General features: G+C 56.4%; 96 protein-coding genes, 1 riboswitch and 1 other annotated feature (2 of these 98 running past the window's edge). Of the genes, 44 read left to right on the forward strand and 52 right to left on the reverse strand.

What is annotated here, in order from left to right:
• Positions 1 to 83: the 3' portion of a cell division protein ZapD gene (zapD, locus tag IFU29_RS12040; RefSeq protein WP_191934139.1), read on the forward strand. 661 nt of this gene lie to the left of the window's left edge; 83 of the gene's 744 nt are visible here — the last part of the coding sequence; its start codon lies beyond the left edge, outside the window; its stop codon occupies positions 81 to 83.
• A gap of 10 nt (positions 84 to 93) precedes the next feature.
• Positions 94 to 297, forward strand: a complete 204-nt coding sequence (gene yacG, locus IFU29_RS12045; RefSeq protein WP_191934140.1) for a DNA gyrase inhibitor YacG — start codon at positions 94 to 96, stop codon at positions 295 to 297.
• A gap of 12 nt (positions 298 to 309) precedes the next feature.
• On the opposite strand, the gene mutT is transcribed toward yacG, so the two are convergent.
• A complete protein-coding gene (gene mutT / locus IFU29_RS12050) occupies positions 310 to 699 on the reverse strand; it encodes an 8-oxo-dGTP diphosphatase MutT (RefSeq protein ID WP_191934374.1) in 390 nt (129 codons plus the stop codon).
• Positions 700 to 903: 204 nt separating this feature from the next.
• Between mutT and IFU29_RS12055 the strand changes: the two genes are divergently transcribed.
• Positions 904 to 1686 (forward strand): prepilin peptidase, encoded by a 783-nt coding sequence (locus IFU29_RS12055; RefSeq protein ID WP_191934141.1) that lies wholly within the window; start codon positions 904 to 906, stop codon positions 1684 to 1686.
• 48 nt (positions 1687 to 1734) lie between these two features.
• Here IFU29_RS12055 and secA read toward each other — a convergent pair whose 3' ends face one another.
• Together secA and secM are read right to left on the reverse strand one after the other, a co-directional pair.
• Positions 1735 to 4440 (reverse strand): preprotein translocase subunit SecA, encoded by a 2706-nt coding sequence (gene secA, locus IFU29_RS12060; protein WP_191934142.1) that lies wholly within the window; start codon positions 4438 to 4440, stop codon positions 1735 to 1737.
• A gap of 72 nt (positions 4441 to 4512) precedes the next feature.
• The gene (gene secM, locus IFU29_RS12065) at positions 4513 to 5019 is read right to left on the reverse strand and encodes a secA translation cis-regulator SecM (protein ID WP_191934143.1); all 507 of its coding nucleotides are present in this window, start codon (positions 5017 to 5019) and stop codon (positions 4513 to 4515) included.
• A gap of 21 nt (positions 5020 to 5040) precedes the next feature.
• Here secM and IFU29_RS12070 point away from each other — a divergent pair, with 21 nt between their 5' ends.
• Positions 5041 to 5556 (forward strand): DUF721 domain-containing protein, encoded by a 516-nt coding sequence (locus IFU29_RS12070; RefSeq protein ID WP_191934144.1) that lies wholly within the window; start codon positions 5041 to 5043, stop codon positions 5554 to 5556.
• An 8-nt stretch (positions 5557 to 5564) separates the two neighbouring features.
• Here the strand turns inward: IFU29_RS12070 and lpxC are convergent, their stop codons facing one another.
• The 19 genes from lpxC to ilvI all read right to left on the reverse strand — a co-directional run bounded on the left by lpxC (position 5565) and on the right by ilvI (position 27317).
• On the reverse strand, positions 5565 to 6482 hold the full coding sequence (gene lpxC, locus IFU29_RS12075; protein ID WP_062747283.1) for a UDP-3-O-acyl-N-acetylglucosamine deacetylase: 918 nt from the start codon (positions 6480 to 6482) through the stop codon (positions 5565 to 5567).
• A 103-nt stretch (positions 6483 to 6585) separates the two neighbouring features.
• Complete coding sequence (ftsZ, locus tag IFU29_RS12080) at positions 6586 to 7740, reverse strand: cell division protein FtsZ (RefSeq protein WP_062747285.1); 1155 nt, start codon at positions 7738 to 7740, stop codon at positions 6586 to 6588.
• Positions 7741 to 7839: 99 nt separating this feature from the next.
• Positions 7840 to 9096, reverse strand: coding sequence for a cell division protein FtsA (gene ftsA, locus IFU29_RS12085; protein WP_048914885.1), 1257 nt, complete (start codon positions 9094 to 9096; stop codon positions 7840 to 7842).
• Complete coding sequence (gene ftsQ, locus IFU29_RS12090) at positions 9093 to 9932, reverse strand: cell division protein FtsQ (RefSeq protein WP_191934145.1); 840 nt, start codon at positions 9930 to 9932, stop codon at positions 9093 to 9095. The genes ftsA and ftsQ overlap by 4 nt, the downstream gene beginning before the upstream one ends.
• A 1-nt stretch (position 9933) precedes the next feature.
• Positions 9934 to 10854, reverse strand: coding sequence for a D-alanine--D-alanine ligase (locus tag IFU29_RS12095; protein ID WP_191934146.1), 921 nt, complete (start codon positions 10852 to 10854; stop codon positions 9934 to 9936).
• Complete coding sequence (gene murC, locus IFU29_RS12100) at positions 10847 to 12322, reverse strand: UDP-N-acetylmuramate--L-alanine ligase (RefSeq protein WP_191934147.1); 1476 nt, start codon at positions 12320 to 12322, stop codon at positions 10847 to 10849. The genes IFU29_RS12095 and murC overlap by 8 nt, the downstream gene beginning before the upstream one ends.
• A gap of 77 nt (positions 12323 to 12399) precedes the next feature.
• A complete protein-coding gene (gene murG / locus IFU29_RS12105; RefSeq protein WP_191934148.1) occupies positions 12400 to 13464 on the reverse strand; it encodes an undecaprenyldiphospho-muramoylpentapeptide beta-N-acetylglucosaminyltransferase in 1065 nt (354 codons plus the stop codon).
• Positions 13465 to 13467: 3 nt separating this feature from the next.
• On the reverse strand, positions 13468 to 14676 hold the full coding sequence (ftsW, locus tag IFU29_RS12110; protein ID WP_191934149.1) for a cell division protein FtsW: 1209 nt from the start codon (positions 14674 to 14676) through the stop codon (positions 13468 to 13470).
• Positions 14676 to 15992, reverse strand: coding sequence for a UDP-N-acetylmuramoyl-L-alanine--D-glutamate ligase (murD, locus tag IFU29_RS12115; protein ID WP_191934150.1), 1317 nt, complete (start codon positions 15990 to 15992; stop codon positions 14676 to 14678). The genes ftsW and murD overlap by 1 nt, the downstream gene beginning before the upstream one ends.
• Before the next feature lie 2 nt (positions 15993 to 15994).
• Entirely contained in the window at positions 15995 to 17077 is a 1083-nt protein-coding gene (mraY, locus tag IFU29_RS12120) for a phospho-N-acetylmuramoyl-pentapeptide-transferase (protein WP_191934151.1), read from the reverse strand.
• The gene (gene murF / locus IFU29_RS12125) at positions 17071 to 18432 is read right to left on the reverse strand and encodes a UDP-N-acetylmuramoyl-tripeptide--D-alanyl-D-alanine ligase (RefSeq protein ID WP_191934152.1); all 1362 of its coding nucleotides are present in this window, start codon (positions 18430 to 18432) and stop codon (positions 17071 to 17073) included. Before murF ends, mraY begins: the two co-directional genes overlap by 7 nt.
• Positions 18429 to 19916, reverse strand: a complete 1488-nt coding sequence (murE, locus tag IFU29_RS12130) for a UDP-N-acetylmuramoyl-L-alanyl-D-glutamate--2,6-diaminopimelate ligase (protein WP_191934153.1) — start codon at positions 19914 to 19916, stop codon at positions 18429 to 18431. The genes murF and murE overlap by 4 nt, the downstream gene beginning before the upstream one ends.
• The gene (locus tag IFU29_RS12135) at positions 19903 to 21675 is read right to left on the reverse strand and encodes a peptidoglycan glycosyltransferase FtsI (protein WP_191934154.1); all 1773 of its coding nucleotides are present in this window, start codon (positions 21673 to 21675) and stop codon (positions 19903 to 19905) included. Before IFU29_RS12135 ends, murE begins: the two co-directional genes overlap by 14 nt.
• 15 nt (positions 21676 to 21690) lie before the next feature.
• On the reverse strand, positions 21691 to 22011 hold the full coding sequence (ftsL, locus tag IFU29_RS12140; RefSeq protein ID WP_062747519.1) for a cell division protein FtsL: 321 nt from the start codon (positions 22009 to 22011) through the stop codon (positions 21691 to 21693).
• Positions 22008 to 22949 carry a 16S rRNA (cytosine(1402)-N(4))-methyltransferase RsmH gene (gene rsmH / locus IFU29_RS12145; RefSeq protein ID WP_191934155.1) on the reverse strand — a complete coding sequence of 314 codons (942 nt, stop codon included), beginning with the start codon at positions 22947 to 22949 and terminating at the stop codon, positions 22008 to 22010. Before rsmH ends, ftsL begins: the two co-directional genes overlap by 4 nt.
• A 2-nt stretch (positions 22950 to 22951) precedes the next feature.
• Positions 22952 to 23410, reverse strand: coding sequence for a division/cell wall cluster transcriptional repressor MraZ (gene mraZ, locus IFU29_RS12150; RefSeq protein WP_062747515.1), 459 nt, complete (start codon positions 23408 to 23410; stop codon positions 22952 to 22954).
• Between the two features lie 515 nt (positions 23411 to 23925).
• Positions 23926 to 24936 (reverse strand): catabolite repressor/activator, encoded by a 1011-nt coding sequence (cra, locus tag IFU29_RS12155; RefSeq protein ID WP_191934156.1) that lies wholly within the window; start codon positions 24934 to 24936, stop codon positions 23926 to 23928.
• 162 nt (positions 24937 to 25098) lie between these two features.
• Positions 25099 to 25590, reverse strand: a complete 492-nt coding sequence (gene ilvN, locus IFU29_RS12160) for an acetolactate synthase small subunit (RefSeq protein ID WP_062747511.1) — start codon at positions 25588 to 25590, stop codon at positions 25099 to 25101.
• 2 nt (positions 25591 to 25592) lie between these two features.
• Positions 25593 to 27317 (reverse strand): acetolactate synthase 3 large subunit, encoded by a 1725-nt coding sequence (gene ilvI, locus IFU29_RS12165; protein WP_191934157.1) that lies wholly within the window; start codon positions 27315 to 27317, stop codon positions 25593 to 25595.
• Positions 27318 to 27795: 478 nt separating this feature from the next.
• Here ilvI and leuL point away from each other — a divergent pair, with 478 nt between their 5' ends.
• The 5 genes from leuL to leuD all read left to right on the forward strand — a co-directional run bounded on the left by leuL (position 27796) and on the right by leuD (position 32648).
• Positions 27796 to 27879, forward strand: coding sequence for a leu operon leader peptide (gene leuL, locus IFU29_RS22825; protein ID WP_118665871.1), 84 nt, complete (start codon positions 27796 to 27798; stop codon positions 27877 to 27879).
• 94 nt (positions 27880 to 27973) lie between these two features.
• Complete coding sequence (gene leuA / locus IFU29_RS12175) at positions 27974 to 29542, forward strand: 2-isopropylmalate synthase (protein ID WP_191934158.1); 1569 nt, start codon at positions 27974 to 27976, stop codon at positions 29540 to 29542.
• Positions 29543 to 30631, forward strand: coding sequence for a 3-isopropylmalate dehydrogenase (gene leuB, locus IFU29_RS12180; protein WP_191934159.1), 1089 nt, complete (start codon positions 29543 to 29545; stop codon positions 30629 to 30631). It begins immediately after the preceding gene.
• Positions 30632 to 30635: 4 nt separating this feature from the next.
• Complete coding sequence (gene leuC, locus IFU29_RS12185) at positions 30636 to 32033, forward strand: 3-isopropylmalate dehydratase large subunit (protein WP_191934160.1); 1398 nt, start codon at positions 30636 to 30638, stop codon at positions 32031 to 32033.
• Positions 32034 to 32042: 9 nt separating this feature from the next.
• Positions 32043 to 32648, forward strand: coding sequence for a 3-isopropylmalate dehydratase small subunit (gene leuD, locus IFU29_RS12190; protein ID WP_191934161.1), 606 nt, complete (start codon positions 32043 to 32045; stop codon positions 32646 to 32648).
• 86 nt (positions 32649 to 32734) lie between these two features.
• Here the strand turns inward: leuD and IFU29_RS12195 are convergent, their stop codons facing one another.
• A complete protein-coding gene (locus IFU29_RS12195) occupies positions 32735 to 33916 on the reverse strand; it encodes an MFS transporter (protein WP_191934162.1) in 1182 nt (393 codons plus the stop codon).
• Between the two features lie 259 nt (positions 33917 to 34175).
• Here IFU29_RS12195 and sgrR point away from each other — a divergent pair, with 259 nt between their 5' ends.
• The 4 genes from sgrR to thiQ all read left to right on the forward strand — a co-directional run bounded on the left by sgrR (position 34176) and on the right by thiQ (position 39324).
• Positions 34176 to 35837, forward strand: a complete 1662-nt coding sequence (sgrR, locus tag IFU29_RS12200) for an HTH-type transcriptional regulator SgrR (RefSeq protein WP_191934163.1) — start codon at positions 34176 to 34178, stop codon at positions 35835 to 35837.
• 35 nt (positions 35838 to 35872) lie between these two features.
• A riboswitch (TPP riboswitch) is annotated at positions 35873 to 36013 on the forward strand.
• Between the two features lie 38 nt (positions 36014 to 36051).
• Complete coding sequence (gene thiB / locus IFU29_RS12205) at positions 36052 to 37038, forward strand: thiamine ABC transporter substrate binding subunit (RefSeq protein ID WP_191934164.1); 987 nt, start codon at positions 36052 to 36054, stop codon at positions 37036 to 37038.
• Complete coding sequence (thiP, locus tag IFU29_RS12210; protein WP_191934165.1) at positions 37014 to 38624, forward strand: thiamine/thiamine pyrophosphate ABC transporter permease ThiP; 1611 nt, start codon at positions 37014 to 37016, stop codon at positions 38622 to 38624. The genes thiB and thiP overlap by 25 nt, the downstream gene beginning before the upstream one ends.
• Positions 38608 to 39324, forward strand: coding sequence for a thiamine ABC transporter ATP-binding protein ThiQ (thiQ, locus tag IFU29_RS12215; protein WP_191934166.1), 717 nt, complete (start codon positions 38608 to 38610; stop codon positions 39322 to 39324). Before thiP ends, thiQ begins: the two co-directional genes overlap by 17 nt.
• On the opposite strand, the gene IFU29_RS12220 is transcribed toward thiQ, so the two are convergent.
• Positions 39301 to 40062 (reverse strand): DedA family protein, encoded by a 762-nt coding sequence (locus IFU29_RS12220; RefSeq protein WP_191934167.1) that lies wholly within the window; start codon positions 40060 to 40062, stop codon positions 39301 to 39303. The genes thiQ and IFU29_RS12220 overlap by 24 nt on opposite strands.
• 275 nt (positions 40063 to 40337) lie before the next feature.
• Between IFU29_RS12220 and polB the strand changes: the two genes are divergently transcribed.
• The 3 genes from polB (at position 40338) to rluA (ending at position 46436) form a co-directional block, all read left to right on the forward strand.
• A complete protein-coding gene (polB, locus tag IFU29_RS12225) occupies positions 40338 to 42701 on the forward strand; it encodes a DNA polymerase II (protein ID WP_191934168.1) in 2364 nt (787 codons plus the stop codon).
• A gap of 168 nt (positions 42702 to 42869) precedes the next feature.
• Positions 42870 to 45776, forward strand: coding sequence for an RNA polymerase-associated protein RapA (gene rapA / locus IFU29_RS12230; protein ID WP_191934169.1), 2907 nt, complete (start codon positions 42870 to 42872; stop codon positions 45774 to 45776).
• Positions 45777 to 46436: a bifunctional tRNA pseudouridine(32) synthase/23S rRNA pseudouridine(746) synthase RluA gene (rluA, locus tag IFU29_RS12235; RefSeq protein WP_191934170.1), complete on the forward strand. Its 660-nt coding sequence runs from the start codon at positions 45777 to 45779 to the stop codon at positions 46434 to 46436.
• A gap of 43 nt (positions 46437 to 46479) precedes the next feature.
• Here the strand turns inward: rluA and djlA are convergent, their stop codons facing one another.
• A complete protein-coding gene (gene djlA / locus IFU29_RS12240) occupies positions 46480 to 47301 on the reverse strand; it encodes a co-chaperone DjlA (protein ID WP_191934171.1) in 822 nt (273 codons plus the stop codon).
• A gap of 268 nt (positions 47302 to 47569) precedes the next feature.
• Between djlA and lptD the strand changes: the two genes are divergently transcribed.
• From lptD to apaH, 6 genes are read left to right on the forward strand one after another with little or no spacing between them, the layout of a single operon-like run.
• Positions 47570 to 49948 carry an LPS assembly protein LptD gene (lptD, locus tag IFU29_RS12245; RefSeq protein WP_191934172.1) on the forward strand — a complete coding sequence of 793 codons (2379 nt, stop codon included), beginning with the start codon at positions 47570 to 47572 and terminating at the stop codon, positions 49946 to 49948.
• Positions 49949 to 50002: 54 nt separating this feature from the next.
• Positions 50003 to 51298 (forward strand): peptidylprolyl isomerase SurA, encoded by a 1296-nt coding sequence (gene surA, locus IFU29_RS12250; RefSeq protein WP_191934173.1) that lies wholly within the window; start codon positions 50003 to 50005, stop codon positions 51296 to 51298.
• On the forward strand, positions 51288 to 52280 hold the full coding sequence (gene pdxA, locus IFU29_RS12255) for a 4-hydroxythreonine-4-phosphate dehydrogenase PdxA (protein ID WP_191934174.1): 993 nt from the start codon (positions 51288 to 51290) through the stop codon (positions 52278 to 52280). Before surA ends, pdxA begins: the two co-directional genes overlap by 11 nt.
• Positions 52273 to 53094 carry a 16S rRNA (adenine(1518)-N(6)/adenine(1519)-N(6))-dimethyltransferase RsmA gene (gene rsmA / locus IFU29_RS12260; RefSeq protein WP_191934175.1) on the forward strand — a complete coding sequence of 274 codons (822 nt, stop codon included), beginning with the start codon at positions 52273 to 52275 and terminating at the stop codon, positions 53092 to 53094. Before pdxA ends, rsmA begins: the two co-directional genes overlap by 8 nt.
• 2 nt (positions 53095 to 53096) lie before the next feature.
• A complete protein-coding gene (apaG, locus tag IFU29_RS12265; protein WP_191934176.1) occupies positions 53097 to 53474 on the forward strand; it encodes a Co2+/Mg2+ efflux protein ApaG in 378 nt (125 codons plus the stop codon).
• A gap of 15 nt (positions 53475 to 53489) precedes the next feature.
• Positions 53490 to 54308 (forward strand): bis(5'-nucleosyl)-tetraphosphatase (symmetrical) ApaH, encoded by an 819-nt coding sequence (gene apaH / locus IFU29_RS12270; RefSeq protein WP_191934177.1) that lies wholly within the window; start codon positions 53490 to 53492, stop codon positions 54306 to 54308.
• Positions 54309 to 54355: 47 nt separating this feature from the next.
• Here the strand turns inward: apaH and folA are convergent, their stop codons facing one another.
• Positions 54356 to 54838, reverse strand: coding sequence for a type 3 dihydrofolate reductase (gene folA, locus IFU29_RS12275; protein WP_191934178.1), 483 nt, complete (start codon positions 54836 to 54838; stop codon positions 54356 to 54358).
• Between the two features lie 189 nt (positions 54839 to 55027).
• Here folA and IFU29_RS12280 point away from each other — a divergent pair, with 189 nt between their 5' ends.
• Positions 55028 to 55642: a LysE family translocator gene (locus IFU29_RS12280; protein WP_191934179.1), complete on the forward strand. Its 615-nt coding sequence runs from the start codon at positions 55028 to 55030 to the stop codon at positions 55640 to 55642.
• Between the two features lie 82 nt (positions 55643 to 55724).
• Here IFU29_RS12280 and IFU29_RS12285 read toward each other — a convergent pair whose 3' ends face one another.
• The 9 genes from IFU29_RS12285 to ribF all read right to left on the reverse strand — a co-directional run bounded on the left by IFU29_RS12285 (position 55725) and on the right by ribF (position 68370).
• Entirely contained in the window at positions 55725 to 56468 is a 744-nt protein-coding gene (locus IFU29_RS12285) for an acid phosphatase (RefSeq protein ID WP_191934180.1), read from the reverse strand.
• 223 nt (positions 56469 to 56691) lie between these two features.
• Positions 56692 to 59916, reverse strand: coding sequence for a carbamoyl-phosphate synthase large subunit (gene carB / locus IFU29_RS12290; protein ID WP_191934181.1), 3225 nt, complete (start codon positions 59914 to 59916; stop codon positions 56692 to 56694).
• A gap of 18 nt (positions 59917 to 59934) precedes the next feature.
• Positions 59935 to 61071, reverse strand: a complete 1137-nt coding sequence (gene carA, locus IFU29_RS12295; protein ID WP_191934182.1) for a glutamine-hydrolyzing carbamoyl-phosphate synthase small subunit — start codon at positions 61069 to 61071, stop codon at positions 59935 to 59937.
• Positions 61072 to 61541: 470 nt separating this feature from the next.
• Positions 61542 to 62363 (reverse strand): 4-hydroxy-tetrahydrodipicolinate reductase, encoded by an 822-nt coding sequence (gene dapB / locus IFU29_RS12300; RefSeq protein ID WP_191934183.1) that lies wholly within the window; start codon positions 62361 to 62363, stop codon positions 61542 to 61544.
• A 301-nt stretch (positions 62364 to 62664) separates the two neighbouring features.
• Positions 62665 to 63618: a 4-hydroxy-3-methylbut-2-enyl diphosphate reductase gene (gene ispH / locus IFU29_RS12305; RefSeq protein WP_191934184.1), complete on the reverse strand. Its 954-nt coding sequence runs from the start codon at positions 63616 to 63618 to the stop codon at positions 62665 to 62667.
• On the reverse strand, positions 63599 to 64069 hold the full coding sequence (fkpB, locus tag IFU29_RS12310; protein WP_191934185.1) for an FKBP-type peptidyl-prolyl cis-trans isomerase: 471 nt from the start codon (positions 64067 to 64069) through the stop codon (positions 63599 to 63601). Before fkpB ends, ispH begins: the two co-directional genes overlap by 20 nt.
• Positions 64070 to 64072: 3 nt before the next feature.
• Entirely contained in the window at positions 64073 to 64582 is a 510-nt protein-coding gene (gene lspA, locus IFU29_RS12315; RefSeq protein ID WP_191934186.1) for a signal peptidase II, read from the reverse strand.
• Complete coding sequence (ileS, locus tag IFU29_RS12320; protein ID WP_191934187.1) at positions 64579 to 67395, reverse strand: isoleucine--tRNA ligase; 2817 nt, start codon at positions 67393 to 67395, stop codon at positions 64579 to 64581. Before ileS ends, lspA begins: the two co-directional genes overlap by 4 nt.
• 36 nt (positions 67396 to 67431) lie before the next feature.
• Positions 67432 to 68370, reverse strand: a complete 939-nt coding sequence (ribF, locus tag IFU29_RS12325) for a bifunctional riboflavin kinase/FAD synthetase (RefSeq protein WP_191934188.1) — start codon at positions 68368 to 68370, stop codon at positions 67432 to 67434.
• 316 nt (positions 68371 to 68686) lie between these two features.
• On the opposite strand from ribF, the gene rpsT reads away from it, so the two are divergent.
• A complete protein-coding gene (gene rpsT / locus IFU29_RS12330) occupies positions 68687 to 68950 on the forward strand; it encodes a 30S ribosomal protein S20 (protein WP_048914793.1) in 264 nt (87 codons plus the stop codon).
• Between the two features lie 155 nt (positions 68951 to 69105).
• Here rpsT and nhaR read toward each other — a convergent pair whose 3' ends face one another.
• From nhaR to mog, 6 genes are all read right to left on the reverse strand, one after another.
• Positions 69106 to 69999 (reverse strand): transcriptional activator NhaR, encoded by an 894-nt coding sequence (gene nhaR, locus IFU29_RS12335; RefSeq protein ID WP_191934189.1) that lies wholly within the window; start codon positions 69997 to 69999, stop codon positions 69106 to 69108.
• A gap of 16 nt (positions 70000 to 70015) precedes the next feature.
• A complete protein-coding gene (nhaA, locus tag IFU29_RS12340) occupies positions 70016 to 71191 on the reverse strand; it encodes a Na+/H+ antiporter NhaA (RefSeq protein WP_191934190.1) in 1176 nt (391 codons plus the stop codon).
• Between the two features lie 169 nt (positions 71192 to 71360).
• On the reverse strand, positions 71361 to 72503 hold the full coding sequence (dnaJ, locus tag IFU29_RS12345) for a molecular chaperone DnaJ (protein ID WP_191934191.1): 1143 nt from the start codon (positions 72501 to 72503) through the stop codon (positions 71361 to 71363).
• 107 nt (positions 72504 to 72610) lie between these two features.
• Positions 72611 to 74524 carry a molecular chaperone DnaK gene (gene dnaK, locus IFU29_RS12350; RefSeq protein ID WP_191934192.1) on the reverse strand — a complete coding sequence of 638 codons (1914 nt, stop codon included), beginning with the start codon at positions 74522 to 74524 and terminating at the stop codon, positions 72611 to 72613.
• Between the two features lie 241 nt (positions 74525 to 74765).
• Positions 74766 to 76070, reverse strand: coding sequence for an MFS transporter (locus IFU29_RS12355; RefSeq protein WP_191934375.1), 1305 nt, complete (start codon positions 76068 to 76070; stop codon positions 74766 to 74768).
• A gap of 128 nt (positions 76071 to 76198) precedes the next feature.
• Complete coding sequence (gene mog / locus IFU29_RS12360; RefSeq protein ID WP_191934193.1) at positions 76199 to 76786, reverse strand: molybdopterin adenylyltransferase; 588 nt, start codon at positions 76784 to 76786, stop codon at positions 76199 to 76201.
• Between the two features lie 52 nt (positions 76787 to 76838).
• Here mog and IFU29_RS12365 point away from each other — a divergent pair, with 52 nt between their 5' ends.
• From IFU29_RS12365 to IFU29_RS12385, 5 genes are all read left to right on the forward strand, one after another.
• The gene (locus IFU29_RS12365; protein WP_191934194.1) at positions 76839 to 77051 is read left to right on the forward strand and encodes a hypothetical protein; all 213 of its coding nucleotides are present in this window, start codon (positions 76839 to 76841) and stop codon (positions 77049 to 77051) included.
• Between the two features lie 171 nt (positions 77052 to 77222).
• Positions 77223 to 77822 carry a fimbrial protein gene (locus IFU29_RS12370; RefSeq protein WP_191934195.1) on the forward strand — a complete coding sequence of 200 codons (600 nt, stop codon included), beginning with the start codon at positions 77223 to 77225 and terminating at the stop codon, positions 77820 to 77822.
• A 33-nt stretch (positions 77823 to 77855) separates the two neighbouring features.
• Positions 77856 to 78545 (forward strand): fimbrial biogenesis chaperone, encoded by a 690-nt coding sequence (locus tag IFU29_RS12375; protein ID WP_191934196.1) that lies wholly within the window; start codon positions 77856 to 77858, stop codon positions 78543 to 78545.
• Between the two features lie 2 nt (positions 78546 to 78547).
• Positions 78548 to 80995, forward strand: a complete 2448-nt coding sequence (locus IFU29_RS12380; protein WP_244633688.1) for a fimbria/pilus outer membrane usher protein — start codon at positions 78548 to 78550, stop codon at positions 80993 to 80995.
• Positions 80996 to 81013: 18 nt separating this feature from the next.
• The gene (locus IFU29_RS12385) at positions 81014 to 82108 is read left to right on the forward strand and encodes a fimbrial protein (RefSeq protein WP_191934198.1); all 1095 of its coding nucleotides are present in this window, start codon (positions 81014 to 81016) and stop codon (positions 82106 to 82108) included.
• Between the two features lie 64 nt (positions 82109 to 82172).
• Here IFU29_RS12385 and tal read toward each other — a convergent pair whose 3' ends face one another.
• Positions 82173 to 83126, reverse strand: coding sequence for a transaldolase (gene tal / locus IFU29_RS12390; RefSeq protein ID WP_191934199.1), 954 nt, complete (start codon positions 83124 to 83126; stop codon positions 82173 to 82175).
• Positions 83127 to 83386: 260 nt separating this feature from the next.
• Here tal and yaaA point away from each other — a divergent pair, with 260 nt between their 5' ends.
• Entirely contained in the window at positions 83387 to 84163 is a 777-nt protein-coding gene (gene yaaA, locus IFU29_RS12395; RefSeq protein WP_191934200.1) for a peroxide stress protein YaaA, read from the forward strand.
• A 93-nt stretch (positions 84164 to 84256) separates the two neighbouring features.
• Here yaaA and thrC read toward each other — a convergent pair whose 3' ends face one another.
• The 5 genes from thrC to IFU29_RS12420 form a co-directional block, all read right to left on the reverse strand.
• The gene (gene thrC, locus IFU29_RS12400) at positions 84257 to 85543 is read right to left on the reverse strand and encodes a threonine synthase (protein WP_191934201.1); all 1287 of its coding nucleotides are present in this window, start codon (positions 85541 to 85543) and stop codon (positions 84257 to 84259) included.
• A gap of 3 nt (positions 85544 to 85546) precedes the next feature.
• A complete protein-coding gene (gene thrB, locus IFU29_RS12405; RefSeq protein ID WP_191934202.1) occupies positions 85547 to 86476 on the reverse strand; it encodes a homoserine kinase in 930 nt (309 codons plus the stop codon).
• Between the two features lie 2 nt (positions 86477 to 86478).
• The gene (thrA, locus tag IFU29_RS12410; protein WP_191934203.1) at positions 86479 to 88941 is read right to left on the reverse strand and encodes a bifunctional aspartate kinase/homoserine dehydrogenase I; all 2463 of its coding nucleotides are present in this window, start codon (positions 88939 to 88941) and stop codon (positions 86479 to 86481) included.
• Positions 88942 to 88966: 25 nt separating this feature from the next.
• Positions 88967 to 89088: a sequence feature (Thr leader region), on the reverse strand.
• Positions 89024 to 89095 carry a thr operon leader peptide gene (gene thrL, locus IFU29_RS12415; protein WP_072277474.1) on the reverse strand — a complete coding sequence of 24 codons (72 nt, stop codon included), beginning with the start codon at positions 89093 to 89095 and terminating at the stop codon, positions 89024 to 89026. (Overlaps the previous feature by 65 nt.)
• Before the next feature lie 195 nt (positions 89096 to 89290).
• Entirely contained in the window at positions 89291 to 89986 is a 696-nt protein-coding gene (locus tag IFU29_RS12420; protein ID WP_191934204.1) for a tRNA/rRNA methyltransferase, read from the reverse strand.
• Between the two features lie 673 nt (positions 89987 to 90659).
• On the opposite strand from IFU29_RS12420, the gene arcA reads away from it, so the two are divergent.
• The gene (gene arcA / locus IFU29_RS12425) at positions 90660 to 91376 is read left to right on the forward strand and encodes a two-component system response regulator ArcA (RefSeq protein WP_191934205.1); all 717 of its coding nucleotides are present in this window, start codon (positions 90660 to 90662) and stop codon (positions 91374 to 91376) included.
• Between the two features lie 44 nt (positions 91377 to 91420).
• Here arcA and creA read toward each other — a convergent pair whose 3' ends face one another.
• A complete protein-coding gene (gene creA, locus IFU29_RS12430; protein WP_191934206.1) occupies positions 91421 to 91897 on the reverse strand; it encodes a protein CreA in 477 nt (158 codons plus the stop codon).
• Between the two features lie 208 nt (positions 91898 to 92105).
• On the opposite strand from creA, the gene robA reads away from it, so the two are divergent.
• Positions 92106 to 92981 (forward strand): MDR efflux pump AcrAB transcriptional activator RobA, encoded by an 876-nt coding sequence (gene robA / locus IFU29_RS12435; RefSeq protein ID WP_191934207.1) that lies wholly within the window; start codon positions 92106 to 92108, stop codon positions 92979 to 92981.
• A gap of 47 nt (positions 92982 to 93028) precedes the next feature.
• On the opposite strand, the gene gpmB is transcribed toward robA, so the two are convergent.
• Positions 93029 to 93676 (reverse strand): 2,3-diphosphoglycerate-dependent phosphoglycerate mutase GpmB, encoded by a 648-nt coding sequence (gpmB, locus tag IFU29_RS12440; RefSeq protein ID WP_191934208.1) that lies wholly within the window; start codon positions 93674 to 93676, stop codon positions 93029 to 93031.
• Positions 93677 to 93726: 50 nt separating this feature from the next.
• On the opposite strand from gpmB, the gene yjjX reads away from it, so the two are divergent.
• Positions 93727 to 94269, forward strand: coding sequence for an inosine/xanthosine triphosphatase (gene yjjX / locus IFU29_RS12445; protein ID WP_191934209.1), 543 nt, complete (start codon positions 93727 to 93729; stop codon positions 94267 to 94269).
• On the opposite strand, the gene trpR is transcribed toward yjjX, so the two are convergent.
• Both trpR and sltY read right to left on the reverse strand, forming a co-directional pair.
• Positions 94255 to 94587: a trp operon repressor gene (gene trpR / locus IFU29_RS12450; RefSeq protein ID WP_191934210.1), complete on the reverse strand. Its 333-nt coding sequence runs from the start codon at positions 94585 to 94587 to the stop codon at positions 94255 to 94257. The two genes, yjjX and trpR, sit on opposite strands and share 15 nt — an antisense overlap.
• A 157-nt stretch (positions 94588 to 94744) precedes the next feature.
• A complete protein-coding gene (gene sltY, locus IFU29_RS12455; protein WP_191934376.1) occupies positions 94745 to 96667 on the reverse strand; it encodes a murein transglycosylase in 1923 nt (640 codons plus the stop codon).
• 317 nt (positions 96668 to 96984) lie between these two features.
• On the opposite strand from sltY, the gene atzF reads away from it, so the two are divergent.
• The 10 genes from atzF to deoR all read left to right on the forward strand — a co-directional run bounded on the left by atzF (position 96985) and on the right by deoR (position 113776).
• Positions 96985 to 98784, forward strand: a complete 1800-nt coding sequence (gene atzF / locus IFU29_RS12460) for an allophanate hydrolase (protein ID WP_191934211.1) — start codon at positions 96985 to 96987, stop codon at positions 98782 to 98784.
• A complete protein-coding gene (uca, locus tag IFU29_RS12465; protein WP_191934212.1) occupies positions 98777 to 102394 on the forward strand; it encodes an urea carboxylase in 3618 nt (1205 codons plus the stop codon). Before atzF ends, uca begins: the two co-directional genes overlap by 8 nt.
• A gap of 2 nt (positions 102395 to 102396) precedes the next feature.
• A complete protein-coding gene (locus IFU29_RS12470; RefSeq protein WP_191934213.1) occupies positions 102397 to 103116 on the forward strand; it encodes a GntR family transcriptional regulator in 720 nt (239 codons plus the stop codon).
• On the forward strand, positions 103116 to 104384 hold the full coding sequence (gene urtA / locus IFU29_RS12475; protein ID WP_118664688.1) for an urea ABC transporter substrate-binding protein: 1269 nt from the start codon (positions 103116 to 103118) through the stop codon (positions 104382 to 104384). Before IFU29_RS12470 ends, urtA begins: the two co-directional genes overlap by 1 nt.
• Before the next feature lie 62 nt (positions 104385 to 104446).
• Positions 104447 to 106006: an urea ABC transporter permease subunit UrtB gene (gene urtB / locus IFU29_RS12480; protein WP_423244842.1), complete on the forward strand. Its 1560-nt coding sequence runs from the start codon at positions 104447 to 104449 to the stop codon at positions 106004 to 106006.
• Entirely contained in the window at positions 106006 to 107082 is a 1077-nt protein-coding gene (gene urtC, locus IFU29_RS12485) for an urea ABC transporter permease subunit UrtC (protein ID WP_191934214.1), read from the forward strand. Before urtB ends, urtC begins: the two co-directional genes overlap by 1 nt.
• Positions 107075 to 107866: an urea ABC transporter ATP-binding protein UrtD gene (gene urtD / locus IFU29_RS12490; RefSeq protein WP_191934215.1), complete on the forward strand. Its 792-nt coding sequence runs from the start codon at positions 107075 to 107077 to the stop codon at positions 107864 to 107866. Before urtC ends, urtD begins: the two co-directional genes overlap by 8 nt.
• A gap of 1 nt (position 107867) precedes the next feature.
• On the forward strand, positions 107868 to 108566 hold the full coding sequence (urtE, locus tag IFU29_RS12495; RefSeq protein WP_191934216.1) for an urea ABC transporter ATP-binding subunit UrtE: 699 nt from the start codon (positions 107868 to 107870) through the stop codon (positions 108564 to 108566).
• 386 nt (positions 108567 to 108952) lie between these two features.
• Positions 108953 to 112891, forward strand: a complete 3939-nt coding sequence (locus IFU29_RS12500; protein ID WP_191934217.1) for a non-ribosomal peptide synthetase — start codon at positions 108953 to 108955, stop codon at positions 112889 to 112891.
• Positions 112892 to 113032: 141 nt separating this feature from the next.
• Positions 113033 to 113776, forward strand: a complete 744-nt coding sequence (deoR, locus tag IFU29_RS12505) for a DNA-binding transcriptional repressor DeoR (RefSeq protein WP_191934218.1) — start codon at positions 113033 to 113035, stop codon at positions 113774 to 113776.
• 47 nt (positions 113777 to 113823) lie between these two features.
• Here deoR and IFU29_RS12510 read toward each other — a convergent pair whose 3' ends face one another.
• Complete coding sequence (locus IFU29_RS12510) at positions 113824 to 114768, reverse strand: NAD(P)-dependent oxidoreductase (protein ID WP_191934219.1); 945 nt, start codon at positions 114766 to 114768, stop codon at positions 113824 to 113826.
• A 206-nt stretch (positions 114769 to 114974) separates the two neighbouring features.
• Here IFU29_RS12510 and ettA point away from each other — a divergent pair, with 206 nt between their 5' ends.
• A protein-coding gene (ettA, locus tag IFU29_RS12515; RefSeq protein WP_062747373.1) for an energy-dependent translational throttle protein EttA crosses the window boundary here: on the forward strand, positions 114975 to 115343 show its 5' portion. 1299 nt of this gene lie beyond the right edge of the window; the window shows 369 of its 1668 coding nt (coding positions 1-369); its start codon is at positions 114975 to 114977; the stop codon falls past the right edge of the window.

The raw sequence follows: 115343 nt of genomic DNA on the forward strand, positions 1-115343 counted from the left end.
GCTATGCCATCCGTTTTCTGCCGCTGGACAGCGAGCGCGGTGAGGTACCTGCCCGCTTCGATTTCGAGCTGGCCTGTTGTTAAGGGAAAAGTTATGAATGATGTCACCGTAGTGAACTGTCCGACCTGCCGCAAACAGGTCATCTGGGATGAACTGAGCACCTGGCGGCCCTTCTGCAGCAAGCGCTGCCAGCTGATCGACCTTGGAGAGTGGGCCGCTGAGGAGAAACGCATCCCCAGCAGCGGCGATCAGACCGACAGCGATGAATGGAGCGAACAGCCTTTCGATCGCGAGTAGACTCGCTGGCGCTTAAGCGCTGGCTTTCAGACGGGCAACGATTTCGACGTTGGCAGGAGGAAACTCTTCCGCCTGCAACTCCCGCTGGGGAACCCAGCGCTGAGGTTGCCCTTCACGCCCGTACGGTTCCCCCTTCCAGCGGTCGACGATAAAAAAATGCAGCGTGACGCGCAGATCGTCATAGGTGTGATCCACCGTATCATAGGGGGTCGCGTTGACGACTTCGATACCCGTTTCCTCCAGCAACTCACGCTTCAATGCCTGCTCGGGTGTTTCGTCTGCTTCCATCTTGCCCCCCGGGAACTCCCAGCGGTTCGCCATGTACGAACTGGCGGAACGCTGCGCTAAAAAAATGTCACCGTCCCGGCGAATAATCCCTACGGCCACTTGCAGATGTTTCATCATATCCTCACTTCACTGACGTATTTTCCCGCCACTATTCCAGCCTTGTCTGTCAATGACAAGGTGTTATCAGCGCAAGACTGGAAAGATCGAGCCTCGCCGCATCGCTGAAATGTAACGTGATGCAAATGCGATCTCCCCTGCTCCGCTATCTGCCTGCGGCGCTATAGTCGCCATAGTGTAGATAAAGGGGAGTGACAGAGTATGGATGCTGAATCGGAATGGATTTACCGGACGTTAATGGGCTTGTGCGGACTCTGCGTGGGTAGCCTGCTTAACGTCATTGTTTACCGCGTGCCGCTAATTTTACAGAGAAATGCCCCGCGCCGCGTCAGCCTGTGGTTCCCCGGTTCGTTCTGCCCCCGATGTGGAAAAACGCTAACACCGGGCGACAACATACCGCTGGTGAGCTGGATAGCATTACAGGGATGCTGTCGCTGGTGTCAGGAGCCCATATCGTGGAGATATCCTGCCACGGAAGCCATAACCATGCTGCTGACGCTGCTCACGGCCTCTCTCCTGCCTGCCGGACCGTTGCTGGCGGCAGCGCTACTGCTGGGCTGGTGGCTGCTGACTCTGGCGCTTATCGACGGCCTGCACTTTCTGCTGCCAGACTGTCTCACGCTTTCGCTGCTGTGGCTGGGCCTGCTCTGTCATCTCGCTGGCATCGTGCCTTCGGTCACTCTGGCACAGGGCGTGGCCGGTGCCGCAACAGGTTATAGCGTCTTCAGGGGGCTGGCGGGGATCTATAAATCACTGTCCGGTAAAGAGGGGTTGGGGAGAGGTGATGCGAAGCTGCTGGCGGCGGGCGGTGTATGGCTGGGCTGGCAGGCTCTCCCCGCCGTGCTGTTGCTGGCGTCATTGGGGGGATTGATGACGTTTACAGTGGCACGTCTCTGGCTCAGGCGGCCCCTCTCTGCCCCGGCTCCCTTTGGTCCGGCTCTGTCCATCGCCATCTGGCTGGTGTTTATCTGGCAAAACCGATAAAAAAAGGGCCGGAGGATCTCCGGCCCTGATGCAGATATCGGTGGCTGATTACGCCAGGCGACCGTGGCACTGCTTGTATTTTTTACCTGAACCACACGGGCAGAGATCGTTGCGGCCCACTTTACGCTCACCGGTTTGCGAGGAAAGAGACGCTGCAGCTTCCGTTTCTGCATCGACGTGGCTCAATTGCTGCTGCTGCGCCAGGTGCTCTGCTTCCAGACGGCGCTGTTCTTCCATCTGTTCAATTTCTTCCGGCATGCGCACCTGCACCTTGCTCAGGGTGCTGATCACTTCATACTTCAGTGATTCCAGCATGGCGGCAAACATGGCGAAGGACTCGCGCTTATACTCCTGCTTAGGATCCTTCTGCGCATAACCGCGCAGATGAATGCCCTGACGCAGATAATCCATCGCGGCCAGGTGCTCTTTCCACAGGGAGTCCAGCGTCTGCAGCATGACGCCCTTCTCGAAGTTGCGCATCATTTCCACGCCAACCACTTCTTCTTTACGCTGATACTGCTGTTTCGCCTCATCCATAATGCGGTCACGCAGCGTCTCTTCATGCAGATCGGGCTCTTTATCCAGCCACTCTTTAATCGGCAGGTTGAGGTCGAAATCATTGCTCAGGCGTTCCTGCAGCCCTTCAACATCCCACATTTCTTCCAGTGACTGCGGTGGAATGTAGCTGTCGATAGTCGCCTTGAAAACGTCATCGCGAATACTGGCGATGGTTTCTGACACGTCAGATACGTCCAGCAGCTCATTACGCTGTGAATAAATCGCGCGGCGCTGATCGCTGGCCACGTCATCATACTCCAGCAACTGCTTACGAATATCGAAGTTACGGCTTTCCACTTTACGCTGCGCGTTGGCAATCGCCTTGGTCACCCACGGATGCTCAATCGCTTCGCCCGGCTTCATACCCAGCTTACGCATCATATTGGTGACACGATCCGAGGCAAAAATACGCATCAGCGCATCTTCCATTGACAGGTAGAAGCGGGATGAACCGTTATCCCCCTGACGCCCAGAACGGCCGCGCAGCTGGTTATCGATACGGCGTGATTCATGACGCTCCGTACCGATGATATGCAAACCACCGGAAGCCAGTACGGCATCGTGGCGGATCTTCCACGCGCTTTTGATCGCGTCGATCTGTTCAGCGGTCGGGTTTTCAATCGCAGCAATCTCTGACTGCCAGCTACCACCGAGCACGATATCCGTACCACGACCCGCCATGTTGGTAGCGATAGTCACGGCGGAAGGCTGACCCGCCTGCGAGACGATATCCGCCTCACGGGCGTGGAATTTGGCGTTCAGTACTTCGTGTCTGATGCCAGCCTTCGTCAGCTCCTCGGATACCACTTCTGATTTTTCAATCGAAATGGTACCGACCAGAACGGGCTGGCCGTTAGCGGTACGCTCACGGATATCTTCGATGATCGCGCCGATCTTCTCCATTTCCGTCATATAGACCAGATCAGGCAGATCCTTACGCACCATCGGACGGTTGGTCGGCACTACGATAGTGTCCAGCTTGTAGATAGAGCTGAACTCAAATGCTTCCGTGTCAGCCGTACCGGTCATCCCGGCCAGTTTGTTATACAGACGGAAGTAGTTCTGGAAAGTGATCGAGGCCAGCGTCTGGTTCTCGTTCTGGATTTCCACGCCCTCTTTCGCCTCTACGGCCTGGTGCAGGCCATCAGACCAGCGACGGCCCTGCATGGTACGGCCGGTATGTTCGTCAACGATGATCACTTCACCGTCTTTCACGATGTAGTCCACGTCACGCGTAAACAGCACGTGTGCGCGCAGCGCCGCCGTCACATGGTGCATCATCATGATGTTGCCCGGCGAGTAGAGGGACTCTCCTTCCGCCATAATGCCTTCGCTGACCATCAGTTCTTCAACGGCAACCAGGCCGCGTTCGGTCAGGTGAACCTGGCGAGATTTCTCATCCACCGAGAAGTGGCCTTCACCCTGGAAGCTGTCGGAATCTTCTTTTTCCTGACGGATCAGGTTCGGGATGATTTTGTTGACCTGGATATACAGCTCAGAGCTGTCTTCTGCCGGGCCGGAGATGATCAGTGGCGTACGGGCCTCATCGATCAGAATGGAGTCAACCTCATCCACCAGCGCATAATTCAGCTTACGCTGTACGCGGTCTTCCGGGCTGAACGCCATGTTGTCGCGCAGGTAGTCAAAGCCGTATTCATTATTGGTGCCGTAGGTGATATCAGCAGCATACGCGGCGCGCTTTGCCGGTGCTGGCATGCCCGGCAGGTTGATACCAATGCTCAGACCAAGGAACTCAAACAGCGCGCGGTTATTTTCCGCATCACGCTGGGCCAGGTAGTCATTGACGGTCACCACGTGTACCCCCTGGCCGCTCAACGCATTGAGGTAAGCCGGCAGGGTCGCCGTCAGGGTTTTACCTTCACCGGTACGCATTTCTGCGATGCAGCGATCGTTCAGCACCATACCACCCAGCAGCTGCACGTCGAAGTGACGCATGCCGAATACGCGTTTGCTGGCCTCACGCACCGTGGCAAACGCCTCCGGGATCAGGCTTTCCAGCTCTTCGCCTTTTTCAAGGCGCGCGCGGAACTCAACGGTTTTCGCTTTCAGCTCATCGTCAGACAGCTTCTCGAAATCCGGCTCCATCTTGTTGATCGTTTCAACAGTCTTACGCATACGGCGCAGCGTGCGGTCATTACTGCTACCAAAAACTTTGGTTAATATTTTAGTTAACATAATAAATAATTTCTCTCTGCCACCGCCTTGAACGATGGACGCTTAATGTTTGATTTTAAACAGACGCTATTGTTATGAATTAAGAGACGAGAAAGGTCCGGCACGAATGCCCTGAACCTGAGCCAGCCAAAGGCCGGTTTGATGACGGGGAGCGGCTTCAACCTGACGTTGCGCCGTATAGCGAATAATGACCGGCGGTTTCGCCTCGTGGGTCAGCAGCGCATTCAGCGTGTCCAGCAAGGCCAGCTTGTGCGCCTGAAGCGGCTGTTCAGCCACGGCAGCGGGTGAAGCCGAGGGAGTCAGCGTGAAGGACAGGTGACGAATGACCGTGCGGATGGCGTGCTGATGCCAGTAATCTACGCTAAATGATGAACGTCGGGCGGAGTCAATAAGGGCAAGGCTGTCGAAGCGCGCAGCGGTGCCAATATCCAGGCTTCGTGACGAGGTTTCTGCTAAGGTAGTGCGATCGTGCGCTGACGCGTGAGGCAGGCCAAGACTCGCCGCGACCATCCCCAACAGGAGATGCGGCCAGAAATAGCGTCTGCCAAATTGTCGCCAACGATTAAGAATACCGATCACTGTGTTCCGCCGGAGCTTGTTATGCGAGATAGTCGCCCACAATCAATTGAAAGTTTTTTCGATATGGCTCAGGAGCAGAGCGTACTGCAAAACGTGCAGCAGCGTGCTATTGCCCTGAATAAACTGAATCGCGCAGTACAGGGGGTTATTCCTGCTCAGCTGCATCCCTGGTGCCGTGTGGCAAACTTCCGTCAGGGGATTCTGGTCATCGAAACGGCTAACGCCAGCTGGTTGATGCGCTTACGCTACGAACAATCCAGCCTGCTGTCAGCTTTACGTGCGCAAATATTACCATCATTGACGTCAATCGACATCAGGATAAATCCTTCGCTGGCTGCAAAAGGGCAGGAATCTGTGCAAGAAAACAGCACTCGAGCAAAAGACGCAGAGAAACCGCCGTTAAGACAGATCAGTGAGCAAAGTGCAGAGATTTTACGGAGTGTCGCGAGCCAGAGCCCGGAAAAACTGAAGAAGATATTAGAACGACTGGCCTCACTGGCCGGAGAGGGTACCAGCTCAACCAGTCGTAATAAGTAGGTTCAGGCTTACGCCAGAACCAGATTGGGTGCCTTGAATTTCACCGGGAGTGCAGCTTCGTCTTCAAACGTTGCCCATTCCCAGGCTTCCTGTTTCGCCAGAACAGCCTGTAACAGCTTGTTGTTCAGCGCATGACCCGATTTGAATGCGGTAAACGCACCAATGATGTTGTGGCCACACATATACAGGTCACCGATAGCATCCAGCATTTTGTGACGAACGAATTCATCTTCAAAACGCAGGCCATCTTCGTTCAGCACGCGGTAGTCATCTACCACGATAGCACAGTCAAAGCTGCCACCCAGGCACAGGCCACGGGACTGCAACGCTTCGATGTCGCGCATAAAGCCAAACGTACGGGCGCGGCTGATCTGACGCGCAAAGGCTTCGGCAGAAAAGTCCATGCTGTAGCGCTGAGAGCTTGAGTCGATTGCCGGATGGTTAAAATCAATGGTGAAGTCCAAAGTAAAACCATTATGCGGCGAAAGCTCTGCCCATTTGTCGCCATCTTCAACCCGGACAGGCTGTTTGATGCGCACAAATTTCTTCGCGCTGTTCAGCTCTTCAATACCAGCATCCATCAGCAGATAAATAAAGGGTGCGGCGCTGCCATCCATAATCGGAATTTCAGGCGCGTTCACTTCCACCACGATATTATCGATGCCGAGACCCGCAAGGGCAGCATTCAGGTGTTCAACTGTTGAAATACGTACGTCATGCTCATTAACCAGGCAAGTACAGAGCATGGTATCACGCACGGATTTGGCATCAGCCGGGAAATCAACCGGTGGATTCAAGTCAGTGCGACGATAGATGACCCCGGTATTAGCCGGCGCAGGGCGTAACGTCAGCGTGACTTTTTTGCCGGTGTGTAAACCGACGCCAGTCGTCTGAACAATACGTTTTAAAGTCCGTTGTTTGATCATCGCATTATCTCGCAAAAATTAGCCATCCGACCATCAGTTTACTCCACTGACGGGCGAATACTTTAACACAAAGAGCGAAGAATCCCAATTTCTCGGGTTATTCTTAGTCTGCCTGCTTACGCAGGAAGGCCGGAATATCCAGATAGTCAGGCTCTTTGTTCGTTTGTGCACCCGGATCGTTCACCACTTTCGCCGCCGGTTTTTGCTCCTGCGGCAGCGGTGCCATACCGTGCTGCTGATAACGATTGTCCATCAACGGCTGCGTGGTCTGCTTGCTGGTCACCAGGGTGATCTCAGGACGCTTATCCATGCCGATACCGGTTGCCACGACGGTGACGCGCAGTTCGTCATTCATTTCCGGATCCAGTGAGGTACCGATAACCACAGTCGCGTTATCGGAAGCAAACGCACGGATAGTGTTACCCACGGTTTCAAACTCATCCAGACGCAGGTCGAAGCCGGCAGTGATGTTCACCAGTACGCCGCGCGCGCCGGACAGGTCGATATCTTCCAGCAGCGGGCTGGAGATGGCCATTTCAGCCGCTTCTTCAGCACGATCTTCACCGCAGGCCACACCGGAGCCCATCATCGCGTAGCCCATTTCAGACATCACGGTGCGCACGTCAGCAAAGTCGACGTTCATCAGACCCGGACGGGTGATCAGCTCAGCGATACCCTGCACGGCGCCTTTCAACACGTCGTTCGCTGCGCCGAATGCGTCCAGCAGTGAGATACCGCGACCCAGCACTTTCAGCAGCTTGTCATTTGGGATGGTGATCAGTGAGTCAACGTGCTTAGACAGCTCGGCGATACCCTGCTCAGCAAATGCCATGCGCTTCTTGCCTTCAAAGTTGAAAGGCTTTGTCACCACGGCAACGGTCAGAATACCCAGTTCTTTGGCGACTTCAGCCACCACGGGCGCTGCACCCGTTCCGGTACCGCCCCCCATACCTGCGGCGATAAATACCATGTCTGCACCTTCCAGTGCCTGGCGCAGTGCTTCACGATCTTCTTCAGCAGAGTTTCGGCCCACTTCCGGGTTTGCACCCGCGCCGAGGCCTTTAGTAATGCCATTACCGATCTGAATGGTCTGGCCCACTGCTGTTTTGCGCAGTGCCTGAGCATCGGTGTTTACCGCGAAGAACTCAACGCCTTCGATACGCTCACGCACCATGTGCTCAACGGCGTTACCGCCGCCGCCACCGACGCCGATGACTTTAATCACCGCGTCATTGGTTAATTCCATAGGTTCAAACATAATTTCTCTCCGTTATGTGCCTGTTCGCCTGGAGATCACTAATAACGATACCCGCAACGTAAATTTGCTTAGGTATAGCATGATCCCCTTTGGTAAAAATTAAAACTCTTTTCTCAGCCAGCTGTTGATTTTCTTGAACCAATTACCCACTGAGGCTCTTTTTTCTACTTCTGCCTCACCGTTAAGGTGAGATTCTTTTCCGTAGTGCAATAAACCTACCGCTGTGGAGTAGTAAGGTTCCTGCGCGTAATCCGTTAATCCCGTGATATTCAGCGGCTGTCCGATACGTACCTGCGTGTGGAATACACGCTGGGCGCAAGCCGCCAATCCTTCAATTTGTGCCGCGCCGCCGGTCAGTACAATACCGGCCGCGAGGTGATGTTTAACGCCCTGCTGGCGAAGCTGTTCCTGCAGCTGCAGAATTTCGTCGTTCACCAGATTGAGCAGTTCGGTATAACGAGGCTCAATGACTTCAGCCAGCGTCTGGCGTTGCAGGCTGCGTGGTGGACGACCGCCTACGCTCGGCACTTCCACGTTTTCGTCTTTACCGACAATCGAGCCCAGCGCACAGCCATGACGCACTTTAATCGCTTCAGCATCTGTCGGCGGTGTGCCGAAAGCATAGGCGATATCGCTGGTGACCACATTGCCTGCATACGGAATCACTTTGGTATGGCGCAGCGCACCGCCGGTATAAACGGCGATATCCATCGTACCGCCACCGACGTCAACCACGCACACGCCCAGCTCACGTTCATCTTCAGTCAGTACCGCAAAGCTGGATGCCAGCCCAGCGAAAATGAGCTGATCCACTTTCAGCCCACAACGCTCAACGGCTTTGACGATGTTTTTCGCCATATCGTTGTGACAGGTAATCAGATGCACTTTGGCCTGCATACGGACACCGGATAAACCGACCGGGTTTTTGATCCCTTCCTGATAGTCGATCGCATATTCTTGTGGGATCACATGGAGGATGCGGTGTTCATCACGAACACGGACGGATTTAGCGGTATGTACCACGTTCTCCACATCTTCCTGCGTCACTTCTTCTTCGGAAATAGGAACCATCCCTATTTCGTTCTGGCAGCTGATATGTTTGCCCGATAATGCAAGGTAAACCGAGGAAATCTGACAGTCAGCCATCAGTTCGGCCTGATCGATAGCGCGCTGTACGCATTTCACTACCGATTCCAGGTCGTTAACACCGCCTTTATCCATCCCGCGAGACGGACAGCTGCCCACCCCGATAATATTAACCATGCCATCAGGCAGAACTTCCCCTACCAGGGCGGCCACCTTCGCGGTGCCTATCTCGAGTCCAACTACCAGTTTTCTGTCCGTCGACTTGATCATTGTTGTTTAGCCTGTGCCTGAGTCTGTTGCTGATTACTGTCAGCGGCCGCTATGGGGGCCGGTGCCCATCCTACCGCTGCGCCAGAGTCGTAGCGCAGATCGACGTAGGTGATGACCTTATTGTCCGTCTGCGCCTGCTGTTGCAGGGTGGGGTATAATTCGATGAAACGCTGCAGCCGCTTCATATCTTCGTTACGCCCCAGTTCAAGCCGGATGTCATTATCTAACACCAACTGCCACGAACGCCGTGCGGTCATGGACGCCGCTTTCAGTTTCAATTTGCTGGCCGCCAGTACGTTACTCATCTGGTGAAAGCCGGTTAACACTTCGGACTCGCTGCCCTCCGGGCCATACAGCATCGGCATCACTTCTTTGCCGAGATGGCTGGCCGGGACGCTAAACGATTTCCCCTCAGCATCAACCATGTGCACATCATTCCAGCGTGCAACCGGGACATACTCCACCAGATGGATCTTTAATTCGTCTGGCCACTGCTTGCGTACACTTACCTGCTGGATCCACGGCAGGCGCTCAATCTGCTGCTGAATAATGTCGACGTCCTGCGACATAAAGGTACCGGGTTCGCCGAGCGATAAAATCGCCTGACGGATGTCATCGTTGGTGGTGTAATGCGTCTGCCCCGTCACTACCAGCTTCGACAACGGCAGCCTGGAAGCATCGTTCATCCACTTCAGCACCACTAACCCCCCGGCCAGCATCACGCCGATCACCATCAGCAGGAAAACAATGCCTGCCAGGCGCGAGCCGTTACTTCGACCGGTACGCGCTTTTTCCTGCGCTTCACGGTTGCGGACATTCAAAGCAGCCTGAGACATATCAGTCGGCCAGTTCCAGAATGCGTGCCACCAGCTGTGAGAAGTTCATCCCTGCCTGTTTGGCCGCCATCGGCACCAGGCTGTGGCTGGTCATCCCCGGAGACGTATTGACCTCCAGCAGATAGAAACGCCCGTCCCCGCCCATCATCACATCTACGCGACCCCAGCCGCTGCAGCCCAGCGCACGCCATGCGGCGATCACCAGTTCGCTTAATTCGGCTTCCTGTCCGGCGCTCAGTCCTGACGGACAGAAGTACTGGGTATCGTCAGAAATATACTTTGCTTCATAGTCATAGAACTCACTGGCGGTCTGAATGCGAATAGACGGCAGAATGTCGTCCCCAATCACGCCAACGGTGTACTCTGGCCCGCTGAGAAACGCTTCCACCAGCACTTCGTCGTCATGACGAAATGCCTCGTCCAGGGCCGCCGGGAACTGATACGCCTCATTGACCCGCGAGATACCCACGCTGGATCCTTCACGACTCGGCTTAACGAACAGCGGCAGCCCGAGCGCATCAATACTGGCCAGCACGTCAGGCGTCAGGCCGTCATCCATCTGCTGACGCGTCAGCGCCACAAAGGGCGACACCGGTAAGCCACAGCCCTGCCACAGGTATTTGCTGCGCAGTTTGTCCATAGTGATCGCCGAAGCCATCACGCCGCTGCCGGTGTAAGGGATCGCCAGATAGTCCAGTACCCCCTGCAACGTGCCATCTTCACCGCCACGGCCGTGAAGGGCGATAAAGGCTTTCGCAAAGCCCTCTTCTTTCAGACGCATCACCGGGAAATCACGGATATCAACCGGATGTGCATCAATACCCGCTTCCTGCAGGCCTTTCAGTACCGCAGCACCCGACAACAGTGATACGTCACGTTCTGCGGAGGTTCCACCCAGCAATACCGCTACTTTCTCAGCCATGATGTTCCTCTTTATTCGTCTGCAGTTGTAACTTTTGGTCCGCCAGGGTGCGGGCTATACGGCCAACGTTACCCGCCCCCTGCACCAGAATCAGGTCGTTGCCAGACAGTTTTGGCAACAGCATTTCCAGAACCGCATCGTGGTCAGAGACCAGGATAGGGTCAACCTTACCCCGGCCACGAATGGTCCGGCACAATGAGCGGCTGTCTGCGCCCGGGATCGGTGACTCACCGGCGGCATATACATCCAGCATCAGCAACACATCGACCTGTGACAGCACGTTAGCGAAATCGTCGTACAGATCGCGGGTGCGGGTGTAACGATGCGGCTGGAAAATCATCACCAGATTTTTTTCCGGCCAGCCTGCCCGTGCGGCTTTAATGGTGACGTCAACTTCTGTCGGATGATGGCCATAATCATCCACCAGCATCGCTGTACCATGCTGACCGTTTACCTCGGCCAGCGGGTACTCCCCCAGGAAGTCGAAACGTCGCCCGGTCCCCTGGAAACTCAACAGCGCACTGAGAATATCTTGATCATCAATATTCTCTTCGGTCGCTACCGCCACCGCAGCCGCTGCATTTAGCGCATTATGGCGGCCTGGTGCATTGAGCGTGACGTGCATTAGCGGTTTATCATGACGCACCAGGGTAAAGTGGCCCTGTGCGCCACGCTGCTCGTAGTTCTCTACACGCACGTCGGCATCTTCACTGAACCCGTACGTGGTGATCTGACGACCTACGCGCGGAATAAGATCGCGGATCACCGCATCATCCACACAGAGCACAGCGCGACCGTAAAACGGCAAATTGTGCAGGAAGTTAATAAACGTCTGCTTCAGATTTTCAAAGTCGCCCTGGTAGGTATCCATATGATCGGCTTCGATATTCGTCACGATGGCGACCATAGGTTGCAGATGCAGGAACGACGCATCGCTCTCATCCGCTTCTGCAATCAGGTAGCGGCTGCTGCCGAGACGCGCATGGGTCCCCGCTGCCTTGACCAGCCCGCCATTCACAAACGTCGGATCCAACCCGCCTTCAGCATAAATGCTCGACACCATCGCCGTGGTGGTCGTTTTACCGTGCGTGCCGGCAACGGCGATACCATGGCGGAAGCGCATCAGTTCAGCCAGCATCTCAGCGCGACGGATCACCGGAATGCGCGCTTCACGCGCGGCAACCACTTCCGGGTTATCCTGGGATACAGCGGTGGAAACCACCACCACACTGGCATCACTGACGTTTTCCGGGCGATGGTGAAAGTAAATGGTCGCTCCCAGTGCGCTCAGATGCTGCGTCACCGCGTTCGGTGCCAGGTCTGAACCGCTAATTTCATACCCTTCATTCGCTAACACTTCGGCAATACCGCCCATGCCGGCACCACCGATGCCAACAAAGTGAATGTGCCGGACGCGACGCATCTCGGGCACGATAGAACGCAGTTTTGCCAGTTGCTGTGTATTCATCTCTTACCTGTGTTGCTGTGGTTCAGGCATCCCTGAACCCGACAGTTCTGGATCAGGCTGACCTGACCCCTGGAAAATCATTTTGCCGCTTTACTGACTTCGGCCGCGACACGCTCTGTTGCATCCGGGATGGCGACCGCGCGGGCTTTTTCTGCCATCTGCAATAGCGTGGCGCGATCCCAGCGGGTCAGCGTGGCAGCGACCCCTTCCGCGGTAAACTGCGGCTGTTCAAAAATTTTGGCGGCCCCAGCCTGTTCCAGTGGCAGGGCATTCCAGTACTGCTGGCGATCTTTGTGCTGGAAAGGCACGAAGATTGCGGGGAGCCCTGCGGCCGCCACTTCACTGACCGTCAGCGCACCGGAGCGACAGACCACCACATCAGCCCAGGCATAGGCGCTGGCCATATCGTCGATAAATTCCGACACCCGATGCTGTGTCTGGTTCACCCGCGCATAGTGCTGATTAACCGCCTCCAGCGCGCCCTTGCCTACCTGATGCCACAGGCTGATGCCTTCGCCCAGCAGCTCTGCCACCTGTGGCATCGTCTGGTTCAGCACGCGCGCCCCCTGGCTGCCGCCGATCACCAGCACCCGCACGGGACCTTCTCTTCCCGCTAACCGCACCGCCGGTAACGGCAGGGCCAGTACGTCGGTGCGTACCGGGTTGCCCACCACTTCCGCTTTGGGAAATGCGCCGGGAAACGCCTGCATCACTTTAGTGGCGATTTTCGCCAGCCATTTATTCGTTAATCCAGCAATACCGTTCTGTTCATGGAGCACCACCGGGATACCGCAGCTCCAGGCTGCCAGTCCACCCGGGCCGGAAACATAGCCGCCCATACCCAGCACCACGTCCGGCTTCCAGGCTTTCATGATCGCCCGCGCCTGACGCCAGGCATTAAAAATGCGCAGCGGCGAGGCGATCAGCGCTTTGATTCCCTTACCGCGTAGCCCGCTGATCTGGATAAAATCAATGTCGATACCGTGCTTCGGGACTAAATCCGCTTCCATCCGGTCAGCGGTTCCCAGCCAGCGAACCTGCCAGCCCTGCGCCATCAGATGGTGCGCGACGGCCAGGCCCGGGAAGACATGTCCCCCGGTTCCGCCAGCCATCACCATCAGTCGCTTACCCGTCATCGACATCGACTACCCTCTGCTAAACGCCTGCGCTTTCGCCAGACGCGTTTCATAATCTATACGTAACAAAAATACGATAGCGGTCGACATGATAATCAGACTCGACCCCCCGTAACTGATCAGCGGCAGTGTCAGACCTTTGGTCGGTAACATGCCCGCTGCGGCACCGACGTTCACCAGCGCCTGAAAGCTGAACCAGACGCCGATTGAACAGGCGAGAAAGCCTGAAAAGCGCTGATCGAGCTCTAATGCACGACGTCCGATGGACATCGCGCGAAAAGCGACGAAGAATACCATTAACAACGCCAAAACCACACCGATATAACCCAGTTCTTCTCCGATAATCGAGAAGATAAAATCGGTATGCGCTTCCGGTAAATATTCCAGTTTTTGCACGGAATTTCCCAATCCCTGCCCCCAGAACTCGCCACGACCAAAGGCCATTAACGATTGGGTTAACTGGTAACCGCTGCCGAACGGATCTTCCCACGGATTCCAGAAAGAAGTGACACGTCGCATACGATAAGGTTCAGCGACAATCAGCAAACAAACGGCAAAAATACCCGAGCCGATAATCGCCAGAAACTGCCACAGCTTGGCTCCGGCAAGAAACAGCATGGCCAGCGTGGTAACAAACAGCACGACCACCGTACCCAGATCGGGCTGAGCCAGCAGTAATACCGCCAGCACCACCATCACCCCCATCGGCTTACAGAAGCCCCAGAAGTTGTTACGCACTTCTTCAACCTTGCGCACCAGATAGCTGGCGAGATAGCAAAACAGTGACAGCTTGGATAATTCTGCTGGCTGAATACGCAGCGGTCCGAGAGCGATCCAGCGCGATGCACCATTAACCGAGCTGCCCACAACCAGCACGATAAGCAGCATCACTATCGTACCCATCAGCATGATGTTGCTGTAGCGCTGCCAGAAATCCATGGGCACACGCAATGTCACCAGCGCCATACCCATCGCCAGCAGGATGTAAAACGCATCACGCTTGGCAAAATAGAACGGGTCGTCATTCAAACGCTGACCCACCGGCATTGAGGCCGAGGTCACCATCACAAAGCCGAGGATGGCCAGACCAAAAGTCAGCCACAGCAGGGTACGGTCATAGAGAACGATTGAGCTCGTGTCGCTCTCTCGCGACCCCATCACCCAGGATTTCAGCCGTTCGGACAGGCCGCCGGCAAGACTCAGACCAGGAAAACGCATCAGTCAGCCTCCCGCGCCAGTTGAGCAAACAGATCGCCACGCTGCTCAAAGTTTTTAAACTGATCGAGGCTGGCGCAGGCAGGCGACAGCAGGACCAGGTCACCGGGCTGCACTTGAGCGGCAATCTGCTGCACCGCTTCCGCCAGGGTTTCGGTCTGGACGGCAATCTCCGGACGTAATGCTGCCAGCGCCTCACCGTCGCGCCCAAAACAGTAGGTACGAATGCGATCGCCCTGCAGATAGCGGGTCAGGGAGCTGAAATCCGCCGACTTACCGTCCCCCCCCAGCAACAGCCAGAGCGTACCTTTTACCTGTAAGCCATTAAGCGCGGCTTCAGTGCTGCCAACGTTGGTGGCTTTCGAGTCGTTAATCCAGCGCACGCCGTTATGCTCGTGAACCAGCTGGAAGCGATGCGGCAAACCGCCAAAAGTGGTCAGCGCTTTCAGGCTGCTTGCACGCGGCAGGCCAACGGCATCGGCCAGTGCCAGCGCCGCCAGCGCATTGGTATAGTTGTGCTGGCCCACCAGATTCATTTCAGCGGTGTTCAGCACCTTCTCGCCCTTGACCCGCAGCCAGGTACTGCCCTGCTGATGGTTGAGGTGATAGTCCCCCACGTCAGCCCCAAAGCTGACGCAGCGTTTATCGGCACCGCGCACCGGCATGGTCATCGCATCATCGGCATTCACCACGCAGACCGCCGCGTTTTCATAGACGCGCAACTTGGCTGCCCGGTACTGCTGCATCCCGAGCGGATAGCGATCCATATGATCTTCGGTGACATTCAGGATCGTTGCCGCTGCGGCCTGCAGGCTGTGCGTGGTTTCCAGCTGAAAGCTGGAGAGTTCGAGTACATAAAGCTGCGCAGGATTATCCAGCAACATCAGCGCCGGCAGGCCGATATTGCCGCCCACCCCCACCTGCCAGCCGGCGGCCTTGGCCATTTCGCCCACCAGCGTGGTGATGGTACTTTTACCATTGGAACCAGTGATGGCGACAATGGGTGCCTGGGCTTCACGGCAGAACAGTTCGATATCGCCCACGATCTCCACGCCCGCATCTGCCGCAGCCATCAGCGAAGGATGTGCCAGCGCCATGCCGGGGCTGGCAACAATCAGGTCGGCGTTTTGCAGCCAGTCGTCATTTAACGATCCCAGCCAGCGCTCAACGTTTTCCGGCAGCTTCTCCAGCCCCGGCGGCACGACACGGGTATCCATCACGCGCGGCGTTACGCCACGAGTGACAAAGAAATCAACACAGGAGAGGCCGGTCAGCCCCAACCCGATAATGACCACTTTTTTACCCTGATAGTCAGCCATAGTTAACGCACCTTCAGTGTTGCCAGGCCAATCAGCACCAGCATCAGTGAAATAATCCAGAAGCGCACGATGACGCGCGGCTCTGGCCAGCCTTTAAGCTCATAGTGATGGTGGATCGGTGCCATGCGGAAAATACGCTGGCCCCGCAGTTTGAATGAGCCTACCTGCAGGATGACCGACAGGGTTTCGACCACGAAGACCCCGCCCATGATCACCAGCAGGAACTCCTGACGCAGCAGCACGGCAATAGTACCCAGTGCGCCACCCAGCGCCAGTGAGCCGACATCGCCCATAAAGACCTGCGCCGGGTAGGTGTTGAACCACAGGAATCCCAGACCGGCCCCGACGATGGCCGTACAGACGATCACCAGCTCACCGGCATGGCGCAGATAGGGGATATGCAGATACTCAGCAAACTTAACGTTACCTGTAGCCCAGGCGACCAGGGCAAAGCCTGCGGCAACAAACACGGTCGGCATAATCGCCAGCCCGTCCAGGCCATCGGTCAGGTTTACTGCATTACTGGTGCCCACAATCACAAAGTACGCCAGCAGCAGGTAAAGCAGGCCCAGCTGCGGCATCACGTCTTTAAAGAACGGCACCACCAGCTCGGTTGCCGGCGTGTCTTTGCCAATCATGTACATTGCAAAGGCCGCCGCCAGAGCAATCACAGACTGCCAGAAGTATTTCCAGCGGGCGATCAGGCCTTTAGTGTCTTTGCGTACCACTTTGCGGTAATCATCAACAAAGCCGACGACACCGTAGCCCACCAGCACGAACAGCACGCACCAGACGTAAGGATTAGAGGGATAGGCCCACAGCAGCACCGAAATGGTGATGGAGGTAAGGATCATAATCCCGCCCATCGTCGGCGTGCCGCGCTTGCTGAAATGGGACTCCGGACCGTCGTTACGCACGACCTGGCCAAAGGACATTTCCTGCAGGCGGGCGATCATACGTGGCCCCATCCACAGGGAGATAAACAGCGCGGTCAGCAGGCTGACAATGGCGCGAAACGTCAGATACGAAAAGACGTTAAAGCCGGAATAAAATGCGACCAGATGCTCGGCCAGCCAGACTAACATGCGCCTTTCTCCTGTAAGGTGTGCACTACCTGCTCCATCGCGGCACTGCGCGAACCTTTAACCAAAACGGTAATCTGTGGATGTTGTGACAGCAGTGCCAGCGCGCGGACGCTGAGTGCCGCCTTATCGTGAAAATGTTCACCGACGCCGCTGGCATCAGAGATGGCCTGACTCAGTGAGCCCACGCTGAGTACCTTGTCGACCCCGGCGGCGTGGATCGCCGCACCCACCTGACGGTGGCACTCGACGGCTTCATCCCCTAACTCGCCCATATCGCCGACGATCATCACGCGGTAGCCCGGCATTTCGGCCAGCACCTGCGCGGCCGCCGTCATTGAGCCGACATTAGCGTTATAGCTGTCGTCCAGCAGTAACTTGTCCGCGCCCAGCACCACCGGGAACAGACGCCCCGGTACGGCGTTGAGCTGGCGTAATCCTTCCTGTATCGCACTTAATGGCGCACCGACGGACAGTGCCAGTGCGCTGGCCGCCAGGGCATTAGCGATGTTATGACGCCCCGGTAGTGGCAGGGTAATCGCCACGCTCCCCTGCGGCGAATGCAGCGTAAAATGCGTCCCCTGAGGAGTAATCAGCACGTCTGAGGCGTAAAAATCACTGTCGGACTGCTGCTCTGGTGAAAAGCGCCAGACGGTTTTCCCGTGCAGCACAGGCTGCCAGTGCGGCCAGTCGTTGCTGTCGCTGTTAATAATGGCGATACCGTGCAACGGCAGACCGTTAAAAATTTCCCCTTTGGCTTTCGCCACGCCAGCCAGCGAGCCAAAGCCTTCAAGATGGGCCGCCGCAAGGTTATTCACCAGCGCCGTTTCTGGTCGGGTCAGTTCGGTGGTGTAGGCGATTTCGCCCTGATGGTTCGCCCCGAGTTCGATCACCGCATACTGGTGCTCTTTCGTCAGGCGCAGCAGCGTTAAGGGCACCCCAATATCATTATTCAGGTTACCGGCGGTATACAGTGTCTCGCCGCATTGACGCAGCATGGCGGCGGTCATCTCTTTGACTGAGGTCTTGCCCGAAGAACCGGTCAGGGCAACCACGCGTGCGCCAGCCTGCTGACGCACCCAGCCTGCCAGCTGTCCCAGCGCAATGCGGGTGTCGGCCACCACCACCTGCGGCACGGCAACGGGTAAGTGCTTACTTACTAACAGCGCAAGCGAACCGGCCGTCAGCGCATCAGCCACAAAGTCATGTGCATCGAAACGCTCACCTTTCAGGGCAATAAACAGGCAGCCGGCAGTGACTTTGCGGGTGTCCGTGGTCACGGCTTCTATCGTCAGATCGCCGCCGTACAGCGTACCACCGGTAATGTCAGCCAGCTGGCTAAGGGTAAAAGCGATCATGCCAGCACCCCCAGCAGACGCGCGACGGTGACCCGGTCGGAGTAGTCGAAGCGCTGGTTGCCGATGATCTGGTAATCTTCATGGCCTTTGCCTGCCACCAGCACGATGTCGCCTTCCTGTGCCTGCATCACGGCGTTAGTGACCGCTTGCGCACGTCCCATCACCACGCGGGCGCGGCCTGCATCAAGAAGTCCGCTGAGGACATCAGCCACTATGGCGGCCGGATCTTCACTACGCGGGTTGTCGTCGGTGATCACCACAACATCAGCAAACTGTTCAGCAATCGCTCCCATTAGCGGGCGTTTACCTTTGTCACGATCTCCGCCGCAGCCAAACACGCACCACAGCTGACCTTTACAGTGCAGCCGTGCTGCTGCCAGTGCTTTTTCCAGCGCATCCGGCGTATGCGCATAATCCACCACCACGGTAGACTTACCCGGGGCGGTAAAGACCTCCATGCGCCCGGTGACCGGCAGCAGCTGGCTGGCCGTAGCCGTTAAGGCAGCCAGCGGATAGTCCAGAGAAAGCAGGGTCGCCAGCGCGACCAGCAGGTTACTGACGTTGAAGGCTCCCATCAGACGGCTGTCGATCTCACCCGGCCCCCAGCTGGAGTCAAAGCGAACCGCAGCCCCCCCATCGTGATACTGAACTTCAGTGGCTTTCAGCCAGCGCCCGCGGCAGGTGGGGTTAATGTTGTTTTCCATGCTGACGGCCACGGCGTCTGGCAGATTTTCCAGCCAGCGGTGCCCCACTTCGTCATCAGCATTAATAATGGCCTGCCCCACCTGATGCTCTGAGAACAGCAGCCATTTCGCGGCTTCATAACGCGCCATATCACCGTGGTAATCAAGGTGATCGCGGCTGAGGTTGGTAAAGGCGGCCGCCGCAAACGGCAGAGCGGCCACACGGTGCTGTACCAGGCCGTGAGAGGAGACTTCCATGGCTGCCAGCGTCGCGCCCTTGCTGACCAGCGAGGCCAGCAGGTGCTGCACATCAACCGCAGAACCGGTGGTATTTTCTGCGGGGGCCAGATGGCCGTACACGCCGTTACCGACCGTGCCCATCACCGCACCGGTTTCACCCAGCAGCTGGGCCCACTGTGCCAGCAGTTGGGTGATGGTGGTTTTTCCGTTGGTCCCGGTCACGCCAATCAGCTTGAGCTTCTCGCCCGGCTGCTGATAAAAGCGCCCGGCCAGGGCGGATAAGCGCTGAGAAAGCTGGGCAAGGTAAATGACCGGTACACCGTGCATGCGCACAATCTGCCCGTCTTCCGCCTCACCTTCGGCTTCGGCAATCACCGCCGCCACGCCCTGGGCAATGGCCTGGGGAATAAAACGGCGTCCGTCGGCCGCATGGCCTTTAATCGCCACAAACAGGTCGCCCGACGCCGCAAGGCGACTGTCCAGGGTCATGTCACGCAGCGGAAGCTCCGGTGCGCCAGGCACCCACGGTGCCAACAGGTCGCGCAGATTACGATCGGTCACTCGGTCCCTCATTCTTGTTAGTTACCATCTCGTTCTTGTCACTGGTGGGAGTCGGTAACGCATCCGGTTCAACGTTCATGGTGCGCAGTACGCCGCCCATGATGGCGCCAAATACCGGTGCGGAGACCGCACCACCGTAATATTTGCCCGCCTGAGGATCGTTAATGACCACCACCAGTGCAAAACGAGGGTTGCTTGCCGGTGCGACACCCGCGGTATAAGCAATGTATTTATTGACGTATTTTCCATCCGGGCCGACCTTTTTGGCCGTACCCGTTTTAATAGCAATGCGGTATCCCTTGATCGCGGCTTTCACGCCACCGCCGCCCGGGAGCGCTACGCTTTCCATCATGTGCAGAACGGTGCGCACCTGCGCTTCAGGGAAAATGCGCTGACCCGCCACTGGCGGGTCAACTTTGGTAATCGACAGCGGACGGTAAATGCCGTAGCTGCCCATCGTTGCGTAGACTCGCGCTAGCTGTAACGGCGTTACCATTAGCCCGTAGCCGAAAGAGAAGGTGGCCCTCTCTATGTCAGACCACCGTTGTTTTTGAGGATATAAGCCACTGCTTTCTCCGACCAACCCCAAATTGGTCGCTTTGCCTAACCCAAAACGAGAGTAAGTATCTACTAACGCACTGGACGGCATCGCTAACGCCAGTCTGGAAACACCAACGTTTGACGACTTCTGAAGCACCCCGGTCAGGGTCAATTCGCTGTAGCGAGCCACGTCTTTAATTTCGTGGCCGTTAATCCGGTAAGGCACGGTGTTCAGTACGCTGCCTTCGCGCACCACGCCACGCTGCAGGGCAGCCATCACCACCATCGGTTTGACGGTAGAACCCGGTTCAAAAATATCGGTGATCGCGCGATTACGCATCACGTCTTTCGTCGTACCCGCCAGGTTATTCGGGTTATAGGCCGGGCTGTTCGCCATCGCCAGCACCTCACCGGTGTTTACATCCACCAGCACCGCCGTGCCCGATTCCGCCTTGTTGAAAGCAACGGCATTATTCAGTTCGCGGTAGACCTGCGCCTGCAGACGCTCGTCGATGCTCAACGCCAGGTTGTGTGCCGCCTGGCTGTCTACCGAGGAGATATCCTCAATCACCCGTCCGAAGCGGTCTTTACGCACCGTCCGTTCACCCGGCTGGCCGGTCAGCCATTTATCAAAGCTTTTTTCTACGCCTTCGATACCCTGGCCGTCGATATTGGTGAACCCAATCAGATGTGAGGTCACCTGCCCGGCAGGATAGTAGCGACGTGATTCTTCCCGCAGAAAGATGCCCGGCAGTTTCAGTTTTTTGATGTAATCGCCAATGGCAGGATTCACCTGACGAGCCAGATAAACGAAGCGGCCTTTCGGATTGGCATTCACGCGCGCTGCAAGCTGGTCGAGGGGAATAGAGAGCGCATCGGAAAGGGCCTTCCAGCGGCTGTCGAGGGTGATCCCCCCTTTGTCGTGCAGCTCTTTGGGATCGGCCCAGATCGCATTCACCGGCACGCTGACGGCCAGAGGTCGGCCCGCACGGTCGCTGATCATCCCACGTGAAGTGGGGATCGCCTGCACGCGCAGCGAACGCATATCGCCCTCACGCACCAGCCGATCGGGGTTGATCACCTGCAGATAGGCCACCCGCATCAGCAGCCCGACCAGGGCCAGAAAAATACAGCCGCACAGCAACGCAAAACGCCAGCTAACAAAGCTGGCCTGATCTTCCTGGCGTTTCGACTTCTGCGTCTTACTTGCGGCTCTCATTGAGTCCGTGTGTCCTTATCGCTGTACCACAATATTTTCCTGCGAAGGATCAACATGCTGCATCTGTAGTTTCTCCGTTGCTATCCGTTCCACCCGGCTATGATCGCCCAGTGCATTTTCTTCCAGAATCAGGTTGCGCCACTCAATGTCCAGCGCGTCACGCTCCAGCACCAACTGCTCACGCTGCGCGGTAAGCAGACGCGTTTTGTGCGCGGTGGTGACGACCAGCACTGCCGAAACCAGCGAGGCAATCAGCAGGATCAGGGGGATCTTGCCATGCCGCAAAATATCGCCACCTATCACACCCGGCAGGCTGTGACGCTCATTACCGATCATGCTTCGGTACGCTCCGCAATACGCAGCACCGAGCTGCGGGCGCGCGGGTTGTCCGCCACTTCACTCTCACCCGGCATCATCTTGCCCAGTGCTTTCAGGCGGCGACCACCCAGACTGTTAAGTTGCGCTTCGGTCATGGGTATACCATGCGGTATCTGTGGCCCACGGCTCTGTTCGCGCATAAAGCGTTTTACGATGCGGTCTTCCAGCGAGTGGAAGCTGATCACCGAAAGCCGACCACCGGGTGACAGCGCGCTCAGTGAGCCTTTCAGCGCCTGTTCGATCTCATCCAGCTCACTGTTCACCCAGATACGGATGGCCTGGAAACTGCGCGTCGCCGGATGTTTAAATTTATCTTTTACCGGCGTGGCGACATAAATCACCTCGGCCAGTTCTTTCGTCCGCGTCATAGGCTGTTCACGATTGCGCTCCACGATGGCGCGGGCGATACGTTTGGCAAACCGCTCCTCACCGAAGGTCTTCAGCACAAAAACAATGTCCGCCTCTTCCGCTTTCAGCAGCCATTCTGCCGCCGACTGGCCGCGCGTAGGGTCCATGCGCATATCCAGCGGTCCGTCACGCATGAAGGAGAAGCCGCGCTCGGCATCATCCAGCTGTGGGGAGGAGACGCCAAGATCCAGCAGGATCCCGTCAATCTTGCCACTCAGCCCACGCTCTTCCGCGTATTCAGCCAGCGCCGAAAAGGGGCCATGGATAATGGTAAAGCGGGGATCGTCGATCTCAGCGGCGGCGGCGATCGCCTGCGGATCGCGGTCGATAGCATACAAACGTCCCTTCTCGCCCAGTTGGGAAAGGATCAGGCGTGAGTGTCCACCGCGCCCAAAGGTGCCATCAATATAGATGCCGTCAGGGTGAATATTGAGGCCGTTTACCGCCTCGTCCAACAGCACTGTGGTGTGTTTAAAATTATCCTGCATAGCTATAACGACAAATCCTGCAACCGGTCAGAGAGAGGTTCCTGAGAGGTGTGCTCTGCGTCAATATCTTCCTTGACTTGTTGATACCAGGTCTGTTCATCCCACAGCTCAAACTTGTTGAACTGCCCAACCAGCATCACTTCTTTGGTGAGGTTCGCATGCTGACGAAGCGTGTTCGCCAGCAGTAAGCGACCTGCATTATCCATCTGGCATTCACTGGCGTGCCCCAGCAGCAGACGTTGTACACGGCGCTCTGCGGGGTTCATGCTGGATAAACGAGACAGCTTTTGTTCAATGATTTCCCATTCGGGTAAGGTGTAAAGCAGCAGGCATGTCTGGTGAAGGTCAATGGTACAAACCATTTGCCCTTGTGATTCCCCGATCAGCGTTTCGCGGTAGCGCGTCGGCACGGCAAGCCGGCCTTTGCTGTCGAGATTGACTAACGTTGCTCCACGGAACATGCCAGCCTCACCCCCCACATCCCCAAAATCACCACTTAACTCCACAAATTCCCACCAAAAGAGTGTACGGAGCAGAGGAAATCATTGTCAAGCCGCATACATAGCCGATTGGCATTATTTCTTCGGAGGAGTAAACACGGGGAAGTTAAAAAAAAACCAAATGAAGATAAATCTTAGAAATAAACTAATGAATAACGTCAGGAAATTCTTGTGAACCCCTTAATTGCTCAAAAAATACCACTTTATCTCCGCACAAAATAAGCTGCCCGCTTTGCGACGTGGGCGGCATTTTAGGTTATTTCTTAAAACTTTCCCAGCATAACCCTTCTGAGCCCTGACGTTCCGCGCTCCGTCAGGTTGCAGAGTATTTATAAACGTCAGGGTTTATAATCAGATGCTGACATTACCGCACTCTTTTTACTTTTATTTACCTGAGGTAACACCAGATTAGCGGTTAAATTGTGCGCTTAAGGTTTAAAAGATATGAAAAAGGCAGCTTTCGCTGCCTTGTGAACTTAGTTCGTTTTACGGTTTAGTCGCCCACGCCGATATAGATTTCGCCGGATCCGCGTCAAACCGGGTTTCGGTTTACGGGGTTCATCCAGACTGGCGAGCACCAGTTCCAGCACTCGTTCTGCCACGTCCCGATGCCGCTGGCCCACCGCCAGAACCGGGCACTCGAGGAAATCGAGCAGTTCATGATCGCCGAAGGTGGCAATCGCCAGATCCTGCGGAAGCCTGCCCTCACGGCGCAGCGTCACGTCCATCACGCCCTGCAACAACCCGAAAGAGGTAGTGAACAGCGCTTCCGGCATCTCATGGGTTTCGAGGTATTTTTCAAACAGCGTGGCCGCCGCACTGCGTTCAAAACTGTTGGCGTAAATAAAGTCTATGGGACGATCGTCCCCTTTCCAGGCATCACGGAAGCCCAGCTCACGCAGGAAGCTAACGGACAGCTCCGGCAGTGCGCCAAGAAAGAGCACGGATTTGGCCGGGAGCTTGCGCAGTTCGGCCCCCAGCGCTTCGGCATCATCCTGGTCTGCACCCACCACGCTGGTGAAATGTTCACGATCCAGCGCACGATCCAGTGCAATAATCGGTAACGGGTCGTTGATCCAGCGCTGATAGAAAGGATGCTCCGGCGGCAGGGAGGTAGAGACGATAATCGCATCAACCTGTCGTTGCAGCAGATGCTCCACGCAGCGCATTTCATTATCCGGCTGGTCTTCCGAGCAGGCAATCAGCAGTTGATAACCGCGCTGGCGTGCCTGGCGTTCCAGATAGTTTGCAATCCTTGTGTAGCTGGTATTCTCCAGATCGGGAATAACCAGTCCTATCGAACGGGTGCGCCCGGCGCGTAACCCTGCCGCCACCGCGTTCGGATGGTAATTATGTTCACGCACCACCGCCATGACTTTCTCGACGGTTTTATCGCTGACACGATACTGCTTGGCCTTGCCGTTAATGACATAGCTGGCCGTCGTGCGCGAAACACCCGCGAGGCGCGCAATTTCATCCAGTTTCACAATAACCCCACACTTCGCTATGGATTAGTATTTGTAACATCTAACCGCAGAATACCTACGTGAGCAACCGCTTTTCATCTGCGGCGGGGGCTTTATGACAAAAATAAAAAAACCCGGCATTACGCCGGGTTAACTGACAATCTTAATTATCACGCTGGCGCATCAGCGCATGATGCGTTCGCCGCGTGCAACACCGACGATCCCGGATCGGGCGACCTCAACAATTTCCGCCACTTCGCGTACGGCACTGAGGAACGCATCCAGCTTATCGCTGGTGCCGGCAAGCTGAACCGTATAAAGCGACGGTGTGACATCCACGATCTGCCCGCGGAAGATCTCAGCGCAGCGCTTCACCTCTTCACGACCATAGCCGCTGGCCTGAATCTTCACCAGCATGATTTCGCGCTCAACAAATGCGCCCTGGCCCAGTTCGCTGACGCGCAGAACATCCACCAGCTTGTGCAGCTGCTTTTCGATCTGCTCAATCACCTTCTCGTCGCCCACCGTCTGAATGGTCATCCGCGACAGCGTAGGATCGTCTGTCGGGGCCACGGTGAGGCTCTCAATGTTATAGCCACGCTGGGAGAACAGGCCTACCACGCGGGACAATGCGCCGGATTCGTTTTCCAGCAGAACCGATAATACACGACGCATAATTAAGTCCTCTCCGTTTTGCTCAACCACATCTCGTCCATACCGCCACCGCGAATATGCATCGGGTAAACGTGTTCCGTGCCGTCAACGTTAACGTCGACAAAGACCAGGCGCTCTTTCGCCAGGTGTTCCAGCGCTTCCGTCAGCTTCGCTTCCAGCTCGTCCGGGCGGCTAATGGAGATCCCTACGTGACCATAGGCTTCCGCCAGGCGGACAAAATCAGGCAGCGACTCCATATAAGACTGGGAGTGACGGCCGGAATAGATCATGTCCTGCCACTGCTTCACCATGCCCAGGAAACGGTTGTTCAGATTGAGCACCAGCACCGGAATGCCGTACTGCAACGCAGTGGACAGCTCCTGAATATTCATCTGAATACTGCCATCGCCCGTGACACACACCACGGTTTCCTGCGGTAACGCCAGTTTCACGCCCAGCGCAGCCGGTAAGCCGAAGCCCATCGTGCCCAGACCACCGGAGTTGATCCAGCGGCGGGGCTTATCAAACTGATAATAGAGTGCAGCAAACATCTGGTGCTGACCCACGTCAGAGGTCACATACGCATCGCCATGGGTCAGACGACAGATGGTTTCAATCACCGCCTGAGGTTTGATCTTATCGCTGGTGCGATCGAATTCGAGGCACTGGCGCGAACGCCACTGATCGATATTCTGCCACCAGTCGCGCACACTGTCGTAATCCTGCTTCACATCGCTCTGCGCCAGCAGTTCCAGCATCTGTTGCAATACCTGCTTCGCATCGCCGACGATCGGCACATCCGCTGAAACGGTTTTAGAGATCGACGTCGGATCAATGTCGATATGCAGTATGGTGGCGTTGGGGCAGTATTTTGCCAGGTTATTAGTGGTACGGTCATCGAAGCGTACGCCAACGGCAAAAATGACATCAGAATGGTGCATCGTCATATTGGCTTCGTAGGTACCGTGCATCCCCAGCATCCCCACGCACTGACGATGTGTTCCCGGGAATGCCCCCAGCCCCATCAGTGAGGTGGTGACAGGAATATTCAGCGTTTCAGCCAGCTGGCGCAGCTCATCGTGGCAGGCGGCGTTAATCACCCCACCCCCGGCGTAGATCACCGGTTTTTTGGCAGCCAGCAGCGTTTGCAACGCGCGTTTGATCTGGCCTTTATGGCCCTGCGTCGTCGGATTGTATGAACGCATACTGACTTCATCAGGCCAGACGTATGGCAGTTTATTCGCCGGGCTCATCATGTCTTTCGGCAGGTCGACCACCACCGGTCCGGGACGTCCGCTGGCGGCCAGCCAGAAGGCTTTCTTCATGATGGTGGGGATATCTTCAACCCGCTTCACCATAAAGCTGTGCTTCACCACCGGGCGGGAAATCCCCACCATATCGCACTCCTGGAAGGCGTCATAACCGATCAGGGAGGACATCACCTGACCGGACAACACCACCATCGGAATGGAGTCCATATAGGCGGTGGCAATGCCGGTAATCGCATTGGTCGCACCGGGGCCGGACGTGACCAGCACGACACCAACATCGCCGGTCGCTCGGGCATAGCCGTCCGCCATATGGACAGCACCCTGTTCGTGACGGACCAGGATATGATCCACGCCGCCCACCGTTTGCAGAGCGTCATAGATATCAAGGACCGCTCCGCCGGGATAGCCGAATACATGTTTTACGCCCTGATCGATTAACGATCGGACTACCATCTCGGCTCCTGACAACATCTCCATTTTTGCCTCCAGGCTTTAAGGTGCTGATTTATCGACCATCGCGCAGACGTTTAAGGGCTGCGGGCGGCAGATAAGGTCAAAACCTGTTTTTATTATGCTCAGACAGTGGAAGTCATTTCCAACATCCAGGTACAGGGCGAAGCCCCAGTTTTTCGAGGTTATGGCAAATACCATAACCGTAGAAAAGTTGGCAGGCAAACGGCAAACCCTACGACACGTGCGGAAAGGGATAATTAAGGCTCTGCCGCCCTCCCCCTGCCATCGACGTTTACACTGTAATTCTGCGCTTCATAAAGCGGAATATACTGTGGTGATGAAATATACATTGTGATCGTTTTGTTATTAAAACCCTGCGGCCTTTAAAGCCCGGCGGCGCAAATAATGCCCACACTCCGGGAAGCGTTATTGAAGGTTGACAGCTCCGGTCTTAATCAGGTATCAATAAAGTCACTTGCAGAATTTAATGAGGTTTGAGTCCATGATTCGTTCCAACCGCCTACTCGGTCTACTACTAAACGCATCCCCTTTGCGCGGTAGACTTGTGGGCGGAATCAATCACTGATTCAGGCCTGTAAAACCTAAGAAACCCGCGCCGATGCGCGGGTTTTTTTATGCTCGCAGCACCCGGCGACGTAAACCCGATAAGGAACTATCCCATGAGCGACCACGTCATTATTTTCGATACCACACTGCGCGATGGCGAACAGGCATTACAGGCCAGCCTGAGTGTGAAGGAAAAACTGCAGATTGCCCTGGCGCTGGAGCGTATGGGCGTTGACGTGATGGAGGTCGGTTTTCCGGTTTCGTCCCCGGGGGATTTTGAATCGGTGCAGACCATCGCCCGTCAGATCAAAAACAGCCGGGTATGTGGCCTGGCCCGCTGTGTGGAAAAAGATATCGACGCCGCCTATGAAGCGCTGCGCGTGGCAGATGCCTACCGTATCCATACCTTCCTCGCCACCTCCCCTATGCACATCGCCACTAAGCTGCGCAGTACCCTGCCAGAGGTGATCGAGCGCGCCGTTAAAATGGTGAAGCGCGCACGTAACTACACCGATGACGTCGAATTTTCCTGCGAAGACGGCGGCCGTACGCCGATTGACGATCTGTGCCGGGTGGTGGAAGCCGCGATTAACGCCGGGGCCACAACCATTAACATCCCAGACACCGTCGGCTACACCCTGCCTTACGAATATGCCAATATTTTCAGCGCGCTGCGCGAACGCGTACCCAATATTGATAAAGCCATCCTGTCCGTACATACCCATGACGATTTGGGGATGGCGGTCGGCAATGCGCTGGCGGCAGTGAATGCCGGTGCCCGTCAGATTGAAGGGGCGATGAACGGTCTGGGTGAGCGCGCCGGAAACTGTGCGCTGGAAGAGGTCATCATGGCGATTAAAACCCGCGGTCAGTTGATGAACGTTCAGACGCGGATTAATCATCAGGAGATCTACCGTACCTGCCAGACCGTCAGCAAAATCTGCAATATGCCTATCCCGGCGCACAAAGCGATTATCGGTTCCAACGCCTTCGCTCACTCCTCTGGTATTCATCAGGATGGCGTACTGAAAAATCGTGAAAACTACGAAATTCTGACACCGGAATCCATTGGCCTGAAACAGGTTCAGCTGAACCTGACTTCCCGTTCCGGGCGCGCAGCCGTCAAGCACCGCATGGAGGAGATGGGCTACACCGACGCCGAGTACAACATGGATACGTTGTACGATGCGTTCAAAGCGCTGGCCGATAAGAAAGGCCAGGTATTCGACTACGACCTGGAAGCCCTGGCGTTTATCAATAAACAGTCTGAAGAGCCGGAATACTTCACACTGGATACTTTCAACGTGCAGTCCGGTTCAACGGTCATTGCCACTGCCACGGTACAGCTGGGCTGCGGCGAACAGCAGAAAACCGAAGCGGCCACCGGTAACGGTCCGGTGGATGCCGTTTACCAGGCCATCAACCGTATCACCGACTTTGATGCCGAGCTGATCAACTACCAACTGACCGCGAAAGGCCACGGCAAAGACGCGCTGGGTCAGGTGGATATTGTGGTGCAGTACAACGGCCGTAAATTCCACGGCGTTGGCCTGGCGACAGATATTGTCGAATCCTCCGCTAAAGCAATGGTGAACGCGCTGAATACCATCTGGCGCGCGCGTCAGGTGGAGCAGGAATTGCAGCGTAAGTCTCAGAATAAAGATCAGAAGGAAGCCGTATAAATGTCCCGTACTTACCATATTGCTGTATTACCCGGTGACGGCATCGGCCCGGAAGTGATGGCACAGGCCAGTAAAGTGCTGGAAGCCATTCGCCAGCGTTTTAATCTGCGTATCTCCACCAGCGAATACGATGTCGGTGGCATTGCCATCGATCGCCACGGTGTGCCATTGCCTGATGCTACGGTAAAAGGCTGTGAGCAGGCTGACGCCATTCTGTTCGGTTCGGTCGGTGGCCCAAAATGGGAGCATCTGCCCCCGACAGAACAGCCGGAGCGCGGCGCTCTGCTGCCCCTGCGTAAACATTTTCAACTGTTCAGCAATCTGCGACCAGCCAGCCTGTATAAGGGGCTGGAAGATTTCTGCCCGCTGCGCCGCGATATTGCCGATCAGGGCTTTGATATACTGGTGGTGCGCGAGCTGACTGGGGGGATCTATTTCGGTCAGCCGAAAGGCCGCGAAGGCAGTGGCATGCACGAACGCGCCTTCGACACCGAGGTATATCACCGCTTCGAGATCGAACGCATTGCCCGTATCGCCTTTGAATCGGCACGCAAGCGCCGCAGCAAAGTCACCTCTATTGATAAAGCCAACGTGCTGCAGTCCTCGATTCTCTGGCGTCAAATCGTCAATGAAGTGGCGCAGGACTACCCGGACGTTGAGCTGAGCCATATGTATATCGACAATGCCACCATGCAGCTGATTAAAGCCCCGTCGCAGTTCGACGTGATGCTCTGCTCTAATCTGTTTGGGGACATTCTGTCCGATGAATGTGCCATGATCACCGGCTCCATGGGGATGCTGCCCTCCGCCAGCCTGAACGAAAAAGGCTTTGGGCTGTTCGAACCGGCGGGCGGCTCTGCGCCGGACATCGCCGGGAAAAATATCGCCAACCCGGTGGCACAAATCCTGTCGCTGGCCCTGCTGCTGCGCTACAGCCTGAATGAAACCGGGGCGGCAGAGGCTATTGAACATGCCATTAATCGTGCACTGGCTGAAGGTTACCGCACCGGTGACCTGGCGGGCAGCGGCACGTCAATCGGCACCGATGAAATGGGCAGCACCATTGCCCGGTTTATTCGCGAAGCATAAAAATATGAAAACACTGTACGAGAAGCTGTTTGATGCGCATGTCGTGCACGAAGCACCCGGTGAAACGCCGCTGATCTATATCGACAGGCACCTTGTTCATGAGGTGACCTCGGCGCAGGCCTTTGACGGTCTGCGCGCTCATGGTCGCCCGGTGCGTCAGCCGTCAAAGACCTTTGCCACCATGGATCACAACGTTTCGACCCAGTCGCGTGATATTAACGCCAGCGGTGAGATGGCGCGGATTCAGATGACGGCACTGATGAAAAACTGTGAAGCCTTTGGTGTGCAGCTGTTTGACCTCAGCCATCAGTTCCAGGGCATTGTGCATGTGATGGGGCCGGAACAGGGCCTGTCACTGCCTGGCATGACCCTTGTTTGCGGCGATTCGCATACCTCCACGCACGGCGCGTTAGGTGCGCTGGCCTTTGGTATCGGCACGTCAGAAGTAGAGCATGTGCTGGCGACGCAGACGCTGAAGCAGGCCCGGGCGAAAACCATGAAGGTGGAAGTTTGCGGCCAGACCGCACCGGGCATCACGGCAAAAGATATTGCTCTGGCGATTATCGGTAAAACCGGCAGCGGCGGGGGTAATGGCCACGTGGTGGAGTTCTGCGGGGAAGCCGTCGCCGCGTTGAGCATGGAAGGCCGCATGACGCTGTGTAATATGGCGATCGAACTGGGTGCCAAAGCGGGGCTGATTGCTCCGGACGACACCACCTTCCACTACGTTAACGGCCGCCGTTTTGCCCCCAGAGGCGCGGCCTGGCAGCAGGCTGTCGACTACTGGCGCACGCTGAAAACCGACGACGGGGCACATTTCGATAAAGTCGTGACGCTGGACGCGGCTGAGATCGCGCCGCAGGTGACCTGGGGAACCAATCCCGGACAGGTAATTGCCGTCAGTGACCCAATTCCCGATCCGGCCTCCTTCAGCGATCCGGTAGAACGCGCCTCGGCGGAAAAAGCCCTGGCTTATATGGATCTGAAACCCGGCATCCGTCTGACCGAGGTGCCGATAGATAAAGTGTTTATCGGCTCCTGTACCAACTCACGAATCGAGGATTTACGCGCAGCGGCGGCAGTGGTGAAAGGACAGAAGATTGCGCAGGGCGTGCAGGGCTACGTGGTGCCCGGCTCCGGCCCGGTGAAGGCACAGGCGGAAGAAGAAGGTCTGGATAAAATCTTTATCGACGCGGGATTTGAATGGCGTCTGCCTGGCTGCTCTATGTGTCTGGCCATGAACAACGACCGCCTCAGCCCGGGCGAACGCTGTGCGTCCACCAGCAACCGCAACTTTGAAGGCCGACAGGGACGCGGTGGGCGTACGCATCTGGTCAGCCCGGCGATGGCCGCCGCCGCTGCAGTCGCCGGTCACTTTGCTGATATCCGTGAGCTGATTTAAGGAACTTTTATGGCGAAAAAATTCACTCAACACAGCGGTATCGTGGTGCCGCTGGATGCCGCCAACGTTGATACCGACGCGATCATTCCTAAGCAGTTCCTGCAGATGGTGACGCGCACCGGTTTTGGCCGCAATCTGTTTTTTGACTGGCGCTACACCGATGCCGAAGGGCAGATCTCTGACCCGGAGTTTGTGCTGAATAAGCCCGCGTTTAGCGGAGCCAGCATCATGCTTACCCGGGAAAACTTTGGTTGTGGATCATCACGCGAGCATGCGCCCTGGGCGCTGACCGACTATGGTATTCAGGCGATTATTGGCTCCGGCTTCGCCGATATCTTTGCCAATAACTCATTTAACAATCAGCTTCTGCTGGTGACACTGAGTGAAGAGGAAATTGATGAGATGTTCCGGCGGGTCGCCGACGAGCCGGGTATCCGGTTTACGGTTGATCTGGAAAAACAGCAGGTGCTGGCCGGTGAGAAAGTCTATTCCTTTGAGATCGACGGCTTCCGCCGCCACTGCCTGATTAACGGGCTGGATGCCATCGGTTTGACGCTGCAGCACGAGGCGAAAATCACGGCATACGAGCAAAAACAGCCCGCGTTTCTGCGTTAATTTGGCGGGCTGACCGGAATAGACGGTCAGCCCTGGCGATGTTCAGGGTCGGCCTGTTGTTGCAGCCTAGCCGTGGCGAAGCCCCCTTATATCGCTCTTTTTTCCCGCACCCGCCATGACAGCGCCAGCGCCAGCACTGCCAGCCCAAACGCGCCCCAGTAGACAGCGTGATGGCCGAAGGTTTCCGCCAGCGCCCCCTGAATAATCCCGGCCAGGATCACGCCGGTCGAAATACTGTTAGTAAACAGCGTGGTCGCTGCTCCCGGCCGGGAAGGCATTAAGTCCTGGAACCAGATCATACCAATCCCGGCAATAATGCCGATATACACCGCGTTAAACAGCTGCAGCACCATCAGTGCCGTCCGGCTCTGGAACAGCACCAGGCCAAGGTAAAACAGTGCCCCGCAGCCAATCGCCACCAGCATCATATTGCGTTTACCCAGCCGCTTCACGTAATGGCCCGCCAGCAGCATCACCGGAATTTCCAGTCCGGCCGCGGTCCCCATCAGCAGCCCGGCCAGCGTATCCGGCATCCCCAGCACGCTGCTGATATACAATGGCATATCAATGATATACATGGTGTTACAGGTCCACATCAGCACCGACCCGATAAACAGCATGCGCACATCACGGTTCTTCCAGCCGCTAATATGCGTAATCGGCACGTTCGCGGATACCGCAGCACGCGGCACCGAGGGCAGGGTAAACCAGACCAGCGCAATGCAGACCATAAACAGCAGCCCTGCCAGCAGAAACATGGCGGTAAAACCGTAATTCAGCGCGATAGCAAAGGAGAGCGGCGGCCCAATCACCCAGGCCAGAGAAAGCTGGGCACGCATGACGGAGCTGAACATCACCGCCTCACTGGCTGAGCTGTCTGCATATTCCCGCGCCAGCGCGAAAATTTGCGGCATCGCCACGCTGGCGATAGCAGAGAGAAAAACGCCAGCGGTGACCAGCGTCAGATAATGACGGTTAAAGGCAAAAAGGAGCGCGTTTCCTGTCGCCATCACGCAGCAGAACAGGATCAGCATCCGCCGATCGCCCCGGGTGTCGGATCGCTTTGCCAGAAGCAGGCTGACCACAATCCCCGCGACCGCATTGACGGTGTAAAACAACCCCACCCAGAATGGCCGGACCGCGACTTCACGGCTGAGAAACAGACTCAGCGTCGGGGCCTGCAGCGCACCGGCGATGCCGACCATAAAAGAAACCGCCATAAATGCCAGATACACCGGATGGATACGACGGCTAAGGAGCGATGACATGAATAAGGCCTCAGTGACGGGACAATGCGGATAACTACTCCACAGCTTAGAAGAAAACCCACGAAAAAAGCCAGCTATGCCGAAGCTAGCTGGCTGGTGAAAAGCACCATACTCAGAATACCCTTAATAGCAGGGAGATGAATAACGATGATCAAGTGCCATTCAGATATGAATGCCTCCCACTCTTTCATCTGCAGCCATTATCACCGTAATATAAGGCAGGAAAAACAGACAGCTTTTAACACAGGGTTCCTCTTTTATGTCCTCACCCCGTTTACAGCAGCAATTTATCCGGCTCTGGCAGTGCTGCGATGGTCAGCCTCAGGAGACCACCCTCAGCGATCTGGCGGTACAACTCAGCTGCTCACGCCGCCATATGCGCAACCTGCTGAATGCCATGCAGGAACAGGGGTGGCTGGAGTGGCAGGCCGAGGCCGGGCGCGGTAAGCGATCGCGTCTGACCTTCCGCTATACCGGGCTGGCGCTGCAACAACAGCGGGCTGAGGATCTGCTGGAACAGGATCGCATCGATCAGCTGGTGCAGTTAGTTGGCGATAAAAATCGCGTGCGCCAGATGCTGCTCTCCCATCTGGGCCGCAGTTTCCGTCAGGGAAAACACATTCTTCGCGTGCTCTACTATCGTCCCCTGCTCAATCTGCTGCCCGGAACGCCGCTGCGTCGCTCTGAAACTCACCTTGCCCGGCAGATTTTTAACGGGCTGGCGCGAATAAATGAGGAAAACGGGGAAATCGAGCCGGATATTGCCCACCACTGGCAGCAGATTGCACCGGATCACTGGCGCTTCTTTTTGCGCCCGGCGATCCACTTTCATCACGGCCGTGAGCTGGATGTCGACGATGTCATTGCCAGCCTGGAACGCCTGAAAACGCAGCCGCTTTACAGCCATTTAGACCGGATTGAGTGCCACACGCCGTGGACGCTGGATATTTATCTGCACCAGCCCGATAACTGGCTGCCGTGGCTGCTGGGCAGCGTCAGCGCCATGATCCTGCCAAAAGAGTGGCCGCATATGCGCAACTTTGCCCGTCAGCCGGTCGGCACCGGGGCTTACGCGGTGGAACGCAATCAGCACAGCCAGCTGCGTATTTCCGCCTTTGATGACTATTTCGGCTACCGGGCGCTGATAGATGAGGTCAATATCTGGGTCCTGCCGGAGATCAGCGATGAGCTGGTCTACTCCGGGGTCAAACTGCAGAGCGAAAATACCGATGAGAAGTCGGAAGAGAGTCGTCTGGAAGAGGGCTGCTATTTTTTGATGTTCGACCAGCGCTCTGAGCAGGGGCGCAATGAACAGCTGCGCCGCTGGATCAGCACCATTTTTAACCCGATTGCCCTGCTTAACCACAGCGGCATCGCCTATCAGCGCTACTGGTTCCCGGCTTACGGGCTGCTGCCGCGCTGGCATCACCGACGCTCAATGGCGACCGCAGAAAAACCCGCAGGGCTGACCTCACTGACCATCACCTGGTACAGCGATCATATCGAGCATCAGGGGATCGCCAACGCGCTGGGGCCGATCCTTGCCACGCACGGCGTCACGCTCATCACCCAGGAAATTGACTACGAAAGCTGGTATCGCGGTGAGGCGGAAAGTGACATCTGGCTGGGCAGCGCCAACTTCACGCTGCCGCTAGAGTTTTCCTTGTTTTCGCTGCTGTATGAGATCCCGCTGATGCACCACTGTGTGCCCACCGACTGGGAAAACGATGCGCGGCAGTGGCGCGAACAGACCCTGCCGCTGGCTGACTGGAGCAAACAGCTGATAGACAGTAACTATCTGCATCCCCTGTTCCATCACTGGCTGCTGCTGCACGGCCAGCGAAGCATGCGCGGCGTACGCATGAATACCCTCGGCTGGTTTGACTTTAAATCAGCCTGGTTCGCGCCGCCCGAATCATGACGCTTTCGTAACAAAGACGAAACCACTAGAATAGGCCGTTCTCAACGGGGTGCGAACACCCTGCTGAGACATTGCCCGACGCCGGGTCAATGTCTGTGCAGCATGTTTTCGCTGAGAAAAACCCGTCGAACCTGATCCGGATCATACCGGCGTAGGGATTTGAGAGTGTCACTGACTCAGATCCTTTGCGCATTTTCCCTTAAAGGAACGCAAAGTGTTGAAAAAATTACTCCCTCTGCTGGCGCTGTTTTCCCTGCCTGCCCTCGCGGCGAAAGATACCCTGACGGTTTACACCTATGACTCCTTCTCTGCCGAATGGGGGCCGGGGCCGGCGATTAAAAAAGCCTTCGAAGCGCAGTGCAACTGTGAGCTGAAATTCGTCGCACTGGAAGACGGCGTCTCGCTGCTCAATCGCCTGCGTATGGAAGGCAAAAACAGCAAGGCCGACGTGGTGCTGGGGCTGGATAACAATCTGCTGGATGCCGCCGAAAAAACCGGCCTGTTTGCGCCGTCAAAGGTAGACACCCGCCACGCTACGGTGCCGGGCGGCTGGACGAACACAACATTTGTCCCCTATGACTACGGCTGGTTTGCTTTTGTTTATGATAAAACCAGACTGCAGAACCCGCCGAAAAGCCTGAAGGAGCTGGTCGAGAGCGACCGTCCTCTGAAGGTGATTTATGAAGATCCGCGCACCAGCACTCCTGGGCTTGGCCTGCTGCTGTGGATGCAGAAAGTTTACGGCGATAAGAGCCCGGAAGCCTGGCAGCAACTGGCGAAGAAGACCGTCACCGTGACGAAAGGATGGAGTGAGGCCTATGGTCTGTTTCTGAAAGGGGAAAGTGATATGGTGCTCAGTTACACGACCTCGCCTGCTTATCATCTGATTGAAGAGAAGAAAGATCAGTATGCCGCGGCAAACTTCAGTGAAGGCCACTATCTGCAGGTTGAGGTGGCCGGGCAGTTAAAAGCCAGTAAGCAGCCTGAGCTGGCACACTCATTTATGCAATTCGTGATGACACAACCCTTCCAGAAAACCATTGCTACCGGCAACTGGATGTATCCGGCTACCCATACCGCGCTGCCAGAAGGGTTCAACACCCTGACCGTGCCGGCCATTTCGTTGCAGTTCAGCCCGCAGGACGTTGCCACCCAGCGCAGCCAGTGGATTAGTGAATGGCAACGCGCCGTCAGCCGCTAATTCCCGGCTGGTTAGTCCCGGGCCTGCTGGCCGGCCTGCTGCTGGTCAGCGTGGCCCTGCTGGCGTTTTTCGCCCTGTGGCAAAACGCGCCCGCCACGGACTGGCGCGGACTGTGGCAGGACAGCTACCTGTGGCACGTGCTGCGCTTCTCTTTCTGGCAGGCGCTGCTGTCGGCATTGCTGTCGGTACTCCCGGCTATTCCCGTGGCGCGTGCGCTTTACCGCCGTCGCTTCCCCGGACGTGGCACGTTGCTGCGGCTGTGTGCTATGACGCTGGTACTGCCGGTACTGGTGGCCGTGTTTGGTCTTCTCAGCGTGTACGGCCGCAGCGGCTGGCTGGCGCAGCTTTGCGCCCTGCTCGGCGTTGGCTACTCATTCACTCCCTATGGCCTGCAGGGGATCCTGCTGGCCCATGTCTTCTTTAATCTGCCGCTGGCTACGCGCCTGCTGCTCCAGACCTTACAGCAGATCCCCGCTGAACAGCGACAGATCGCCGCCCAGCTGGGGCTGAGTGGCTGGGCGCATTTTCGCCTTGTCGAATGGCCGTGGCTGCGGCGTCAGCTTCTGCCTGCCGGGGCACTGATCTTCATGCTGTGCTTTGCCAGCTTTGCCACCGTGCTGTCCCTCGGGGGCGGGCCGCGGGCGACCACCATTGAGTTGGCAATCTTCCAGGCGCTGAGTTTTGATTACGATCCCGGGCGGGCCGCCCTGCTGGCGCTGATACAGATGGTGTGCTGCCTCGGGCTCGTGATGTTAAGCCAGCGCCTGAGTAAGGTATTGCCGACGGGGAGTGACAGCCTCGGGGGCTGGCGTAACCCGCAGGACAGCGGTCGCGCCCGCCTGCTTGATGGACTGCTGATCGCCAGCATGCTGTTGCTGATCCTGCCACCGCTGCTGGCGGTGGTGGCCGACGGAATGAATCAGGGGTTTGGCGGCGTCCTGCACCAGCCCGCACTGTGGCAGGCGACGTTCACCTCGTTGCGCATTGCCCTGGGCGCTGGGGTCCTCAGCGTGGTGCTGACGCTGATGCTGCTATGGAGCAGCCGTGAACTGCGCCAGCGCCAGCGCCTGCTGTGGGGTCAGACGCTGGAACTGAGTGGCATGCTGATACTGGCGATGCCGGGGATTGTCCTGGCCACCGGTTTTTTCCTGCTGCTCAACCAGACCATCGGGCTGCCGGCGTCGGCAGAGGGGATAGTGATTGTGACTAACGCACTGATGGCGGTGCCGTATGCGATGAAAGTGCTGGAGAACCCGCTGCGCGATATGGCTGAACGCTATGGACGGCTCTGCCTGTCGCTGGATATTCGCGGCTGGAACCGTCTGCGGCTGATTGAGTTGCGCGCCCTGAAGCGCCCCCTTGCGCAGGCGCTCGCTTTTGCCTGCGTGCTGTCAATTGGTGATTTTGGCGTGGTGGCACTGTTTGGCAATGAGCACTTCCGCACCCTGCCGTTTTATCTTTATCAGCAGATAGGCTCATACCGCAGCAGTGACGGGGCGGTCACCGCGCTGTTACTTTTGCTGCTCTGCTTCCTGCTGTTCACCCTGATTGAAAAACTGCCGGGGAACCATGCTAAACCTGACTAATCTGACCTGGCTGTATCATCACCTGCCGATGCGCTTTACCTTCAGCGTGCAGGCGGGGGAACGACTGGCCATCCTGGGCCCCAGCGGAGCAGGAAAAAGTACCCTGCTGAGTCTGATCGCCGGCTTTCTGCCGGTCAACGGCGGCGAGTTGATATTGAATGGCAGCGATCACCGCAACAGCGCCCCCGCGCAGCGTCCGGTATCCATGCTGTTTCAGGAAAATAACCTCTTCCCCCATCTGACCGTGGCGCAGAATATCGGGCTGGGGTTACATCCCGGGCTGAAACTGAACCACCAGCAAAAGCACGCGTTACAGAACATTGCACAGCGCGTCGGGCTGACGGAACATTTGCACCGACTGCCGCACCAGCTTTCCGGCGGCCAGCGCCAGCGTGCCGCCCTCGCCCGCTGCCTGGTTCGTCAGCAGCCGATCCTGCTGCTGGATGAACCCTTTTCTGCGCTGGATCCGGCCCTGCGCAAAGAGATGCTGGGCCTGGTGGATGAGGTCTGTAGCGAGCGAAATATTACCCTGCTGATGGTGTCGCACAGCATTGAAGACGCCGCCGCGATTGCACCGCGTAGCCTGCTGATTGTCGACGGACGGGTTTACTGGGACGGCAGCACCGCGCAGTTGCAGCGCGGTGCCGTACCGGAAGCGACAGTGCTGGGGGTAACCTTAGAAGAACACGTCCCACAGTAGGTGGCGGAAAATCGGCATCATCGGATGGAACTGCAGGGCCGTGAAGCTGGCCACTGCCAGGAGCATCATCAGCGGAGCCAGCCAGCGCAGGCGTGTTCGCGGCAAATACACCGTCGCCCAGTCGTGCTGTTTGTTGGCACGCAGCCAGCGCCAGCACAGCCAGCATCCCAGCCAGACCAGGATCGCAACCCCCAGAAGCAGCCACTTAAACATCGCACTGTTGGCCTCTTTCGGCACATCAATCGCGACACCGGCGAGAATGCCCGGCAGTAAATAGAGCGGTGGCCAGAGAAGGCAGCCAATGATATTCGGGGGAATAAATTTCCGTATCGGCAGCTCCAGCATCCCGGCAACCAGCGGGATCAGCGGGCGGGTCGGCCCGACAAAACGGCCCACAATGATGGTGAACATGCTGTGTGCGTGCAGCGCATGTTCCGTTTTATCCATCAGCTTCTGGTGTTTTTTTATAAACGACCAGCGGTGCAGCGGCCCTTTAAACTGCCAGCCAATCAGGTAGGAAACCCAATCCCCCAGCAGACAGCCCAGCGTCCCGACGGCCCAGGCGGGATACAGGCCAATCTGTCCGCTGCCAATCAGAGCACCAAAAGAGGCCATCAGCACCGTGCCCGGTAACAGCAATCCGACCAGCGCCAGCGATTCAAAGAAAGTGATCAGCCCGACAGCCAGCAGCGACCAGGCCAGCGACTGGGTGATTAAATGTTGTAGCCAGGCTTCCATAATGTTCCAAACTGATTAACAGAATCCCGGATTGTCCAGAGGCTTCAGTCAAGCGTCAAGACCTGTTTTGTATGGGAACGTAGTATAAGAGAATACCTGCGTGAACACTGTATAAATAAACATGCTATTATTGAGCATCTGGCCGCCAGTCGCCACCATCATTCGAATGGCATCTGGGCGGCAAACGCAGGCGTTCCGATCGGCTGACTGAAGACAGTGATACGGGTCAGTGGGTACCGCCAACCCGGAGCAGCCTGAAGTCTTAAGGAGATAAGGTGAACGACGCACGTGCAGGATTTCTGTTAACTCGCCACTGGCGGGACACCCCCGCAGGCAGTGAAATCACGCTATGGCTGGCAACCGATACGGGCCCCCAGCAGGTGGTCCTGCCCCCGCAGGAGTCCGTGGCATTTATCCCTGCAGAACAGCAGGCCGCCGCCGCCGCGCTGCTGAGCGGAGAACGTCACTGGCGCTTTGCCCCCCTTGAGATGAAAGATTTCCGCCAGCGCCCGGTGGTGGGGCTGTACTGCCGCCAGCAGCGCCAGCTCCAGCGGCTGGAAAAGCTGCTGCGGGAAAACGGCATTACCCTGTATGAAGCCGACGTGCGCCCGCCGGATCGTTTTCTGATGGAGCGCTTCATTACCGCACCGGTCTGGTTCAGCGGCCAGCCCGCCGGGGATCGTCTGGTCAACACCCGGCTGAAACCCCACCCGGACTACCGCCCCCCGCTGAAATGGGTTTCCCTGGATATTGAAACGACCCGCCACGGTGAGCTGTACTGCATCGGACTGGAGGGCTGCGGCCAGCGAGATGTCTATATGCTCGGCCCGGAAAACGGCGATGCCAGCACACTCGATTTTCATCTGGAGTACGTTGCCAGCCGGCCGCTGCTGCTGGAAAAACTCAATGCCTGGTTTGCCCGCCACGATCCCGACGTGCTGATCGGCTGGAACGTCGTACAGTTTGACCTGCGCGTCCTGCAAAAACATGCCGATCGCTACGGTGTCCCCCTGAATCTGGGCCGCGGACACAGCCCGGCACTCGAGTGGCGTGAACACGGGTTTAAGCCGGGCGTCTTCTTTGCCCAGGCCAGCGGCAGGCTGATTATCGACGGTATCGATGCCCTGAAATCCGCGTTCTGGAACTTCGAGTCTTTCAGTCTGGAAGCGGTATCGCGCGAGCTGCTGGGAGAGGGCAAAGCCATCAATAACCCCTGGCAGCGCATGGAAGAAATTAACCAGCGCTTTGCCGAAGATAAGCCTGCGCTGGCCCATTACAACCTGAAGGACTGTGAGCTGGTCACCCGTATTTTTCAGCATACTGAGCTGATGCCCTTCCTGCTGGAGCGCGCGTCAGTTAACGGTCTGGCCGTTGACCGGCACGGTGGCTCCGTGGCCGCATTTGGCCATCTGTATCTGCCGCGCATGCACCGAGCAGGGTTCGTCGCGCCCAATCTGGGCGATGTGGCACCGGAGGCCAGCCCGGGCGGTTACGTGATGGACTCACGCCCCGGCTTGTATGACTCGGTGCTGGTGCTGGATTATAAAAGCCTGTATCCCTCAATCATCCGCACCTTCCTGATCGACCCGGTGGGGCTGGTCGAAGGGATGGCGCACCCGGATGAGGCCGATTCGGTCGCCGGCTACCGTGGGGCGCGGTTCTCCCGCACCACCCACTGTTTGCCCGCCATTGTGAACCAGATCTGGCAGGGCCGTGAAGAAGCTAAAAAACAGGGCAACAAGCCCCTTTCGCAGGCGCTGAAAATCATTATGAATGCCTTCTACGGCGTACTGGGTACCAGCGCCTGCCGGTTTTTCGATCCCCGCCTCGCATCGTCAATCACCATGCGTGGCCACGATATTATGCGTCAGACCCGTGAACTGATTGAAGCCGAAGGCTATGACGTGATCTATGGCGATACGGACTCGACCTTTGTCTGGCTGAAGTCGGCCCACGATGAAACACAGGCCGCGGACATTGGCCACCGTCTGGTGACTCGGGTCAATCAGTGGTGGCAGCAGCATCTGCGCACGACGTTCAATCTGGACAGCGCGCTGGAGCTGGAGTACGAAACCCACTTCTGCCGCTTTCTGATGCCCACCATACGCGGCGCTGAACAGGGTAGCAAAAAACGCTACGCGGGCCTGATCCGTCACGGTGATAATCAGCGTATGGTGTTTAAAGGACTGGAAACCGTGCGCACTGACTGGACGCCGCTGGCACAAAAATTTCAGCAGGAGCTTTATCTGCGTATCTTCACCGGACAGCCTTATCAGGATTACATCCTTGAGACCGTGCGCCAGCTGATGGCGGGTGAGCTGGACGACCAGCTGACGTACAGCAAGCGGCTGCGTCGTCCGCTGGGCGAGTATCAGCGCAATGTGCCTCCGCACGTGCGCGCTGCGCGCATTGCAGATGAACAGAATGAGAAGCTGGGCCGCCCGCTGCTGTATCAGAAAGGGGGCAAGATCCGCTATGTGATGGCAACGTCAGGCCCCGAGCCGCTGGAAGCCCGCCTCACGCCGCTGGACTACGATCACTACCTCACGCGCCAGCTGGAGCCGGTCGCCGATGGTATCCTGCCATTTATGCAGGATGAATTTGCTACACTGGTAACAGGACAGCTGGGGCTTTTTTGACAGGTGACGAACGGGCAGCCTTCCAGTACCATAGCGCCCTTCCTGAGTATCAACACCCTCATACTTGAAGCTGCTGTGCAGACTGCGTGCATTCATCGCCGGGCACTCTTTACCGGGCAGCAGTGCTATTGCCGAAAATAAACTAGACGAGAATCGAGCCGAATATTTATGCCTTTTACACTTGGTCAGCGCTGGATAAGCGATACGGAAAGCGAACTGGGATTGGGAACGGTGGTTGCCGTAGATACACGTATGGTTACCCTGCTCTTTCCTGCCACGGGCGAAAACCGTCTCTATGCCAGAAGTGATTCACCGATCACCCGCGTGGTGTTCAATCCCGGTGACACCATCACCAGCCACGAAGGCTGGCAGATGGAGGTTGACGAGGTCATAACCGACAATGGCGTAGTCAGCTATGTGGGTACCCGGCTTGATAGCGAAGAAGCAAACGTCGTGCTGCGTGAAGTGATGCTGGACAGCAAACTGGTGTTTGGCAAACCACAGGATCGCCTGTTTGCCGGACAGCTGGACCGCATGGACCGTTTTGCTCTGCGTTTTCGCGCGCGCAAGTACCAGAGTGAGCAGTATCGTCTGGCCACCAGCGGCCTGCGCGGCATGCGCACCAGCCTGATCCCCCATCAGTTGCACATCGCTCACGATGTGGGCCGCCGCCACGCCCCGCGCGTGCTGCTGGCCGATGAGGTGGGTCTGGGTAAAACCATCGAAGCCGGGATGATCATTCACCAGCAGCTGCTGGCGGGCCGTGCCGAACGTATTCTGATTGTGGTGCCGGAAACCCTGCAACACCAATGGCTGGTTGAAATGCTGCGCCGCTTCAACCTGCGCTTTGCACTGTTTGATGACGACCGCTATGCCGAAGCGCAGCACGACAGCGATAACCCGTTTGAAACCGAGCAGATGATTATCTGCTCACTGGACTTTGTCCGCCGTAACAAGCAGCGTCTGGAAAAACTGGCGGATGCCGAGTGGGACCTGATGGTGGTGGATGAGGCCCATCATCTGGTGTGGTCAGAAGAGGCCCCGAGCCGCGAGTATCAGGTTATTGAGCAGTTAGCCGAGCAGATCCCGGGGATCCTGCTGCTGACCGCCACGCCGGAACAGCTGGGCATGGAGAGCCATTTCGCCCGTCTGCGCCTGCTTGACCCTAACCGCTTCCACGACTTTGCGCAGTTTGTCGAAGAGCAGAAGCACTTCCGTCCGATTGCCGATGCGGTGGCGATGCTGCTGGCGGACAAAACCATCAGCAATGATGAGCTGAACCTGCTCAACGACCTGATGGGTGAGCAGGATATTGAGCCGCTGCTGCAGACGGCAAACAGCGATCGTGAAGGCAAACTGGAAGCCCGTCAGGAGCTGATCAGTATGCTGATGGATCGTCACGGCACCAGCCGCGTCCTGTTCCGTAACACCCGTAACGGGGTGAAAGGCTTCCCGAAACGCGAACTGCATCAGATCCGGCTGCCGCTGCCTACGCAGTACCAGACGGCGATCAAAGTCTCCGGCATCATGAGCGCGCGTAAATCAGCTGATGAACGCGCCCGCGATATGCTCTACCCGGAGCAGATCTATCAGGAATTTGAAGGTGACAGCGGTACCTGGTGGAACTTTGACCCGCGGGTGGAATGGCTGATGGGCTTCCTGACCAGCAACCGCGACAAGAAGGTGCTGGTTATCTGCGCCAAAGCCGCGACGGCTCTGCAGCTTGAGCAGGTGCTGCGTGAACGCGAAGGCATCCGTGCTGCCGTGTTCCATGAAGGCCTGTCAATCATTGAGCGTGACCGCGCAGCCGCGTGGTTTGCCTCCGAAGAGGATGGCGCTCAGGTTCTGCTGTGCTCAGAAATTGGTTCAGAAGGCCGTAACTTCCAGTTTGCCAGCCAGATGGTGATGTTCGATCTGCCGTTCAATCCGGATCTGCTGGAGCAGCGTATCGGCCGTCTTGACCGTATCGGTCAGGCGCATGATATCCAGATCCACGTCCCTTACCTGGAAAAAACCGCCCAATCCGTGTTGGTGAAGTGGTATCACGAAGGGCTGGATGCGTTTGAGCACACCTGCCCGACCGGTCGTACCGTTTATGACAGCGTCTATGCGCCGCTGATCGAGTACCTGGCCGCACCGGAGAATACCGAAGGCCTGGATGACTTTATTCACGAGTGCCGCAAGCAGCACGATGCGCTGAAGCTACAGCTGGAACAGGGACGCGATCGCCTGCTGGAGCTGAACTCAAACGGCGGTGAAAAAGCGCAGGCGCTGGCGGATAAGATCGCCGAACAGGATAACGACATTGAGCTGGTGAACTTCGCCCTTAACCTGTTCGATATCGTCGGCATTAACCAGGAAGATCGCAGCGATAACCTGATTATCCTCACTCCGGGTGACCATATGCTGGTGCCCGACTTCCCGGGTCTGCCGGAAGATGGCTGCACCATTACCTTTGACCGTAACCAGGCGCTGTCGCGTGAAGATGCACAGTACGTCAGCTGGGAACACCCGATTATCCGCAATGGTCTGGATCTGATCCTCTCCGGGGATACCGGCAGCTGCGCGATTTCGCTGCTGAAAAACAAGGCGCTGCCGGTAGGTACTCTGCTGGTCGAGCTGATCTACGTTGTGGAGGCCCAGGCACCGAAGCATCTGCAGCTAACCCGCTTCCTGCCACCCACGCCGGTGCGTATGCTGGTTGACCGTAAGGGCGCCAACCTTGCTGCTAAAGTCGAGTTTGAAAGTTTCAACCGTCAGCTGAACGCGTTAAACCGTCACACCGGCAGCAAACTGGTGAATGCGGTGCAGCAGGACGTACACGAGATTATCAAGCTGTCGGAAGAGCAGGCCGCGGTGGAAGCACGCAAGCTGATTGACGCGGCACGCATGGAAGCTAATGAAAAACTGAGCGCCGAACTGTCGCGTCTGCAGGCCCTGAGCGCCGTCAATCCTAACATTCGTCAGGATGAAATTGAGGCGCTGGAAAATAATCGTGAACAGGTGCTGGCTAACCTTGACGACGCAGGCTGGCGTCTTGATGCGCTGCGTCTGATTGTCGTGACGCACCAGTAAATGATGATGGCACCCTATCATCCGCCGCTGGAGCCGTGGCTGCATATCCTCTATCAGGATGAGCACATCATGGTGGTCAATAAACCCAGCGGGCTGCTGTCCGTTCCCGGCCGTCTGGATGAACACAAGGACAGCGTCATGACGCGCGTCCAGCGTGATTTTCCGACGGCAGAGTCAGTCCACCGGCTGGATATGGCCACCAGCGGCGTTATTGTGGTGGCGCTGACCAAAGCCGCCGAGCGGGAGCTGAAGCGTCAGTTCCGCGAACGTGAGCCACAGAAAACCTATGTGGCGCGCGTCTGGGGACATCCGCAGCCGGAGAAAGGGGTGGTGGATTTACCGCTGATCTGTGACTGGCCGAACCGGCCGAAGCAGAAGGTCTGTTTTGACACCGGGAAATCGGCCCAGACAGAATATCAGGTGCTGGATTACGCCAGTGATAACAGCGCCCGCGTGCAGCTGAAGCCGATTACCGGCCGTTCTCATCAGCTGCGCGTTCACATGCTGGCGCTGGGACATCCGATACTGGGAGATAACTTCTATGCGCACGATGAAGCCAGAATGATGGCTCCCCGTCTGCAGCTGCATGCCGAAAGCCTGAGCATTACTCATCCGCAGTACGGCACGCCAATGACATTCCGCCAGCCAGCGGAATTCTAATCCGGCACGGGGCGGACCTTTTCGGTCCGCCCTTTTTCACCGGTTATTTAAATCCTTTCTCGCGCTTGATCAGGTCGTATGCCCCCTGAATTTCCTGCGCTTTCTGCTTCGCCATCTCCATCATTTCCGGCGGTAAGCCTTTCGCTACCAGCTTATCCGGGTGATGTTCGCTCATCAGCTTACGGTAGGCACGCTTTATCGTAGTGGCATCGTCGCTGCTCCTGACCCCCAGTACGCTGCAGGCATCGTCCAGCGTCGGCCCGCGCTGTGCCCCCGCGAACCCGCCCTGCGAAGACCCGCCCTGATACGCCCCGCCGCCGAACTGCTGACCGCTTTCCATCATGCGCAGGAACTGATCAAACTGCGCCCGGGAAATACCCAACTCCTCAGCGATCACATACAACACCTGCCGTTCATTGGGATGCAGTGAACCGTCGGCAAAGGCGGCCTGAATCTGAATTTCCAGAAACATTCGGATCAGGTCAAAGCGGCCAAAGCAGGCGCTACGCAGTTCACGCAGCTTGTCGCGCAGAGGATAGTCGCCCTGCTTACCCTCACGAAAAGCCTGCTGTGCAGCCGTCCTTCCACCCGCATCAAGCTGCATACGATCCATTAACAGTGACGCCATCTGAATATCAGCGTCCGTCACCCGGCCTTTTGATTTCGTCAGGTGCCCCATCACCTGGAACGTGGTGCGGAAAAACAGCGCCTGGCGGGTCTGCTGATTCGCAAAATATCCCTGACGGGCAGGTGAGCGCGCTTTATCAATCAGATGTCCGGCCAGCAGGCCAAAAACCACGCCCCAGAAGCCCGCGCCGGACAATAAACCCAGCACAAGACCCAAAACTTTTCCCCAATAGCGCATATACTCCTCAATTCGCCATGCTGAAGGCTAAAAATTGCATTATCATACCTGTCATTTCTCTCACAGCCTATTGGTACGCGGCCAGACAATCAGAAGTATACCCGAATGATTTCAAGAAGCAGAAGGCAGTTCCGGGCTAACCCCGCACACCGACTAAAAACAGGTGACCCGGGAGAGCAGCGCTGTCAAACTCAACATATGCTTGAAAGATTAAGGGTATGACTAGCGCAATGCAGTTGAGTACGTTAGTCTCTGACCGTTTGTCGGCATGATGCCAGTGATCACGGAATTCTCGATACCGCGTATGAATAAAAGACTACCTACATTGCTGGCCACATTAATTGGTACAGCGCTCTACAGCCAGCAAGGGCTGGCCGATGACCTCGCATCGCAGTGTATGCTTGGGGTGCCCAGCTACGACCGTCCTCTGGTGCAGGGAAAGGCCAGCAATCAGCTCCCCGTCACCATTGATGCGGATACCGCCAAAGGCAACTATCCCGACAACGCCGTTTTTACCGGTAATGTTGATATCCGACAGGGCAACAGCCGACTGCAGTCCGACGAAGTTCAACTGCATCAAAAGATGCTTGACGGGCAGACGACCCCGACGCGCACCGTCGATGCCCTCGGTAATGTGCACTATGATGACAACCAGGTCATCCTGAAAGGTCCGAAAGCCTGGTCCAATCTGAATACCAAAGATACCAACGTCTGGAACGGTAATTATCAGATGGTGGGTCGCCAGGGACGCGGTGTCGCGGACCAGATGAAGTTGCGTGACAATAACCGCTACACAATCCTGGAAAATGGCACGTTTACCTCCTGCCTGCCGGGACAAAACAGCTGGAGCGTGGTGGGTTCTGAAGTGATCCATGACCGCGATGAGCAGCTGGCTGAAATCTGGAATGCCCGCTTTAAAATCGGACCGGTGCCGGTCTTTTACAGCCCTTACCTGCAGCTGCCAGTCGGCGATAAGCGCCGCTCCGGGTTCCTGATCCCGAATGCCAAATACGGCAGTAATACTGGCTTCGAATTTATGCTGCCGTATTACTGGAATATTGCGCCACAGGCGGATGCCACGCTGACGCCGCACTACATCAGCCGCCGTGGTATGCAGTGGCAAAATGAGTTCCGCTACCTGACCGTTGCCGGCCAGGGCCTGATGCAGTTCGACTACCTCGGTACGGACAGCCTGTATAACAGAGAGCATCCGGACGATAAAGATTCCAACCGCTGGCTGTTCTACTGGCGTCATGCCGGCGTTTACGATCAGCACTGGCGCTTCAACGCTGACTATACCAAAGTCAGCGATCCGTACTATTTTACCGATCTTGACTCCACGTATGGCTCCACCACTGACGGTTACGTCACGCAGAAGTTCAGTATTGGCTACGCCGATACCAACTGGGATGCCACACTGTCGACCAAGCAGTTCCAGATTTTCTCGACCAACGCCACCCGTGACGTCTATCGTGCCGAGCCCCAGCTTGATATTAACGCTTATCAGAACGATGTCGGACCGTTCGATACCCATCTCTATGCCCAGGCGGTGAAGTTCACCAATGTCAATGAGAAGCTGCCGGACGCTACGCGTCTGCACCTTGAGCCGACCATTGATTTGCCGTTGTCAAACGGCTGGGGAAGCCTGAATACCGAAGCCAAACTGCTGGCCACGCACTATCAGCAGGACGACATTGAGTATTACAACTCCCTGTCTGCTAACAGTGACAACCAGTTAAAAGATTCGGTCAACCGCGTGATGCCGCAGTTCAAAGTTGATGGCAAGATGGTCTTTGACCGCGACATGGACTGGGCAAAAGGGTACACCCAGACACTGGAACCGCGCGTGCAGTACCTCTACACGCCGTATCGCGACCAGAGCGATATCCGCGCCTATGACTCCACGCTGCTGCAAAGTGACTACACCGGCCTGTTCCGTGACCGTACCTACAGCGGCCTGGATCGCATCGCTTCAGCGAACCAGGTCAGCACCGGCGTCACCTCGCGAATTTTTGATGATCAACTGGTTGAACGTTTTAACGCTTCCATTGGTCAAATCTACTCGTTCACCCCTGCACGTACCGGGTTGAACACCACTAGCGATGACGACAGAGGGAGTCTGGTATGGGCTGGCGACAGTTACTGGAAGATCAGTGACAGGTGGGCAGCACGTGGTGGACTGCAATATGATACCAACCTGAATGATGTGTCTCAGGGTAATGCCGTACTGGAATATCGTCGTGATGCTGACCGTATGATCCAGCTGAACTATCGCTACACCAGCAAGGAGTATGTACAGCAAACGCTGACCAACTCGAATAACCCGCTGTGGCAGCAGGAGATTTCTCAGGTCGGTGCAACGGCCAGCTGGCCTATCGCCGATGCCTGGTCCGTCGTCGGGGCCTGGTATTATGATACCAAAGCGAATCAGGCTGCCGATCAGCTGCTTGGCGTCCAGTACAGCTCCTGTTGCTATGCGCTCCGCCTTGGCTATGAGCGCAAGATCAACGGTTGGGAAAACGACAACAGTAAGTACGACAATAAAATCTCGTTCAACATTGAACTGCGTGGCCTCAGCCCAAGCTATGGGTTAGGTACCGGTCAGATGCTGCGTCAGGGCATCCTGCCTTATCAACGCGCTTTCTGATGTTGTCATGTTTGGTAGGCAAACCCGCAGTGCGGATAGAAGAATGGAAAAAGTATGAAGAACTGGAGAATGCTGATCCTCGGTGCAGCCCTGACAGCCAACACGGCGTTCGCAGCCCCGCAAGTTGTTGATAAAGTTGCTGCCGTAGTGAATAACGGCGTAGTGTTGGAAAGTGATGTGGATGGCATGATGCAGTCCGTGAAAGGCCAGTCGCAGCAGGCAGGTCAGCAGCTACCGGATGACAAAACCCTGCGTCACCAGATTCTGGAACGTCTGGTGATGGATAATATTTTGCTGCAAATGGCAAAACAGGCCGGTATTCAGGTATCCGATGCCCAGCTGGATCAGGCTATCGGTAACATTGCCGCTCAGAACAAAATGAGTGTCGATCAGTTGCGCAGCCGTCTGGCTTACGATGGTTTGAACTATGCCACCTACCGTGAGCAGATCCGTAAAGAGATGCTCACCTCAGAAGTGCGCAATAACGAAGTTCGCCGCCGCGTTACCATCCTGCCTCAGGAAGTGGATCAGCTAGCCACGCAGCTGGCGTCGCAGAATGATGCCGGTACGGAGCTGAACCTCAGCCACATTCTGCTGCCCCTGCCGGAGAATCCGACTCAGCAGCAGGTGGATGACCAGGAGAGCCTGGCCAGACAGCTGGCTGGCGAAGCGAAGTCCGGCGCTGATTTTGGCAAGCTGGCAATCACCTACTCCGCCGATCCACAGGCGCTGAAAGGCGGCAATATGGGCTGGGGCCGTATTCAGGAGCTGCCATCCCTGTTTGCACAGGCACTGGTGACGGCGAAGAAAGGCGACATCATTGGTCCGATCCGTTCGGGTGTGGGTTTCCATATCCTGAAAGTGAACGATATGCGCGGTGATAACCAGAGCATCTCAGTGACCGAGGTTCATGCACGCCATATCCTGCTGAAACCCTCGCCGATCATGACTGACGATCAGGCACGCCAGAAGCTGCAGGAAGTGGCCGCCGAGATCAAAAGCGGCAAGCTGACCTTCGCCGATGCGGCGAAACAGCTGTCGCAGGATCCCGGTTCAGCGAACCAGGGCGGCGATCTCGGCTGGAGCTCACCGGAAGTGTTTGACCCGGCTTTCCGTGATGCCCTGCTCCGCCTGCAGAAAGGCCAGATGAGCGGCCCGGTTCACTCTTCCTTCGGCTGGCACCTGATCCAGCTGATGGACACCCGTAAAGTCGATAAGACCGATGCGGCGAAAAAAGAGCGTGCTTACCGCCTGCTGTTCAACCGTAAGTTCTCGGAAGAAGCGCAGACCTGGATGCAGGAACAGCGCGCGGCCGCCTACGTGAAGATTCTGGATCCGAATGCACAGTAGTCAACGTGTGGCGATCACTCCCGGCGAACCCGCCGGGATTGGTCCGGACTTAATCGTTCAGCTGGCCCGGCAAGACTGGCCGGTTGAGCTGGTTGTCTGTGCCGACCCCGAGCTGCTGCGCACCCGCGCGGCAGCTTTGCATTTACCCCTGACGCTGCGTCCTTATCAGCCGGATTATCCCGCTGTGCCACAGCAGGCTGGCACCCTTACCGTGCTGCCACTGCCGCTGGCGCAGCCTGCCATACCCGGTGAGCTTTGCGTAGCGAACGGTCAGTACGTGCTGGCCACGCTTGCCCGTGCCTGCGATGGCTGCCTGAACGGCGAGTTTGCGGCGTTAGTTACCGGACCGGTCCACAAGGGCGTAATTAACGATGCCGGCATTCCTTTCAGCGGGCATACTGAATTCTTCGCTGAACGTGCCGGGTGCGAACGCGTGGTGATGATGCTGGCAACGGAGGAGCTGCGCGTGGCGCTGGCCACCACCCATCTGCCGCTAAAAGAGGTTGCGGACAACATCACCCGTGACAGCCTGCATGAGGTGATCACCATCCTGAATGCGGATCTGCAACGCCAGTTTGGCCTCCCTGCGCCGCATATTTTTGTCTGCGGTCTGAACCCGCATGCGGGTGAAGGCGGCCATATGGGTCGTGAAGAGATTGATGTCATTATCCCGGCGCTGGAAGAACTTCGTCAGCGCGGGATACGGCTGACCGGTCCACTGCCTGCTGATACGCTGTTCCAGCCGAAATATCTGCAACATGCCGATGCGGTGCTGGCGATGTATCACGATCAGGGGCTTCCGGTGCTAAAATATCAGGGCTTTGGTCGGGCGGTGAATATCACCCTCGGTCTGCCATTTATCCGCACGTCTGTTGACCATGGTACAGCTCTTGAGCTGGCCGGAAGCGGCCAGGCTGATGCGGGCAGCTTTAAGACGGCGCTTAACCTCGCCATTACCATGATTAAGAGCAGTAATGAATAGTCGCGTTCACCAGGGCCACTTTGCCCGCAAACGTTTTGGACAGAACTTCCTTAACGATCCGTACATTATCGAAAGCATTGTCAACGCCATCCACCCACAGAAGGGTGAAGCGGTAGTTGAAATCGGTCCCGGTCTTGCTGCGCTTACCGAACCGGTAGGCGAACGTCTGGATGCCATGACGGTCATTGAAATTGACCGTGACCTGGCCGCCCGTTTGCAGACCCACCCTTTTCTTGGCCCCAAGCTGACCATTTTCCAGCAGGATGCCATGGCCTTCGATTTCGCCGCCTATGCCCAGGAAAAGGGGCAAAAGCTGCGCGTGTTTGGCAACCTGCCGTATAACATTTCCACGCCGCTGATGTTCCACCTGTTCAGCTATACCGGTGCCATTCAGGACATGCACTTTATGCTGCAAAAAGAAGTGGTGAATCGTCTGGTGGCCGGTCCTGGTAGCAAAGCCTATGGTCGTCTGACCGTTATGGCGCAGTACTACTGCCAGGTGATCCCGGTGCTGGAAGTGCCACCCGAATCCTTTACCCCGGCACCCAAAGTCGATTCCGCCGTGGTGCGTCTGATGCCGTATGCGCAGATACCCCACCCGGTTGACGATATTCGTGCCCTGAGCCGCATCACCACAGAAGCCTTCGGCAAACGTCGTAAGACGCTGCGCAACAGCCTGGGTCATCTGTTCTCTGCCGACGCACTGGCAGAAATGGAGATTGATCCGACGCTGCGTGCAGAGAATATCAGCGTTGCACAATATTGCCGTCTGGCGAACTGGTTGACTGCGCATCCTCAGCCGCAGGAGAACTGAGTATGAACGATACGCCCAAAGTCTGTGTTCAGGTACAAAGCGCTTACATCGCGTCGCAGTCTGCACCTGATGAAGAACGTTACGTGTTTGCTTACACCATCACTGTTCGTAATCTCGGGCGTATCCCGGTTCAGCTCATCGGCCGTTACTGGTTAATTACCAACGGTAACGGCCGTGAAACCGAAGTTCAGGGCGAAGGCGTGGTGGGCGAACAGCCACACATCGAGCCCGGCGGCGAGTTTCAGTACACCAGCGGGGCGATACTCGAAACCCCGATGGGAACCATGCAGGGCCACTATCAGATGCTCGATGCCGACGGTAAACCGTTCGTTGTTGATATCCCGGTCTTCCGTCTGGCGATTGCCACCCATATCCATTAAACCGGCCTTTTTTGCATGAGCACTTATTTAATCGGTGATGTCCACGGTTGCTACGACGAGTTGCGATCGCTGCTTGATCAGGTGCAGTTTGACCCGGCGTCCGATCGGCTCTGGCTGACCGGAGACCTGGTGGCCCGTGGGCCTGACTCGCTGGACGTTCTGCGTTTTGTTCGCTATCTGGGCGACAGCGTCAGGCTGGTGCTGGGCAACCATGACCTGCACCTGCTGGCGGTGTATGCAGGCATCAGCCGCAATAAACCCAAAGACCGTATCACCCCGCTGCTGGAAGCCCCTGACGCTGACCTGCTGATCAACTGGCTTCGTCGCCAGCCACTGCTTCAGGTTGATGAGGAAAAAAAGCTGGTCATGGCCCACGCCGGGATCACCCCGCAGTGGGACATTGAAACGGCACAAAGCTGTGCGCGTGAAGTGGAAGCCGTACTCAGCAGCGATACCTATCCACTGTTCCTGGATGCCATGTACGGTGATATGCCCAATAACTGGTCCCCTGAACTGACGGGACTGGCGCGCTTACGCTTCAGCACCAATGCCCTGACGCGGATGCGTTTTTGCTTCCCGAACGGCCAGCTGGATATGATCGCGAAAGAGGCACCGGACAGCGCACCCCCGCCGTTAAAACCGTGGTTCAGCATCCCCGGAGCGGTATCACGCGATTATACCATCGTGTTTGGTCACTGGGCTTCGCTGGAGGGGAAAGGCACGCCGGAAGGGGTGATTGCTCTGGATACCGGCTGCTGCTGGGGCGGCACGCTGACGATGCTGCGCTGGGAAGATAAGCGGGTCTTTACCCAGGCGTCCAACCGCGAACGTTAATAACGCCCGGGTCGGGCGGACCGCTACAATGCGTCCGCCCCGGCCGGTTAACGACGATCCAGAATTTCGAAGCAGAAGCTGTGAGAGTTCTTCTCATCCGCATCGTGGAACTCGCTGAACCCGGACTGCCACTCATCCGGCTCATAGTCCGGGAAATGCGTGTCCCCTTCGACTTCCGCATCAATATGAGTCAGATACAACCGGTCTGCACGCGGCAGTAATTGCTCATAAATACGCCCACCGCCGATCACCATCACTTCCTCAACCTCACCCGCCGTTTTCAGCGCCTCATCAATCGAGGTCACCCAGGTCACCCCCTCTGCGTCGCCTTTCTGGCTGCTGATAACGATGTTCAGACGGCCCGGCAGCGGACGACCAATAGACTCCCAGGTGCGACGGCCCATAATCACCGGTTTGTTGAGGGTGTGCTTTTTGAACCATGCCAGGTCGGCAGGCAAGTGCCACGGCATGGCGTTTTCCATCCCAATAACGCGGTCGGCCGCAAGGGCTGCAATCAGGCTAATCATCATATCAAACTCAGCAGGGGGTAAAATTGGCGCCATCATACGTAAAGGCGAAACTTTCGTCGATAGTTAAGCGGAGGATATTCGGTAAAGGTTTTTCAGGGTATCGGTTGTATCACCTTCCGCCTATTTTTCGCCGCATAAAATAAGGAGACATGGTAGAATCTGCCGCTCAACCAGCTAAAGACCTTCACTATGTTAGAAACCAGCTTATTCGTCGCCACCATTGTGGTGCTGGGAATGCTTTCCCCCGGCCCTGACTTTTTTCTGATTATCAAAAATGCCGCACGTTACCGTCGCAGCGCCGCCCTGATGAGCGCACTGGGGGTAAACTGTGCCGTTGCCACCCATATGGCTTACTGCGTGGCCGGACTGGCCGTGGTCATCACCACGACACCGTGGCTGTTTATGCTGCTCAAGTATGCCGGTGCTGCCTACCTGATCTATATCGGTATTCAGGCCCTGCTGTCGCGCGGCGGCAGCAAGATGGATCTCAGCAATGTGACACCCGAGCAAACCTCACTGAAAAAGGCCTTTTTACAGGGTTATCTGTGTAATCTGCTGAATCCCAAAGCGACGCTGTTTTTCCTGTCGATCTTTACGCAGGTTCTTAGCGTCAACTCCAGCCTTCACGAGAAGCTGCTGTATGCGGGTATTATCCTCGGCCTGTCCATGCTCTGGTGGCCGCTGCTAGTGATGCTGATCCAGAGTGGCCCGGTGCGTCGCGGGCTGGCAAAAGCCCAGCGTATCGTTGATAAGCTGCTCGGCGGCGTGCTGATCGCCCTGGGGATTAAGGTGGCGCTGTCCTGATGGGCGGTGGAGGGAGCTGATAAAGGCTCCCTCACCGTTCTGTTAACAGCGGGAGGAAAACAGACCGCCCGCGAAAGGGGTCTTAATGTGTGCTGCCCTTCAGGCGTTTAAATTCGTCTTTGGCTTTTTGCAGCTGAGTAACGAAGGTAGGCTCAGCGTGCAGGCGCGCTACAATAGCCGACGCAACGACGCGGGCGGCGGTGACGTCACTCTGCCAGTGATACCCGCAGATGACACGACTTTGCCCCATCTCATAGCCCCGCTGTAAAATCTGCCCCTGCCGTTCGGTATTAATTTCAGACAGCACCAGCGCCGTTGCCCAGCCGATAGTGGTATGCCCTGAAGGGTAAGAGCCGTTGGTAGAGAGCTTGCCTTCATCATCGGAGCGACAGGTCGCTTCGTGATAGAACGCAAACGGCCGGATGCGCATGTAATGCTCTTTGGCGCTGCGCGTCGCCAGATCGCCCGCATCTTCACGCATTTTCTTCACCAGACGATACTGCTCAGGGGTTTTCTCTGGCGAAATCGTCATGCCGTAAGCCTCTGAGAACGCTTCGGCTACGCCATCGCCCTCGACATTGGCATCTTTCCACGCCTGCTTCCCTCGCGGCGTGTTGCGCAGCATTTTGCCCACATCGTACTGCGTTTTATCATTCAGGAACTCAATACTGTCCATCGCGGGAGGGGGAGGCAACAGCGCCAGGCTGTCAATCGACTGCGACTCTTTCAGGAAGTAAACATCAGGTTTGGTTGTCACATCTTTTGCCGCATATGCAAACTGCGACATCACTGCACCGATCAGCGTGGCCAGTACAATTTTTTTCATCATCATTTCCCTATAATCTTGGCTATCAAATTGGCTGTTCATTCAGCCCACAATGTAAAAAATCGAGCCTGGACAATACTATAGGATGCAGGCGATGCTGCAATGGCGGAGATCACAAAACCCGTAATTCCTGTAACAATTCTAAGTCAAAAAAAAGGCCGATCGTCAGATCGGCCTTACAGTAGCAGAATGGGCCAGAGTCAGCCCCTTCTTACCAACGAGATTACGCGTTAATCTGCGCGTGCATCTCCTGTACGGAAATCACCTGATCCGTCGCGCTGGAGTGCAGGGAGGTCGTGGTGGCGAATGCACCGTTCAGCGTGGTGTCGTAGTGCACCTTGTACTGCAGGGCACTGCGGCGGATCAGCTTGGAGTCCTCAATCGCCTGACGCCCTGCCGTGGTGTTGACGATGTAGACATATTCCCCGTTTTTCACCCGGTCCTGAATGTGAGGCCGGCCTTCGTGCACCTTATTGACCTGACGCACGGCAATTCCGGCGGCCTTCAGCACGTCGGCAGTGCCGGCGGTGGCATCCAGTTCAAAACCAAAGTCCTGCAGACGTTGCGCCAGCTCAACGATGCGTTTTTTATCACCTTCGCGCACCGACAGCAGCGCACGGCCACTTTTCTTCATGTTGCTCTGTGCGCCCAGCATCGCCTTGCAGAACGCTTCAGCAAAGGTACGACCTACACCCATCACTTCGCCGGTTGAACGCATCTCCGGGCCAAGGATCGGGTCAACGCCCTGGAACTTGTTAAACGGCAGCACCACTTCTTTCACCGAGTAGTACGGCGGGATAATCTCTCTGGTCACGCCCTGGGCAGCCAGTGTTTTACCGGCCATCACGCGTGCAGCCACCTTCGCCAGCGGCATGCCGGTCGCTTTGGAGACAAACGGCACGGTACGGGCGGCACGCGGGTTCACCTCAATCAGGTAAACTTCATTATCCTTCACCGCAAACTGCACGTTCATCAGGCCGCGTACGCCCAGCTCAAACGCCAGCTTTTTCACCTGCTCACGCATAACGTCCTGGATTTCCTGACTCAGCGTGTAGGCTGGCAGGGAACACGCCGAGTCACCGGAGTGGACACCGGCCTGCTCAATGTGTTCCATGATACCGCCGATCAGCACCTGCTCACCGTCGCAGATCGCATCTACGTCGACTTCAACCGCATCGTCAAGGAAGCGGTCCAGCAGGACCGGCGCGTCGTTAGAAACAGAGACCGCGGTGTTAAAGTAGCGCTTCAGGTCAATTTCGTCGTACACGATTTCCATCGCCCGGCCACCCAGCACGTAAGACGGACGCACCACCAGCGGATAGCCAATCAGCGCCGCCTTTTCGACGGCCATATCGATGGCGGTGACGGTGGCATTGGCCGGCTGCTTCAGGCCCAGGCGCTCAACGGCCTGCTGGAAACGTTCGCGGTCTTCAGCACGGTCAATGGCATCCGGGCTGGTACCGATAACCGGCACACCGGCGGCTTCCAGCGCGCGCGCCAGCTTCAGTGGGGTCTGGCCACCGTACTGCACGATAACGCCTTTTGGCTTCTCGATGCGCACGATTTCCAGCACGTCTTCCAGGGTCACTGGCTCGAAGTACAGACGATCAGAGGTGTCGTAGTCGGTCGATACGGTTTCCGGGTTACAGTTGACCATGATGGTCTCGAAGCCGTCTTCACGCAGCGCCAGCGAGGCATGAACGCAGCAGTAGTCAAACTCAATGCCCTGCCCGATACGGTTCGGACCGCCGCCCAGCACCATGATCTTGTCACGGTCCTGATTCGGGTTCGCTTCACACTCTTCTTCATAGGTAGAGTACATGTAGGCGGTATTGGTCGAGAACTCCGCCGCACAGGTATCAACACGCTTATACACCGGATGCAGGTTATGCTGCTCGCGCAGCGCACGGATTTCCGCTTCAGACACGCCAGCCACATCCGCCAGGCGCGCATCGGCAAAGCCCTTGCGCTTCAGCGTGCGCAGGAAGTCATAGCTCAGGCCGTTAATGCCCTGCTCTGCGACCTGATTTTCCAGCGTCACCAGCTCTTCAATCTGCACCAGGAACCAGCGGTCAACGTTGGTCAGCGCAAAAACATCATCCACGCTCATCCCGGCGCGGAAGGCATCGGCGATGTACCAGATACGGTCGCAGCCAGCATCTTTCAGCTCGCGGCGGATAGTGGTCAGTGCTTCCGGGTCATTCAGGTCCACTTTCGGGTCGAAACCGTGAGCGCCAACTTCAAGGCCACGCAGCGCTTTCTGCATTGATTCCTGCAGAGTGCGGCCAATCGCCATCACCTCACCGACGGATTTCATCTGCGTGGTCAGACGGTCATTGGCCCCGGCAAATTTTTCAAAGTTGAAACGTGGAATTTTGGTGACAACGTAGTCGATGGACGGCTCAAACGAGGCCGGGGTCAGGCCACCGGTAATGTCGTTAGTCAGCTCATCCAGCGTAAAGCCCACCGCCAGCTTGGCGGCGATTTTAGCAATCGGGAACCCGGTTGCTTTCGAAGCCAGCGCGGAAGAACGTGACACGCGCGGGTTCATCTCGATGACGATCAGGCGGCCATTCTCCGGGTTAACGGAGAACTGTACGTTAGATCCGCCGGTTTCCACACCGATTTCACGCAGCACCGCCAGCGAAGCGTTACGCATGATCTGGTACTCTTTATCGGTCAGCGTCTGTGCGGGTGCAACGGTAATGGAATCACCGGTGTGGATGCCCATGGCATCAAAGTTTTCGATGGAGCAGACGATGATGCAGTTGTCGTTTTTATCACGCACCACTTCCATCTCGTACTCTTTCCAGCCAATCAGCGACTCATCAATCAGCAGCTCATTCGTCGGTGACAGATCGAGACCGCGCTCACAAATCTCTTCGAACTCTTCGCGATTGTAAGCAATACCGCCACCGGTGCCACCCATCGTAAAGGAAGGACGAATGATGCACGGGAAGCCGACGTCAGCAGCCACGGCCAGCGCTTCTTCCATGGTGTGTGCAATACCAGAACGGGCGGTATCGAGACCAATTTTCTTCATCGCCACGTCGAAACGGCGACGATCCTCTGCTTTATCAATCGCATCAGCGGTGGCACCGATCATGGTGACGCCAAATTCGGCCAGCACGCCCTGACGCTCCAGTTCCAGCGCACAGTTCAGCGCCGTCTGGCCGCCCATTGTCGGTAATACCGCATCCGGGCGCTCTTTTTCGATGATCTTGCGCACGACTTCCCAGTGAATCGGCTCAATGTAGGTCGCATCGGCCATGTCCGGGTCGGTCATGATAGTGGCCGGGTTAGAGTTCACCAGAATAACGCGGTAACCCTCTTCACGCAGCGCTTTACAGGCCTGAGCTCCGGAATAGTCGAATTCGCAGGCCTGGCCGATGACAATCGGGCCAGCGCCCAGGATCAGGATACTTTTTATGTCTGTACGTTTTGGCATTTTCTTTCTCTCCCGATCTTATTTCGCGGCTTTAATCAGTTCGATAAAGTGATCGAACAACGGGGCAGCATCGTGCGGACCCGGGCTGGCTTCCGGATGGCCCTGGAAGCTGAAGGCAGCTTTATCGGTGCGGTGAATACCCTGAACCGTATGATCAAAGAGTGAAGTATGGGTCACGCGCAGGTTTGCCGGCAGGTTGCTGTCGTCAACCGCAAAACCGTGGTTCTGGGCGGTGATCATCACGGTGTTGTTATCGTGATCTTTCACCGGATGGTTACCGCCGTGATGACCGAGCTTCATCTTCACCGTTTTTGCGCCGCTGGCCAGAGCCAGTAGCTGATGGCCCAGACAGATACCAAACACCGGAATATCGGTTTCCAGCAGGCGTTTGATCGCAGTAATGGCGTAATCGCATGGCTCCGGGTCGCCGGGACCATTAGAGAGGAAGACACCATCCGGGTTCAGCTTCAGAACGTCCTCAGCAGAAGTCTGCGCAGGAACGACCGTCAGGCGGCAGCCCCGATCCACCAACATGCGCAGAATATTGCGCTTCACGCCGTAGTCGTAAGCCACCACGTGGAAGGGCAGGTCGGCATCCGCTGCGGGTGCCGGCAGGTCGCCTTCCAGCGTCCAGCTCCCCTGCTGCCATGCGTAGGCGTCCGCCGTAGTGACTTCTTTTGCCAGGTCCATGCCCTTCAGGCCCGGGAACGCTTTTGCTTTGGCCAGTGCCTCTGCCGCATCCGGCGCGTCTCCGGCGATGATACAGCCGTTCTGAGCCCCTTTTTCGCGCAGCAGGCGGGTCAGCTTGCGCGTATCAATATCGGCAATAGCGACAATATTATGGCGGGTCAGGTAGTCTGACAGCCCTTCTTCATTGCGGTAGTTGCTGGCAATCAGCGGTAAATCACGGATAACCAGACCCGCTGCATGTACCTGAGAAGATTCTTCGTCAGCGGAGTTGGTGCCGACATTGCCGATATGGGGATAAGTGAGAGTGACGATCTGGCGGGAATAGGAAGGATCAGTGAGGATTTCTTGATAACCGGTCATTGACGTGTTGAAAACAACTTCTCCCACTGCCGACCCGGTTGCCCCGATGGCCCGACCGTGGAATTGGGTTCCGTCTTCCAGAACCAGTAGCGCTGACTTAATCAAAACATCCTCCAGGGGAATAAACAGTCACAATATCTGCATATTAATTCAGGAATGACCCCAAAATCAATGCAAAAACTGCCTGACTGCTCAGTTTTTGGCAAATTGCGCGCATTCTAATGATCGCCCCCGCCGTTGTCTACCCTGCGAGGCACTTTTTCTGTCATTTTTAGCTTACTGAGGATAAAACAGGAGCATTTACCCTGAAAGCACCACATATCCTGGCGATAAAATCGGTTGCCTGCCACGGTGTAAATTATTTCATGGCGGTTAACGGTAAAAACCAGACCAAATGGTCAAAAACAGGTAAGAAGAGAGAAAATAAACGAAGAAAATAACTCATTAAGCCAGTTTAGATAATTAAAAAACCCTAAAGACCATTTTTAACAAAAAACAAAAAGGGCAATAAAATTATTGCCCACCCAATCAGAAACTTATGATTGAAATAACCACATCACGATGGTACACAACACTTATAAATCATCAAGGTTAAGCACATTACGCATGTCATAAAGACCGCTTTTATGCGACCTCAACCACATTGCCGCACGAACAGCGCCATTCGCAAAGGTCATGCGGCTTGAAGCCTTGTGAGTTATCTCTACCCGCTCCCCCACATCTGCAAACATCGCAGTATGCTCACCGACGATGTCACCGGCACGTACGGTAGCAAAACCAATGGTCTGTGCCTCGCGTTCACCGGTGTGGCCTTCACGGGCATAGACCGCATGCTCATTCAGGTTCCAGTTCATGGCGTCTGCTATCGCCTCCCCCATCGCCAGCGCCGTGCCTGAGGGCGCATCCACTTTGTGGCGATGGTGCGCTTCAATAATTTCGATATCTGCGTAATCGCCCATCACTTTGGCCGCTTTCTCCAGCAGCTTCAGCACCAGATTAACGCCAACGCTAAAGTTAGCGGCAAACACGATCCCCATATCCGCTGAGGCCGCTTTAATGGCTGCTTTACCCGCCTCATCAAACCCCGTGGTTCCAATGACCATCGCTTTTTTATGCTGGCGGCAAAAGTCCAGATAGTGCAGTGAAGCCTCCGGACGGGTAAAGTCGACCAGCACATCAAAGTCATTGACGACCGCATCAAGGTTATCGGTGATGTTCACGCCCAGCGCACCACAACCGGCCAGCTCGCCTGCATCGGCTCCGACCAGGGAAGATCCTGAACGCACCAGCGCGGCTCCCAGACACGCCCCCTCAGCCTGTACCGTCGCCTGGATTAACTGGCGTCCCATGCGCCCGGAGGCACCCACAATGGCGATACGGATTGCTGCATTACTCATATTTATTCATTCCTGACAGATTTCTATGCATGTACAACGCATCCAGATTAACCAGCGGTTAACGTCTGCGCCACAACTAAAAGCGGATAATAAGAATTTTACGCCAGCGCGTGAGGATTATCAGTAAAACAGATTTGGTCAGGATAGGGGAAAGGAAATGATTAAGCATGGGAGGCGTAACGTGGCGTCATCGGCGCAGCGAGTTTGAACACGGACAGCGCACAACACCCGGAGCGTACACGTAGTACGTGAGGAGTGTGAGCACTGCCCAGGTTCAAAATAGCAAGCAAGATAGCCGCCCTCAGGTGATCTGCTTTACCTCTACGCGCAGTTCTTTCGGCACTTCAAACACGATGTTCTCTTCACGCCCAATCAGTTCGATGGCATCAACGCCGCCGAGTTCATTGAGACGCTGGATGACCTGCTGCACCAGAATATCTGGCGCGGATGCTCCGGCGGTCACCCCGACACAGCCCACACCTCTGACCCACTCTTCCTGAATATCTTCAGCAGAGTCAATCAGGCGTGCCAGCTTACCGGCACGCTGTGCCAGCTCTGCCAGACGGTTGGAATTCGAGGAGTTTTTCGAACCAACCACCAGCACCACGTCAGCATCACGGGCCAGTGTGCGCACGGCCTCCTGGCGATTGGTGGTGGCATAGCAGATATCATCTTTACGCGGGCCGATAATCTTCGGGAAGCGGGCGCGAAGTGCGTCAATCACTTCACAGGTATCATCAACGGACAGCGTGGTTTGCGTCATAAAGCTCAGGTTGTTTTCATCTTTTACCTGTAGCTTCCAGACATCCGCGGGCGCTTCAACCAGGTACATACCCCCTTTCGGGTTATTGTACTGGCCCATCGTGCCCTCTACCTCCGGATGGCCGGCATGGCCAATCAGGATCGCTTCTGTCCCTTTGCGACTGGCACGCGCCACTTCCATATGCACTTTGGTAACCAGCGGGCAGGTCGCATCAAAGAGCATGGTCAGGTCACGCGCTTTCGCTTCTGCACGCACAGCCTGAGAAACGCCGTGAGCCGAGAAGATCAGGATCGACCCGTCCGGCACCTCAGAAATTTCCTCAATGAATATCGCCCCACGCTCACGCAGGCTGTTAACCACGTAGCGGTTATGCACCACCTCATGCCGCACGTAGATAGGTGCGCCATACATCTCCAGCGCACGCTCGACAATACTGATAGCGCGATCAACACCCGCGCAGAAACCGCGCGGGTTAGCCAGCAGGATCTGCATTGCTCGTCTCCCGTACCGGATCAATCTCCAGCACTTCTACGTCAAAGTGAATAGTCTGTCCGGCCAGTGGATGATTGAAATCCACGGTGATCGAATCCCCCGAAATCTCCCGGATCACGCCCGGCATTTCGTTACCATCCATGCCGCTGAACAGCATAATGGCCCCGATTTCCGGCTCCCCGGCCTCGACAAAGTCGCGGCGCGAGAAGTACTGAACCAGGTCGGGACTGATGCCGCCAAAGGCATCTGCCGCTTCCAGCGCAAAGGCACATTTCTCGCCCGCTTTCAGCCCAATCAAATGGCTTTCCAGCCCTTCTGACAGGCTGCCATCGCCCAGACAAAAAAGCGCAGGTTTACCGTTGCTGCGCGTTGATTCCGCTGTGGAACCGTCCGCCAGCTTTAAGGTGAAATGCACCAGCACTGCGCTGTCACGCTGTACAGAATCGGTCATGCCCTACCCTTTATTCTTAGCCTGTTTACCGGCCGGGCTGAGGAACCCTTCCAGCACGATCAGCGCGGCACCAATACAGATGCCACAGTCGGCAATATTAAACGTGGCGAAGTGCCAGTCACCGACATAGAAGTCGATGAAATCCACCACAAAGCCATGATATGACCGGTCAAACAGGTTACCTACTGCGCCACCCACAATCAGCGCATAGGCAATGTTATTCAGTTTACTGGTGGCTGGAGTACGGTACATCATCACCAGCAGCACCACGACGATAGCAATGGCAATGCCGGCAAAGAACCAGCGCTGCCAGCCCCCTTTATCGGCGAGGAAGCTGAACGCCGCGCCGTAGTTGTGAGCATAAAAGAAGTTAAAGTATGGCATCACCGGCATCGATTCGTGCAGCATCAGATTATCCATAATCCACTGCTTACTGGCGAAATCGATGCCAATGACCAACACCACCAGCCACAGCCAGCGTAATCCGGTTGAGAATACAGGTTTCATCATCATGCAAACTTACGCTGTTCGCCGCTGCCCGCGACGTTAGTGACACAACGACCGCACACGTCAGCGTGTTCTGCGTTCTGACCGATATCGTTAGTGTAATGCCAGCAGCGCGGACATTTCTCACCTTCCGCTTTGCTCAGAGCAATTTTCAGACCTTTTACCCCTTCGCTCTGCTGTGCATCGGCGCTGGCCTGTGCATAATCCGCGACCTGCGCCCCAGAGGTCAGCAGCACAAAGCGCAGCTCTTCCCCCAGACTGGTCAGTTTCGCGGCCAGGTCTGCATCTGCGTACAGCGTCACGCTGGCTTCCAGAGAACCGCCAATTCGCTTGTCAGCGCGGGCCTGCTCGATCACTTTGTTCACTTCACCGCGTACTTTCAGCAGTTCTGCCCAGTAGCTGTCGTTCATCGGCTGGTTGTCTTCCAGGCTGAACAGCCCGTCGAACCACTCTTCAGTAAACACATACTGGCTGCGTTTACCCGGCAGGTAACCCCAGATTTCATCGGCAGTGAAGGACATAATCGGTGCCATCCAGCGCACCAGCGCTTCCACGATATACCACAACGCGGTCTGACAACTGCGACGCGCCAGGCCATCGGCCTTCGCGGTGTACTGACGATCTTTGATGATATCCAGGTAGAAAGAGCCCATCTCAACCGAACAGAACTGCATAAGGCGCTGCACGACTTCATGGAAGTCATAAGCTTCATACGAGGCCACGATATCATTCTGTGCAGCCAGCGCACGGCCAACGGCCCAGCGATCCACCACCACCATCTCTTCCGGCTTCACCATATCGGTTTCCGGGTTGAAACCGGCAAGGTTTGCCAGCAGGAAACGCGCGGTGTTACGGATGCGGCGATAGCTGTCGGCAGAACGCTTGAGGATCTCGTCGGATACGGCGATCTCACCGGAGTAATCCGTAGAGGCCACCCACAGACGCAGAATATCTGCGCCCAGTTTGTTCATCACATCCTGCGGGCTGACGGTGTTGCCCAGTGACTTGGACATCTTGCGGCCCTGGCCATCCACGGTGAAGCCGTGCGTCAGCACCTGGCGGTAAGGCGCTTTGCCTTTCATCGCGGTAGAGATCATCAGCGAGGACATAAACCAGCCGCGGTGCTGATCTGAACCTTCCAGATATAAATCAGGTTCGTTACCGCCAAACTCAGGGCGTGCATCGACGACCGAGTAGCTGGTTGAACCGGAGTCAAACCAGACGTCCAGGGTATCCGGGACTTTAACGTAGTTGTCAGCATCGGCTCCCATCAGATCGCGCGCATCCAGATCCCACCAGGCCTGAATGCCGTCCTGCTCAACCCGCTTCGCCACCTTCTCCATCAGCTCCAGCGAATCCGGGTGCAGCTGCTCGGTGTCTTTATGGACAAACAGCGCCATCGGCACACCCCAGGTACGCTGACGGGAAATGCACCAGTCAGGACGGTTCGCGACCATCGATTCAATACGTGCCTGACCCCAGTCCGGGATCCACTGCACGCCTTTGATCTCTTTCAGCGACTGCGCACGCAGGCCCTTCTGATCCATGCTGATAAACCACTGTGGCGTGGCGCGGAAGATGATGGGCGTTTTATGACGCCAGCAGTGTGGATAGCTGTGGAACAGTTTCTCAACGTGCAGCAGAGCGCCCTTTTCACGCAGCAGTTCAACGATCATATCGTTGGCTTTAAAGACGTTCACGCCATCCAGCGTCGGGTAGGTTCCCGGCAGATAGCAGCCGTCCGGGCCTACCGGGTTAGCCACTTCGATACCGTATTTCTGGCCGATAACATAGTCGTCCGGGCCATGGCCTGGTGCGGTATGTACCGCACCGGTACCGGCTTCCAGCGTGACATGCTCACCCAGCACAACCGGAGAGGTATGGTCGAGGAACGGATGCTGGAAGCCCATCAGCTCCAGGTCTGCCCCTTTCGCTTCGCCCAGCACGGTCCATGCGGCAACACCAACGCGCTTCATCACGCTCTCAACCATCTCTTTGGCGAGGATCAGGGCACGACCTTCAATCTGTACCAGCTGGTAGTCGAATTCCGGATGCAGGGAAATAGCACGGTTAGCCGGCATGGTCCACGGCGTCGTGGTCCAGATCACCAGCGAGATCGGGCCATCAACGGCAGCGGCTGCAAATTTGGCCTGCACAGCGTCTTTATCGGCGGCATTGAACATGACGTCAATGGAGGGAGAGGTCTTGTCATAATACTCCACCTCTGCTTCTGCCAGGGCAGAACGGCAGTCCAGGCACCAGTGTACCGGCTTGGCCCCTTTGTGCAGGTGGCCGTTACCGATGATTTTGCCCAGAGCACGGATAATATTGGCTTCGGTCTTGAAGTTCATCGTCAGATACGGACGGTCCCAGTCTCCCAGCACGCCCAGACGGATAAAGTCGGCTTTCTGCCCTTCTACCTGCTCAGCCGCATAGTTGCGACAGGCGGCACGGAACTCAGCCGCGCTGACTTTGTCGCCCGGCTTACCGATCATCTGCTCAACTTTATGCTCGATAGGCAGACCGTGGCAGTCCCAGCCCGGAACGTACGGCGAATCATAGCCCGCCATGCCTTTCGACTTAACGATAATGTCTTTCAGAATCTTATTAACAGAGTGACCAATATGAATGCTGCCGTTGGCGTAGGGAGGGCCATCGTGCAGGATAAAGGTTTTTTTCCCTTTCTTGGCTTCGCGAATGATGCCGTACAGCTTGTCATCATACCAACGTTGCAGCATGCCCGGTTCACGTTTGGCCAGATCGCCACGCATCGGGAACCCCGTTTCCGGCAAATTCAGGGTAGATTTATAGTCACTCATCAGATTCTCGGTTCCGTATGTCGGTTCTATGTCAATTTAAAGCAATGTCTGCAGCCCGAAAAAGGTTCGGGCCGTCACCACATCGTTTGCAATTTGTTCTTTCAGCGCATCGAGCGAGGCAAAACGCTGCTCGTTACGTATTTTATCACGCAGGACCACTTCAATATGGCGGCCATACAGGTTCATCGTCACGTCCAGCAGATGCACCTCTAACTGCTGACGCAACCCGGCTACGGTCGGGCGCGTACCAATATTGGCAACACCAGGAAGCGGCTGCTCACCGAGTCCCAGGACCTCAACGGCGTAGACGCCTTTTACCGGGGAGACCGTTCGCTTCAGCGGCAGGTTGGCGGTCGGGAAACCAATAGTACGGCCCAGCGCATCACCGTGCACTACGCGGCCGGAAATACTGAAGGGGCGGCCCAGCAGCGCGCTGGCCAGCGCCAGATCGTCTTCTGCCAGTGCCTGGCGCACCGCCGTACTGCTAATGCGTTTGCCATCATCACAGAAAGTCTGTGTACTGATGACATCAAAGCCATATTCGACGCCAGCATTCTGTAATAGCAGGAAATCGCCCTGGCGACCAGCGCCAAAGCGGAAATCATCGCCGACCGCCAGGAACCTGACGTCCAGCTTCTCTACCAGCAGGTCAGCGACAAAACTTTGTGCGGTATAGGCGGCGAAACGGCGATCGAACCGCACGCAAAGGACCGCATCAACACCGGCCCGTTCCAGATAACGCACCTTTTCCCGCAGACGCGTCAGGCGCGCCGGGGCTTTATCCGCTGCAAACAGCTCCAGCGGCTGGGGCTCAAACAGCATGACCACGACCGGCAAGTTACGCTGACGCCCTTCTTTGCACAGTTGTGCCAGCAGCGCCTGGTGGCCGCGATGTACGCCATCGAAGTTGCCAATGGTCAGAACGCAGCCGCGATGCTGCTCTCTCAGGTTATGTATGCCGCGGATAAACTTCATGGCTGGCTCAAATTTGTGGAAATCGGCGGATTATACCTTGTACAGCCCGTAAGGTTAACCCACGAATATGGGCTTTCATGCTTTCTTCTCGCCATTTCGTTCTGTATGGTGCTGATCGGGCGCGGGATGTTATTTTTCTTGTGAATAAGCTGTATTCGCCAGGCCGAAGCTGATAGAATCTTGCGCCATCGAAACGTAATCAAGTGCCACTGTTTGACCGGCGCTTATTTGCACAAATCCATTGACAACCGAAGGCGAAAAGGGCATATTCCTCGGCCTTTGAATTGTCCTCATAGAACTATTTGGGAGTTGGACCTTGGCTAATATCAAATCAGCTAAGAAACGCGCCGTAACGTCTGAGAAGCGTCGTAAGCACAACGCTAGCCGTCGTTCAATGTTGCGTACTTTTATCAAGAAAGTTTACGCGGCTATCGCTACTGGCGATAAAGCGGCTGCGCAGAATGCATTTAATGATATGCAACCAATTGTGGACCGTCAGGCAGCTAAAGGCCTGATCCACAAGAACAAAGCTGCACGTCATAAAGCAAATCTGGCTGCACAGATCAGCAAACTGGCTTAATGTCAGTCTGTTAATCGAGCTTTGATAAAGAAACCGCCTTCTGGCGGTTTTTTTATTGATGTGTTTTGTGCCGCTTGTGGTGCGTACGTCACGCTGGGTTAAAAATAGCCCTTGCCTGATCCTGGCTTACGGCTGAAGATGCGGGAGCAAACAGACTACACGCCTGAAAATAATTCGCTAAAATCGCTGTTACAGATACGCTGTACCGCCGGGTGCTGGATCATTCTTTCGGCAAAAATCACGTGATACTCTTCCATTACCGAATCAATTCTTCCCAGTTCAACAATGCCTTCACGATAAAAATGTTCCCGACCGTAGAGGGTGGGCGCGACAAAAATCGCCTGATTGGCGGCACCGAATGCCTTCATCAGCGCCGCATCATCGAATTCACCTAAAATATCCACCGTCAGATCCTGAGACTGCAGCCAGTTCAGCACTTTCCGCCCCAGCATGGAGCGGCGGCCGGGGATCAGCAATTTATGCTGGCTCAGGCAGGCGGGGAATGGCATGACCGGCTGCGGTGCATAGCACCAGAAGCTGACCGCACACTCCCCCAGCTTGACTGAAAACAGCCCCTCCTGCAGCGAGGAGCCGACGGAACAGTCAGAGAGGATCATATCCAGCTTATGCTGACTCAGCTGCTCCAGCAGCATTTCATGGGTGGATTCAAAGCAGCGCAGGTGGATGGGCTCTCCGGCCACTACCGCCGTTTCCAGCACCCGGCTGACCAGCAGCTTAGAGAGCGCATCTGCCACCCCCACATCGAACAGCAGGCTCGCCTCCTTGCGATAGTTAACGATATCCAGCATCTCCTGACTGAGCGTGAACATGCGGTCGGCATAGCGAAAGACCAGCTGCCCCAGTTCGGAGGGAACCAGACCGCGTCCATGACGCTTGAACAGTTTTCCCTGCAAACGCTCTTCCAGGCTTTTCAACTGGCCGGTAATAGTTTGCGGCATGAGATTTAACACCTCGGCCGCCCCCACTACCGAACCAGATTTACACACCTGCCAGAAATAATAGAGGTGGTTATAGTTCATCTGCGCCATGGCGGGTCCTGTGCCGTTACTGCTGCGGCTGCGGACGCAGCTTAAGACGCAGCAGGGTATACCCCAGTACCGCGGACAATACGGAGCCGCTCAAAATACCCAGCTTGGCGAGCGTCACCATCTCTTCGTGTGCGGCATCAAAAGCCAGGGAGGCAATAAAGATCGACATGGTAAAGCCAATACCACACAGAACACCGACGGCGGCAATATCGACCATTTTGGTATTTTCAGGCAGCACGGCAATTTTCATTTTCACGGCCAGCCAGCAAATCAGCGTGATCCCCAGAGGTTTACCCACCAGCAGACCAAGAATGATCCCCAGAGGCACCATCGAGAACAGACCTTCGACTGATACGCCCGTCAGGGAGACGCCGGCATTGGCAAAGGCAAACAGCGGCAGGATCAGCCAGCTCACCCACGAATGCAAACCGTTGGCCAGTTCGATCGCCGGAGAGTGCCCATCCTGTTTTTGCAGCGGAATTAACAGTCCGACAATCACCCCGGCCAGCGTGGCATGGACGCCAGACTTCAGCACCGCTACCCACAGCACCATGCCCACCAGCAGATACACCGACGTCTTACGGACGCCGCACAGGTTAAGTATCGCCAGCACCACGATGGAGGCCGCAGCCACGCCGAGCGACGTCAGCGACAGATCGTTGGTATAGAAGAAGGCGATAATCACAATCGCCCCCAGGTCATCAATCACGGCCAGCGCCATTAAAAACATTTTCAGTGCCGGCGGCACGCGGCTGCCCAGCAGCGCCAGGATACCGAGCGCGAAGGCAATATCGGTCGCCGCCGGGATTGCCCAGCCGTGGATCGCCAGCGGGTCGCTGTGGTTTAACGCGGCGTAAATCAGGCCCGGTGCCAGCATACCGCCGAGGGCGGCAATCAGCGGGAACATCGCACGCTCACGCCCTTTCAGCGAGCCCATCATCAGCTCACGTTTCACTTCCAGGCCGATCATCAGGAAGAACAGCGCCATCAGCGCATCATTAATCCACAGCAGCAGATCTTTATTGATCTCCAGTGCGCCGAAGCGGAACTGCACCGGCATCGCCAGAATGGCCTGATAGTCCTGCTGTGTACTGGCATTATTGGCGAGAAACATGGCAACGGCGGCGGCAACAATCAGCACCACGCCGCCCGTGGCGTCGTTTTTTAACAATTTTTTGAGAAAAAGGTTCATACAGGCTCCGCTGAATATCCCAGAGATAAGAGGATTTATAACTTAGCGGATAGCATACGCGGTTAAACCGTTCGGAAAAAACAGTTTATACAGGCAGAAAGGATCGGTATTTACGAGGAGTCAATAAGAAGGGCCGATCGGTTCTTCGATCGGCCCTCAGGCTGGGTAATTAGCGGGTTAAATCATCAAAGAATTTTTTTACGCCATCAAAGAAGCTTTTCGAACGCGGGCTGTTTTTCTCACCGGATGGACCGCCAAAGCTTTCCTCCAGTTCTCGCAGCAGCGATTTCTGCTTCTCATTCAGGCTGACCGGGGTTTCGACCACTACGCGGCACAGCAGGTCACCCTGTGCACCACCGCGTACGGATTTCACACCCTTGCCCCGCATGCGGAACAGCTTACCGGTCTGCGTTTCCGCCGGAACCTTCAGCTTCACGCGGCCATCCAGCGTAGGGACTTCAATTTCACCGCCCAGCGCCGCCATCACGAAGTTAATCGGCACTTCGCAGTACAGGTTATTCTCTTCACGTTCAAAGATATTGTGCTTACGCACCTGCACCTGGACATACAGATCGCCCGCTGGCGCGCCCTGCTCACCCGCTTCCCCTTCGCCAGTCAGACGAATGCGGTCACCGGTATCCACGCCCGCCGGAATTTTCACCGACAGCGTCTTCGAACGTTCTACCCGGCCATGACCATGACAGGCATTGCACGGATCTTTAATGACCGAGCCGCGACCATGACAGGTCGGACACGCCTGCTGCACGGTAAAGAAGCCCTGGCGCATCTGAACCTGGCCCGCACCGTGACAGGTTGAACAGGTCTGCGGTTTGGTGCCCGCTTTCGCGCCACTGCCGTGGCAGACATCACACTCTTCCAACGTAGGAATGCGGATCTCTTTGGTCACGCCGCGTACCGCTTCTTCCAGCGACAGCTCCATGTTGTAGCGTAAATCAGCGCCACGGGCAGCACGCTGCTGACGGCGGCCTCCGCCAAAGATATCGCCGAATACGTCGCCAAAGATATCGCTGAAGTCAGCACCGCCACCGCCGCCGAAGCCACCGTGACCGCCGCCGCCCATGCCACCCTGCTCAAAAGCAGCGTGACCATACTGGTCGTAGGCCGCACGTTTCTGCGCATCGGTCAGAATTTCGTAGGCTTCTTTAACCTCTTTAAACTGCTCTTCGGCACCTTCACCCTGGTTACGGTCGGGGTGAAACTTCATTGCCAGGCGTTTATAAGCCTTTTTGATCTCACGCTCATCCGCTGACTTGGATACGCCTAAAACCTCGTAATAGTCTCTTTTCGCCATTGTTGTTGATCCTGCCCTTAACATGCGTGCACGGGCGTAGGATTTCTCCGACGCCCGTGCTGGTGATCAATGGCGCATCACGCGCCACCTTGCCCGCTCAAGGGCGATTATTTTTTGTTGTCTTTCACTTCTTCAAATTCAGCGTCGACAACATCATCGTCTTTCTTCGCACCCTCGGTAGCTTCTGCTGCACCGCCAGCGGCCTGCTGCTGCTGTGCGAACTCCATCAGCTTGCCAGACACTTCCATCAGAGCCTGGATCTTGGCTTCGATTTCCGCTTTGTCTTCGCCTTTCAGCGCAGTGTTCAGATCGGTCAGCGCAGCTTCGATAGGCGCTTTGTCATCTGCTGGCAGTTTATCGCCGGCTTCATCCAGCTGCTTACGCGTGCTGTGTGACAGCTGATCGCCCTGGTTACGTGTCTGCACCAGCTCTTCGAACTTACGGTCAGACTCAGCGTTAGCTTCTGCATCACGCACCATTTTTTCGATCTCTTCGTCGTTCAGACCGGAAGAGGCCTTGATGGTGATCTTCTGCTCTTTACCGCTGTTTTTGTCTTTCGCAGACACATGCAGGATACCGTCAGCATCGATGTCGAAGGTCACTTCGATCTGAGGTAAACCGCGTGGTGCGTTCTGGATACCGTCCAGGTTGAACTGACCCAGTGATTTGTTATCCGCAGCACGTTTACGCTCACCCTGCACAACATGGATGGTCACCGCAGACTGGTTGTCTTCTGCAGTTGAGAACACCTGGCTGTGTTTGGTCGGGATCGTCGTGTTCTTGGTGATCAGCGGAGTCATCACGCCACCCATGGTTTCAATACCCAGTGACAGCGGGGTAACATCCAGCAGCAGAACGTCTTTCACTTCACCGGCCAGCACGCCACCCTGAACCGCAGCACCTACCGCTACCGCTTCATCCGGGTTCACGTCTTTACGTGGCTCTTTACCGAAGAACTCAGCCACTTTCGCCTGCACCATTGGCATACGCGTCTGACCACCGACCAGGATAACGTCGTTAATGTCTGAAACAGACAGACCCGCATCCTGCAACGCCACTTTCAGTGGGTCGATAGAGCGTGCCACCAGGTCTTCAACCAGTGATTCCAGTTTCGCACGCGTCACTTTAATGTTCAGGTGCTTAGGCCCTGTCGCATCTGCGGTGATGTACGGCAGGTTTACGTCAGTCTGCTGTGCAGAAGACAGCTCGATTTTCGCTTTTTCTGCCGCTTCTTTCAGACGCTGCATGGCCAGCGGATCGTTATGCAGATCGATGCCCTGATCTTTCTTAAACTCAGCCACCAGATAGTTAATCATGCGGCTATCGAAGTCTTCACCACCCAGGTGGGTATCACCGTTGGTCGCCAGAACTTCAAAGGTTTTTTCGCCATCCACTTCATCGATTTCGATGATAGAGATATCGAAAGTACCACCACCCAGGTCATAAACCGCGATAGTACGGTTACCCTGACCTTTATCCAGACCGTATGCCAGTGCGGCTGCCGTTGGTTCGTTGATGATACGTTTTACTTCCAGACCGGCGATACGACCGGCATCTTTCGTTGCCTGACGCTGTGCATCGTTGAAGTAAGCCGGTACGGTGATAACCGCTTCAGTTACGGGTTCACCCAAGTAATCTTCAGCCGTTTTCTTCATTTTTTTCAGCACTTCCGCTGAAATCTGTGGCGGAGCCACGCGCTGGCCTTTCACGTCCAGCCATGCGTCGCCGTTGTCAGCGCCAACGATTTTGAACGGCATGATTTTCAGGTCACGCTGAACTTCTTCATCCTGGAAGCGACGGCCAATCAGGCGCTTAATCGCAAACAGTGTATTCTGCGGGTTAGTGACGGCCTGACGTTTAGCAGGCTGGCCTACCAGCGTTTCACCGTCCTGGGTGTAAGCAATAATGGAAGGTGTGGTACGATCCCCTTCCGCATTCTCCAGTACACGCGCTTTGCCGCCATCCATGATAGCTACACAAGAGTTAGTTGTGCCCAGGTCAATACCAATAATCTTACCCATCTAAACATCTCCCACTTAAATTCAATTCAAATCAGCCTATGAACCTTTAATGTGGGCAATTTTTACAGTTTCAACTGCTCGCCCTACGCTTTTTTTTCCAGGTCCGTAGCCTCGGATGCCAACTAAGATGGGGCCGGGCAACGCGGCATCAAGGGGCAGAGGCAAAAAAATTTTCACTTTGCCTTTATAAAAAGAACGGGCCAGCCTGAGCTGACCCGTTACAACGGCCGGTAATCATGCGCTAGTGCAGGCTGACCTGCTTCAGCAGCGCCTGTTGACCTGCACTCCCCCGCAGCCAGAGGCCCACCAGCACGCCCATTCCCGCCAGGGCCAGCACGTAATAAGCCGGGGCCATCGGGGTCAGCTTCAGCATCAACGTCAGGACGATCGGCGTCAGCCCGCCGAAAATGGCATAGGCAATATTATACGAGAAGGAGATGCCGGTGAAACGCACCTCCGCCGGGAACGCACTGACCATGACGAATGGCACTACGCCCACGACCCCAACACAGAGCCCGGCCAGCGCATAGGCGGCAAAGAGAAATTGTGGAGCCTGCGCAGCGATATGAAAGAATGCCCAACTGGAGAGGGCCATCAGCAGGCTGCCCACAATGAGGGTGGTTGACGCGCCGATACGGTCGACCAGTGCGCCGGCAATGATGCAGCCAAAAATCAGCATCACTGTCGCCAGACTGTTGGCCTGCAGTGTCACGGCAGCGGGCAGACCGTGTAATTTTTGCAACAACGCCGGGGCCATTAACAGCACCACGACAATGCAGGCCGACAGCAGCCAGGTCAGCAGCATGGAGACGATCACGCCATGCGTGTAGCGCAAGACGACCGTTTTTAACGGCAGCTCTACCGACAGCGCCTTACGCTGTTTCATCTCGATAAAGACCGGCGTTTCATGCAGCCAGCGGCGCAGGTACATGGCAAGCAAGCCAAAACCGCCCCCGAGCAGGAAGGGTATACGCCAGCCCGTTTCAGCAATCGCCCGGGCGCTGAGGGTGGTGGTAATCAGCGTAGCGACCAGCGATCCCAGCAGAATGCCAAAGGTTAGTCCCGCCGTCAGCGTTCCACAGGCAAAACCGATCCGTTTTTCCGGAACATGTTCGGCAACAAAGACCCAGGCCCCCGGCACTTCTCCGCCAATCGCGGCCCCCTGCAGTACCCGAAGCAGTAACAGCAGCAGCGGAGCGGCAAGACCGATAGAGGCATACGTCGGCAGCAGCCCCATCGCCAGCGTCGGCAGCGCCATCAGTAAAATACTCAGACTGAACATTTTTTTACGGCCGAGGCTGTCACCAAAGTGGGCCATGATCAGCCCGCCTAAAGGACGGGCAAGATAACCTGCAGCAAAAATGCCAAATGTCTGAAGCTGCCGTAGCCATTCAGGAATATCTGACGGGAAAAACAGTTCGCCGATCACACTGGCGAAAAAGACGAAAATAATGAAGTCGTAAAACTCCAGTGCGCCGCCCAGGGCCGCCAGGGTTAACGTCCTGTAATCCTGTCGGTTAAGATGACGAACATGATCAATAGGCATCATTTTTCACGAAAATCCAGAGTCAGAGGTAAAGCATATCGTTAGGGTGTGTAAAGCTGTGATGACTATACCGTCAATTATCTGCCACAGCAGCGTACGCTGGATTTTATGCGTGAAAAAATCATTTTTTAGCTGTTTGTTTCGCGACGGGCGCTTTTAGGGCGAAATGCTGCTACCACCTGCGGATCAGTCTCGATATACGGCCCTTCCAGCAGTTGAATGCAGTAAGGGACACTGGCGAAAATCCCCGGTACCTGCGTGAGGCCTTCACTGTCCTTCAGGCCCTCCAGCGTTTCCTGAATCGACTTCGGCTGACCGGGCAGATTGATCACCAGGGACTGCTTACGGATCACCGCCATCTGGCGCGATAAAATTGCCGTCGGCACAAAGTTCAGGCTGATCTGGCGCATCTGCTCACCAAAACCCGGCATCTCACGATCGGCAATAGCCAGAGTCGCATCGGGGGTCACATCCCGCCGTGCCGGGCCGGTTCCCCCCGTGGTCAGAACCAGATGACAGAACAGCTCATCGACCAGTTCACAAATCGTCTGCTCAATCATCGGCTGTTCGTCAGGCACCAGACGTTTTTCGATCTCGAAAGGTGTCGTCAGCGCACGGGATAGCCAGCTCTCCAGAGCAGGTAGCCCCTGGTCCTGGTAAAGGCCATTGGCAGCCCGATCGGAGACGGAAATCAAGCCTATACGTAGTGTATTCATTTTGTTATCGCCATTCATACCCGGCATAACAACACAGCCGGTGGGGGTAAGAGTGTCTTCACAAGAATACACTGAAGTAGGGAAACCTGGCAAAGTAGCGGGCAGATATTTTGCAAAGAATGACACCGGAAATAAAAAGAAATATAAAAACGAACATGCACACAATAAAAATAAGATCGCCTGCATTTTTACAATTCAGAAAAAAGCGCACAAAGCGCACAAAGCGCACTATGACTTTTCGCTTTTTTTGCCCCTATACGAATAGTAAAAAGCACTAGAATCCGCGCCACCCTATCAGAAACAAGGATATCGCCATTATTAAATAACTGCGAAACAATAAACGTAAAAACGAATACTGCCTTAACCTCGACCCAGAAATCGAGGCAGTAAATCATGTAAAAAAACCACCCTATCATTTAAGAAACAGAGGTTAGAAATGAAAAAAGTTATTCTAAGTGCGATATTGCCCGTAGCGTTATTCAGCTCAATGAGCCATGCTACAACCAGTGTTTCTGGGGGCACTATTAATTTCTCGGGTGCGGTAACTGATGCAACCTGCACTATTAATGGTAATAATTCGGCCAATCTTTCTGTCGCATTGAACCCGATCAGTACTGAACAGGCAGGAACGGCAGAAGGTTTAATTGACGTGGGTAAGAAGGCATTCTCACTGGACTTTTCTAATTGCTCATCGGCTAACATCGTTAAAGCTGCCGACGGTAAAACACCCGTAGCCACCCCCAGTCTTCAGATGCAATTCTCTTCTCCAAATACCATTTCCAATGACGGAAAATACCTCATTAACCAGGAGAATAACCCTCAAGGTAATCCGCGGAATGTCGGTATCGCTATTGTATTACAGAAAACCGAAACGCAGCCCATTATGCTTAACCAGATGCTGGATACCAAACTGGCTGGAACATCAGCCACGCCGGATACCATTAACTTCTATGCTAAATATTATAAAGTGGGTACACAACCTGCCGAAGCCGGTGTGGTCAGGACGATGGTGACCTATAACATTACCTACCTGTAATTTTTAATAAAAATATTATTGAGTGATTGCTCTATGAGACTAATTTTACTGTTATTATCTTTGTTCCCTTTTTTGTGTCACGCAAATGTGATAATCAGCGCGACGCGTGAGATTTATCCTTCTGACAGCAAAGAAGTCTCTGTTCAATTGCTCAATAATGGTTCCGATCCGTCACTGGTTCAGGCGTGGATTGACGATGGCGACCCTGACTCAACCCCTGAGACAGCAAAAGTCCCGTTTCTGTTGATGCCGCCAGTAGTAAAAGTGCCCGCGCACAGCGGGCAGCAGCTCAAGATACGTTATATGGGTAGCACGCTGCCCACCGACCGTGAATCTGTCTTCTATCTCAATGTACTGGATATCCCCCCTGTACCCGAAAATCTTAAGGGAAAAAGCGTGATGCAACTGGCTATTCGATCTCGTATTAAACTCTTTTTCCGTCCGGGTGGATTGAAAATAGCGCCCAAAAACATGATCGATAACGTCACCCTAACACAACAGAATGACAGCATCATACTCCATAACTCGACGCCTTATTATTTAACACTATCGGGCATATCGATTAATAAGACAGAAAACATTTTGAAAAATGGTCTGATGGTATCTCCTTTTTCTCAACGGTCATTGAAAATCAGCAAGACACTGAGCAGTGGAACACCCATTACGCTTGTCTATATCAATGACTATGGCGCCAGTATTGAATCTAAGAAAAAAATCCAGTAACGATGCCTACTTTTAAAATAAATCGGATAACACTGCACCTGGCATTGATTTTTTCTTTGCTACTGAAACAGCAGACAAGTTATGCGGTCACATTTAACACTGACTTCCTGGTGGGGAAATCCAGCCATGCCGATTTATCTCGTTTCTATCAAAACAGCGATCTGCCTGCCGGGAACTATGATATTGATGTTTACGTCAATGGTGACTGGAAGGGAAAATATACTGCCAGCGTTGTCAGTAGCATAAATGACATCCGAATAAAGTCACAGGAATTTACCCGAATGGGGTTACGAAAGGTTCTGACTAATCCTAAAAATGAAAAAAGCCAATCCCTGAACGTCTATTCCCTTGATAAAGGAATTAAGAGTAGCTTTGACAGCGGTCAGCTGAGGCTGGATTTAAGTGTACCGCAGCAGGAGATGGACACAAAATGGCAGGGATATATTGACCCTAAATTCTGGAGCGAAGGCATCCCCGGCCTGACACTGTCTTATCAGGCAAACTATTATCACTCAGCCTCTAACAATCATCAGAATGAAGACAGCGGTTATATCTCATTAAACACCGGGCTCAATCTGCTTAGCTGGCAGTTACGTGATAACAGTTCCTTTAATTACTCCAGAACGGGCAAGTCTAAATGGCAAAATAATACCCGATACTTGCAGAGAAATATTAGCGCCATTGATTCACAGTTACGGGTAGGCGACAGCTATACCCCGTCAGACCTCTTTGACTCTTACCGTTTTCGGGGCATCAGCATGGGGACCGATATCCGCATGTTCCCAGACTCCATGCAGGGGTTTGCGCCCATCGTTCATGGCGTGGCCCAGACAAATGCCCTGGTGAAAATCATCCAGAATGGCGTGGTGATCTATCAGCAAAATGTGTCACCAGGCCCCTTCGCGATTAATGATATTTTGCCCACGGGTTCAGGAGGCGACCTGAATGTTGAAGTCGACGAGGCGGACGGCCGTATTCAGCGCTTTACCGTCCCTTATTCCTCGGTTCCCGGCATGTTGAAGCCCGGTATCAACGTCTACAACCTGGCGATGGGAAAGGTGCAAATCCCGGACGTCTCCGTCCATCCTGAATTTATTCAGGGTACCTGGCGTCGGGGGATGTCGAATCTGTTTACCGCCTATGCCGGAGGGATCTGGAGCAACCATTACAGCTCTGTTCTGCTCGGTACCGGGCTGAACCTGCCCCTGGGTGCGCTGTCCTTTGACATCACTCAGGCACGACAGACGTCATACCGACAGGTAGAAAGCAGCAGCGGGCAGAGCTTCCGCCTCGCCTACAGTAAGTTCCTGGCGAATACGGGCACCAACTTTGCGCTGGCAGCCTATCGCTACTCCACCAGCGGCTTTCTGACCATGGAAGATTCGGTCCAGCGAGAAAGCGACGGAAGGAGCGAAAACAACAGCATCACGGTAAACCAAAAGAACAGCTTCAACTTTAATGTGAATCAAAACCTGGGAAGGGCAGCGGGATCGCTGTTTCTGTCCGGTACCCTGAGAAATTACTGGGGCGGTAAGCAGAACAGTAAAGAGTACCAGGTGGGCTATTCGAATACACTGTGTAATGTGACCTTTAACGTTTCTGCCAGCCGAACCCGGGATAATGACAACAGGGAAGAGATGCGTTATTACGTCGGATTATCCGTTCCCTTCAGCGTCTTTGACTCACCGATGTATCTGTCAACCAACGCTTCCTTCACGCAAAATCACTATGACAACAGTGATGTCGGGTTAAGCGGCAGTGCCGGTAAAGCCAATCAGTGGAACTACAACATTGATATGGCGAACAGTCAGGGTGGTAAAACCACCACCAATGCCAATGTCGGATATCGCGCCTCCGCCACCACCATGAATGCCTCGTGGAGTGAGTCTTCGGCCTTTAATCAGGAAGGGTTGGGCCTGACAGGCAGCCTTGTGGCCTATCAGGGGGGCGTACTGTTTGCCAATCAGGTTGGCAGTACCTTTGCCATTATCGATGCCCCTGGCGTGGTCAACGCCGCGGTCAACAGTGATTCGACTATTGTCACCAATAGTAGCGGAAAAGCCCTGGTGCCTTATATGTCGCCTTACCGCAAAAATGCGATGACGTTGGATACGACTAACCTTGATGACAATGTACAGCTTCTGGGCAACCGTAAAGATGTCGTCCCTTATGCCGGTTCGATCAGCTATGTGAAATTTGAAACCGACCAGCGGAAGAGCTTTATTTTTTATGCGGTTGATCAGGCAAACGCGCCGTTACCGTTTGGCGCTATGGTCACAAACAGTCAGGGTAACGAGCTCGGCTATGTCGGGCAGGGCAGCGTAATCTTTGTCCACAGCGAGAAACTGCCGGATAAGGTCATCGTTCATTTTTCCAGTGAAGAGGCACGTATTTGTACCATTACCCATCCGAAAACTAGTCTGTCAAACGATGTCAATCACTGCCGGTAAACAGGGAAGCATATTAATATGAAACGGCCTATCCGTCCCCCCTTTGCAAATACGACAGGAAGCATGCTAATCGCCTTTATTTTCCTGTTTTTTCTCCCCTCCCTGGCAAGGGCGAACTGTTTACAGAATTCCGCTATTGACGCTCCAACGCTGTATTACGATGCCACTACGTCATTAAATCTGACAGGCTATGCATCGGTATCCGGGCGGACAGATTACCCGGGAACCTTCAAATGTAGTACTCCTGCCTGGGGAATTATTGGGGGGAAGAACAGCGTAGATAATTCCAGCCCGTATGCCAAAAATACACTGTATCTGAAATTTCCAGGAAACGCCTATGTCAGTCTGTCTGTTACCGGTCTCGCCCCGGAGGAAACCCATCCCAAAGTGGGTACTAACAATGCAACAACCATAGATGCCAGCTTTACGGTCAATCTGAAACTGCTTAAAACCATCCCCACTAAAAATGTAATGACGGTGAATGGCGATACGGCCAATATCAATCCCATCGTGTTGGCTCAGGACAGTACTGGTCTGACGATTATTCAAAACATTGCCAGAATGGTGTCTGACTTCGCCTATTTCGTTTTTCACTGGAGCTGGCCAAAGCATGATTATGATATTTACTACAAGCCTATGCAGATAAAATTTATCAAACGCGTTACCACCTGCAGCTTTGATGATGACAATAAAGTCGTAAGGCTAAATAATATCAGTCTGCCGATGCTGACTAACGGAAACCTTTACGGAAAAGCATTTGAACTGAACTTTACCTGTACCGATATGCAAAATGGTGCCACCAGCCGCAACGTGCTGGCTTATCTCAGTAGCAACAATGTGTCAATGACGGATAATACCACGCTGATTTCTCCGTCAGAAGGAAGTGCAGGAGGGGTAGGTATCCAGATATATAAAAATAATACTCCCATAACATTTAGCCCGTCTGCCACCGATCGGGGCAATGCGACGGCGTTATTTTCTTTTTCTGCCAACCAACCACTAGCACCCAAACTGTCGATTCCATTAACTGCGTGGTATCACGTTTATGATGCGAAAGCGCTGTCCAGCGGACCGGTCAGAACAACGGCCGTGGTCAATTTTGTCTATGACTGAAGCAGGCTGAACAGGAAGAGCAATGAGAGAACGGTGGCCCGGGCGGGCCACCGGTGACGGACAATTACAGCAGGTCGGCAATCATCTTATCCAGTTTGCCCTGGTCGATGGCAAAGTTACGGATGCCTTCAGCCAGTTTCTGTACTGCCATTGGATCCTGGTTGTGCTGCCACAGGAACTCAGACTCGGTCATTTTCGCCGGACGCGCTTTCACTTCACCGCTGTAGGACAGCTTGCGCTCAACGCTACCTTCGGTTTCTGCCAGTTCTTTCAGCAGGCCCGGAGAGATGGTCAGACGGTCGCAGCCCGCCAGTTCGATGATTTCGCCAACGTTACGGAAGCTGGCACCCATCACCACGGTTTCGTAACCGTGCTGCTTGTAGTATTCATAGATTTCAGTGACGGAAACCACGCCTGGATCTTCGTTCGGTGCGTACTCTTTCTTATCGGTATTGGCTTTGTACCAGTCGAGAATACGACCAACAAACGGAGAAATCAGGAACACGCCGGCTTCCGCACAGGCACGCGCCTGAGCGAAGGAGAACAGCAGCGTCAGGTTACAGTTGATGCCTTCTTTTTCCAGCTGTTCCGCCGCGCGGATACCCTGCCAGGTAGAAGCCAGCTTGATCAGGATGCGGTCGTTGCTGATGCCGGCATCGTTATACAGTTTGATCAGGCTACGGGCTTTAGCAATGCTGCCTTCGGTATCGTAAGACAGGCGTGCGTCGACTTCGGTAGAGATGCGGCCCGGGACCAGCTGCAGAATTTCCAGACCAATGTTCACCGCCAGCTTGTCGGCAGCGTAGGCTACCTGCTCTTCTTTATTGCTAGTCTGCTTACGCGCCCATACCACGGCTTCATCAATCAGCTTACGGTATTCTGGGATCTGTGCGGCGCTAAGGATCAGGGAAGGGTTGGTGGTGGCATCTTGAGGTTTGTAGAGTTTCATCGCTGCGATGTCGCCAGTATCAGCAACAACGGTAGTGAGTTGACGCAGGGAAGATAATTTGTCCGTCATAGTTGTCATTCTCATCAAAGTTGATTTGTCAGGGTGTTGAAAATGTCTGCCCGGATGATAGCACGCGTACCCCACCATGCAAGAGGCGTAAACTTTCGTGCCTCATCGGGCTAAAGCCGGCGCACAAAAGCCCCATTATCCCGGTCATTGCCGGGGTTTTCATCCGTCACCAATAGCAGCGATTAGCCACCCGGGCCCACTTTTTTGTTACAGTAGGCGCTGATACTTTTCTGCCCCTCTCTGCAATGAAGGACGCGTTCATGTTAATGGTAATATCCCCGGCCAAAACGCTGGACTTTGAAAGCCCGCTGGCGACGCAACGTTACACTCAGCCTGCCCTGCTGGAAGAGTCACAGAAGCTGATTGCCGTGGCGCGTAAGCTCTCACCGGCGGATATCGGTTCACTGATGCACATCAGCGATAAACTGGCCGTGCTGAACGCCCAGCGCTTTAACGACTGGCAGCCGGATTTCACCCCCGACAACGCCCGGCAGGCGATCCTCGCGTTTAAAGGGGATGTATATACCGGCCTGCAGGCCGAAACCTTCAGTGAAAAAGAGTTCGATTTCGCCCAGCAGCATCTGCGCATGCTGTCAGGGCTGTACGGGCTGCTGCGCCCGCTGGATCTGATGCAGGCCTATCGTCTGGAAATGGGTATTAAACTGGCCAATCCGGCAGGCAAAGATCTCTACAGCTTCTGGGGTGAAAAACTGACCCACGCGCTGAATGCTGCGCTGGCAGACCAGGGCGATGACGTGCTGATCAATCTCGCGTCCGATGAGTATTTCAAAGCGGTTAAACCTAAACTGCTTAAAGGCGAGATCGTCAAGCCGGTATTTTTAGACGAGAAAAACGGCACGTTTAAGGTTATCAGCTTCTATGCGAAAAAAGCGCGTGGCCTGATGAGCCGCTATATCATTGAGCATCGCCTGAGCAAACCTGCACAGCTCAAGAAATTTGATGTGGACGGTTATGCGTTTGATGCGGAAGCAAGCAAAGGGAACGAGCTGGTATTTAAACGCCGCGAAACCGCGTAAAACCAGGGGACGACCTTCTTTTCTGGTCGCCCCTGATGCGGGTAAAAGGCTGACCGGATAACGGTCAGCCCCTGCGCAACACGGTTTAGCTGATTATTTCTTCAGCAGGAACTCACGCAGTTCGGCAAAGTCACCTTTCATCTTATGCGACAGCAGCGGCAAATCGGCACGTTCGGCCAGCGCCTCCGGCAGCGTCAGCGTTTGATCGAGGATCGCTTCCACACTCTCTTTAAACTTCGCCGGGTGCGCGGTGCCGAGGAACAGGCCAAACTCGCCTTCCTGCAGCTGATCGCGCAGCAGACGGTAGGCGATGGCCGCGTGCGGCTCTGAAAGGTAGCCCAGATCGGCCAGCTCACGCATGGTCGCTTTAGTGGTCTCGTCATCCACGGCACCGTAACCCAGATCCTGCAGGCGCCAGATTTTGCGACGGAAGATCTCTTCCACGCGCGGCCAGTTGTTCGGCTGAGACACATCCATCGCGTTAGACAGGGTGGCGACAGTCACGTTAGGCGCCCACTCACCGTTCACCAGGAAACGCGGCACGGTGTCGTTCGCGTTGGTGGCAGCAATAAAGCGTTTCACCGGCAGGCCGAGCGTCTTCGCCAGCAGGCCAGCCGTCAGGTCACCAAAGTTACCGCTCGGTACGGAGATCACCAGCTGGTTACGTTTTTCCTGTGGCAGCTGCGCCACCGCTTCAAAGTAATAGCAGATCTGCGCCAGCAGCCGGCTGATGTTGATCGAGTTCGCCGAGTTCAGGCCAATGGCCTTCTTCAGCTCTTCATCATCAAACGCCTGTTTCACCAGCGACTGGCAGGCATCGAAATCGCCGTCGACGGCGATGGTCTGAATATTCCCACCCAGCGTACAGAACAGCTTCTCCTGCAGCGGGCTGATTTTGCCCTGCGGATAGAGGATCACCACACGCACGTTTTCCATACCGTAGAAGGCATGAGCGACGGCGGCACCGGTATCACCCGACGTGGCGGTCAGGATGGTGATCTTCTCGTCGGCTCCGCTGACACAGGCAAGCATCTGCGCCATAAAGCGGCCACCGAAGTCTTTGAACGCCAGCGTCGGCCCGTGGAACAGCTCCAGTGCAGCGATATCTTCCGTGACATCCACGACCGGCGCCGGGAAAGTGAAGGCCGTTTTCAGACGCTCATTCAGCTGATGCGCTTCAATTTCGTCACCGATAAAGGCCGACAGGATCTTGCTACTGCGGGTGACGAAATCCATTTCCAGCATGGCATCGATGTCGGTCAGTTCGAACTCAGGTAATTCCAGCGGAAAGAACAGGCCCTGCTGTTTACCCAGACCCTGCTTCACCGCCTGGGCGAAGCTGACCTGCTCATTGTGATCCTTAAGATTATACAGTTTCATGCGTTATCCCAGTTTACGTGCGCCTGCCGTGTCTAAACGGCAGATATGGACGAAGCCTTCATCATTTTGCAGATAATGCTGGCGGAGCCAGTCTGCCATACGTTGTGCGGTATCCTGCTGGTTACACACGGCAAACAGCGTAGGGCCGGAGCCAGAAATACCACAGGCCAGTGCACCGATATCGGCAGCGGCCTGACGGGCTTCACTGAAGCCCGGTAACAATTGGGTGCGGTAAGGTTCCGCAATGACGTCCTGCATCAGCTTTGCCGCCAGCAGCGGTTGCTGTGTATGACAGGCGTGAATAAAGCCCCCAAGGTAGCGGCCGTGGCGGATAATATCCTCTTTGCGATACTGCGCAGGCAGGATCGCACGGGCTTCTGCCGTGGAGACCTTAATCCCCGGATAAGCCATCACCCACAGCCAGTCATCAAAGCCTGGCACTTCCTGACTGATAATGCCGTTCTCTTCCAGCATCAGCTGCATACCGCCCAGGAAACAGGGGGCCACATTGTCATAGTGTACGCTGCCGGAGATGCGCCCTTCCAGTTCGCCCATCAGCGCCAGCAGCGCTGTATCGTCCAGCGGCTTACCGCAGTGTTCGTTCATCGCCATTAATCCGGCGACTACCGAGCAGGCGCTGGAGCCGAGGCCGGAGCCAATCGGCATATTTTTTTCCAGCGTCATCCTGACCGGCACGCGCTCGCCGATCGCTTCGCAGAAGCGATCCCAGCACTGATAGACAATATTTTCTTTCGGGTTCGCCGGCAGCTTGCTGACGAAGCTGCCTTCGTTGTGCAGACTGAATTCGTCGGCCGCTTCCACGGTTACGCAATCGCCCAGCAGCGTGCCATCCACCGGCGACACGGCCGCCCCGAGAACGTCAAAGCCAACGCTGACGTTGCCAATTGAGGCAGGGGCATGAATTTTAACCATGATTAAACTCCCAACTTCCACGACAGAGTGCGTAACAGATCGGCAAACACGCCCGCCGCCGTCACATCATTACCGGCACCATAACCACGCAGCACCAGCGGGATCGGCTGATAGTAGCGGCTGTAAAACGCCAGCGCATTCTCGCCATTTTTGACTTTATACAGCGGGTCGTTACCGTCGACTGCATCGATTTTCACTTTACACACCCCGCCCTCTTCAATGGCACCGACGAAACGTAATACCTTTCCTGCCTCACCTGCGCTGGCCACTCTTGCCGCAAACCCGGCATCCAGCTCCGGCAGGCGCGCCATAAAGGTTTCCACATCGGCGATGGCGGTCAGTTCGGGCGGTAACACCGCTTCGATTTCAATGTCGCTCAGCTCCAGCTGATAGCCCGCCTCACGGGCCAGGATCAGCAGCTTACGTGCCACATCCAGCCCGGACAGGTCTTCACGCGGGTCCGGCTCGGTAAAGCCCATCTCACGGGCCATTTTAGTGGCATCCGAAAGCGATACGCCCTCATCCAGTTTACCGAAGATAAACGACAGTGAGCCAGAGAGGATACCGGAGAAGCTGATCAAATCATCACCGGCGTTCAGCAGATTTTGCAGGTTCTCAATCACCGGCAGCCCCGCCCCGACGTTCGTGTCATAAAGGAATTTACGTCGGGACTTTGCCGCCGCCGTACGCATCTGCTGGTAATAGTGATACGAGGAAGTATTGGCCTTTTTATTCGGCGTCACCACGTGGAAACCGTCGCTCAGGAAGTCAGCGTACTGGTCGGCAACCTGCTGGCTGGAGGTACAGTCAACGATCACTGGGTTCAGCAGGTGATACTCTTTCACCAGGCGGCTCAGACGGCTCAGATCAAACGGCTCTTTCGCCGCTTTTAGCTGTTCCTGCCAGTTCTCCAGGGGGATGCCGTGCACGTTGGTCAGCAGCGCCCGCGAATTGGCGATGCCACAGACCCGCAGGTCAATGTGCTTGTTTTTCAGCCAGGTCTGCTGACGATGGAGCTGCTCAATCAGTGCAGCCCCAACGCCGCCGACGCCGATCACAAAGACTTCGATGACCTGGTCGGTGGCAAACAGCATCTGATGTACCACACGTACACCGGTGGTCGCTTCATCATTGCTGACCACCACCGAGATGGAGCGCTCAGACGAGCCCTGGGCAATGGCGACGATATTAATATTCGCCCGGGCCAGCGCGGAGAAGAACTTGGCGGAGATACCCCGGAGGGTGCGCATGCCGTCACCTACCACGGAGATCACGGCAAGGTGCTCCATCACGTCCAGCGGCTCCAGCAGGCCATCCTTCAGCTCAAGGTAGAACTCATCTTCCAGCACGCGGCGCGCGCGCGCCAGGTCGCTCTGGGAGACGCAGAAACTGATACTGTATTCAGACGATGACTGGGTGATCAGCACCACGGAAATTCCGCTGCGTGACATGGCCGCAAACACGCGAGCCGCCATGCCTACCATGCCTTTCATTCCCGGGCCGGAGACGTTGAACATCGCCATGTTATTCAGGTTAGTGATGCCCTTAACCGGGTTATCCTCATCGCTGCCGTCGCCGCCGATCAGCGTGCCGGGTGCCTGCGGATTCGCGGTGTTTTTGATCAGGCAAGGGATCTGAAACTGGGCAATCGGCGCAATGGTGCGTGGGTGAAGGACTTTAGCGCCAAAATAGGAGAGCTCCATCGCTTCCTGATAAGACATCGACTTCAGCAAACGGGCGTCCGGCACCTGACGCGGATCGCAGGTATAGACCCCGTCCACATCGGTCCAGATTTCACAACAGTCGGCGCGCAGGCAGGCCGCCAGCACCGCCGCAGAATAGTCAGACCCGTTACGGCCCAGTACCACCAGCTCACCGCGCTCGTTACCGGCAGTAAAGCCCGCCATCAGCACCATATTGCTGGCCGGGATCTGACTGGCGGCGATACGGCGGGTGGATTCGGCGATATCCACGGTAGATTCCAGATAGTGGCCAACGGCCAGCAACTGCTCTACCGGATTGATGACGCTGACGCCATAACCGCGCGCCTGGAGCAGACCTTCCATAATAGCGATAGAGAGCTTTTCCCCCCGGCAGATGATCGCCGCATTCACACTGTCCGGGCACTGGCCCAGCAAGGCGATGCCGTGCAGCACCTGCTTTAACTGCGCAAACTCCTGATCAACCACGCCTTTGAGCCGGTCATAGGCGAAACCCGGCTGGGCCTCCGCCAGTCCCTGCAGCAGCTCGGCGAAAATTCGCTCCGCATCGCTGAGATTGAGTGAGGCATCCTGACCGCTGATGGTTTTCTCAATCATCGCCACCAGATGGTTGGTAATCTTCGCTGGCGCGGACAATACGGTAGCAACCTGTCCCTGCTTTGCATTACTTTCCAGAATATCAGCCACGCGCAGAAAACGTTCCGCATTGGCTACTGAGGTTCCACCGAATTTCAGCACTCGCATGTTCAAACTCTCCTGAATTTTTGCCGAAAAAAAAGCCCGCACTGGTTAGGTGCGGGCTTATTTTTGATTTTTCCTGTATGCGTCAGCCCGCACCGTTACCTGTGGTAATGGTGGTGGTAATAATGATTGTTGTCATCAGGCTGTTTTTGCGCATTGAGATTTATCTTTTTATCTGTCTGTAAAATCTGTCGGCTTTCAGAAGTAAAGCAAACGCCCGGCCAAGTCAATTTTTTTATCAAAAGCGACTTTTTTGCACTACAAGGTAGCCGGGCACTTTTCACCGCCCGTGCCAATCTGTTGTATTACTCAGGAACAAAATGGCAGTAAATAGCGCTGCTTTTCAGGATTCCTACAGCTTTTTAATCTGGAGGTTTTTTTCGATGTCATGCAGCAAACGATGCAGCATCGCGGTATCCCGCTGCTGTAACAGTCCGATACGCTGCTGCAGCCAGTCAGCCAGTTTTTCATCACCCGCAACCTCCAGCTGCTGCAATAAATCCCGGACCCGCTGGCGCAGAGCGACCAGCTGCCCGGCCTGGGCTTCCGCTGCCATCTGGGCGCTGACCTGGCGCAGGGCCGAGAGCTGGTAGCAGTAGACCATCACCGCCTGACCGAGATTCAGCGACGGGTAGTCCGCTGCCATCGGGATCCCCGTCAGCAGGTCAACCTGCGCCAGTTCCTCATTGGTCAGGCCGCTGTCCTCACGGCCGAATACCAAAGCCGCACTGCCCATCCACTGCTGTTTCTCTTCCAGCACCTCCTGCACCTGCTGTGGCGTAGCGTAATAACGCAATTTCGCCCGCGAGCGCGCCGTGGTGGCAATACTGAAATCAATATCTGCCAGCGCCGCTTCAAGTGAGGTCCAGTGGGTGGCCTGGCTCAGGATCTCCGTCGCCCCGTGGGCCACACGCAGTGCGGCCGGGTCAAGATGCGCCTGGCTGTTAACAATACGCAATTCATCAAATCCCATGGTTTTCATCGCACGGGCTGCCGCGCCGACATTTTCAGCCCGGGCAGGAGAAACAAGGATCAGGGGGAAACGCATAATCACCTATCAGAGAGAGAAACAACCGCCTTAATGATGCATCGGTTTTAAGATGATAACAGGCGCTATCAGGCATAATATCTTAATGTTAACTGCCGCCGTTTAAAGCAGGGCAATCAAATGATAGCCCTAAATATTCTGTGAAACCCAGCAAAAAAAAGACTCTGTCGCGATTATATACAGTTTATCAAACAATTAACTTTTGTTAAAAACCGTCTCGCTCCTGTATTCATCTGTCGCACAAATGCGTCAGCCCTTCACCTTAATTGTGAGCTAACCTGCCATTCTGGGAACCATTTTTCACAAAAGTGTTAACGTGCTACAATTGGTTTGATATAAGTCAACTAAGCGTTGTTTTATTGCGTAATGGTTGTTGCCTGTGCTGTTATGTTGCTGTTAATACCGTTAGGATGTACGCCGTTTAGTACTACCGGGGCATGCAGGATACAGCCTGATGGGCTGCGCAAAACCCAGAAAACCTGACGTTTCAGCAGCGCTGAATCATCAGGTATCAAGGGTTAGCCACCTTGTTGACGGTACATGGAACGTGTATCAAGAACATCATTCTGTACTGCTGTTGTTTTGCTTCTGGCTCTGAACACCAGGTGGTAGCCAGCGCCAACAGCCGTATGTCCTGTTTTCGATTTTGTTGGCAATTTTAGGTAGCGAACACATGCAGACCCCGCACATACTTATCGTTGAAGACGAATTAGTCACTCGTAATACGCTCAAAAGTATTTTTGAAGCCGAAGGCTACATGGTTTATGAAGCTACGGACGGCGCTGAAATGCACCAGATACTGACGGAAAATGACGTCAATCTGGTGATAATGGACATCAACTTGCCGGGCAAAAATGGCCTGCTGCTGGCGCGTGAACTGCGTGAGCAGGCGAACGTAGCGCTGATGTTCCTGACTGGCCGTGATAACGAAGTAGATAAAATCCTTGGCCTGGAAATCGGCGCTGATGACTACATCACCAAGCCCTTTAACCCACGTGAACTGACCATCCGTGCCCGTAACCTGCTGTCACGTACCATGAATCTGGCGGCAGTGAGCGACGAGCGCAAGCTGGTTGAATCCTACCGCTTTAATGGCTGGGAACTGGATATCAACAGCCGTTCACTGGTCAGCCCGCAGGGCGAACAGTATAAGCTGCCGCGCAGCGAGTTCCGTGCGATGCTGCACTTCTGCGAAAACCCGGGCAAGATCCAGACCCGTGCTGACCTGCTGAAGAAAATGACCGGCCGCGAACTGAAGCCTCACGATCGTACTGTTGACGTGACCATCCGTCGTATCCGCAAGCATTTTGAATCCACACCGGATACCCCGGAAATCATCGCCACGATCCACGGTGAAGGTTACCGCTTCTGTGGCGATCTGCAGGATTAATGCACGTCAGGGTCGACCGTTTTCCGGTCGACCCGCGACATCTGCTACTGATGGCCCCACGGAATAATCGGCACCGCACTGAGCGCATTTTTCGGTGACCCGTCGACCACCTTATCTGAATAGCTCAAATAAATCAGTGCATTACGTTTTTTATCAAAGAAACGTACGACCTGGAGCTTTTTGAATACCAGCGATGTCCGCTTTCTGAATACCACTTCTCCCTCTGATTTCCCCTGCGCTATTTTGTCGCTGAGTTCGACCGGCCCGACCTGCTGGCAGGAGATCGCCGCATCGGACGTATCTTCAGCCAGTCCCAGGCCGCCTTTAATCCCCCCGGTTTTTGCCCGGCTCAGGTAGCAGGTGACGTTTTTCACCTCCGGGTCATCAAACGCTTCAACGACTATTTTATGGTCGGGGCCAAACATCTTAAAGACGGTATCCACCGAACCCACCTGTTCCGCCTGCAATAAGCCTGGAAAAAAGAACACTGAAGTGACTATTAACACTTTTTTAATTGTCATGACGTTACCATTTCAAAGAAAATAGATGACATTGTAAGGTAGACACGAAACTACCGTACTCTTACGTTTATAACGCTATCTGTCGTTAATCTGACCGTATTTAGCACATTTTCACAGCTAATACCCGGTACTTAGCTTTTGCAATTAATGCTACTATTCGTCGACTTTGCTTACCATGCACCAATTCTGAGTAACATGAGGACGATTTATGGACCAAGCCGGTATCATCCGAGATTTGCTTGTCTGGCTGGAGAGCCACCTCGACCAACCATTATCCCTGGATAATGTTGCGGCTAAGGCAGGTTATTCAAAATGGCATTTGCAAAGAATGTTCAAGGACGTCACTGGTCACGCGATTGGCGCTTATATTCGCGCACGTCGTTTGTCGAAGGCGGCTGTCGCCTTAAGGCTGACAAGCCGCCCTATTCTGGATATTGCTTTACAGTACCGTTTCGATTCGCAACAAACTTTCACCAGGGCCTTCAAAAAGCAGTTTGCTCAGACGCCCGCCTGGTATCGCCGGTCATCTGACTGGAATGCCTATGGCCTGCGTCCGCCTATTCGCCTCAATGACGTCAGATTACCTGAACCGACCTGGGTTAGTCTGCCGGAAATCGTGCTGACAGGACAAACTCAGTCTTACACCTGCACACTGGAGCAAATATCACGCTTTCGCGATGAGATGCGTATGCACTTCTGGCGACAGTTTCTCACCGAGACCGATACGGTTCCACCAGTACTGTACGGCCTTCATCAGTCGCGTCCCAGTACGGACAAAGATGACGAGCAGGAAATCCTCTATACCACTGCCGTTCCTTCCGGGGAGATAGCCAGTCAGCTGCATTCAACCCAGACGGTACTGCTGGAAGCGGGGGATTATGTTCAGTTCACCTATGAAGGGCCACGCCACGGCCTTCAGGATTTTGTGTTGCAGATTTACGGCACCTGCATGCCGACACTGAATCTGACACGTCGCCACGGACAGGATATTGAGCGTTTTTATACCCACGGGGGTAAGAAACGTGCCGAGCCTCCCGTCGATATCCACTGTGAATATCTGATCCCGATCCGACGCCAGTCGTAATGTCTCGATCATGAAAAAGGGCCGGCTATGCCGGCCCTTTTTGCAGGTTAACGCTGCAGTTCGTCGAGCGCAGTCTCCTCGAGATGCGCCACATCCCCGGCGGTTTCCACCACCCAGCCTGAAGCCAGCCAGGCGCTTTGCTGATGGTCAACGCGTGAAAGAGAACAGTTGCGCAGGCGAAGACGACGCTCCGCATTCGCCGGCAGCCCGAGGATGGTACTGAGCAACACCCCCAGTGCCATACCATGGCTGACAATCAGCGGGCGGCTTCCTTCTGGCAGTGCCAGACAGGCATCCAGCGCCTGGTGCATCCGCTGTGCCATCTCGCCCATGGATTCCCCCTGCGGGATACGACCATTTTCCGTGCCATCAACCAGCGTTTTCCGCCAGCCCTCCTCCTCTGCGGTCAGTGAATCCAGCAGGCGCTGTTCCAGCACCCCCATATTCAACTCACGCAGGCGGGGATCCAGCACGACTGAACAACCGCAGGCGTCGGCAATGATCTCGGCGGTACGCCGGGTACGGCCCAGATCGCTGGCAATCACGTGGGTGATGCCGAGCTTTTTCACCCGTTCCCCCACCTGATGAGCCTGCTGCTCTCCTTTCTCAGTCAGCGCGCTGTCTGACTGCCCCTGAATGCGACGTGCCGCATTCCATAGCGTTTCTCCGTGGCGAACAAGATAGACCTGTAACATGCGATTTTCCGTTATACTGCGACAAATTTGCGTAGAGGGTTCAAACAATTATGTACCATGTTGTCGCTGCTACCATCAATCCAGCCAAAATTAAGGCAATTTCTCAAGCCTTCAGCGATATCTTCGGGGAAGGATCCTGCCATATTGAGGGTGTCGAGGTCGACAGCGGCGTGGCTGCCCAACCGATCACAAACACAGAAACGCGAACTGGCGCACGTCAGCGCGTGATGAATGCCCGCCAGGTCAGACCTGAAGCCGATTTCTGGGTGGCGATCGAGGCCGGCATTGAAGACAATACGGCCTTTGCATGGATGGTGGTAGAAAACCATAAGCTGCGTGGCGAGTCCCGCTCTGCCAGCTTTACCCTGCCAGCCATTGTAATGAAAGGCATTCATGAAGGCCGTGAACTGGGCGAAGAGATGGCTCGTCTCACGGGCATTGATAATATCAAGCATAAGGGCGGAGCCATTGGTGCCTTCACGGCCGGCCACCTGACCCGCACCAGCGTCTATCACCAGGCCCTGATCCTCGCCCTCTGCCCGTTTCATAACGACATCTACCAGCGCAAAGACGACAACTCAGACCTTATCTGACCCGCTCAGAAGCTGTGCCTCCAGCCAGGCCTTCAACGCCGGAGGTGCGCTTTTCAGGCTGTTTGAGCCCCGCGTAATTGTGGCAATCCCTGCCCCCAGCTCATTTTTCAGCTCACGCTGGCTCATTTCGCCGCGCATCAGCTCTTCGACGATCCGCAGCCGGGTACCCAGCGCTTCACGCTCATCCGGGGTCAGCATCAGCTGCAACAGCGGAAGATGCAGCTCACTCTGATAGGCCCGCTGCAGCAGCGTGACAAAACGCAGCCAGTCTTCGCTGGCCGGGTCGCTCGTAACGGGAACAGGGGTTGGGTTGGTCATGGTATTCCGCCATACTATTCAACTAGTACAGTAGCATATCATCATCATCTTCATACTTGAAGCGACAGCGGTGTCAGCGCGGCATATTCCCGCCCCCTGACGGCACAGAGACGCCTGTGCCCTGCTGTCGCTCCCGGCCGCCTGACCGTCATTCACCTCAGTAACGCTGCTGCCACTCGCTGTCAGAGAACAGGTTGTCAGACTGTTTCATGAAGTAACGATAATAGGCGTCATAGGCCAGCACGTTCTTCACATACCCCCGGGTCTCTGAGAACGGGATGGTTTCGATAAAGGCCACGGCGTCCAGCTTACCGGCGCTGTTACCCTGCCAGGTACGAACCCGCGATGGTCCGGCGTTATACGCTGCCGAGGCAAAGATACGGTTCTGACCGAACTGCTGATACACCGACTCGAGATACTGCGTCCCAATCTGGATGTTGGTTTCAGCATCCAGCAGCTGGCTGCTGTTGCTGTATCCCGGAATGCTGAATTTGGTCACCGTATGCTGTGCCGTCGCAGGCATGACCTGCATCAGACCGGATGCGCCCACCGGGGAGCGGGCTTTGGGATTCCAGGCACTCTCCTGACGGGCAATCGCCATGGCGTAACTCATCGGGATGCTCTTACCGCTGATATTGCGTTCAAACTGCGGCTGCCAGGCCAACGGGAAACGCTCCTGCAGGCTGTTCCATAGTTTGCCGGTGATGGTGGCCTGTACGCTCAGATCCCACCAGTTTTGCTGGCGTGCGTAGCTGGCCAGCATCTGCTGCTGCGGCCTGGTGCGGCTGGACACCAGATAACTCCACTCGCTGCGGGCGAGGTTATCCATTCCCCAGTACATCAACTCCCGCACGCGGGCGATCTCCGGGCCTTCGGTCAGGCTGCTGTCTACCGCCGGGGCTTTGTCGACCTGCAGCGGATACTCCACGCCCAGCTTCTGCGCGGCAACCATCGGATAGAACCCGCGCTCCTGCATCAGCTTGCGCAGGATGCCCTCTGCTTCCTCTTTGCGCCCCTGCTCAAGCAGCAGGTCAGCCTGCCAGTACTGCCACTCATCTTTCTCTTTTGCTTCTACCGGCAGGCGGGCAATCCAGGTATTCATTCCCCGGCGATCGTTGTTGCCCAGTGACATCCGCACCCGGCGTTCAATCAGGGAGGTGGCGTCACTGCGCATCACCACATCGTCGCGCCAGCGCGCCTGCTCGCTGGTGATATCGTTGCCCATCAGCCGCCAGGCCACCGCTTCCTTCAGCGCCTGGGTCTGCTGTTCATCCAGCTTTTGCAATTGCACCAGAGAGGGGATCATCTGCCGCGCCCGTTCGGCATCCGTCCGGGCCAGACTGCTAAAGGCAATCGCCGTGGCCTGGCGGGTAAAGTCTGTCGCGCCGACGCTACGCGCAAAATTCTCAACCGTACCCGGGTTATTTTGCAGATCCATTACCGCATTGGCGATGGTCTGATAATCCTCAGGCAGCTGTTTGGCCAGGAAATTCACCAGATTGCTGTTCCCCGCTTTCATCGCCAGACGGATACGTTCCAGCGTAGTAATCGGGTTCTGCTGTCCGGCCGCCTGCCAGGCGCTGAACAGCTTATCGCAGGTGCCGGGCAGCGAGCTGCCGGTCAGCCAGATGGCTTTCGCCCCGTCCCAGGCCACCTGCTGCTGGCCCGTGGCCCATTTGGCGTAATACCAGTTACAACGTGCCGCCACAGGCTTGGGTGCCTGCGGGCTGAAGACCAGTAAACCCCGCCAGTCCTGACGTCGCGCCAGCTCATTCACAAAGCGTGAAGAAAGCGAGCGCACGGGCGGCAGGGTCGGATAGCGTTTAATAAAGTCATTTACCGCCAGGCCGGTTTCCTGATCAAGATTCTGCGCCAGCTGGCGGTATTCCAGATAAGGGTAAAGGGGATAGTCGTGCAGCGTCGGCATCAGCCGATCGACGGTATCCATCTGTTTACTGTCCCAGGCCTGTTTGATTTGCAGGTAACGGGTACGTTGTTCATCCAGTGAATCCGCCCGGGCACTGCCGGTGGCTGCCGTTAAGCACGCCGCTACTACCCATAACTGCCACTTGTCCGCCATGACTTTCCCCACGTTACCGCCTTAATTATTCCTGAATCGCGAAATTTATCTGCTTCATGCTAACCAGTTGCGGCCCAACGTGCCATGAACTGAACAAATATTTACGGAATGAGCCCCGAACGGCAGTGAAGCCGGCCCTGTCGGAGCCACGCTTTTTTCCAACAGGCCCGATGCCCTATGATAGTACAAACCCTGCGCACCGATCGTGCATCAGCCACGGCCCGCATTAACGAAGGGTATGAAAATCAGTGAATTAAAAACTGGCACGCCCTTTGCTCTGTTGAATTCCATCTTGTATACCAGACGGAATTCAACTTATGGCTTTCACCACCGGGTTTACGATCCAGGACTGGCAGCATCATCATCAGCAGCACCCGCAGGAGGTGCTCTCCACGCTGGAAGCCCTGCTGGCCGCGCTCTCCCCCGCAGACAATGCCTGGATCTACCTCGCCACGCCCGCACAGCTGCGTGCGCAGGTAGAGCCGCTGCTGGCAGCCTGGCAGCAGGACCCGGCCTCGCTGCCGCTGTTTGGCGTTCCATTCGCGGTAAAAGACAATATTGATATTGCCGGCTGGCCCACCAGCGCCGCCTGCCCGGCCTTTACCTATACGGCAGAGAGCGACGCGGTGGCGGTAGCCAATCTGAAAGGCAAGGGGGCGGTGGTCATCGGCAAGACCAATCTGGACCAGTACGCCACCGGTCTGGTCGGGACGCGCTCGCCGTTTGGCGCAGTCTGTAACACGTTTGATCCTGCGTATGTCAGCGGCGGCTCCAGCTCCGGCTCCGCCTCGGTTACTGCCCGGGGCCTGGTGTGCTTTGCGCTCGGTACCGATACCGCCGGTTCCGGGCGCGTCCCTGCCGGGTTTAATAATATCGTCGGCCTGAAGCCGACAAAAGGCTGGCTTTCCGCCACCGGGGTGGTGCCCGCCTGCCGTCTGAACGACACCATTTCCGTCTTCGCGCTGACCGTGGAAGATGCCTTCCTTGCCGCCAGCTGTGCCGGAGGCTATGACAGTCTGGATGCCTACGCCCGCCATAATCCGGGCCTCGCACCGGCTGCCCTGCCGGACGCCCCGCGTTTCGCCATCCCGGCCAGCCCGGAATTCTTTGGCGACGCGCAGGCGCAGGCCGCGTGGGAGGCCGCCTGTGCCGACCTGATCGCCGCCGGTGCCAGCCTGCAGCCGGTGGACTTTACCCCCTTTACGCAGCTGGCGGAACAGCTCTACTCAGGCCCGTGGGTGGCCGAGCGCACCGTGGCCGTGGGCGCGATGCTGTCGCGCCCGGAAGAGATGGATCCGGTGGTGTACGACATCGTCGCCAGTGGCAACCACTACAGCGCCGTGGACGCTTACAAAGCGGAATATCTGCGCGCCGAACTGACGCGCCAGATCCAGCAGACGCTCAGCCAGTTTGATGCGCTGGTGGTGCCGACCTCGCCGACCATTCATACGCTGGAAGAGATGAAACAGGAACCGGTGCGCTACAACTCGCAGTTCGGCACCTATACCAACTTTACCAACCTCGCCGATCTGGCCGCGCTGGCGCTGCCCGCGCCGTTTCGCACCGACGGTCTGCCAGCGGGCATTACGCTGATCGCACTGGCCTGGCACGACCGGGCGCTGGCAACCTTCGGCCTGCGCTGGCAGCAGCAGCAGGCTCTGAGCCTCGGAGCCACCGGCCGGCCGCAGCCTGCGCCCGGAACCCTGCCCGCCTCATCACTGCACGTACGTGTGGCGGTGGTCGGTGCCCATCTGACCGGCATGCCACTCAATCACCAGCTGACCCGACGACATGCGGTTCGGGTGGAAGAGACCACCACCGCAGCCTGTTATCGCCTGTATGCGCTGGCCAATACCGTCCCGGCCAAACCCGGGCTGGTCAAAGCCGTCACAGGGGCCGCTATCCTCGTTGAGCTGTGGGATATCCCGCTGGCGCGCTTTGGCGAGTTTGTAGCAGAAATCCCTGCTCCGCTGGGGATCGGCACGCTGGAACTGGCCGACGGCCGCAGCGTAAAAGGGTTTATCTGTGAGCCTGCTGCGCTGACGCAGGCCACTGACATCACTGAATTCGGCGGCTGGCGCCGCTGGCTGAGCCGCGAGGAGAAGTCTGATGTTTAACACTGTTCTGGTTGCCAACCGTGGCGAAATTGCCTGCCGCGCCATCCGTACCCTGAAGCGCCTCGGCATCACCAGCGTCGCGGTGTACTCCGATGCCGACAAAAACGCACAGCACGTCAAAGATGCCGATATTGCCCTTGCCCTCGGTGGTGCTAAGGCCAGCGACAGCTATCTGGTCATCGACAAAATTCTTGCCGCCGCCCGCGAGAGCGGGGCTGAAGCCATCTGGCCCGGCTACGGCTTCCTCTCTGAAAGCCTGCCGTTTGCCGCCGCCTGCGAAGCCGCAGGCATTGTCTTTATCGGCCCGACTGCACAGCAGATCGGCGAGTTTGGCCTGAAGCACCGGGCACGCGAGCTGGCGGCCGCGGCGGGCGTCCCCATGACGCCGGGCACGCCACTGCTGGACTCACTTGCAGAGGCGATTGCCGCCGCGACGCGTATTGGCTATCCGGTGATGCTGAAAAGTACGGCGGGGGGCGGCGGCATCGGCCTGACGCGCTGCGCCAGTGAAGCCGCGCTGGTCAGCGCCTGGGAGAGCGTGCGCCGCCTGGGCGAACAGTTTTTCAGCGATGCCGGCGTGTTCCTTGAGCGCTGCATCGATCAGGCCCGTCACGTCGAGGTACAGATTTTTGGCGACGGCCAGGGCAAGGTCGTGGCCCTCGGTGAGCGCGACTGTTCACTGCAGCGCCGCAATCAGAAGGTCGTGGAAGAGACTCCGGCCCCGAACCTGCCCGCTGCCACACGCGCCGCCCTGCTCGACTCCGCCGTCAAACTCGGCGAACTGGTGAACTACCGCAGCGCCGGAACGGTGGAATACATCTATGACGCCGTGCGCGATGAATTCTTCTTCCTTGAAGTGAACACCCGCCTGCAGGTGGAGCACCCGGTGACCGAGTGCGTTACCGGCCTGGACCTGGTGGAGTGCATGCTGCAGGTCGCCGCCGGGGAGTCGCCAGACTGGGATAAGATGGCGCAGGCTCCGCAGGGTGCAGCCATTGAGGTACGTATCTACGCGGAAGATCCGCTGAAAAACTTCCAGCCCAGCCCCGGTATCCTGACCGAAGTCTGCTTCCCGGAGGGCGTTCGCCTCGACAGCTGGGTCAGTACCGGCACGGAGGTTTCTGCCTTCTACGACCCGATGATCGCCAAACTGATCGTCCACGCGGACAACCGCGCGGCGGCGCTGGAAAAAATGCAGGCGGCGCTGAATGAAACCCGTCTGCACGGCATCGCCACCAACCTCGACTATCTGCGCCAGGTGGTCGCCACCGAGGCTTTCCGCAGCGGCAACGTCTGGACGCGCCTGCTCGACGGCTTTACACCGAAAGCCGCAGTGATTGAAGTGCTCCAGCCCGGCACCTGGAGCAGCATTCAGGACTACCCGGGCCGTCCTGGCTACTGGGATATCGGCGTGCCCCCCTCCGGGCCGATGGATGACTACGCCTTCCGCCTCGCCAACCGCATCGTCGGCAACGCTGAAGAAGCCGCCGGGCTGGAGTTTACCCTGCAGGGTCCCACGCTGCGGTTTCACAGCGACGCGCTGATCGCCCTGACCGGGGCGGCCTGTCCGGCGTCACTGGATGGGGAAGAGGTGGCGTACTGGCAGCCGGTGGCGGTCAAAGCCGGACAGACGCTGACCCTGGGCCGGGCGCAGCAGGGCTGCCGGACCTGCCTGGCCGTGCGTAACGGCTTTGACGTGCCGGAATACCTCGGCAGTCGCTCCACGTTTGCCCTCGGTCAGTTTGGCGGTCACGCCGGGCGGACCCTGCGGGTGGCCGATATGCTGGCCATCTCTCAGCCGCATCTGGCCGCCTGTACTACCCCTGCGCCGGTCAGCGAACCGGCGGCCCTGCCCGTCGCCGATCGCCCGGTGTACGGGGATGAATGGCGCATCGGCGTACTGTATGGCCCGCACGGCGCACCGGACTTCTTCACTGCGCAGTCGATTGACGAATTCTTTGCCGCCGAATGGCAGGTACATTACAACTCCAACCGCCTCGGCGTGCGGCTGGTCGGGCCGAAGCCGGGCTGGGCGCGTGCCAACGGCGGCGAAGCCGGGCTGCATCCCTCTAACGTCCACGACTGCGAATACGCCATCGGGGCGGTTAACTTTACCGGAGACTTTCCGGTGATCCTCACCCGGGACGGGCCCAGCCTGGGCGGTTTTGTCTGCCCGGTGACCATTGCGAAAGCAGAGCTGTGGAAAGTCGGCCAGGTCAAACCGGGCGATCGCATCCGTTTCCACCCCATCAGCGTCGAAGAAGCCCACGCGCTGGCGCTGGCGCAGGATCGCAGTATTCACGAACTGTGCGCCCTGCGTACCGCCCCCTTTGCAGCGCCATCACTGGCGGATACCGTCCACGGTTCAGCAACGGTACTGGCGGCGATCAAGGCCACGGATACCACGCCCACGGCGATTTATCGTCAGGCGGGTGACAACTATATTCTGCTGGAGTACGGCGATAACGTGCTGGATCTCGCCCTGCGCCTGCGCGTGCATCTGCTGATGACCGCCCTTACCGGCGTCGGCCAGCCCGGTATTGAAGAGCTCTCTCCCGGCGTACGTTCCCTGCAAATCCGTTATGACAGTCAGATCCTCAGCCAGAAGCAGCTGATGAGCCTGTTGCTGACACTGGAAAAGAATCTGGGTGACGTGACGCAGATGAAAGTGCCCTCGCGCATTGTCCACCTGCCGATGGCCTTTGAGGACAGCGCGACCCTGGGGGCCGTCGCGCGCTATGCCGAAACCGTGCGGGCCAGCGCGCCCTGGCTGCCGAATAACGTCGACTTTATTCAGCGTATTAATGGTCTTGCCAGCCGCGAAGAGGTCAGTCGCACACTCTTTGACGCCAGCTACCTGATCCTCGGCCTGGGCGATGTCTATCTGGGTGCGCCCTGTGCCGTGCCGATCGATCCGCGTCACCGCCTGCTCAGTTCAAAATACAACCCGGCGCGTACCCACACCGCCGAAGGCACCGTCGGCATTGGCGGCATGTATATGTGCATCTACGGCATGGACTCCCCCGGCGGCTATCAGCTGGTGGGCCGCACGCTGCCGATCTGGAACAAATTCCTGAAGAATGACCAGTTCGCTGCCGGCGAACCCTGGCTGCTGCGCTTCTTCGATCAGGTGCGTTTCTACCCGGTCAGCGAGGCCGAACTCGACGTCCTGCGCGATGACTTCCGCGAGGGACGCGCCCGGGTGCGTATCGAACAGTCGGTCTTTGATTTTGCTGAACATACCCGGTTCCTCGCCGACCATGCTGACGCCATCAGCGCCTTCCGCCAGAAGCAGGCCCGCGCCTTCGAGGCTGAAGTCGCCCTGTGGGCGCAGGAAGAGGACGGTGCGCCGCTGACCAGCGATGAGACGCTGCTGCCGCCGGAAGAGGATGAGAGTGCGTTTCAGGTCAGCGCCGATCTGAACGGCAACATCTGGAAAGTGCTGGTACAGCCGGGCGATGAGGTGGCCGCCGGTCAGCCGCTGATTATCGTCGAGGCGATGAAAATGGAGCTGGCGGTCAATGCCCCCCGGGCCGGGCGCGTCAAGCGCATCGGCTGCCAGCCTGGCCGCCCGGTCAGCCCCGGCGATGCCCTGCTGTGGCTGGAATAAAAATGGACGACAAACGCAGCCCGGCCCGGCCGGAAGCGCTGGCCGATCGTGTCTATCAGCAGCTGAAAAATGACATCTTCGATTTTCGCCTGATGCCGGGGGATGCCTTCAGTGAAAACGAAGTGGCCGACCGCTTCGCGGTCAGCCGCACTCCGGTTCGTCAGGCCCTGTTCCGCCTGGAGCGCGAAGGCTACGTCGAGGTGTGGCACCGCCGGGGCTGGCAGGTGCGGCAGTTTGACTTCGCCTACTTTGAGGAGCTGTACGACCTGCGCATCGTACTGGAGTGCGAGGCGGTGAAACGCCTGTGCCTGCTACCGGCAGGTGAGGCGGAACGTCTGCTGGCGCGGCCGATCGGTGTCTGGATCACGGAGCCCCCCCTGGCGGATGGCATCACGGTGTCACTGCACGATGAAGCCTTTCATATCGCCCTGGTGGCGGCGGCGGGCAACAGCGAAATGACGCGCATTCACGGCGAGCTGACGGAAAAAATCCGCATTATTCGCCGCCTTGATTTCACCCGGGAAGATCGTATCAGCGCCACCTATAACGAACACGCGAGCATCCTGCGCGCGATATTGCACCAGCACAGCGAGGAGGCCCGGCGCATTCTGACCGACCATATTGCCGTCAGCCGCGCCGAAGTCAGAAAAATCACCGTCCATATGCTCCAGCAGGCCAGGCACCATATCGTTTCATCCAACTCAATGTTAGGGGATTACTGATGAAGAGACGTTCGTTGATCAAAGCATTTGCGCTGTCTGCCAGCGTAGTCGCCATGGGACTCTCCTGGAGCGTTCAGGCTGCCGACACCATCAAAGTGGGGATCATGCACTCCCTGTCCGGCACCATGGCGATTTCCGAAACGCCGCTGAAAGACGTGGCGCTGATGACGATCGAAGAGATCAACGCGAAAGGCGGGGTACTGGGGAAAAAACTGGAGCCAGTGGTGGTCGACCCGGCCTCTAACTGGCCACTGTTTGCGGAAAAAGCCCGTCAGTTACTCACTCAGGATAAAGCCGCCGTCGTCTTTGGCTGCTGGACGTCGGTATCACGTAAATCGGTGCTGCCGGTATTCGAGGAGCTGAATGGACTGCTGTTCTACCCGGTGCAGTATGAAGGCGAAGAGATGTCACCGAATGTGTTTTATACCGGCGCTGCGCCAAATCAGCAGGCCATCCCGGCCGTGGAGTACCTGATGAGCGAAGACGGCGGCAGCGCGAAACGCTTCTTCCTGCTGGGTACCGACTACGTTTATCCGCGTACCACCAACAAGATCCTGCGCGCCTTCCTGCACGCCAAAGGCGTGAAGGACAGCGATATCGAAGAGGTCTACACGCCGTTTGGCTACAGCGACTACCAGACTATCGTTTCCAACATTAAGAAGTTCTCTGCCGGCGGAAAAACTGCCGTGGTTTCCACCATCAACGGCGACTCCAACGTGCCGTTCTACAAAGAGCTGGCCAACCAGGGCATTAAAGCCACGGATGTGCCGGTTGTCGCCTTCTCCGTCGGGGAAGAAGAGCTGCGCGGCATCGACACCAAACCGCTGGTGGGGAACCTGGCCGCATGGAACTACTTCGAATCCGTCGATAACCCGACCAACGCGCGATTCGTTGCGGCTTACCGCGCTTATGCCAAAGCCCACAAGCTGCCGAATGCGGATACCGTGGTGACGAATGATCCCATGGAAGCCACTTACGTCGGCATTCATATGTGGGCACAGGCGGTAGAAAAAGCCGGAACAACCGATGTGGACAAAGTCCGTGCGGCCATGGCCGGACAGACCTTTGCCGCGCCGGATGGCTTTACCCTGACCATGGATCAGACCAATCACCATCTGCACAAACCGGTGATGATTGGTGAGATTGAAGATAACGGTCAGTTCAACGTCGTCTGGCAGACTGACAAGCCGGTGCGCGCCCAGCCGTGGAGCCCCTATATCGCCGGTAACGACAAGAAGCCCGACCACCCGGTGAAAGCCAGCCACTGATCCCGTCACGGGGCGGGCCACTGACTCCCGCCCCTCCTCAGCACGCAAGAGAGCGAATGATGATGATGCGATTCCTGCTGTTACTGCTGTTCTGCCTGCCGCTGATGGCCCAGGCCGGGCCGGCCGTCGACTTCGCTGCTGCCAGCCGCAGCGATCAACTCCGCCTCTTACAGCAGTGGGCCGCCGCACCGGATGCCGCGCGCCTGCCCCTGCTACAGGCTCTGCACAGCGAAAATGTGGTGCTGGATGAGAAGAAACAGCCCTATACCCGTGTTAACGATCGTCTGATCGCCTTGGAGGGCAGCGCAGCCCCCACCGGGAAGACCAAAAAGTTGTTTATGAATAACCGCCTGCGCGTGATGATCGCCTCCGCGCTGGCCGCTCATCAGCTGGTCAGTCCGGTCACGGCTGTCCGGCTGCAGGCCGCACGCGCATTACAGAATGAAGCCACGGGCGATCAACTCCCGCTGCTGAAACAGCGCCTGGCGACCGAAGAGGACGCCACCGTTCATGAGGTGCTGGCTCAGGCGGTTGCCGGACTGCAGCTGGCCGATGCCAACCCGCTGGTACGACTGGAAGCGGTCAAACGGCTGGGTGAAACCAGCGATCCACAGACACAGGCCCGTCTGGAGCAGCTGCTGCAGCCGCAGAATGAGACCGATGCCCGCGTCCGCAGCGCCGCCGCCGACAGCCTGAAGCAGATCCGCTATCGTCTGCTGCCCGGCGATCTGCTGGGCCAGGCCTTTACCGGACTGTCGCTGGGATCGGTGCTGCTGCTGGCCGCGCTCGGTCTGGCGATCACCTACGGCCTGCTGGGGGTGATCAATATGGCCCACGGTGAAATGCTGATGATTGGCGCTTACGCCACCTGGATGGTACAGAACCTGTTCCAGCGTTTCGCCCCGGAATGGCTGGCATTTTACCCGCTGCTGGCGCTGCCGGTGGCGTTCTTTATAACCGCGGCCATCGGCATGGCGCTGGAACGCACCATCATTCGCCACCTGTACGGCCGGCCGCTGGAAACTCTGCTGGCCACCTGGGGCATCAGCCTGATGCTGATCCAGCTGGTGCGCATTCTGTTTGGTGCGCAGAACCTGGAGGTGGCCAACCCACCCTGGCTGTCCGGCGGACTGCAGGTGCTGCCTAATCTGGTGTTGCCGTACAACCGACTGGCGGTGATCCTGTTTGTTACCGGGGTGCTGGCGCTGACCTGGCTGCTGCTGAACAAAACCCGCCTCGGGATGAACGTACGGGCAGTGACGCAAAACCGCGCCATGGCTGACTGCTGCGGCGTACCGACCGGGCGCGTGGACATGCTGGCATTTGGCCTCGGCTCCGGCATCGCCGGACTGGGCGGTGTCGCACTGTCGCAGTTAGGCAACGTCGGCCCGGAGCTCGGCCAGGGCTATATCATCGACTCTTTCCTGGTGGTGGTGACCGGGGGCGTCGGCCAGCTGGCCGGCACCGTGGTGGCCGCGCTCGGGCTGGGCATTCTTAACAAAGTGCTGGAGCCACAGATCGGCGCAGTGCTCGGTAAGATCCTGATCCTGGTGCTGATCGTGCTGTTTATTCAGAAACGGCCACAGGGCCTGTTTGCCGTTAAAGGAAGGGTGACTGACTGATGACGCAACCCATGACGCTGACCCTGGTACAAAAATCCCCGCGGCTGGTGACCGCTGCGGGTACAGTGCTGCTGCTCGCGCTGCTGCTGCTGCCGTTTTTCGCACTGCTTCCTGCGGATCATCCGCTGGCCATCTCAACCTATACGCTGACGCTGGTGGGTAAAATTCTCTGTTATGCCATTGTCGCAGTCGCACTGGACCTGGTGTGGGGCTACGCCGGGATGCTGTCGCTCGGCCACGGGCTGTTCTTCGCCCTCGGCGGTTACGCGATGGGCATGTACCTGATGCGCCAGGCGGCAGGAGACAGTCTGCCAGCGTTTATGTCCTTTCTGTCCTGGACAGAGATGCCGTGGTTCTGGGCAGGAACACAGCACTTTGCCTGGGCACTGTGCCTGATTGTGCTGGTCCCCGGCCTGCTGGCGCTGGTGTTTGGCTGGTTCGCCTTCCGATCGAAAATCAAAGGGGTCTATTTTTCCATTATGACCCAGGCGCTGACCTATGCCGGGATGCTGCTGTTCTTCCGTAATGAGACCGGCTTTGGCGGTAACAATGGCTTTACCGGGTTTACCACCCTGCTGGGCTTTCCGGTGACGGCAACCGGCACGCGTATCGGGCTGTTTGTCGCCACCGTGCTGCTGCTGGCAGGCAGCCTGGCCGTGGGCCTGATGCTGGCGCGCAGCAAGTTTGGCCGCGTGCTGACGGCGGTGCGCGACGCGGAAAATCGCCTCTCCTTCTGTGGCTACGATCCGCGCGGCTTTAAGCTGTTTATCTGGACGCTTTCCGCCGTGCTGTGCGGGCTGGCCGGGGCGCTGTACGTCCCGCAGGTCGGGATTGTTAACCCCGGTGAGATGTCACCCACCAACTCCATTGAGGCCGCCATCTGGGTGGCGCTGGGCGGGCGCGGGACGCTGATCGGCCCGCTGCTGGGGGCTGGCATTGTTAACGGGGCCAAAAGCTGGTTTACCGTCGCCTTCCCGGAATACTGGCTGTTTTTCTTAGGGCTGATGTTTATCCTCGTCACACTGTTTCTGCCAAACGGGGTAATTGGCCTGCTGCGCAGGAGGAAAGATGACTGAGCACCTGTTTACCCAGCCCCACCGGGCCGATCGCCACCGCGAACAAACCGACCCTGTGTTACAGCTGGAGAATATTACCGTGTCGTTCGACGGCTTTAAGGCCCTGAATGACCTCTCTTTGCAGATCGGCGTCGGCGAACTCCGCTGCATCATCGGCCCCAATGGCGCGGGAAAAACTACGCTCATGGATGTGATCACCGGCAAAACCCGCCCGGACAGTGGCCGGGTGTTCTATGACCAGAGCACCGATCTCACCACGCTTTCCCCGGTGGACATTGCCCGAATCGGCATCGGACGTAAATTTCAGAAACCCACGGTGTTCGAGGCGCTGACGGTGTTTGAAAATCTGGAAATTGCCCTGAAAACCGATAAGTCGGTGTGGGCCTGCCTGCGGGCCAGGCTGAACAGTGAACAGGAAGACCGCATTACCGGAGTGCTGGCGCTGCTGCGTCTTGAAAGCCAGCGTCAGCGTCCCGCCGGGCTGCTGTCACACGGGCAGAAGCAGTTTCTGGAGATCGGCATGCTGCTGGTGCAGGATCCGCACCTGCTGCTGCTGGATGAGCCCGCCGCCGGCATGACTGACGCAGAAACCGACTATACCGCCGAACTGTTTCGCACGCTGGCCGGGAAGCATTCGCTGATGGTAGTGGAACACGATATGGGCTTTGTCGAAACCATTGCTGACCACGTCACGGTACTCCATCAGGGCCAGGTACTGGCGGAAGGTTCGCTGCGCGAGGTACAGGCTAACGAGCAGGTCATTGAAGTCTATCTGGGGCGATAATATGTTACAGGTCACTGAACTCCATCAATATTACGGTGGCAGCCATATTCTTCGCGGGCTGTCGTTTGACACGCAACCGGGTGAGATTACCTGCCTGCTGGGGCGTAACGGGGTGGGGAAAACCACCCTGCTGAAGTGCCTGATGGGGCTGGTCCCGGCCAGGTCCGGCAGCATCCACTGGCAGGGGAAGCCCATCAACCACTGCAAACCGCACCAGCGCGTACAGGCGGGGATCGCCTACGTGCCACAGGGTCGGGAGATCTTCCCGCGCCTGACGGTGGAAGAAAATTTGCTGATGGGCCTGGCCCGTTTTTCCGGCGCTCAGGCAACCCGGGTACCGGAAGAGATCTGGCAGCTGTTTCCGGTGCTATGGCAGATGAAGCAGCGGCGCGGCGGGGATCTCTCCGGCGGCCAGCAGCAGCAGCTGGCCATAGGCCGGGCGCTGGCCTGCAGGCCGCAGCTGTTGATCCTGGATGAGCCGACCGAGGGTATTCAGCCATCGGTAATCAAAGAGATCGGGTCGGTTATCCGCCAGCTTGCCGCACGCGGCGATATGGCGATCCTGCTGGTTGAGCAGTTCTATGATTTTGCCGCCGGGCTGGCCGACAGCTATCTGGTGATGTCGCGCGGTGAGATCGTACAGCGCGGGGCCGGCAACGCAATGGAAGCCGACGGCGTACGCGGATTAGTGACGATTTGATGCCGTCACCGCGATAATTCACCGGCCCGGGGCGACCAGAAAAGAAGGTCGCCCCGGCGGAAAAATGTACAGGGGCAGATCTTATTTTTCGATTCAGCGCCGTGAACATTCTTATCCCGTAACCGGTACAAATAACCGGTCCACAACGATCGTATTTCCCTTCATTCTTACTCTTTCCAGCCAGGTTAATTATTGCAATTAAATAAATGACCATCTCATTAATAGATTAATATCTCTGACCGTTATATTACAATTACCTGTCGTTACTGAATATTCCTCATAAAGAAATAAATTTAATTTCATTTCATATTTCGGAAATATTCATATACTACTTTCCTGTATTGTCATGAAATTTAATTTACCGATCCTTTAATGGAGGTACTCGCGTGGCTATTTATCCGTTAACCAGCGTACAGCAGGCCGTATGGCTCGATCAACTTCTGACGCCTTCCACGCCCTGCTACAACGTGGGCGCGCTGTGGCGCATCGAAAGGGATATTGATATCCCCCTGTTAAACCAGGCAATAAAAGAAATACGCAGTCAGCATGATGCGCTGAAATTAACGTTAGAAGAGAGCGAACAGGGTATTATTCAGACGACCGTATCGAATAGAGACCTGACTCTCGAATACCATGACTTCAGTCTGGATAAAGATGCCCGTCAGAAAGCTTTGTGCTATTTCCGTGAAAAACTGAATCAACCCTTTAAACTGTATGAAGAATTACTCTGGCGCTGTGTTTTTATCAAAATAAGTGCATCGACGGGTTACTGGCTGATTAATGCCCATCATATTATTGTCGACGGTACCTCCGTTTCCCTGCTCAGCGGCATGATCATGGACCGTTACAAGCAGCTGAAAAGCGGGCAGATCCCCTCCCCCGTGGCGGTGTATAATTACCGGGACTTTATCGCCAATGACCAGGCGTATATGCAGTCCACCCGCTATGAGCGTGACCGGGCCTTCTGGCTGGAACGCTTTGCGGATGCCGGGCCTGCCGGCATGGAGCGCCGCCCCGGTTTTGCCGCCGATCAGGTATGGCCAAGCCAGCAGATTACCCGTCAGCTGCCTCCCGAACGCTATCAACGGCTCTGCGCCCTGGCGGCAGCGCACCAGTGCTCACCCATGCACCTGATGACCGCCCTGCTCGCCTGCTGGTACAGCCGCCTGTGGCAGGTTGAACAGGTGACGGTGGGGGTACCGGTGCATAACCGCAGCAGCGCCCGGTATAAGCAAACCCTGGGCATGTTCTCCTCCATGATCCCGGTGAAACTGCATGTTGACCACAGCCTGCCTTTCAGCGCGCTGATGGTGCAGATCGCTGCAGAGCTGCGGCGTTGCTACCGCCACCAGCGCTTCCCGATTGCCGAGCTGAACCGCCACCTACGCCTGGGGCAGCAGGGACGTCGCCAGCTGTATGACCTGAGTTTTTCCCTGGAAACCTTCCCGACCGATATTGAGCTGGAAGGCCACCCGCTGAAAGTCGAAACGCTGCATCACGGCTTTGAACAGATGCCGCTGGCGCTCTATCTCCGTCACTATCACCCTGGCGATCCCCCGCTGCTGGAGTTCAACATGAACCAGGCCTGGTTCAGCGCTGAGGAGGCCCGGCGCACCGCCGATCGCCTGCTGCAGATGCTGGATCATCTGCTCGATCACGGGGTACAGCAGCCGCTGGCCAACCTTCCTCTGCTGCTGGCCGACGAGCGGCAGCAGATCCTCGGCAGATGGAACGATACGGAACGGACGTGGCCGCTGCCGGAAGGCATTCATCGCTGGTTTGAACAACAGGCCGATCGCACACCTCAGGCCATCGCACTCTGCGGCCACGGCGGCAGCGTCAGCTATCAGCAGCTTAATCAGCGTGCTAACCGCCTGGCGGCACAGCTGCGTCAGGCAGGGATCGGCCCCGATGACCGCGTGGCGCTGTGTGCAGCCCGCAGCAGCGAGATGGTCACCGCTCTGCTGGCCATCCTCAAAGCTGGCGGGGCCTATGTGCCCCTCGATCCGGACTACCCGACCGATCGTCTGAGTCATATGCTGGAAGACTGCGGGGCCAGACTGGTTCTGCTGGACGATGCGGGTAAACAGGCGCTGGCTCCCCTGCTGAGTGATGCACACCGGGTCTGGCACCTGCATAACGATCGCGCGTGCTGGCAAACGCAGAGTGATTGTAACCTGCCGTCACTGTCGGCCAGCCCGCAGCGCTCACTGGCGTATGTGATCTACACCTCCGGCTCCACCGGGAAGCCGAAAGGGGTGATGAATGAGCACCTCGGTGTAATGAACCGCCTGCAGTGGATGCAGGAAGAATATGCCCTTACGCCTGAGGATACCGTGCTGCAGAAAACGCCGTTCAGCTTCGATGTCTCCGTCTGGGAGTTCTTCTGGCCACTGATGGTCGGCGCGCGGCTGGCAATAGCACAACCCGGCGGCCATCAGGATCCGGAGTATCTCAGCCAGCTGATCGCCCGTGAGCGGGTCACGACCCTGCATTTTGTTCCTTCCATGCTGCAGCTGTTCCTGCGCCACGGCAACATGTCGCACTGCGGCAGCCTGCGTCGGGTGATGTGCAGTGGCGAAGCACTGCCGCTGACGGCAGTACAGCGTTTCCACCAACAACTCCCAGGGGCGGAACTGCATAATCTTTACGGGCCGACCGAAGCGGCAGTGGATGTCTCTTACTGGCACTGCCAGCGCGATGATACGCGCGGGATCGTCCCCATCGGCAGGCCGGTTGCTAATACCCGGCTGCATATTCTTGATGCCCATCTGCAACCGCTACCGCCGGGCGTCAGCGGTGAACTGCATATCGGCGGCGTCCAGGTAGCCCGTGGTTACCTGAACCGTGCGACGTTAAACGCCGAACGTTTTATCCCCGACCCGTTCAGCGAGGATGCGTCGGCACGTCTGTACAAAACCGGCGATCTGGCACGCTGGCTGGAGGATGGCAGCATTGAGTATCTGGGCCGTAACGATTTCCAGGTCAAAATCCACGGCCTGCGTATTGAATTGGGTGAAATTGAACAGCAGATCGCCAGCTTTGACGGCGTCGAGGATGTCGTGGTGATGGCCTGCGATGACGGCCAGGGGGATAAACGGCTGATCGCGTGGCTGGTCGCCCCACCGATCCCCGCTCTGCGCGAGTCGCTACGCCTGCACCTGCAATCCACCCTGCCGGACTTTATGATCCCCTGTGCCTTTGTGCGTATGGAGGCCTTCCCGCTGTCGCCGAACGGCAAGCTCGACCGTAAAGCCCTGCCCGCGCCGGAGCGGCTGGCGGAGGCCAGTGCATACCGCGCGCCGCAAAGCGAAGGTGAGCGCCAGCTGGCAGCATGGTGGCGCGAACTGTTGCAGGTGGAACAGATTGGCTGCGACGATGACTTTTTCGCCCTCGGCGGCCACTCGCTGCATGCCATCCAGCTGATGGTGAAACTGAAGCGCGAGGGCATAGCGCTGGAAATGAAAACGCTGTTTGCCCACAGCACCCTGAGCGCGCAGGCGCTGGCCATCGCCGGGCAGGCGGCACAGAACACGACGCCACCCGCGCCTTTACCCCTGCACAACCTGTTACTGCAGCTCAACCAGTCTGCCCCCGATTTCCGGCTGACCCAGCGGCTGAACGCACCCGCGACGGCGGAGGAGGTATGGATGGTGCACCCTGCCGTGGTCGGCTGTGAGATTTACCGCGATCTGGCAGCGTCGTTCGAAGGGCAGTTAAATGCCATTGGCATCAATAATTACAACCTGTTCAACCAGCCACGTATTTCCTCGCTGTCGGCGCTGGCCAGCTATTATCTGCAACATATGGTCAGCCAGGGCCTGACACGTCAGCAGCCGGTGCGCCTGCTGGGCTGGTCGCTGGGCGGGATTATTGCGCTGGAGATCGCCGCCCAGCTGGAACAACTCGGCTACCGCGATATCCATCTCTGCCTGCTCGACAGCCTCTACCAGACCGAATTCCAGCAGCGTATTGCGGCCGGGATGCTGGCACCGATTCTGGCAATGATCGGCATTGAGGGCGAGGCTGCAGCACGTGCGCTGCGCATCGAACAGCTGGAGCTGGAAATGAACAACCAGCCATTGAGCGCCCCGCTCAGCCACAGCCGCGTAACGCTTTTTAAAGCCACCGAATTTGCCGACCTCAGCATGGAGGGCGTGGACGGCGCAGAGATGCTGGCGCTGGCCGATAACGGCCTGAGTCAAGTCTGCCCGCATCTGGAGATTATCCCGCTGGCAGCGAATCACCATTCCATTATTCTGTGCCACAAGGCGATCGGGGCTTCACTGATTCAGGGCGCGAAAATCAGCAGCAGCGCGGCGTAAAAGCCAGTGGGGGCGAAAATGGATCGCCCCCGGGGGATAATCGGATAAGGGTCGGCCTTTCTGACGGGCCGGCCCTTGTTGTTTGCAGCACTATCCTGTTGAAGGTAAACTGCAAATTCCGCGACAACTGGAAGAAAACCCATGGAAACCCGGCGCGCAGAGCGTATCAACAAGCTGGTCCAGGCGCTGAAAGGCACCGACAAGATCCATCTGAAAGAGGCGGCGCATCTGCTCGGGGTCTCTGAAATGACCATCCGCCGCGATCTGAATGAGGGGCCGGGTATGGTGCTGCTGCTCGGAGGGTATATTGTCAGCGATCCCCTGCGGCATCAGTTGCACTATTTTGTCTCCGACCAGCAGGAACAAAATGTCGACCGTAAACGGCGGCTCGGACAGCATGCCGCCACGCTGATCCAGCCCGGGGAGATGGTCTGGTTCGACTGTGGCACGACCGTGCCGTGGATTATTGATGCGATTGACGGCGATCTGCCGTTTACCGCCGTCTGCTGCGCAATGAACACCTTCCTGGCGCTGAAAGAAAAAACTGCCTGTCGCGTGATCCTCTGCGGCGGCGAATTCCACCCGGATAACGCTATCTTTACCCCACTCGGGCAGCTGTCGGTGATGGACAGCCTGTGCCCGGATAAAGCGTTTATTTCGGCGGCAGGCATCGACGTTGATCAGGGTGCCAGCTGCTATAACCTGAACGAACTGCCGCTCAAACAGCTGGCCTTACAGCGTGCACGCACCCGCCTGCTGGTGGCAGACAGCAGCAAGTTTGGTAAAGTGCTGCCTGCGCGAATTGCCGATCTCAGCGCCTTTGACGGGCTGGTCAGCGACGCCGCGCCGCTGCAGGATCTCGGTATTGAGATTATCGCCCCGTAACCGGGGTATCCCCTGTCGGGAGGGACTCATCGGGACAGTGCGACCGCTCACCAGCGGTTTAAAATCGCTTCCCCGTCGCGCAGACGGCGCAGGTTTTCACAGACCCCGGTGACGTTGCCCTCCAGTGAGATATCAGTTACGCCACCAATATGCGGAGTGGCGATCACGTTAAGGGCAAACAGCGGATCCTGCGGATCGGGCGGCTCCTGCCAGAACACATCCAGCCCGGCCCCGGCCAGCGCCCCGCTCTCCAGCGCCGCCATCAGCGCGGGTTTCTCAATCAGGCCACCGCGACCGAGATTGATCAGGAAGCTGCCCGGCTTCATCCTCGCCAGCGCGGGTTCATCGATAATGTGATGTGTTTCCGCGTTGTCAGGCAGACTCAGCACAACAAAATCCGCTTCGCGCAGCAGGTGTGGAAGACGCTCCATTCCCCCCACCCAGTCCAGACGGTGCTGGCGTGCAAAATCATCGGAGGCCTGGCGCTTGACGCCAATCATCCGCATGCCGAACGCCGACAGCCGCTCCGCCAGCGCTTTACCAATGCCGCCCAGCCCGACCAGCCCGACGGTTTTTCCCTTCAGCCCCATGCCCACCGGCAGACCCAGCTGGCGGGTAGCGAGCATCTGCGGCACCTCGCTGACCCGGCGCGCCAGGCCGGTCATCATCCAGATCCCCAGTTCGGCAACGGAGTCCGCATTACCGGAACGATCCGACGGTACATTGGCCACCGCAACGCCGCGCGCCCGCGCCGCGCCGACATCCACCCCTTCCAGGCCCGTGCCCGCCTGCTGGATCAGCTTCAGGCAATCGGCCGTCTGCAAAAGCCGGAAATCGACCTTCGCCATACCCGGGATCAGCGCATCAAACCCTGCCAGGCTCTCTGCGGCATGGCCGGCGGAGGCAATAAATTCGACATCGGGTAGCCTCTGACGAAACTGCTGGATCATGCCTCCCCAGGCATTTTCTTCCGCTGCTATCAGAACGCGCATCGTTATCCCCCTAATTTATAAGACAAAAAAACAGCATAGTTGCCGCTGATCATAAATCAAACAAAAATCAGGCCGTTGCGCTGATATCGGGATAATCGTCTGCCTGGCGGCTGTGATTAAGGGGGGAAAACAGCTAAACTCCGCTATCTGAGTGGGCACTTATTTTGCCCCAATTAAAACCCAGACCCTAAGAGGCTCAACCCAACGTGGCTCAATTCGTCTATAGCATGCATCGCGTCGGCAAAGTCGTTCCGCCGAAGCGTCATATTTTAAAAAACATCTCCCTCAGCTTCTTCCCGGGCGCCAAGATCGGCGTACTGGGTCTGAACGGTGCGGGTAAATCCACTCTGCTGCGCATCATGGCGGGCATCGATAAAGATATCGAAGGGGAAGCGCGTCCGCAGCCAGGCCTGAAAATTGGCTATCTGGAACAGGAACCGAAGCTGAACCTGGAACACACCGTGCGTGAATCGGTAGAAGAAGCCGTTGCCGAAGTCGTTAACGCGCTGAAAGGTCTGGACGAGGTGTACGCTAAATACGCCGAGCCGGATGCTGATTTCGATAAACTCGCCGCG

Source organism: Erwinia persicina, from assembly GCF_014838825.1.
Lineage (GTDB): Bacteria > Pseudomonadota > Gammaproteobacteria > Enterobacterales > Enterobacteriaceae > Erwinia > Erwinia persicina_A.

What these genes read in the sequence shown, in the direction of transcription:
- mog (WP_191934193.1), bottom strand. Translation starts at nt 76,786, where the DNA reads ATGAATACACTACGTATAGGCTTGATTTCCGTCTCCGATCGGGCTGCC.
- atzF (WP_191934211.1), top strand. Translation starts at nt 96,985, where the DNA reads ATGGCTTTCACCACCGGGTTTACGATCCAGGACTGGCAGCATCATCAT.
- IFU29_RS12070 (WP_191934144.1), top strand. Translation starts at nt 5,041, where the DNA reads ATGCGAGATAGTCGCCCACAATCAATTGAAAGTTTTTTCGATATGGCT.
- apaH (WP_191934177.1), top strand. Translation starts at nt 53,490, where the DNA reads ATGAGCACTTATTTAATCGGTGATGTCCACGGTTGCTACGACGAGTTG.
- uca (WP_191934212.1), top strand. Translation starts at nt 98,777, where the DNA reads ATGTTTAACACTGTTCTGGTTGCCAACCGTGGCGAAATTGCCTGCCGC.
- dapB (WP_191934183.1), bottom strand. Translation starts at nt 62,363, where the DNA reads ATGAGTAATGCAGCAATCCGTATCGCCATTGTGGGTGCCTCCGGGCGC.
- IFU29_RS12055 (WP_191934141.1), top strand. Translation starts at nt 904, where the DNA reads ATGGATGCTGAATCGGAATGGATTTACCGGACGTTAATGGGCTTGTGC.
- rsmA (WP_191934175.1), top strand. Translation starts at nt 52,273, where the DNA reads ATGAATAGTCGCGTTCACCAGGGCCACTTTGCCCGCAAACGTTTTGGA.
- ftsZ (WP_062747285.1), bottom strand. Translation starts at nt 7,740, where the DNA reads ATGTTTGAACCTATGGAATTAACCAATGACGCGGTGATTAAAGTCATC.
- yjjX (WP_191934209.1), top strand. Translation starts at nt 93,727, where the DNA reads ATGTACCATGTTGTCGCTGCTACCATCAATCCAGCCAAAATTAAGGCA.
- IFU29_RS12355 (WP_191934375.1), bottom strand. Translation starts at nt 76,070, where the DNA reads ATGCCTATTGATCATGTTCGTCATCTTAACCGACAGGATTACAGGACG.
- sgrR (WP_191934163.1), top strand. Translation starts at nt 34,176, where the DNA reads ATGTCCTCACCCCGTTTACAGCAGCAATTTATCCGGCTCTGGCAGTGC.
- leuC (WP_191934160.1), top strand. Translation starts at nt 30,636, where the DNA reads ATGAAAACACTGTACGAGAAGCTGTTTGATGCGCATGTCGTGCACGAA.
- robA (WP_191934207.1), top strand. Translation starts at nt 92,106, where the DNA reads ATGGACCAAGCCGGTATCATCCGAGATTTGCTTGTCTGGCTGGAGAGC.
- IFU29_RS12280 (WP_191934179.1), top strand. Translation starts at nt 55,028, where the DNA reads ATGTTAGAAACCAGCTTATTCGTCGCCACCATTGTGGTGCTGGGAATG.
- secA (WP_191934142.1), bottom strand. Translation starts at nt 4,440, where the DNA reads ATGTTAACTAAAATATTAACCAAAGTTTTTGGTAGCAGTAATGACCGC.
- mutT (WP_191934374.1), bottom strand. Translation starts at nt 699, where the DNA reads ATGAAACATCTGCAAGTGGCCGTAGGGATTATTCGCCGGGACGGTGAC.
- mraZ (WP_062747515.1), bottom strand. Translation starts at nt 23,410, where the DNA reads ATGTTCCGTGGAGCAACGTTAGTCAATCTCGACAGCAAAGGCCGGCTT.
- IFU29_RS12470 (WP_191934213.1), top strand. Translation starts at nt 102,397, where the DNA reads ATGGACGACAAACGCAGCCCGGCCCGGCCGGAAGCGCTGGCCGATCGT.
- murG (WP_191934148.1), bottom strand. Translation starts at nt 13,464, where the DNA reads ATGTCGATGACGGGTAAGCGACTGATGGTGATGGCTGGCGGAACCGGG.
- surA (WP_191934173.1), top strand. Translation starts at nt 50,003, where the DNA reads ATGAAGAACTGGAGAATGCTGATCCTCGGTGCAGCCCTGACAGCCAAC.
- dnaJ (WP_191934191.1), bottom strand. Translation starts at nt 72,503, where the DNA reads ATGGCGAAAAGAGACTATTACGAGGTTTTAGGCGTATCCAAGTCAGCG.
- leuB (WP_191934159.1), top strand. Translation starts at nt 29,543, where the DNA reads ATGTCCCGTACTTACCATATTGCTGTATTACCCGGTGACGGCATCGGC.
- IFU29_RS12420 (WP_191934204.1), bottom strand. Translation starts at nt 89,986, where the DNA reads ATGCGTTTCCCCCTGATCCTTGTTTCTCCTGCCCGGGCTGAAAATGTC.
- fkpB (WP_191934185.1), bottom strand. Translation starts at nt 64,069, where the DNA reads ATGACCGATTCTGTACAGCGTGACAGCGCAGTGCTGGTGCATTTCACC.
- deoR (WP_191934218.1), top strand. Translation starts at nt 113,033, where the DNA reads ATGGAAACCCGGCGCGCAGAGCGTATCAACAAGCTGGTCCAGGCGCTG.
- lpxC (WP_062747283.1), bottom strand. Translation starts at nt 6,482, where the DNA reads ATGATCAAACAACGGACTTTAAAACGTATTGTTCAGACGACTGGCGTC.
- ftsW (WP_191934149.1), bottom strand. Translation starts at nt 14,676, where the DNA reads ATGCGTTTTCCTGGTCTGAGTCTTGCCGGCGGCCTGTCCGAACGGCTG.
- IFU29_RS12385 (WP_191934198.1), top strand. Translation starts at nt 81,014, where the DNA reads ATGAAACGGCCTATCCGTCCCCCCTTTGCAAATACGACAGGAAGCATG.
- rluA (WP_191934170.1), top strand. Translation starts at nt 45,777, where the DNA reads ATGATGATGGCACCCTATCATCCGCCGCTGGAGCCGTGGCTGCATATC.
- djlA (WP_191934171.1), bottom strand. Translation starts at nt 47,301, where the DNA reads ATGCGCTATTGGGGAAAAGTTTTGGGTCTTGTGCTGGGTTTATTGTCC.
- rapA (WP_191934169.1), top strand. Translation starts at nt 42,870, where the DNA reads ATGCCTTTTACACTTGGTCAGCGCTGGATAAGCGATACGGAAAGCGAA.
- IFU29_RS12135 (WP_191934154.1), bottom strand. Translation starts at nt 21,675, where the DNA reads ATGAGAGCCGCAAGTAAGACGCAGAAGTCGAAACGCCAGGAAGATCAG.
- yaaA (WP_191934200.1), top strand. Translation starts at nt 83,387, where the DNA reads ATGTTAATGGTAATATCCCCGGCCAAAACGCTGGACTTTGAAAGCCCG.
- IFU29_RS12285 (WP_191934180.1), bottom strand. Translation starts at nt 56,468, where the DNA reads ATGAAAAAAATTGTACTGGCCACGCTGATCGGTGCAGTGATGTCGCAG.
- pdxA (WP_191934174.1), top strand. Translation starts at nt 51,288, where the DNA reads ATGCACAGTAGTCAACGTGTGGCGATCACTCCCGGCGAACCCGCCGGG.
- urtE (WP_191934216.1), top strand. Translation starts at nt 107,868, where the DNA reads ATGTTACAGGTCACTGAACTCCATCAATATTACGGTGGCAGCCATATT.
- trpR (WP_191934210.1), bottom strand. Translation starts at nt 94,587, where the DNA reads ATGACCAACCCAACCCCTGTTCCCGTTACGAGCGACCCGGCCAGCGAA.
- thiQ (WP_191934166.1), top strand. Translation starts at nt 38,608, where the DNA reads ATGCTAAACCTGACTAATCTGACCTGGCTGTATCATCACCTGCCGATG.
- ftsQ (WP_191934145.1), bottom strand. Translation starts at nt 9,932, where the DNA reads ATGTCTCAGGCTGCTTTGAATGTCCGCAACCGTGAAGCGCAGGAAAAA.
- lspA (WP_191934186.1), bottom strand. Translation starts at nt 64,582, where the DNA reads ATGATGATGAAACCTGTATTCTCAACCGGATTACGCTGGCTGTGGCTG.
- IFU29_RS12195 (WP_191934162.1), bottom strand. Translation starts at nt 33,916, where the DNA reads ATGTCATCGCTCCTTAGCCGTCGTATCCATCCGGTGTATCTGGCATTT.
- gpmB (WP_191934208.1), bottom strand. Translation starts at nt 93,676, where the DNA reads ATGTTACAGGTCTATCTTGTTCGCCACGGAGAAACGCTATGGAATGCG.
- IFU29_RS12380 (WP_244633688.1), top strand. Translation starts at nt 78,548, where the DNA reads ATGCCTACTTTTAAAATAAATCGGATAACACTGCACCTGGCATTGATT.
- leuD (WP_191934161.1), top strand. Translation starts at nt 32,043, where the DNA reads ATGGCGAAAAAATTCACTCAACACAGCGGTATCGTGGTGCCGCTGGAT.
- sltY (WP_191934376.1), bottom strand. Translation starts at nt 96,667, where the DNA reads ATGGCGGACAAGTGGCAGTTATGGGTAGTAGCGGCGTGCTTAACGGCA.
- ispH (WP_191934184.1), bottom strand. Translation starts at nt 63,618, where the DNA reads ATGCAGATCCTGCTGGCTAACCCGCGCGGTTTCTGCGCGGGTGTTGAT.
- nhaA (WP_191934190.1), bottom strand. Translation starts at nt 71,191, where the DNA reads ATGAACCTTTTTCTCAAAAAATTGTTAAAAAACGACGCCACGGGCGGC.
- IFU29_RS12220 (WP_191934167.1), bottom strand. Translation starts at nt 40,062, where the DNA reads ATGGAAGCCTGGCTACAACATTTAATCACCCAGTCGCTGGCCTGGTCG.
- leuL (WP_118665871.1), top strand. Translation starts at nt 27,796, where the DNA reads ATGATTCGTTCCAACCGCCTACTCGGTCTACTACTAAACGCATCCCCT.
- carB (WP_191934181.1), bottom strand. Translation starts at nt 59,916, where the DNA reads ATGCCAAAACGTACAGACATAAAAAGTATCCTGATCCTGGGCGCTGGC.
- tal (WP_191934199.1), bottom strand. Translation starts at nt 83,126, where the DNA reads ATGACGGACAAATTATCTTCCCTGCGTCAACTCACTACCGTTGTTGCT.
- thiP (WP_191934165.1), top strand. Translation starts at nt 37,014, where the DNA reads ATGGCAACGCGCCGTCAGCCGCTAATTCCCGGCTGGTTAGTCCCGGGC.
- ilvN (WP_062747511.1), bottom strand. Translation starts at nt 25,590, where the DNA reads ATGCGTCGTGTATTATCGGTTCTGCTGGAAAACGAATCCGGCGCATTG.
- ileS (WP_191934187.1), bottom strand. Translation starts at nt 67,395, where the DNA reads ATGAGTGACTATAAATCTACCCTGAATTTGCCGGAAACGGGGTTCCCG.
- thrA (WP_191934203.1), bottom strand. Translation starts at nt 88,941, where the DNA reads ATGCGAGTGCTGAAATTCGGTGGAACCTCAGTAGCCAATGCGGAACGT.
- IFU29_RS12370 (WP_191934195.1), top strand. Translation starts at nt 77,223, where the DNA reads ATGAAAAAAGTTATTCTAAGTGCGATATTGCCCGTAGCGTTATTCAGC.
- creA (WP_191934206.1), bottom strand. Translation starts at nt 91,897, where the DNA reads ATGACAATTAAAAAAGTGTTAATAGTCACTTCAGTGTTCTTTTTTCCA.
- murD (WP_191934150.1), bottom strand. Translation starts at nt 15,992, where the DNA reads ATGGCTGACTATCAGGGTAAAAAAGTGGTCATTATCGGGTTGGGGCTG.
- rsmH (WP_191934155.1), bottom strand. Translation starts at nt 22,949, where the DNA reads ATGCAGGATAATTTTAAACACACCACAGTGCTGTTGGACGAGGCGGTA.
- thrC (WP_191934201.1), bottom strand. Translation starts at nt 85,543, where the DNA reads ATGAAACTGTATAATCTTAAGGATCACAATGAGCAGGTCAGCTTCGCC.
- urtC (WP_191934214.1), top strand. Translation starts at nt 106,006, where the DNA reads ATGACGCAACCCATGACGCTGACCCTGGTACAAAAATCCCCGCGGCTG.
- ftsL (WP_062747519.1), bottom strand. Translation starts at nt 22,011, where the DNA reads ATGATCGGTAATGAGCGTCACAGCCTGCCGGGTGTGATAGGTGGCGAT.
- folA (WP_191934178.1), bottom strand. Translation starts at nt 54,838, where the DNA reads ATGATGATTAGCCTGATTGCAGCCCTTGCGGCCGACCGCGTTATTGGG.
- leuA (WP_191934158.1), top strand. Translation starts at nt 27,974, where the DNA reads ATGAGCGACCACGTCATTATTTTCGATACCACACTGCGCGATGGCGAA.
- ribF (WP_191934188.1), bottom strand. Translation starts at nt 68,370, where the DNA reads ATGAAGTTTATCCGCGGCATACATAACCTGAGAGAGCAGCATCGCGGC.
- urtA (WP_118664688.1), top strand. Translation starts at nt 103,116, where the DNA reads ATGAAGAGACGTTCGTTGATCAAAGCATTTGCGCTGTCTGCCAGCGTA.
- murF (WP_191934152.1), bottom strand. Translation starts at nt 18,432, where the DNA reads ATGATCGCTTTTACCCTTAGCCAGCTGGCTGACATTACCGGTGGTACG.
- lptD (WP_191934172.1), top strand. Translation starts at nt 47,570, where the DNA reads ATGATGCCAGTGATCACGGAATTCTCGATACCGCGTATGAATAAAAGA.
- IFU29_RS12375 (WP_191934196.1), top strand. Translation starts at nt 77,856, where the DNA reads ATGAGACTAATTTTACTGTTATTATCTTTGTTCCCTTTTTTGTGTCAC.
- nhaR (WP_191934189.1), bottom strand. Translation starts at nt 69,999, where the DNA reads ATGGCGCAGATGAACTATAACCACCTCTATTATTTCTGGCAGGTGTGT.
- apaG (WP_191934176.1), top strand. Translation starts at nt 53,097, where the DNA reads ATGAACGATACGCCCAAAGTCTGTGTTCAGGTACAAAGCGCTTACATC.
- urtB (WP_423244842.1), top strand. Translation starts at nt 104,447, where the DNA reads ATGATGCGATTCCTGCTGTTACTGCTGTTCTGCCTGCCGCTGATGGCC.
- ilvI (WP_191934157.1), bottom strand. Translation starts at nt 27,317, where the DNA reads ATGGAGATGTTGTCAGGAGCCGAGATGGTAGTCCGATCGTTAATCGAT.
- arcA (WP_191934205.1), top strand. Translation starts at nt 90,660, where the DNA reads ATGCAGACCCCGCACATACTTATCGTTGAAGACGAATTAGTCACTCGT.
- ftsA (WP_048914885.1), bottom strand. Translation starts at nt 9,096, where the DNA reads ATGATCAAGTCGACGGACAGAAAACTGGTAGTTGGACTCGAGATAGGC.
- IFU29_RS12510 (WP_191934219.1), bottom strand. Translation starts at nt 114,768, where the DNA reads ATGCGCGTTCTGATAGCAGCGGAAGAAAATGCCTGGGGAGGCATGATC.
- thrB (WP_191934202.1), bottom strand. Translation starts at nt 86,476, where the DNA reads ATGGTTAAAATTCATGCCCCTGCCTCAATTGGCAACGTCAGCGTTGGC.
- yacG (WP_191934140.1), top strand. Translation starts at nt 94, where the DNA reads ATGAATGATGTCACCGTAGTGAACTGTCCGACCTGCCGCAAACAGGTC.
- dnaK (WP_191934192.1), bottom strand. Translation starts at nt 74,524, where the DNA reads ATGGGTAAGATTATTGGTATTGACCTGGGCACAACTAACTCTTGTGTA.
- mraY (WP_191934151.1), bottom strand. Translation starts at nt 17,077, where the DNA reads ATGTTAGTCTGGCTGGCCGAGCATCTGGTCGCATTTTATTCCGGCTTT.
- murC (WP_191934147.1), bottom strand. Translation starts at nt 12,322, where the DNA reads ATGAATACACAGCAACTGGCAAAACTGCGTTCTATCGTGCCCGAGATG.
- urtD (WP_191934215.1), top strand. Translation starts at nt 107,075, where the DNA reads ATGACTGAGCACCTGTTTACCCAGCCCCACCGGGCCGATCGCCACCGC.
- IFU29_RS12095 (WP_191934146.1), bottom strand. Translation starts at nt 10,854, where the DNA reads ATGGCTGAGAAAGTAGCGGTATTGCTGGGTGGAACCTCCGCAGAACGT.